Consider the following 112,567-nt stretch of genomic DNA (forward strand, 5'->3'; position numbering starts at 1 on the left):
CATGACCACCGCCCACCCCATCGCCCTCGTCACTGGTGCCTCCCAGGGCATCGGCCGCGCTGTCGCCCTCGGCCTGCTGCAGGACGGCTTCCGCGTGGTCCTTGCCGCCCGCCGTGCCGAACCCCTGGAGGCCCTTGCCGAAGAAGCCCGGCAACAGGGCGGCGAAGCCCTGGCGGTACCCTGCGACGTCACCGATGCCGCCAGCGTCGAGGCGCTGTTCGCCCGCATCCGCGACACCTACGGCCGCCTGGACCTGCTGTTCAACAATGCCGGCGTCGGTGCCCCGGCGGTCCCCATCGACGAGCTGGAACTGGACGCCTGGCACCGGGCGGTCAACACCAACCTCACCGGCGTCTTTCTCTGCAGCCGCGCGGCCTTCGCCCTGATGCGCGCGCAGACACCCCGTGGCGGACGCATCATCAACAACGGCTCCATCTCGGCGCACACGCCCAGGCCCTTCAGCGCGCCCTACACCGCCACCAAGCACGCCGTGGCCGGGCTGACCAAGGCCCTGGCCCTCGACGGCCGCGCCTTCGATATCGCCTGCGGCCAGATCGATATCGGCAACGCCGCCACCGAGATGACCGAGCGCATGGCCAACGGTGTGCTCCAGGCCGATGGCAGCACCGCCGTGGAGCCGCGCATGGACGTCAGGCACGTCGCCAATGCTGTCCGCTACATGGCCAGCCTGCCGCTGGACGCCAACGTCCAGACCCTCACGGTGATGGCGACCAAGATGCCCTATGTGGGCCGGGGCTGAGGGGTTCCACGTGGAACCCGATCAGACAGGGAGCAAGCAATGAATCCAGCCGAAGTCGTCTCCTTCTGGCGCGCCGCCGGCCGGCGCCAGTGGTTTAATGGCGGCCCTGCCTTCGACGCCGAGTGCCGCGCGCGTTTCGAGGCCTTGCACTTCGCTGCCAGCCGCCGTGAGTGCGATGACTGGATCGAAGGTGCCGAAGGCGCCCTGGCCCTGTGCCTGCTGCTCGACCAGATCCCGCGCAACGTCTTCCGCCACAGCGGCCACGCCTTCGCCACCGACGGCCTGGCCCTGCAACAGGCGCGACAGGCGCTCGACGCCGGTCTGGATCAGCAGGTCGAAGCCGAGTTGCGCGCCTTTTTCTATCTGCCGTTCGAGCACTCCGAAGTCCTGGCCGATCAGCAGCGCTCGCTCGCCTTGTTCGAGGACCTGGGCATCGAGCACTACCGGCGCTATGCCGAGGCCCACCTGGAGGTGATCGCCCGCTTCGGTCGCTTCCCGCACCGCAACCGGGCGCTGGGGCGGCTCAATACGCCGGAGGAACAGGCCTGGCTGGATGCCGGCGGGGGTTTCTGACCCGCCCTTCAGGGCGCCCCGGGCGACACGCAGGCGGAGCCGGGTCCCCGGTGCCCTAGCCCCGCCACTCCACCACCAGATCCGCCCGCGCCCGATCGCCGTCGATCAGTCGCGCATTGGGCTCGTCGGTGCTTTCCACCCAGGCCTCGGCGTCCGCGCGGCTGCGGCCGAAATGCATGTGGCGGGCGACCAGCCGCTCGCGACGCTCCGCGGGATCGACGCGCACGTACCAGCACTCGTCGAACACCTCGGCGACATCGCTCCAGGGCGCCTGCGTCAGCAGCAGGTAGTTGCCCTCGCTGATCACCAGCTGGGTGTCGGCGTGGACCGGAATGGCATTGGCGATGGGCTCTTCGATCTCGCGATTGAACAGCGGCGCATAGACGGTCTCCCCAGCCACCGGCGTCTTCAGCCGCTGCAGCAGGGCGCGATAGCCGCGTGCATCGAAGGTGTCCGGCGCGCCCTTGCGTTGCGCGCGATCCAGACGCGCCAGCTCGCGATTGGCCAGGTGATAGCCGTCCATGGGCACCACCACGGCACGCTCGCCGAGCGCCGCCGCCAGCAACTCGGCCACGGTCGACTTGCCCGCGCCCGGAGTGCCCGCGATGCCCAGCAGGCGACGTCCACCCTGGGCCAGCAGCGCCTCGGCGCGGGCCAGGAGTTCGGCGGGAAGTTGCAGGCCATCGACCGGACGCTGACTGCTCATGCCGGCACCCCCGGCAGTGAACGGATGGAAACGGCAGGCAGGCACGGGAAAGCGGTCATGGCGGAGGTTCCGGCAGTGGGGATCGCGGCACGCTAGCACCCACCGCCGCGGTCGTCGACTCGGCGCCGACGTCGCCGGAAAGCCATCACAGTCTGCGGCCCGGCGAGCCGATCCCGGCCTCTCCCCCTCGGCATCCACCCGGCGCTCTCGTACACTCCGCTTCCAATCGGCCGCGCGCCGCCGTGTGCCTCATACAAAGGGATTTGGTCGCCATGAAGAAACCGCTACTTACCACCCTCGCCGGCGTGACCCTGGTGGTCGTCGGTACCGCCGTGGGCGGCGCCTGGTACACCGGTACCCGGCTGGAAGGCGAATTGCGCCAGGCCGCGAGCCAGGCCCAGCTGGCCCTGCAGGCGCAACTGCCCGAGTACCCCTTGCAGCTGCAACTGGTCGAGCTGCAGCGCGGTGTCTTCAGCAGCACCGCCACCTTCAGCCTGAGCGTGCAGGCCGAGGACCGCCCGCCCGTGGAAGTGCTGCGAGTGCTCGACGACATCCAGCACGGTCCCTTCCCCCTGACCCGCCTCAAATCCCTGCAGCTGGCGCCGGTCATGGCGGTCAACCGCTTCACCCTCGCGCGCACGCCGCTCACCGCCGATCTCTTCACCCTGGCCAAGGGCGCCGAACCCGTGCGGCTCGACGCCACCCTGGGCTACGACCGCACGGTGGACGGCGGTCTGACCCTCGCCGCCCTGCACCTGGACCAGCCCCAGGGCGCGGTGGCCTTCTCCGGCCTGACTGCCACCTTCGCTACCGACATGGAGGCCAGCCGACTGCGCCTGGACAGCACGGTCGGCCAATTCAGCCTCAATGTGCGCACGCCGGAGGGCTGGGCCAAGCTGGAGACCGAAGGCTTCGCCTTGACCGGCGACAATCGCCGCAATGCCGATGGCTTCTGGCTCGGCCCGGGTCAGCTGCGCCTCGGCCGCCTGCTGCTGTCCATGCCCGGCAAGCCCGCGGTCGAGTTGCGGGATCTGCAGCTTCAGGGCGACACCCAACAACAGGGCCAGCAGCTGGCGGGCACGCTCAACGCCAGCCTCGGCCAGCTCGATATCGCCGGCCAGACCCTGGGCAAGGCGACCCTGCGCAGTCACTACAGCAATCTCGACAGCCCGGCCCTGGCTCAGCTCAATGCGCTGCTGCAGCACCTGCAGCTGGATACCGAGCAGGGTCTCGATCCCACCACCCAGGCGACCCTGCAGCAGCATCTCGGCGATGTGCTCGCCGCGCGTCCCCAGTTGGTGGTGGACGAGCTGCGTCTCGACACCCCCGGCGGCAGCAACCGCCTGCGCCTGGACCTGACCCTGGCCAAGCCGGCGACCTACGATCTGCCACCGGAGCAACTCGCGGCCCAGTTGCTGGCAGGTCTCGAGGCGCGCCTGTCGGTGGCGCGGGGCAGCCTGGTGGATGGCGTCCTGTTCCAGGCGGGCGCCCAGCGCAGCCAGCCGGCCATGCAGCAACAGGCCCAGGCCACCGCCGAAGCCCTGGCCGGCATCGGCCTCAACAGCGGCCTGCTCAAGGCCGAAGGCGAGGATCTGGTGGCTACCCTGAATTACAGCGCCGGGCGGCTGTTGCTCAACGGCCAGGAAGTCCCGCCGGAACAGCTGCTGGCCCTGCTGGAACGCCCGCAACCCGCGGCACCCGGCAAACCCCAGGGCAAGGCGCCGAAGCGCTAGCGGATGCCGGGGCTGTTGAGCTTCGATGATGGCGCCGTCTCAACCCAACCTACGCAGGTCCGTAGGTCGGGTTGAGCGCAGCGAAGCCCAACAACGTCCCGACCGCCCTACTTCAACTCCAACCCGCCGCTGGCCTTGTTCAGCTCGCGCAGGTGCTTGCCGAGCAGATCCAGGTTGGCTTCGGTCAGATCCAGGCCATCGCGCGCCTGCGGCGAGAGCAACTGGCGGACCTCGTTGTTGAGGGTGTCCCTGAGACTGCGCAGGTGCGCCTGGCGCTTCTGACTCTCGGCGGTCAGCTGTTCCCACTCGCCCGGTTGCGGCAGGCCGTAGCCATCAGTGCCGAGCAACTCGGCCGGACGACTCAGGTAGCCGCTGTCCTTGAGGATCTGCTCCAGGGCGCCACCGGCCTTGCCGAAGCGTGCCTTGTCCACCGCGTCCTCACCCAGGTAGCGATCCTTGAGCTCGGTCTGCGCCTGCAGCAGCGCCCGGCGATAGGCCGCCTGCTCCAGCAGCAGCAAGGCGGCGCTGGCGCGCAGGTCGGCGCGCTGGAATTGCTCGCGGCGCTGCTGCGGGGTCAGCGCCAGCCAGGCCTCGACGTCCGCCTGGGGCAGCTTGAGGCGCTCCCGGGCCACCTTGAACATGGCCTGGAAGCGCTCGCGGAAACTGTCGAAGCGATAGCCCAGCCGCAAGGCCTCGCGCGGATCGTCGAGTACCGAGGTGTCCACCAGGTCCTTGAACCTCAAGGCATCCATCAGACCCGTCGGGGTGATGACATCGAGCTGGGCGTCGGCCAGGCGCGGTACCCCGTCGTGCAGCAGCTTGAAGGTCTCCACCGCGCAGTTGTTGGTGACGAAGTAGTACTGGCCGTCATAGCTCCAGTGCACCTGGGCGGTCCGTTCGAGGAAGTCGGCGATCTCCGGACGGGTCAGCTTGAGCGGCACGGATTGCAGGCCGCGCAGCTCCACCTTGGTGTACTCGTCCACCACCTGGGCCAGCGGCAGCACGAACAGCCGCGACGGGTAGGAACCGGTCAGGCCGCGCCAGCTGGAGAGCTGGACGTCGTTGACGAAGGCGCGGAACGACAGCACCAGATGGTATTGCAGGTCCAGTCGGCAATCCGGGCCGCGCGGCCGGCCAGGGGCGCAGACCACCAGGCGCAGCATGCTGTGGCCCCAGCGGCTCATGACCTGCTCGTTGCCCTCGGCCAGCAGGTAGTCGACCGCATAGACCCGCTCCGGATCGAGCCAGCCCAGGGGCGCCTCGCCGAAGTCGTTGCCGGCGTTGAGATAGGGATAGCGCCCCGGACAGGCATCGTGCGCCGGCGACCAGCCGAAGTGCTCGGCGAAGTAGCGCTGCAGCGCCGGCCGCCGGCAGGCGTAGCTTGGGTCGAGCAGAAAGTACTCCATGTTCACCGCCACGAATTCCTTCGGGTTGGTGACTTCATAGAGATCGGGACTGCGCGCGATGAAGAGATTCTTCGACTCGCGATTGCCGTGCTTGCGCGTCTTCACCTGCCAGCCGGCCAGGTCCAGCAGCCGCGGATCGTCGGACAGCGTATAGCTGCGCCCGGCCTGGCCCTGGCATTTCAGCGGCAGCTGGTCGGAGGTCAGCCCCAGGCCGCCGCAGGAGAGGATCAGCTGGCGCTGCTCGGGCGTCCAGACGCGCTCGCGGTCATAGAAGTGGGTCAGCTCGTGCAGCACCGTGGCCAGCAGTTCGCGGTGCTGGGTGCCGTGGGGGCGACCGGTCTGGATGCGGGTATCGCTGCCGTCCACCAGACTGGGCAGCAGGCGACGATTGAGCAGCAGGTTGCGCCGATCCGCCTCGCCATAGGCTTCTTCCAGTAGCTCGCTGCTCCAGCGCACCGGAATGCGCTCGTCCAGCGCCGCCTTGAATTTGGGTGGCAGCAACACCTGGGCCTCATCCAGCAACTGCTGGGTGGCCTGGATCTGCGCGGGCGTCAGGCCCTGGGTATCGAGTTCGAGGTGCAGGGCGGCCTGGGCCCCGCCGAGGGCCAGGCCGGCCGCGAGGCCGACCAGCCACTGCCGCAGCCGGCCGGCGCGGTTGTTCACAGCGCCAGGATGGCCTGGGCCAGCTGCAGGTCGTTGGCCTGGCGCGCGGCCGGGAACTGGTCGCGCAGGCTGCGGAAGGCTTCTTCCAGCTGGACGCCACGGATGTCACCGTCGCTGGCGACAAAGCTGGCGGCATCACCACGCGCGGCCTGGATCATCTTGGCGTCGCGGATGGAGGTGGTGGTGTCGGAGGTGAAGTCGATGCTGCGCTGCAGCGCCCGCACCACGATGTTACTGGTGGCCACCAGGGTCTGGGCCTGAGCCAGGCTCGAAACGCCCAGGGTCAGGGCAGCGGCGATAAGCAGGGAACGGCGCATGGATACTCCAGGGATGTCACGGAATTGAAACGGACTACTGACTCAGAATCGCCGCGGCGAGTTCCCGGTCGGAAGCCTGCAGCGCCGGATCGGCTGCGCGCAGGGCGCGGAAGGTTTCCTCCAGCTGGGCGCCGCGCAGGGCGCCATCGGTAGCAACGAAGGCTGCGGCATCGTCATGCGCTGCCAGGACCAGCTTGTTCTGGAACGGCGCCGTGGTGATCTGGCTGGTGCCATAGATGGTCTTCACCAGACCCTCGGTGGTGGAGTCGAACGCCAGGACCGGCGTGGCAAGACAGAGACCGAGCAACAGCGCGGCAGAACGACGGATATACATGGATGGCGACCCTCCGGTGGCAGATGGTCGCCAAGGCTAACGCAGCCCCCCGTTCCGGGCTAGCAGCCACGGGGTACGGGGGGTATCGCGGTGTTGCGCGTCAGATGGCGAGAATCGCCTGGGCCAGTTGGTCATCGCTGGCCTGACGCAGTTCGGGCGCCTGGCTGCGCAGGTGGTCCAGCGCCGCTTCCAGGCGCACGCCGCGGATGTCGCCGGCGCTGCCGACGTAGGTGGCCGCATCGTCACGGGCTTCCTGGACCAGCTTGTCGTTCTTGAAGGAGCCGGTGATGGACGAGGTGGTGTCCGAGGTCGCATCGATGGCGTTGACGATGATGTCGGTGGTGACATAAAAGCTCGACGCGGAGGCGGCGGTGGACAGGCAGAACAGCGCCGCGGCGGCGCCCAGGTGCAGGGTTTTCATGGGGGACTCCCGTCTGGATAGGCCTGACTGAGACTACCGCCAGCCCGAGGAAGTCGCATCCCGAGGCAGATTTTCACTCCCGCCAGAAGGGTTTGCCGCCTTCCCGGTACTGATCGGCGAGATTCAGCCCCAGGTCGGCCAAGGCGCGAGCGTCCAGGCGCTGCAACTGCCGGCGTGTGACGAGGCGCCGGTGCCAGCGGACCAGCAGCGCGAGCAGTGGGTGAAAGCGGCAGCGAAAACCCGATGATTCTGTGGGTGAGGTAAGCAGTGACCGGCTGTCCATGGCGATCTCCAGCGCAGCAAGGGAGCCTCAAGCTTCATCCGTACGGCGCAGGCAGACCACTTACAGCCAGAGAATACTGTACCCGTACAACTTCATAGCAGGTCTATCTGTACTGAACATGCCCGTGGTGATCGCTCTGCGACGCCACTCTGCACCGGTTCATCGGGAGCGAACTGTATCTCCTGCCGCGACGTACCCCTGGTCGGCGTGAATCGCTACAATCGAGGCTTTCAGCGCCCATCCGCGAGAGGCACCGCCATGAGCTTCAAAGTTTTCGTCGACGGCCAGGAAGGCACCACCGGCCTGCGTCTGCTGGACTACCTGACCGGCCGTTCGGACATCGAACTGCTGCGCATCGACGAGAGCAAGCGCAAGGACCCGGCCGAGCGCGCGCGCTTCCTCAATGCCGCCGATGTGGCCTTTCTCTGCCTGCCCGATGCCGCCTCCCGCGAAGCGGTGAGCCTGGTGACCAATCCCAACACCTGCATCATCGACGCCAGCACCGCCTTCCGCACCGACAGCAGCTGGACCTACGGCCTGCCGGAACTGGCGCCCGGTCAGCGCGAGGCGCTGCGCGCCAGCAAGCGCATCGCCAATCCCGGCTGCCACGCCACCGGCTTCATCCTGCTGGCCCGGCCGCTGGTGGACGCGGGCCTGCTGGCTCCCGATACCCCGCTGTCGGCCTTTTCCCTGACCGGCTACAGCGGTGGCGGCAAGCAGATGATCGCCGCGTACGAAGCCGGCGGCGACGCCCGCCTGCTGAGTCCGCGTCCCTATGCCATGGGCCAGGGCCACAAGCACCTGCCGGAAATGCGCGTGCAGAGCGGCCTGGCCGCCGCGCCGGTGTTCAGCCCCATCGTCGGCCCCTTCCTCAAGGGTCTGGCGGTGACCATTCCGCTGCACGCCAGCCAGCTGCGCCCGGGTACCACTGCCGCCGACCTGCAGGCGGCGCTGGCCCGTCACTATGACGGCGAAGCCTTCATTCGCGTGGCCCCGGTGGCCGCCGAGGAGGAACTGGACAATGGCTTCTTCGACGTCCAGGCCAGCAACGACACCAACCGCGCCGATCTCTTCGCCTTCGGCAATGCCGAGCGGATGACGCTGGTGGCGCGGCTGGACAATCTGGGCAAGGGCGCGGCGGGCGCGGCGGTCCAGTGCATGAACGTGCACCTGGGCACCGACGAGGGTCTGGGGCTCGCCAGCGGCCGCTAGTCAGGGCGCCGGCTTTCTTCCCTGGCGGGGCGAACCTTTCTCAAGGCGCCCCGTCTGAATTGCTGAACGGTTCGGATAACCGTTCTGCTCCTTTGCTGTTTAGTGTTGGCAGATGCTGGACCCCTGCTTTGGCGGTCCAGTCTTGAACTCCGGACTTCTCCCCTCCCCCGATGGAAGTCCGGAGTTTTTTTATGCCTCGGCGGCGGGCTCGTCGAGGCCCAGCCAGCTGGCCAGCACGCGCTGGGCATCCTCTATCCCCTGGCGCTTGGGCGCCGAGAACAGCTGGATGCTGGCGGTATCGCCCCAGCCCTGGCGCACGTCGCGCTGCACCTTGAGCAGGGCATTCTTCTGGGCACCGAAGGCCAGCTTGTCGGCCTTGGTCAGCAGGATGTGCAGCGGCATGGAACTGGCCTGGGCCCAGTCCAGCATCAGGCGATCGAATTCGGTCAGCGGATGGCGGATATCCATCATCAGCACCACGCCGCTGAGCGAATTGCGGCTGCTCAGATAGGCCTCCAGGTGCTCCTGCCAGTGCTGCTTGAGCGGGATCGGCACCTTGGCGTAGCCGTAGCCGGGCAGGTCCACCAGGCGCCGCTCGTCGTCGAGGGTGAAGAAGTTGAGCAGTTGGGTACGCCCGGGCGTCTTCGAGGTACGCGCCAGGTTGGCGTGGGTCAGGGTGTTCAGCGCACTGGACTTGCCGGCATTGGAGCGACCGGCGAAGGCCACTTCGCGACCGTTGTCGAACGGGCACTGATCGACCTTGGCGGCGCTGATGAGAAAGGACGCCTGCTGGCACAGACCGACGATGGGATTCTTGAAGCTGGACATGGGGGTACTCGCGAGCGCGCGGCAAAGCCAGCAGTATATCGGATGCGCCGGGCGAGAGCCGCGCCCCTGGTAACCTGAACGAAGCCTGAACATGGCCGGCCTCGGGCGCTGCGGCGACTAGGCGCGGCGATGCACCCGGCTACAATGCCCGCAATCCGTCATGCCCGGTTGGTGGGCGTGCCTTCTTCCAGGAGTAGTCCCATGCGCAACCTGCTTTTCTCCGCCGTGTTCGCCGCCGCCAGTCTGTTCGGCGCGGCCGCCCATGCCGACGACATCCAGGCCGGCAAGCAGTACACCGAACTGAGCAGTCCGGTTCCGGTGTCCGAACCCGGCAAGATCGAAGTGGTTGAGCTGTTCTGGTACGGCTGCCCGCACTGCTACGCCTTCGAGCCCACGCTCAACGCCTGGTCCAAGAAGCTCCCCGACGACGTCTCCTTCAAGCGCGTGCCGGCCATGTTCGGCGGCATCTGGAACGTCCACGGTCAGCTGTTCGTGACCCTGGAAGCCATGGGCGTGGAAGCCAAGGTGCATGACGCCGTCTTCGCTGCCATCCACAAGGAGCACAAGAAGCTGGCCACCCCCGAGGAGATGGCCGACTTCCTCGCCACCCAGGGCGTGGATCGGGAAAAATTCCTCAGCACCTACAACTCCTTCGCCGTGAAGGGGCAGGTGGAAAAGGACAAGAAGCTGGCCATGGCCTACCAGATCACCGGTGTGCCGACCATGGTGGTCAATGGCAAGTACCGCTTCGACCTGGGCTCTTCGGGTGGCCCGGACGAGACCCTGAAGGTCGCCGACTTCCTGATTCAGAAAGAACGCGCCGCCAAGTAAGCGTCACCCGCCGCCGCGCCCCGCGGCGGCTCTTCAGCTCGTCCCTCTCAAGCGGCCTCCGGTCGTCCTGCTCAAACTTTCCCCGTAACCGCCGATACCCTAGCGACTATCAAGTGGGCTGGCCGCCTTGTCGCGCCTGCCTGCTGGCCACCCTCAAGCCTCTGGAGCGGGCGGATGGAGCGCGCGGACGTCGAACGCTGGAAAAGCAAATACCTGGAGAGCCTCGAGAATCTCGAGCGCCTGGAAAGCCGGTGGGAAAACCGCCTGGACCTGGTGCGTCGAGGCCTCGTGCGCAGCAGCCTGGCCGCCGAAGGCAACGACGCGGCGGTGGACGCCTGCCTGGTCGAATTGCGCGACATCCTCCGCCGTGACGACAGCGACGCCGATCTCGCCAAGCTGATCCCGCGCCTGGAACGCACCGTGCTCGACTCCGAGCAGCGCCGGGAATTGCGCGCGCGCCAGGTGGCCGAGGCCTTCGCCGAACTCTGCCGGTTGCTGCAGACCCTGGAATTGCCGCGCGACCAGCGCAAGGCGCTCAAGGGCTTTGCCAAGCGCGCCCAGGCCGCTGCCGACCAACCGGGGGAACTGCCCGCGCTGCTCGGCGAATTCAGTCGTCTGCAGCAACAGGCCCTGAGTCAGCTGCACACTGAACAGCCCGCCCGCGCCGGCTTCCTGCAGCGCCTGCTGGGTGGTCGTGGCGAGACCGCGGAAGAGGCGCCGACGGCGACGTCGAGTCCGCCAGTAGAAGACGCCTCGCCGGCGACAGCCGCTGCGCCAGCGGTGGAAGCGCCGGCGACACCCGAACCGCCGCCGCTGCCGGTCGAAGGTCTGCCCGCCGCGCGGCCTGAGCTCTCAGCAGAGACCCAGGCAGTCCAGGCCGATCCGGCCTATGCCCTGCCCGCGGTGCCCGAGCCCGGCTACAGCGCCATAGCGCCGCATCTGGAAGCCACCCTGCTGCGGCTGCTCGACGACCTGGCGCTGCCGGACAGCCACAAGCCCCAGGCCGAACACCTGCGCCAACGCATCCAGGGCAGCCTGAACTGGTACGAATTGGTACCCGTGCTCGATGACCTGTCGGTGCTGGTGCTGGCCCTCAACCATTCCGGGCAGAGCGAATTCCAGCTCTACCTGCGCCGCCTCAATGAGCGTCTCGCCGCCTTCCAGACCGGTCTGCAGGACGTCCACGCCGGGCGTCAGGACGGCCAGACCCAGGAGCGCGCCTTTGGCGACGCTCTGCGCGGCCAGGTCAGCGAATTGCAGAGCGAGGTGCAGGAGGCGACGGACCTGGACAGCCTCAAGCTGTCGCTGGACAGCCGCCTGGAAGGCCTGCTGACCAGCCTGGCCGACCAGCAGAGCCAACGCGAGACCCGCGAGCAGGAAGCCAGCGAAAGACTCAGCGCCCTCACCGAGCGCGTCGCCGGCATGGAGCGCGAGGCCCAGCAGTATCGCGGCCATCTGGAAGAACAACGGCAGAAGGCCCTCCGCGACCCCCTCACCGGCCTGCCCAATCGCGCCGCCTGGAGCGAGCGCCTGGAGCTGGAGGTGGCCCGCTGGCAACGCCATGGCGGCGACCTGCTGCTGGCGGTGCTCGACGTCGATCTGTTCAAGCGCATCAACGACGGCTACGGCCACCTGGCTGGTGACAAGGTGCTCAAGATCATCGCCAGCGAATTGCAGCGCCGCCTGCGCAAGACCGACTTCATCGCCCGCTTCGGCGGCGAGGAATTCGTCATGCTGCTGGGCGCCACGCCGGTCGCCGGCGGGGTCACCCTGATCGAGCAGCTACGCGCCGCGGTCGCCGCCTGCCCCTTCCATTTCAAGGGCGAACGGGTGGTGATCACCCTGTCCGCTGGTCTCGCGGCCTTTGCGCCGGGCGAGGATGCCGATACCGTATTCGAGCGTGCCGACCAGGCGCTCTACCGCGCCAAGCGCGCCGGACGCGATCGCCTGGACGTGGCCTGACCCCTTCCACGTTCGCGAGGTAATCGTGCGAAAGCCCTTCAAGCTCCTTCCCTGGCTGCTCTGCGGCCTGCTCCTGGCCGGCTGCTCCAGCGGTCCGCGCATCAATGACGACTATACCGCCCGCGATCAGGACAGCCGGGTGCAGTACATCGTGCTGCACTACACCGCGGCCGGCTCCCAGCAGTCGCTCAAGCTGCTGACCCAGGCCGGCGTCAGCGCCCACTACCTGATCGACACCGATGGCACCATCTATCGCCTGGTGGACGAGAATCGCCGTGCCTGGCACGCCGGCGTGAGCGAATGGGAAGGCCGCACCTGGCTCAACTCCACCTCCATCGGCATCGAGATGGTCAACCTGGGCTTTCGCGACACCCCGGCCGGGCGCCAGTGGTATCCCTTCAGCGAAGCCCAGATCAAGGCGCTGATTCCGCTGCTCAAGGACATCGAGCAGCGCCACGGCCTGGATCGCCGCGCCATCGTCGGCCACAGCGACATCGCCCCGGGGCGCAAGCAGGACCCGGGGCCGCTGTTTCCCTGGGCGCGGCTGGCCGCAGCAGGCTTGATCAACTGGCCGGATCCGGCGGTGGTCGCCCAGCGCCAGACCAGCCTGGGCGGCGTGCTGCCGCCGCCGGCCTGGTTCCAGGATCAACTGGCGCGGATCGGTTATGCGGTACCGCGCACTGGCGTGCTCGATGCCGCTACCCGCGACGTCATCGGCGCCTTCCAGATGAAGTACCGGCCGGGCCGTTTCGATGGCCAGCCGGACTTGCAGACGGCAGCGCTACTACTCAGCCTGCCCAGCAGTCGCTAGTTTCTGTACGAAAAATGCCTACGCTCGGTGATGCTTCGTTGAAAAACGCTTCGGAATGCTCATTTACCGCTCGTAAACTCCGCTTCCTCAGCGTTTTTCGCCTTGCCTGACCGTCGCTCGGCGACTTTTCGTACAGAACCTAGGCGGCCGGAGGCGGCTTACAGCCGCACACTGGCGAAGGTGGATTCGCCCTGAGCCTGACTCAGGGCCGCCAGCGCGGACGAGGCCGGCATCAGCGACAGTTCCTGGGACAGCGGCATCAGCGCGATGGGCTGCTGGATGGTCGGACCCTGGCGCTCGTCGCGCGGCGGGATGCCGAAGTATTCGCGGTAGCACTTGGAGAAGTGCGGGGTGGAGACGAAGCCGCACACCGAGGCCACCTCGATGATCGACAGGGTGGTCTGCTTGAGCAGCTGCCGGGCGCGGATCAGCCGCAGCTTGAGGTAGTAGCGCGACGGCGAGCAATGCAGGTACTTCTGGAACAGGCGTTCTAGCTGGCGCCGGGACACGTCCACATAGACCGCTAGTTCGTCGAGGTCGATGGGCTCTTCGAGGTTGGCCTCCATCAGCGCCACGATTTCCTGCAGCTTGGGCTGATTGGTGCCCAGCATGTGCTTGAGCGGGACGCGCTGATGATCCTGCTCGTTGCGGATGCGTTCGTAGATGAACATTTCCGAGATCGCCGCCGACAGCTCGCGGCCATGCTCGCGACCGATCAGGTGCAGCATCATGTCCATCGGCGCGGTACCGCCCGAAGCGGTGCAGCGATTGCGATCGATGGTGAATAGCCGGGTGCTGAGCACCACGCGTGGATAGGCTTCCTGCAGGGCCGCCAGGGTTTCCCAGTGCACGCTGCAGTCGTAGCCGTCGAGCAGGCCGGCCCGGGCCAGGGCCCAGCTGCCGGTACAGACCGCGCCCAGCTTGCGGCCCTGGCGCGCCTGGCTCTGCAGCCAGGTGCAATGCTCGCGGGACACGCTGCGCTGGATGCCCACGCCGCCGCAGACGATCACCATGTCCATCACCGGGGCGGCGCTCACGGCGCTGTCCGGGGTGATCTGCAGGCCATCGCTGGCGCGCACCGGACGACCGTCCAGACTTAGGGTGCACCAGCGATAGAGTTCCCGACCCGACAGCTGGTTGGCCATGCGCAGCGGCTCCACCACCGACGCCAGGGAAATGAGCGTGAAGTTGTCCAGCAGCAGAAAGCCGATGGACTGGATCGCACGGGCCTGTGACGAGGTGGGAATGGGCGACATGGTTTGAATCTCCTTCACGCAGGCTGGGGCCCTTGGCTGGGCTCTAATGAGGTGCGGCGGACAACGTTGGGCGAAAGATGTGTCGCGGACGCATAAGTCATGTCGCAATTCCCATGCCGTAAATGGGTGAACCCCGACACGGGCAAGCTGTCTGGGGCGAATAACCCATTCAGCAGCGCTCAATGGCGTTGATTAGCTAGGGTTTTTATTTGCGACCTTTCAGGTCCGAGACCGACCTTTTGCCGATGGCACTTCGCCAGATGTATTCCATCGGTAACACCAGGGCGTAACCGACGCGCGCCAAAATGTGGCATGGCGACTCAGTGGGCACGGTTGTAGGTCAGGCGTTTCAACCGTCTGTCGCCCTTCTGGCTACTTGTGGCGAAAAGCCACCAAGGCCCGGGCCAGACGGACCGGTACGTGCAGTGGCCCGGGCCCTTCCCTTCGCGAACCCTGGAGTTCAGGATGAAAATCTTCCAAGCGCTGTGGTTGTCCGGTCTGTTGCTGAGCTCGACCGTGCAGGCGGGCGAGGCCGAGAGTTGTCAGCAGGTGCGCCTGGCCGATGTCGGCTGGTCGGATCTCAATATCACCAACGCCACGGCCCGCTATCTGCTCAGCGCCCTCGGTTACGAGACCGAGGTGCTGCGCCTGTCCCTGCCGCAGACCTACGACGCCCTGGCCGCGGGCGAGGCCGATGTCTTTCTCGGCAACTGGATGCCGGCGCAGGCCAAGCTCAGCCAGCCGCTGGTCGATGCGGGGGCGGTCGAACGCCTGCACGCCAACCTGCAAGGCGCCCGCTACACCCTGGCAGTGCCCCAGTACGTCTATGACGCCGGGGTGAAGAACGTCGCCGACATCGCCCGCTTCGCCGACCGTTTCGACCACACCCTCTACGGCATCGAGCCCGGCAACGACGGCAACGCCCTGGTCAAGAAGATGATCGCCAGCAACGCCTTCGGCCTGGGCGACTTCAGGCTCGACGAATCCAGCGAACAGGGCATGCTGACCCAGGTGCGGATGAAGGAGCTGCTGGACCACCAGTGGATCGTCTTTCTCGGCTGGGAACCCCATCCGATGAACGTCCGGCACAAGCTGGCCTACCTCGACGGCGGCGATGACTACTTCGGGCCGAACCAGGGCGGGGCGACGGTCTACACGGTGGTGCGCAAGGGCTATGCCCAGCAGTGTCCCAACGTGGCCCGGCTGCTGGGCAACCTGGAGTTTTCCCTGGACATGGAGAACCAGCTGATGGATCGGGTGCTCAACGAAAAGGACAATCCGCGCCGCGCCGTGCGCAACTGGCTCAAGCGCAATCCCGAACGGCTCGACGCCTGGCTCAAGGGTGTCGCCACCCTCAGCGGCGCGCCGGGCACCGCCGCGGTGAAGGCCAGTCTGGCCAACTGATTCGCGAGCGCTCCAACCGTCGCCGACACCTCTGGGTAGCGGGCCGCCGCGGCGCAGGGCGCAACTGCCCGCCTCTCTCGCTCGGCCGCCGCGCGCCGGACGCGGACGTGCCCTGGGGCTCACGCTGGATACGACATTTCCGCTTCTGGTTACGACGCCGCGTACACTGGTAGCGACGCAGGCGGTAGGCGAGCCTGGGGGGATGGGTTACAGATAAATACACGTGGGGCGCACCGAAAGGTACCCCGCCAAACGCAAGGAGATGTGTCCATGAAAGGTTGTTCCCGTTGGCTCTTGAGTGCCGCCCTGCTGGCGCCGCTCGCTGTTCAGGCGGCCGAGCCGGCTTCCTGTGCCAAGGTGCGCTTTGCTGACGTCGGCTGGACCGACATCACCGTGACCACGGCCGTGACCAGCGAGGTGCTGCACGCCCTCGGCTACCAGACCACGACCAACATGATCTCCGTACCGGTTACCTACAAGTCCCTGCAGAACAAGGACATCGACGTCTTCCTCGGCAACTGGATGCCGAGCATGGCGGCGGACATCAAGCCCTATGCCGACAATGGCAGCGTCGAGACCGTGCGCGCCAACCTGGAGGGCGCCAAGTACACCCTGGCCGTCCCCCAGTACGTCTATGACGCCGGGGTCAAGAGCTTCGCCGACATCGCCAAGAACGCCGACAAGTTCGACGGCAAGATCTACGGCATCGAGCCGGGCAACGATGGCAATCGCCTGATCCAGGGCATGATCGACAAGAACACCTTCGACCTCGGCAAGTTCAAGCTGGTGGAGTCCAGCGAGGCCGGGATGCTGTCGCAGATTCAGCGCGCCGAGCGGCGCCAGCAGTGGGTGGTCTTCCTCGGCTGGGAACCCCATCCGATGAACACCCGCTTCAAGATGGCCTATCTCCAGGGCGGCGACGACGTCTTCGGTCCCAACTATGGCGGCGCCACCATCTACACCAACGTCCGCAAGGGCTACGTCCAGGAATGCCCCAACGTGGGCAAGCTGCTGACCAACCTGTCCTTCACCCTGGACATGGAAAACCAGCTGATGGACAAGGTTCTCAACGAAAAACAAGCCGCGAGCGCCGCCGCCAAGGCCTGGCTCAAGGCGCATCCGCAGGTGCTCGACCAGTGGCTGGCCGGCGTGACCACCCGCGATGGCAAGCCTGCGCTGGAGGCGGCGAAGACCGCCCTGGCCCCCTGAGCGAACACTAACATTCGACTGTCCCGCGCCAGTTCGGGCGGGTACTGCCACAGCCGAAGCACGAATCAGCGGTTCTCGTGCTTCGACCTGTCCACTCCTACCTGACGGGCACCGTTATGTTAATCACCGACCACAAGCTCCCTCTCGGCCAGCAGATCGCCGATTTCATCGACTGGCTGACGCTGCATGGCGCCAGCGTCTTCGACAAGATCTCCGATGTGCTGTCCGGCCTCATCCACGGCCTCACCGCCGGCCTGATGTGGTTCAACCCGCTGGCCTTCATTGCCCTGGTCGCGGTAGGGGTCTATCTGCTGCAACGCAGCATCGGCCTGGTGATCTTCGCCCTCATCTCCCTGCTGCTGATCCTCAACCTGGGGTACTGGCAGGAAACCATGGAAACCCTGGCCCAGGTGGTCTTCGCCACCCTGGTGTGCATCGCCGTGGGCGTGCCGCTGGGCATCATCGCCGCGCACAAGCCCTGGTTCTACACCGGCCTGCGCCCGGTCCTGGACCTGATGCAGACGGTCCCCACCTTCGTCTATCTGATTCCGACCCTGACCCTGTTCGGCCTGGGCGTGGTACCCGGGCTGATTTCCACGGTGGTCTTCGCCGTGGCCGCGCCGATCCGCCTGACCTGCCTGGGCATCCAGGACGTTCCCGCCGAGCTGATGGACGCCGGCAAGGCCTTCGGCTGCTCGCGCTGGCAGCTGCTGACCCGCATCGAGCTGCCCCACGCCATGCCCAGCATCGGCGCCGGTATCACCCAGTGCATCATGCTGTCGCTGTCCATGGTGGTGATCGCCGCCCTGGTGGGCGCCGACGGCCTCGGCAAGCCGGTGGTGAACGCCCTCAACACCGCGGACATCGCCCTGGGCTTCGAAGCCGGCCTGTCCATCGTCCTGATCGCCATCCTGCTCGACCGGGTGTGCAAGCAACCCGCCCCTCGCGAGGTTAAATAAGTCATGACCGCCATACGTTTCGAACACGTCGACGTCATCTTCGGCAAGCAGAACAAGCGTGCCCTGGAGCTGCTCGACCAGGGCAAGGGTCGCAGCGAGATCCTCCAGGAAACCGGCCAGGTGCTGGGTGTCGAGGACGCCTGCCTGGAGGTCCAGAAGGGCGAGATCTGCGTGCTGATGGGCCTGTCCGGCTCGGGCAAGTCCAGCCTGCTGCGCTGCATCAACGGCCTCAACACCGTGAGCCGCGGCAAGCTGCTGATCGAGCACAAAGGCAGTGAGGTGGACATCGCCAACTGCTCGCCTACCGTGCTCAAGGACATGCGCACCACGCGCATCGCCATGGTGTTCCAGAAGTTCGCGCTGATGCCCTGGCTGACCGTGGCCGAGAACGTCGGCTTCGGCCTGGAAATGCAGGGCCGCTCGGCCGCCGAGCGCAAGAAGCTGGTGGACGAGAAGCTGGAGCTGGTCGGCCTGACCCAGTGGCGCAACAAGAAGCCCGACTCCCTCTCCGGCGGCATGCAGCAGCGCGTCGGCCTGGCCCGCGCCCTGGCCATGGATGCCGACATCCTGCTGATGGACGAACCCTTCTCCGCCCTCGATCCACTGATCCGCCAGCAACTGCAGGACGAACTGCTGCAGCTGCAGGCCAAGGTCAACAAGACCATCGTCTTCGTCAGCCACGACCTCGACGAAGCCCTCAAGATCGGCACCAACATCGCCATCATGAAGGACGGCCGCATCATCCAGCACGGCCGCCCCGAGGACATCGTGCTCAATCCGGCCGACGAGTACGTACGCACCTTCGTCGCCCACACCAATCCGCTCAACGTGCTCAGCGGCTACAGTCTGATGCGCGGCCTGGACAAGTGCGGCCGCGAGGGCAACGAGATCTGCCTGGAACGCAGCCACGACATCTGGCTGGCCTTGGAAAACCAGACGGTCAAGGCCCTGCGCCGCGGCGGCGAGAGCCTGGCCCTGCAACGCTGGACCCCGGGCATGCCGGTCACCAGCCTGCAGCGCCAGCCGACCCTGGCGCCGGCCGATATCCGCATGCGCGACGCCCTGGAGATCCGCTACCACACCGGGCACAAGCTGGTGCTGGAGACCGACGGCCGCGCCGTGGGCATCCTCGGTGACAAGGAGCTCTACCACGCCCTGCTGGGCAAGAATCTGGAAAAGGCCGGCGAAGACGTCGTCCCGCCGGCGGTCCGCTCGACCCTGTCCCAGGCGGGCTGACCGCCTGGCCCGCCGCCCGCCTCTCCCTGCGGAGGCGGGTGCGTACCGCCCTCCTGCTCGCCCCGCCGGCAGAGCCAGCCAGGCTCCCTTCCCGGCACCCTCTCCTCATCCATAGCTACCTCTCTATCCCGGCCATCACCCAGCCTGACGCTGTTCGTCTGGTACGGCCAAGGGACGCGCGAGCGTCTTTAAGCAAGCGCCCGATGGGCGCCGCTGAGCTGATAGGAAAGATGATCGAGGTGGCGCAGGACAGGCAGGCTGCGAGCGCCTTGGCGATCTCGCAGCCTGCCTGGAGAGGTAGCGGAAAGGCCTAGAGCACCACCGTCCGCCCGGCATTGAGGAAGACGCGGCGCTCCAGGTGATAGCCCACCCCACGCGCCAGGGTCAGGCACTCGATGTCACGGCCGCGGGCCACCAGGTCTTCGGCGTAGTGGGCGTGGTCCACCGACTCGACGCCCTGGGCGATGATGGGGCCTTCGTCCAGATCGTTGTTGATGTAGTGCGCCGTGGCGCCCACCAGCTTGACGCCCTTGGCATAGGCCTGGTGATAGGGCCGCGCGCCCTTGAAGCCTGGCAGCAGCGAATGGTGGATGTTGATCGCCCAGCCATCGAGGCGACGGCACAGCTCGGGCGACAGCACCTGCATGTAGCGCGCGAGGATCACCAGCTCGGCGCCGGTCTCCTGCAGCACCTGCCAGACCCTGGCCTCCTGGGCCGGCTTGTCCTGGGGATCCAGCGGGAAGTGGTGATAGGGAATGCCGTGCCAGGCCGCCAGGGGCTCCAGATCCGGATGGTTGGAGATCACCGCCACCACGTCCATGGGCAACTGGCCGATGCGCTGGCGATAGAGCAGGTCGTTGAGGCAGTGGTCGGCCTTGGAGACCATGATGGCGACCTTGGCTCTATAGCCGGGCGGGGTCAGTTCGAAGGTCATGTCGAAGGGCGTGAAGCGCAGGTCCAGGCCGACGCGGAACAGGCCTTCGTTGAAGTCGCTGGGTACCTGGAATTCCACCCGGATGAAGAAGCGCTGGGCTTCGCGATCGTCGAAGCTGTGGTGCTGGGTGACATAGCAGCCTTGCTCGAACAGATAACGCGTGACCACGTCCACGGTGCCGAGGCGACTCGGGCTCTGGGCGGTGAGAATCCAGGTATCGGGCGTGCGGCTCATGATGAATTCCTTTGCATGGAGATGAAGCCAGAATCACAAAACCCGACCTGCGCGCAACGCAGGTCGGGTTCGATGGAGCGTCTGAACGCAGCGACCGATCAGGCCTCGATGCGCAGTCCGTACTCGGCGCTTGCGTCCTGCAGCCACAGCCAGACGTAGTCGGCGAAGCTGCGGCGCACCACCAGTTCCCAGGTGTCCGGCGCCGTGTGGCGGATCACCAGCTGGGACTTGGCGAACACCGTCCCGACGGCCTTGCCCACCGGGAAGTTGTCCGGATGGACGTCGTAGGAGGTGGACTTCATCAGCACTTCACGCACCTTGGGTCCCTTGAGCTCGACCAGCGTCTGGCCGCCACCGACATTGATGATGGCGACATGGCGCTCGCCCAGGGCCTGGCGCAGGGCCTGCTCGGTGGCGAACTCGCTGCCACCGGGTACCACCAGCAGCCACTCGTCCGGGCCGAGCCACTGCAGCGAGCTCTCGCCCTTCTGGGTAATCGCCAGCGGACCGGGCACTTCCAGGCCGACCACGCTCTGCACGGCGCCGGTGAAGCCTTCGTCATGGGCGTCGCCACGCAGCACCAGGTGCCCCAGCAGGGCCCGCTCGCGCAGGGTCACCCCGGCGGTGGCCGGGCCGCGACCGACGAGCTTGTTCAACTCGGCGTGGAACAGCGGGGATTCGGCGCGCGCCTTGGCGGAGTATTGGTCGTAGACATTGATGTTGTTCATGGGGCGCTATCCTCGTTAGGCGACGTTCTGCCGCTCACCCTTGGGGTCGTAGAACACCGGCGAGACGATCTCGGCAGCGATGTAGCGGCCATCGGCCAGCGGGGCGTAGACGGTCTGGCCCATACGGCCCAGCCCACCCTTGACCATGGCCATGGCGAAGCCGTAGCCCAGGGTCGCGCTGTGGTAGCTGGAGGTCACGTGACCGACCATGTCCATGGGGATCGGCTGGTTGCGCTCGAACACCAGTTGCGCGCCTTCCGGCAGGACGTCGCGGGCATCCAGGGGCTTGAGGCCGACCAGTTGCTTGCGATTCTCGCGGACGCAGTCCACGCGATGCATGCCGCGCTTGCCGATGAAGGAGAAGCTCTTGTTCAGGCTCACCGCCCAGCCCATGCCCAGGTCCTGGGGCGTGACCGAACCATCGGTGTCCTGACCGATAATGATGAAGCCCTTCTCCGCCCGCAGCACGTGCATGGTCTCGGTGCCATAGGGGGTCAGGTCGAATTCCTTGCCCGCGGCGACCACCTGCTCCAGCACGCCCATGGCGTAGTTGGCCGGCACGTTGATCTCGTAGGACAGCTCGCCGGTGAAGGAGATGCGGAACACCCGCGCCGGCACCCCGCCCACCTGGCCTTCCTTCCAGGCCATGAAGGGGAAGGCGGCGTTGTCCAGATCGATGTCGGTCAGCTTGGCCAGCAGCTTGCGGCTGTTGGGACCGGACAGGGTCAGGGTCGCCCAGTGATCGGTGACCGAGGTGAAGTACACCTCCAGCTCCGGCCATTCGGTCTGGTGGTAGAGCTCCAGCCATTCGAAGACGCGCGCGGCGCCGCCGGTGGTGGTGGTCATCAGGAAGTGGTTGTCGGCGAGACAGGCGGTGACGCCGTCGTCGAAGACCATGCCGTCTTCCTTGCACATCAGGCCGTAGCGGGCCTTGCCGATGTCCAGCTTGGTCCAGGCGTTGGTATAGACGCGATTGAGGAATTCCCGCGCATCCTTGCCCTGGATGTCGATCTTGCCCAGGGTCGAGGCGTCGAGCAGGCCGACGCTGCGGCGCACGGCCAGGCACTCGCGGTTGACCGCGGCGTGCAGGTCCTCGCCCGCCTTGGGGAAGTACCAGGGGCGCTTCCACTGGCCAACGTCCTCGAACAGCGCGCCCTGCTTGAGGTGCCAGGCGTGCAGCGCGGTGTAGCGCTTGGGCTCGAACAGGTGGCCACAATGCCGTCCGGCGATGGCGCCGAAGGTGATGGGCGTGTAGTTCGGGCGGAACATGGTGGTGCCGACTTCCGGGATGGCCTTGCTCTGCACCCGGGCGGCGATGGCCAGACCATTGATGTTGCCCAACTTGCCCTGGTCGGTACCGAAGCCCATGGCGGTGTAGCGCTTGACGTGCTCGATGGACTCGAAGCCCTCTCGGCAGGCCAGCTCGATGCCGGCAGCGGTCACATCGTTCTGCAGGTCGACGAATTGCTTGGGCGCTCGCGACGACGGCTTGTCGTGGGGCACCTGGAACAGCGCCAGACTCGGCTCTTCCTGGCGGAATTCGGCCTGGGGCAGCTCGCCGCTAACCACCTTGGCTCCGGCTTCGGCGGCGGCAGTCGCGCCCGCTTCGAAACCGTCGGCGAGGACATCGCCCAGGGCGAAGACGCCATTCACGCCGCCGGCGCAGACGCGCTTCTGCGGCGCCGGACCGGGCACAAAGGCCTGGATGTCTTCACGCCACTGCGGACGACCGCCCAGGTGCGAAGCCAGGTGGACCACCGGGCTGTAACCGCCGGAGGTGGCGATGAGGTCGCAGTCGACCCACTCGCCGCCACCCAGGGTGCGGAAGGCGGTCAGGTCGATGGTGGCGATCTTGGCGCCCGTCACGCGGGTGTTGCCGCGGGCTTCGCTCACGGCGGTACCGCCCATGACGCGCACGCCACGCTTGCGCACTTCCTCGACCCAGGCGCCGCGGGGGTTGGGCCGCGCATCGGCCACGGCCACCACCTGGCGACCGGCTTCGAGCCAGTCCAGGGCCACGCGGTAGGCGTAGTCGTTGTTGGTGGACAGCACCAGGCGCTGACCCGGGGCCACGGCATAGCGACGGATGTAGGTGGATACGGCGCCGGCCACCATGTTGCCCGGCAGGTCGTTGTTGGCGTACACCAGCGGCCGCTCGTGGGCGCCGGTGGCCAGTACCACGCGGGTGGCGCGGACGCGGTGCAGGCGCTGACGCACCTGGCCATGGGGCGCGCGATCACCCAGGTGATCGGTGAGCCGCTCGTGGATGGTGAGGAAGTTATGGTCGTGGTAGCCGTTGACCGTGGCGCGCGGCAACAAGACCACGTTGTCCAGGCCCTGCAGCTCGGCCACGGCCTTGGCGGCCCAGTCGGCGGCCGGGGCGCCATCGAGACGCTCGCGGCTGTCCAGCAGGCTGCCACCGAATTCTTCCTGTTCGTCGGCCAGGATCACCCGGGCGCCGCTGCGACCGGCGGCCAGGGCTGCGGCCAGACCGGCGGCGCCACCACCCACCACCAGCACGTCGCAGTGCTGGTTGAAGTTGTCATAGGTATCCGGATCGACCTGGGTCGGCGCACGGCCGAGGCCGGCGGCCTTGCGGATGTACTTCTCGTAGGTCATCCACAGGTTCTGCGGATACATGAAGGTCTTGTAGTAGAAGCCGGGCGGCATCATCTTGCCGCCGACCTTGCCGAGGATGCCCATGAGGTCGTTGTTGACGCTTGGCCAGCCGTTGGTGCTGGCGGAGACCAGGCCCTGGTACAGCGCCTGCTGCGTGGCCCGCACGTTGGGCACCTGGGTGGCCTCGGTGGCGCCGATCTGCATGATGGCGTTGGGCTCTTCGGCACCGGCGGCAACGATGCCGCGGGGGCGGGAGTACTTGAAGCTACGCCCGATCACGTCCACGCCGTTGGCCAGCAGCGCCGAGGCCAGGGTGTCACCCTTGAAGCCCTGGTAGGTCTGACCGTTGAAGGTGAAGGTGATGGCCTGGCTGCGGTCCAGGCGACCGCCCTGGGTGAGTCGATGGACCTGGCTCATGTGCGCTCTCCTCGCTCGGCGGTGAAGCGGGGTTGCTCGCCGATCGGATAGGTTTCGAGAATTTCGTAGGTCTCGGTGTTACGGGTCGCGTTGAAGTACTGGCGGCAGCCCGAAGCATGAACCCACAGCTCGTGACGCAGACCGCGCGGATTGTCGCGGAAGAACATGTAATCGCCCCACTCCGCGTCGCTGCAGGCCTCGGGATCCAGTGGACGCGGGATGTGCGCCTCGCCGGCGGCGTGGAATTCTTCTTCGGAGCGCAATTCCCCGCAGTGGGGGCAATGGATGTACAACATGCTCGGGCTCCTTAGTGCGCGACGGCCGCTGCGCCGTGTTCGTCGATCAGCGCGCCGGTGTGGAAACGGTCGATGGAGAAGGGCTTGGCCAGCGGATGCATCTCGCCGGAGGCGAGGGACGCCGCGAAGACGTTGCCCGAGCCAGGCGTGGCCTTGAAGCCGCCGGTACCCCAGCCGCAGTTGAAGAACAGGTTTTCCACCGGGGTCTTGGAAATGATCGGGCAGGCGTCGGGCGAGGTGTCGACGATGCCGCCCCACTGGCGGTTCATGCGCACCCGCGAGAGGATCGGGAACATCTCGACGATCGCCTGCAGGGTGTGCTCGATCACCGGGTAGGAGCCGCGCTGGCCGTAGCCGACCCAGCTGTCGATGCCGGCGCCGATCACCAGGTCGCCCTTGTCGGACTGGCTGATGTAGCCGTGCACCGCGTTGGACATGATGACGCTGTCGATGATGGGCTTGATCGGCTCGGAGACCAGCGCCTGCAGCGGGTGGGACTCCAGCGGCAGGCGGAAACCGGCCAGCTTGGCCATGTGCCCGGAGTTGCCGGCGGTGACCACGCCGACGCGACGGGCGCCGATGAAGCCGCGGTTGGTTTCCACGCCGATCACCTTGCCGTCCTGCTTGCGGAAGCCGGTGACCTCGGTCTGCTGGATCAGGTCGACGCCCAGGGCGTCGGCGGCGCGGGCGAAGCCCCAGGCCACGGCGTCGTGACGGGCCACGCCGCCGCGACGCTGCACGGTGGCGCCGAAGATCGGATAGCGGGTGTTCTTGCTGCAGTCCAGGTAGGGAATCTCCTCGGCCACCTGGCGGGTATCGAGCAGTTCGCCGTCGACGCCATTGAGGCGGTTGGCGCTGACCCGGCGCTCGGAATCGCGCATGTCCTGCAGGGTGTGGCAGAGGTTGTAGACGCCGCGCTGGGAGAACATGACGTTGTAGTTGAGGTCCTGGGACAGGCCTTCCCACAGCTTCATGGCGTGCTCATAGAGATGCGCCGACTCGTCCCACAGGTAGTTGGAGCGGACGATGGTGGTATTGCGCGCGGTGTTGCCGCCGCCCAGCCAGCCTTTCTCGATCACCGCGACGTTCTTCACGCCGAACTGCTTGGCGAGGTAGTAGGCGGTGGCCAGGCCGTGACCGCCGCCACCGACGATGACCACGTCGTACACCGGCTTGGGCGTCGGGGTGCGCCACATCCGCTGCCAGTTCTCGTGATGGCTCAGGGAGTGCTTGAAGAGGCCGAAGCCGGAATAGCGTTGCATCTGGAGACTCCTGCAGACGACGCCCCTTTCCGCGAGGGGGAAAGGGGTTGGATAAGGGTTGCGTCAGGCGCGCGGCGACTAGCGGTAAACCGGGTAGTCGCGGCACAGCGCAGCCACCTGGCGCGCCACCTGGGCTTCCACATCGGCATCGCCGAGGTGGTCGAGGATGTCGCAGATCCAGCCCGCGACGCGTTCGCTTTCGCTGACGCCCAGGCCACGGGTGGTCAGGGCCGGGGTACCGATGCGCAGACCCGAGGTCACGAAGGGCGACTGGGGATCGTTGGGCACGGCGTTCTTGTTCACGGTGATGCAGGCGCGACCCAGGGCGGCGTCCGCGTCCTTGCCGGTGATGCCCTGCTTGATCAGGCTGACCAGGAACAGGTGGTTGTCGGTACCCCCGGAGACCACGTCGTAGCCGCGTGCCTTGAACACGCCGGCCATGGCCTGGGCGTTCCTGATCACCTGCTGCTGGTAGGTCTTGAAGCCCGGCTCCAGGGCCTCCTTGAAGCACACGGCCTTGCCGGCGATGACGTGCATCAGCGGGCCGCCCTGGGCGCCCGGGAACACCGCGGCGTTGAGCTTCTTCTCGATGTCGGCGTTGGCCTTGCACAGGATCAGGCCGCCACGGGGGCCGCGCAGGGTCTTGTGGGTGGTAGTGGTCACCACGTCGGCGAAGGGCACCGGGTTCGGATAGACACCGGCGGCGACCAGACCGGCCACGTGGGCCATGTCGACGAACAGCAGGGCACCCACGCTGTCGGCGATGGCGCGGAAGCGCGGGAAATCCAGGGTCTTGGAGTAGGCGGAGAAGCCCGCCACGATCATCTTGGGCTTGTGCTCCTGGGCCAGGCGCTCGACCTCGTCGTAGTCGATCAGCCCGGTGTCGGTGTTGATGCCGTACTGCACCGCGTTGTACAGCTTGCCGGAGGAGCTGACCTTGGCGCCGTGGGTCAGGTGACCGCCATGGGCCAGGCTCATGCCGAGGATGGTGTCGCCGGGCTGCAGCAGCGCCAGGTAGACGGCCGAGTTGGCCTGGGAGCCGGAGTGCGGCTGGACGTTGGCGTAGTCGGCGCCGAACAGCTGCTTGGCGCGCTCGATGGCCAGCTGCTCGACCTTGTCGACATGCTCGCAGCCACCGTAGTAGCGCTTGCCCGGATAGCCTTCGGCGTACTTGTTGGTCAGCACGCTGCCCTGGGCTTCCATGACGCGCTGACTGGTGTAGTTTTCGGAGGCGATCAGTTCCAGGTGATGCTCCTGGCGCCGCGCTTCCTCGCCCATGGCGGCGAACAGCGCATCATCGTAGCCCTGGATTTGGTCCTGCTTGCTGAACATCGCGGCGCTCCTGAAGTCTGTGGCGGTGAAAACCACCCCCTTGCCGCGATGGTAGGCCCCGCCCCTGACCCCAAGATGCCTGTTTACGCCCCGGGCCGGCGCGTTTGCGACAGCCGCTCAACGGGCGAGTTCTGCCGTTCGCCGGGTCCTATCAAGTCGGCTCTCCTGGCGCCGATAGGCTGGTTACGCCTTTGCCCCAGCCAGCGAGTTCTGCCATGTTCAATGCGCATCTAAAGAAGACCATCGCTCGGCTGGAAGCCGAGCAGCATGCCAATCAGGGCCTGACCCAGGCCCTGGAGCGTTCCATGGCGGTGATCGAGTTCGATCTCGACGGCACCATCCTGCGCGCCAACGACAACTTCCTCCGCCTGACCGGCTATCGCGCCGACGCCCTGGTCGGCCAGCACCATCGTCGTCTCTGCCCGGCCAGCGTGGTCCAGGGTCGCGACTATGGCGATTTCTGGGCGCGCCTGAAGCGTGGCGATTTCGTCTCCGGCGCCTTCCAGCGCCTGGACGCCCAGGGCCGTACGCTCTGGCTGGAAGCCAGCTACAACCCGCTGGCCGATAGCAGCGGCAAGATCGCCAAGGTGGTGAAGTACGCCCTGGACGTCACCGCCCAGGTCGAGCGCGACAGCGAAGCCCAAAGCAAGCTCAAGGCGCTGGACCGCGCCCTGGCGCGCATCGAGTTCGACCTGGACGGACGCATCCTGGACGCCAACGACAACTTCCTGGCCACCCTGGGCTACAGCCTGAAGGAGATCCAGGGCCAGCAGCATCGGCTGTTCTGCGAGCCGGCCCTGGTCAACAGCAGCGAATACGCCGACTTCTGGCGCCGCCTCAACGCCGGTGAATTCTTTCGCGGCCAGTTCAAGCGCCTGGGCAAGCATGGCCGGGTGATCTGGCTGGAAGCGAGCTACAACCCGGTGTACGACGCCACCGGCCGGCTGTACAAGGTGGTCAAGTACGCCAGCGACATCAGCGAGCGGGTGGAAAAGCACGAAAGCGACGGCCGCAGCGCCTCGCGGGCCTATCACATCTCCGCCGAGACCGAGAAGGTCGCCGAGCACGGCACCCGGATCATCCAGGCCGCCGCCGGCGAGATGCGCGAGATCGCGCACAACGTCAGCGCCTCCGCCGAGGTGATCGGCCAGCTGGGTCAGCGCTCGGAGCAGATCACCGCCATCGTCAACACCATCCGCGGCATCGCCGACCAGACCAACCTGCTGGCGCTCAACGCCGCCATCGAAGCGGCCCGCGCCGGTGACCAGGGCCGTGGCTTCGCCGTGGTCGCCGACGAGGTTCGTCAGCTGGCGGGACGCACCAGCAGCGCCACGGCAGAGATTGCCGAGATGATCGGGCGGATTCTCAACGAAACCCAGCAGGCGGTGGCCAGCATGGAGAGCACCCAGGGGCGCGCGGTCAAGGGCGTCGAGCTGGCGGACCAGGCCGGCGCGGTGATCGTGCAGATCCGCGATGGCGCCAGCGACGCCGTGGAAGCCGTGAGCATGTTCGCCAGCAAGCTGGACGAATCCGAAGTGATTCCCAAGGGCGCGCGCAACTGGGTGGGCCATTGAGGCTGCGGGCTTGATCGGGATCAAGCGACCCTGACAGCCAGGGTCTAGCATGAAGGCATACCCCTCTCGTGGAGATGCCCCATGCACACTGTCCTGGTCGCCTACGATGGTTCCCCCAGCGCCGACAACGCCCTGCGCTATATCCTCGACCTGGTGAAGGCCGGGCTGACGCTGGAGTTGCACCTGCTCAACGTGCAGAACGAGCCGGAGATCTATGGCGCGCCCTTCGACGACCGCATCCTGCGCGAGTGGCGCGGCAGCCTGCAGGACAAGGCCGAGGATATCCTGGTCAGGGCGCGCCCGGCCCTGCTCGAAGCCGGTATCGAGGCCCAGACCCACGTCGGCTTCGGCGGCATCGCCGAGACCATCGGCGAGACGGCGCGGCGCCTGGAGGTGGACACCGTGGTCATGGGCACCCGCGGCCTGGGTTCGCTCAGTGGCCTGCTGCTCGGCTCGGTGGCCCATCGCGTGGTGCACCAGGTGCCCTTGCCAGTGATCCTGGTGAAATAGCCGCCCAACAAAAAACCAGCCCTTGGGCTGGTTTTTTCGTTTCCGGGCACCGCGTGGATCAGATGCTCAGAGTCCAGTCGTAGTCGACGATCAGCGGCGCATGCTCGGAGAAGCGCGGTTGCCGCGGCAGGCGCGCCGAGCGGACGAAGCGGCGCAGACCCGGAGTGAGGATGTTGTAGTCGAAGCGCCAGCCCAGATTCAGGTGCTCGGCCTGGTCGCTGTCCGGCCACCAGCTGAACTGGTCGCCTTCGCGGCTCACTTCGCGCAGGGCATCCACGTAGCCCATGTTGCCGATCACCTCGTCCATCCAGGCGCGCTCGGGGGCCAGGAAACCGGGGATCTGCTGGCAGTCGCGCCAGTTCTTCACGTCCTGCTTCTGGTGCGCCACGTACAGCGAGCCGCAATAGATGTACTCGCGGCGCTTGCGGCGCTGCTTGTTCAGGTAGTGGGTGAAGTCGTCCATGAACTTGAATTTCATGTTCAGATCTTCATCGCCGCGCTTGCCCGAAGGCAGCAGCAGGGTGGCGATGCTGACCTTGTCGAAGTCCGCCTGCAGATAGCGACCGAAACGATCGCAGGACTCGAAGCCCAGGCCGCTGATCACCGCCTTCGGCTGGACCCGCGTATAGAGCGCGACACCGCCCTGGGACGGCACTTCGGCGTCGCAGGCATAGAGGATGTAACCCTCCAGCGCATAGGCCGGGTCGTCCATGTCGTAAGAAGAGGCGCGGGTATCCTGCAAGCAGATCACGTCGGCATTCTGCGCCTTGAGCCAAGGCAGCAGGCCCCGCTCCACAGCGTCCTGAATACCATTGACGTTCAAGCTGATGATCCGCATAAATGGCCCCCAAAAAATCGTGGATGTATGATACCCGAGCTAAACCGGTTTAGCTAAATACAAGCCGCGCAAGGACTTATATGCAGGCGTACCAGCGTAATTTCATTCGTTTCGCCATCGAGCGCGGAGTTCTGCGCTTTGGTGAATTCACCCTGAAATCGGGTCGCATCAGCCCCTATTTCTTCAACGCCGGCCTGTTCCACAGCGGTTCGGCGCTGGCCCAGCTCGGCCGCTGCTACGCCGATGCGCTGGTCCAGGCCAATCTGCCGTTCGATGTCCTCTTCGGCCCGGCCTACAAGGGCATCCCCCTGGCCGCGGCCACGGCGGTGGCCCTGGTCGAGCACCATGGCCGCGACGTGCCCTGGTGCTTCAACCGCAAGGAAGCCAAGGACCACGGCGAAGGCGGCCTGCTGGTGGGCGCGCCCCTGACCGGTCGGGCGCTGATCATCGATGACGTCATCACCGCCGGCACCGCCATCCGCGAGGTCATGCAGATCATCGAAGGCCAGGGTGCCAGCGCGGCCGGGGTGCTCATCGCCCTGAATCGCCAGGAGCGTGGTCGCGGCGAGTTGTCGGCCATCCAGGAAGTCGAGCGTGACTACGGCATTCCGGTGCTCAGCATCGTCGCCCTGGATCAGGTGCTCGAATACCTGGCCGAGGATGCCGAGCTCAAGCGTCACCTGCCTGCCGTCCAGGACTATCGCGCCCAATACGGCATCTAGCCGTCAGCCCCAGGAGAGACGGCCATGGTCGTACGTCGCGCCGCTGCCAGCCTGTTGCTCATCGCCCTGCCGCTGGCCGGCCAGGCGGCCGAGCTGTACCGCTACCTGGACCGTAACGGCACCCTGGTCATCGATCGCCAGGGCGTGCCGCCGGAGTACGCCGGCAAGGGCTACGACGTGCTCAACGAACAGGGCCGGGTGATCCGCAAGGTCGCGCCGGCGCTGCCCGCCGCGGAACTCGATCGCCAGGCGCGCGAGCGCCAGCAGGCCCTGGTCGATGGCCAGTTGCGCAAGCTCTACAGCAATGTCGAGGACGTCGACCGCGCCAAGGCGCGCAAGCTGGCCGAGCTGGACGGCGTGCTGCAGATCAAGAAGGCCAACCTGGAGGCCACGCGTCAGCTGCAAAGCCAGCTGATGGAGCAGGCGGCGGTGCAGCAGCGCAATGGCCAGGCGCTCCCGGCGGATCTGCAGGCACGCCTCGACGCCGCGGCGGCCGATCAGGTGCGTCTGCAGACCGATCTGCAGCGCTACGCCGAAATGCGCACCAGCACCAGCGCTGCCTTCGACGCCGACCGTGCGCGCATGCAGCGCCTGGAAGCGGCCCAGGCCGCGGATCGCTGAGCCCTGCCAAACCCGCTACCTGCGGTCACCTCCACCTCGCGCCACCTGGGCAGCGCGACGGACTTCCTCAATCTCCCCGCTAATTTCTGGCACACGCCGTGCAAGCTTGTTTCCAACACATTGTTGAACAATCGAGCGTGAAGACCCATGAGTGGCAAGGATGCGGGCGAGCTGTCCCTGGGGGCTCAACTGCTGCTGGAGATGCGCGAAGACATCATCGGCGGCCGCCTGCTGCCCGGTACCGCGCTGGTCGAGGGTGAGCTGCTCAAGGCCTACAACGCCTCGCGCAACACCATCCGCGAAGCCCTGCACCAGCTGGATCGCGAGGGCCTGGCCACCTATGTTCGCCACAAGGGGGTCATGGTGCGGCGCCTGGGCCTGGCCGAGGTGCGCGACATCTTCCAGGTGCGTCGCACCCTGGAACTGCAGGCCATCCTCACCAGCCGCCTGCTGCGCGAATACCAGTCCGATCGGATGCTGGATGCCCTGGAGGCAGCCGAACTGGCGCAGTCGCGCGAAGACTGGCGCGCTCTTGGCACCCATAGCCTGCATTTCCATCAGCACATCGTCGGCCTGTTGCGCAGTCCGCTGTTCGATGAATTCTTCGCCACCGTCGCCGCCCAGATGCGCCTGCTGTTTTCCCTCGCGCCCGACGAGGAGCACTTCCAGCGGCCCTGGATAACCCGCGACCGCCAGATCCACGACCTGCTCGCCGCCGGGCACCGCCAGGCGGCGGGCGAGGCCATGGCCAGCTATCTCGACGATTCCGAAAACCGGCTGCTGGATCTGCTCAGCGCAGCCAGGCCGCTCTGACCGAGGAGACCTCCCATGTACAAGGACTACCCCGCTGCCTACCAGTCCACCCAGGGCTCCGCCCTGCAGGTCGATCAGGCCTTCTATGATCGGCTGCGTGAACGCAAGGACGGACGCACCCTGATCGAGCAATTCGAGATCCCGATCCGTACCGGTCGCGCCTGGAAGGTCCCCGCCGGCCATCTGTTCCGCGTCACCACCCCGCACGGGCCTCAGGTCGGCGACTTCAACGTCTGGAACGCCGAGGATCCCCGCGAACGGATGTGGGCTGCGCGCACCCGGCAACTGCAGGGTGCCCACGTCAGCACCTACGACCGGCTCTGGTCCAACCTGCCCTTCCTGCGTCCGCTGCTGACCATCACCGACGACAGCCTGGCCGGCTATGGCATCGACGAACATGGCGGCCGCCTGCATGACCTGCTCGGCACCCGCTGCGATCCCTACGTCAACAAGATGCTCACCGGCGAGGATTTCCACCACCACTGCCATTCGAATCTGACCCGTGCGGTACTGCCCCACGGCCTCACCGAATTCGATGTCCACGATGTGCTGAACATCTTCCAGTGCACCGGCCTCAACCACGATGACCTGTACTTCATGAAGGCCTGCCCGGCCAAGCCCGGCGACTACCTGGAATTCTTCGCCGAGATCGACGTGCTCTGCGCCCTGTCCACCTGCCCGGGCGGCGATCTGTCCCTGGCGATGTGGGGGCCCGATGCCGAGGACCCGCTCAAGGTCTGCCGTCCGCTGGGGGTGGAGATCTACCGGGTCGAGGAGGCGCTGCTGCAGGACTGGGAGTCGCCCAAGCGGGCGGCCTACAACGGCCAGCACGGCCTGACCCTGCCCAAGGCCAGCTGGGAGCAGTGAGTCCGGGCCAGCAATAGAAACGGCGCCCTGGGGCGCCGTTTTGGGTCCGCGCGAAAGCGCTCAGCGCTTGCGGTTGGAGATCAGCGTACCGACGCCGACGTCGGTGAAGATTTCCAGCAGCACCGCGTTGGGCACCCGGCCGTCGATGATGTGGGCGCTCTGCACCCCGCCCTGCACCGCTTCCAGCGCGCAGCGGATCTTCGGCAGCATGCCGCCGTAGATGGTGCCGTCGGCGATCAGCGAATTGACCTGCTCGGTGGACAGCCCGGTGAGCACCTGGCCCTGCTTGTCCATCAGGCCGGCGATGTTGGTCAGCAGCATCAGCTTCTCGGCCTTGAGCGCCTCGGCCACCTTGCCTGCCACCAGGTCGGCGTTGATGTTGTAGGACTCGCCCTCCGGACCCACGCCGATGGGCGCGATGACCGGGATGAAGTCGCCGCGCACCAGCATGTTGAGCAGGTCGACGTTGACCCCGGTGACTTCGCCGACATGGCCGATGTCGATGATCTCCGGCTTGGTCATCTCCGGCGTCTGCCGGCTGACCTTGAGCTTGGTGGCGCGGATCAGGCCCGCATCCTTGCCGGTCAGGCCGATGGCCTTGCCGCCATGGCGGTTGATCAGGTTGACGATGTCCTTGTTGACCTGGCCGCCCAGCACCATCTCCACCACGTCCATGGTCTGGGCATCGGTGACACGCATGCCGTCGATGAAGTGGCTCTCGATGGACAGCCGCTTGAGCAGGTCGCCGATCTGCGGACCGCCACCGTGCACCACCACCGGGTTGATGCCCACCGCCTTCATCAGCACGATGTCGCGGGCGAAACCGGCCTTGAGCTCGTCGCTCTCCATGGCGTTGCCGCCGTACTTGATCACCAGCGTCTTGCCGACGAACCGGCGGATATAGGGCAGCGCCTCGGACAGCACCTCGGCGACGTGCGAGGCATCCTCGCGGCTCAGGGTCATGGCTCACCTCTCAAGGTCGACTAAGAAAAGACAAAGGGCGCCTAGGCGCCCTCTGTGCTACCGCTGACCCGAGGTCAGAACGGCAGATTCAGATCCGGCTCCACCGCCAGCAGCTGCTTGCGGAACACCGTCTTGATGCGCTCCAGCTCCTCGAGGGTTTCCGCCTCGAAGCGCAGCACCAGCACCGGCGTGGTGTTGGACGCACGCACCAGACCCCAACCGTTCTGGTAATCGACGCGAACGCCGTCCAGGGTGGTGATCTGGGCATCGCCCCACTGGGCGTCGCGCTGCAGGGTCTCGATGATGCCGAACTTGCTCTCTTCGGTCACCTGGATATTGATCTCCGGGGTGGAGATGTCTACCGGGAAGGTGTCGAACACCTGCTGGGCGCTGTTCTTCTCCTGGCTGAGGATCTCCAGCAGGCGCACGGCGCTGTAGATGCCGTCGTCGAAACCAAACCAGCGTTCCTTGAAGAACACGTGGCCGCTCATCTCGCCAGCCAGCAGGGCGCCGGTTTCCTTCATCTTCTTCTTGATCAGCGAGTGGCCGGTCTTCCACATGATGGGACGACCGCCGTAGCCGGCGATGAGGTTGTTCAGGCGGCGGGTGCATTTGACATCGAAGATGATGTCGGCGCCCGGGTTGCGGGAGACCACGTCCTTGGCGAACAGCATCAGCAGCTGGTCGGGATAGATGATCTTGCCTTCGTTGGTCACCACGCCGACGCGGTCGCCGTCGCCGTCAAAGGCCAGGCCCAGGTCGGCACCGGTTTCCTTGACCTTGGCGATCAGGTCTTCCAGGTTCTCGGGCTTGCCCGGATCCGGATGGTGGTTGGGGAAGTTGCCGTCCACCTCGCAGAACAGCGGGATGACCTCGCAGCCCAGGGACTCGATCAGCTGGGGGGCATTGACCGCGGCGACACCGTTGCCGGCGTCCACCACCACCTTGAGCTTCTTGGCCAGCACCACGTCATTGCGGATGTAGTCGGCGTAGCTCTTGAGCACGTCGACCTGCTTGATCTGGCCCTGGCCGCTGGCCACGTCGCCGGTCTCGATGCGCTCGCGCAGGCGCTGGATGGATTCGTTGGCCAGGGTCTCGCCGGCGATGACGATCTTGAAGCCGTTGTAGTCCGGCGGATTGTGGCTGCCGGTCAGCATGACGCCGGACTTGCCTTCGAGCACATTGGCTGCGTAGTAGAGCACCGGGGTCGGCACCATGCCGACATCGCTGACATTGGCGCCGCTGTCGGCCACGCCCTTGATCAGTTGGGCGACCAGCTCGGGGCCGGACAGGCGGCCGTCACGGCCGACGGCCACGTTGGGCTCGCCACGCGCCAGGCTCTCCGAGCCGATGGCGCGCCCGATCCAGTAGGCGGCTTCGGCGGTCAGGGAGTCACCCACCACGCCACGGATGTCGTAGGCGCGGAAGATGCTGGCGTTGAGTTGGGGGGCTTGCGGGGTAGTGCTCATCGGGGGTTTCTCCAATCCCAGGAGATCCTGGTCTTCGTCGAGGATACTGATATCGAGGATGTCGGTGGTCTGGAACAGCGGCTCGCTCTGCTGAGCGCGGCCTCTGTCGGCAAACTCCGCCAGGGTCTTGGCCACGGCATCGCTAGGTGCCGCAGCATATAGGTCCGGCGACGACCCGGCCGATCGGCTGGCCAATCGGGCCGTCGACTTGGCCACGGGTTCCATTACCGCCAGGCGCAAAGTCGGGCTTTTGGCTATCTGATTGGATTCAAGTTCCTCGGCATAGGCCGTCAGACTGCGGACGTCGTCACGGAGCCGGCGTGACAGCTCCCGGGAAAACAGCCAAAAGCCCGTCAGCACGCCAAACAGCGCCAGCAGCAGCGCCACCAGCGGAATACCCAGGGGCGTATCGGCACCGGCCTCGGCGGCGGGTGCCAGCTCCAGTGTCCACAGCGGACTGCCGGTCGCGAGCCGCCGCATCAGCGCCGGATCACCGGGGCTGCCGCCACTGGCCAGCACCTGCACACTGCTGCCGGGGAATTGCTGCAGCAGGCGCCATTGGCCGACATTCGCCGGCGGCGTGGCCAAGCTCTGCAAGACGTCCGGCAGTGCTTCCACCAGCACGGCGCTGCCGAGCAGCTGATCGCCGCGGCGGATGGGCTGAGCGCTGTAGACCAGCCAGCGATCCCTCACGCGATAGGCTTCCGGCGGGGTCCGCTGGCCGCTTTCCAGGCGCTTGAGCAGATCGAGGGCGGCATAGTTGAGGGGACCGGGGCGATCGTCCTCGATCTGGCGCATGCCGGCCGGCACCACCAGCACATCGACCACGCCGAGGCGCTCGCGCAGCTGGCTTTCCGCCGCCGCACGCGCCGCGGGGTCATCGCCCTGCAAGGCCTGCAACACCAGGGCATCCCCGGCGACGCCCTGCAGCCGGCGGGTCAGGCCGACCAGCAATTGATTGAGGGAGGCCGCCTGGGCCTGCAGCGCCTGGTCCGCCTGCTGCTCCTGATTGCGCGCGCCTTGCGGCTGCAACACCAGGAACCACAGCAGCAGCGCGGCCAGCAGCAGGCCGGCGAGCGCCAGCAGCAGCCCCGCGCCCAGGCCGGGCAAAACCGCGACCCGGGGGGCCGCCTTGCGCACATCCTTGCCGTTCTTGCCCCTTGCCATGCCGTTCTTCTCCTTTATGTCACGGCGCGTCTTGCGTGTCTGGCGTCAGCGGGTACCGGAGTGCCCGAAGCCGCCAGCGCCCCGCTCGGTCTCGGTAAAGCTGTCGACGATATCGAAGTGCGCCTGGACCACAGGTACGAGCATCAGTTGGGCGATACGTTCGCCCACGCTCACGGTGAAGGTGGTCTGGCCGCGATTCCAGCAGGAGACCATCAGCTCACCCTGGTAGTCCGAGTCGATCAGGCCAACCAGGTTGCCCAGCACGATGCCGTGCTTATGGCCCAGGCCCGAGCGCGGCAGGATCAGCGCCGCCAGCGACGGATCGGCCACATGGATGGCGAGCCCGGTGGGAATCAGCACGGTCTGCCCCGGCTCCAGCACCAGATCCTCCTGCAGCATGGCGCGCAGGTCGAGGCCGGCCGAACCGGGGGTGGCGTAGGACGGCAGCGGGAAATCGCGCCCCAGGCGCGGGTCGAGGATCTTGGCTTGAAGGCTATGCATGGTTCTGGGCGGTATCTTTGAGATGGGTGGAAATCAGAGCGATGAGTTGGCGGGCGATCTTGCCCTTGCTGGTCTGCTCGAAGCGGATCTCGTGCAGGCCACGGTCGATCACGGTGACCGCGTTGTCTTCGCTGTTGAAGCCGATGGCCGGGTTGGCCACGTCGTTGGCGACGATGAGGTCGAGATTCTTGTCGCGCAACTTGCGCTGGGCGTACTCCAGCAGATTCTGGGTTTCCGCGGCGAAGCCGACGCTGAAGGGCCGATCCGGGCGCCCCGCCAGGGTGGCGAGGATGTCCGAGTTGCGCACCAGCTCCAGCAGGAGACCGTCACCACGGGTGGGGTCCTTCTTCAGCTTGTGCGGCGCGATGACCTCGGGGCGATAGTCCGCCACCGCCGCCGAGGCGATGAGCACGTCGCAGGGCATCAGCGCCTCGCAGGCGGCCAGCATGTCGCGGGCGCTGATCACGTCGATGCGCTCGACGCGATCGGGGGTCGGCAGATGCACCGGGCCGCTCACCAGGCTGACGCGCGCGCCCGCCTCCGCCGCCGCTTCCGCCAGGGCGAAGCCCATGCGGCCGGAGCTGTGGTTGGTGATGTAGCGCACCGGGTCGATATTTTCCTGGGTCGGGCCCGCGGTGATGACCACATGGCGACCGGTCAGGTCGAGGCGCTGGAAGCAGTCGGCGGCGAGCTGGGCAAGGTCGGTGGCTTCCAGCATCCGGCCGGGGCCGACGTCGCCACAGGCCTGGCTGCCGCTGGCCGGGCCGAACAGCTTGATGCCACGGCTGCGTAGGAGCTCGGCATTGGCCTGGGTGGCCGGATCGCGCCACATGGCCTGGTTCATGGCCGGTGCCAGGGCGACCCGGGCATCAGTGGCCAGCACTATCGTCGTGAGCAGATCGTCCGCCACGCCCTGGGCCAGGCGCGCCATGACATCGGCGGTGGCCGGCGCGACCAGCACCAGATCGGCCCAGCGGGCCAGCTCGATATGCCCCATGGCCGCTTCGGCGGCCGGGTCCAGCAGATCAAGATGCACCGGCAGACCCGACAGTGCCTGGAGGGTCAGCGGCGTGATGAATTCGCGTCCGCCTCGGGTCAGTACCACCCGCACCTCGGCACCCTGATCCTTGAGGCGGCGCACCAGCTCGGCGCTCTTGTAAGCGGCGATGCCACCTCCGACGCCCAGCACGATGCGTTTACGATGGAGCCGCTGCATATAGCCTTTCCGTTCTCGAACCGTCTAGAACGGGCATCGCACGGCCAATCGAGGCCTGCGCGCACCCGCGAATGATCCGGTTAAGATAGCACAGCGCCTGCAGGACGCAGGCGCCCCGCCAGACAGGGAGCGCCCCATGAGCATCAAGGATTGGCCGGCCCAGGAACGGCCGCGGGAGAAACTGCTGGCACAGGGCGCTCAAGCCCTCACCGACGCCGAACTGCTGGCGATCTTTTTACGCACCGGCGTGGCTGGCAAAAGCGCGGTGGACCTCGCCCGCCAGCTACTCGGGGAATTCGGCAGCCTGAGGGCCCTGCTGGAAGCCGACCTCGCCGCCTTCAGCGCCCACCTCGGCCTCGGCCCGGCCAAGTACAGCCAGCTGCAAGCGGTGCTGGAAATGGGCCGCCGCCACCTGGCCGAAGGCCTCAGGCGCGACTCGGCGCTGGAAAGCCCCCAACAGGTCCGCGACTATCTCAAGGCGCGTCTGCGCCACGAACCCCACGAAATCTTCGGTTGCCTGTTCCTCGACACCTGCCACCGGGTGCTGGCCTTCGAAGCCCTGTTCCACGGCACCATCGACGGCGCCAGCGTTTACCCCCGCCAAGTGGTCAAGCGCGCCCTCGCCCACAACGCCGCCGCCGTCATCCTCACCCACAACCACCCCTCCGGCATCGCCGAACCCAGCCAGGCCGACCGCCTGCTCACCACGCGCCTGAAGGACGCCCTGGCGCTGGTCGATGTGCGGGTGCTGGATCATTTCATCGTGGGGGATGGGGAGCCGCTGTCGATGGCGGAATATGGGTGGCTTTAGCTATTGAATCTAATGCTTTTAAAACTATTTAGAGGAATGGTTAAAAAATTTTTTGTTTTGGGTCATTTTTGTTGGAACAGTTACTAGCATCATCCTGAAAATTATAAATTTTTCTGGGCCTAAATTTGTAGGCCCTAGCAAATGCTTTCTTACTTTGCTTAAGACCTGTCTGATATCAGGCGCATCTGGAGAATGTGAAAGCACTGCAGAGAGGTCCTTAAGAACTTCATCAGGAAGCCACAAAAAAGCTTCGAAAGTCAGCAAATTTAGCTTTTTTCGGCTCTCCGGACATGAAAACCACTCCGATAAAAGATCAGCAATCTTTGCGGCTCTATCTCTGATTTGAATTTTCTCTTTTTAACTCTTCGATGGCCTTGACTTGATCTCTAACTATCTCATCCTTGATGCGTTCCAAATCCTTTGAATACTCGTGATCTATACTCGCCCTCAAGCGATTTTCAATCTGGGTTTTTCCTAAAAACCCTATAAGAAAGTTACCTAGACCTACCCCAAACAAGGAGCATACAAAAGACCAGAACTCTTTTATTTCGGCATCCAAGATGGCATAAGAATCTTGTTATAACGTAAGCGTCCGGGTAAGTCACCGTAAGCTCCTGACATCATCCGGTTCTAACGTCCCGCGTGAGATCCCTACCGGCCCGGCCACCATCTGTCAGGTATGCTTCCACCATTCCCTTCCGTAACTTTTTTTGACACCCCCAAAGCCTCCCAGTATCGTCCTTCCTCCCTCCTTTCCGGCTACCTCTGCCGTGAACCGCCCAGGCGTTAAATCGCGAAGCGGTCATACAAGTTGCCGACACTTTTACGGTCGCTATCTACTAGCGCGCCTAATTTCCGATATCAAGTGTAAAGGATGATTCTATGATCATTCGTCAGGCTACTAACGTCGACCATCCGCAACTGCTCAACATTTGGCTGCGCTCCGTTCGCGCCACACATCACTTCCTGCAAGAATCCGATATCGAGGAATTGCTTCCTCAGCTCCGCGATATTTACCTACCCGCTGTTGAATTATGGATTACGGTAGATGCCGAGGACTGCCCGCTAGGGTTCATCGGGCTCAATGAAAACCACGTAGAGATGCTCTTCATCGAACCAGATCTTCGAGGGAAAGGGATTGGCCGCGCACTGCTGGATCATGCCCGCAGTTTGCGCAGTCAGATGAGTGTTGATGTGAATGAACAGAACCCTGAAGCGGTAGGGTTCTATTTACATTACGGGTTTGTTCAAACAGGTCGTTCTCCGCTGGATGGCGAGGGCCGCCCCTTCCCCTTGCTGCACTTGAGCCTGCCCGGCTAGAACTGTAGTAGTGAATCGCTCGCCCTTAAAGCGGGAGTTCGGAAGGTGAATTCGCCGGACGCTTACGTTATAACCCTATACGAGTTTTTTTATTCTACTTTCTAACAAACCCGGAAACCTCGTATACCACGTCTGATTCAACGGCGACGGATGTGGCAGCGGATAAAGGGTCAGTATCTTGCGCGTGCCCTCCTCCGTTTCCAGGGTGACCTCGATACTGCTTTCGAAGCGGTCTTCGCTCTTCCAGAAGGCTTCCAGGCGGGCGCGTTCTTCCTTGGATTGGCCGATGCCGAACCAGAGGAAGGCTTCGCGGCCGAAGGTGATGAGTTGGGTGCCGTGCCAGTGCTCCACCAGCAGGCGGCGCATCAGGGGGTGGAAGGTCTTTTTCACCCGTTCCGACCAGGCTTTGTTGCCGAGCGGTTTGTAGGGCACGGTGTTGGCCCAGAAAAATTGCTGGCTCAGGCTGCGGGTGGCTTCGAAGTCGGTCGGGGGCTGGCCGTGCAGGTGGGTATAGAGGACCTTGCGGGCGATCTGGCCGCCGCTGCCGATGAAGGGCTCGCCGTACTTCACTTCCTCCCGCCCCGGATCGCGGCCGAAGAAGCCCAGGGGCGCATCGGGATCGCCCAGACCGATGATGGGGTCCAGCGGGTCCTTGGCGAATTGTTGATAGACCGGAAGATCGACACCTGGAAGATCGGCAGCGAGCTGGCGAAAGGCTTCGCGCTCTGCGGAAGACAGCGGCATGCAACAGGTCTCCATCGAGGAATTAATCCCTCTTGTAGAGCGCTGCGTTGCGGGTGACGTTCCGTAACGACTGGCGGAGCGGCAGCCCTGGGACGATAGGGTAAACTGCCCGGCTCGAACGACCCCTCAAGGTGAATCCCGTTGATCAATCTGCTACGCAACGGCCTCGGCCAGGTGATCGTCGGCCTGGATCTGGTAACCCGGCCGCGCAAGCTCCAGCGCCCTGAGCAGGCCCAGGCGGCCATCGAGGCGGAGCTGGCGAATCTGTCGCTCTATCAGTTCCAGGCCTGTCCCTTCTGCGTGAAGACGCGGCGGGCGCTGCATCGGCTGAACCTGCCGATCCGCCTCAAGGACATCAAGAAGGACCCGCAACTGCGCGCCGAGCTGGAACAGGGCGGTGGCCGGGTGAAGGTGCCCTGCCTGCGGATCGATGAAGGCAGCCAGAGCGTGTGGATGTACGAGTCGGACGACATCATCGCCTATCTGGAGCAGCGCTACGGCGAGCGACAGCCGGCCTAGAGTCTAGCGGGTGAAGGAGTGTGGACAGGGCTGCGCCGTTGTCCACGCTACAGGGCTCAAGCTGGCGCTTTGATATGTTGGGCTTCGCTGCGCTCAACCCAACCTACGCCCTCAGAACTCGATCTGCACGTCTCCCTGCGGGATGCTGCAGCAGGACAGGATGTAGCCTTCGGCTTCGTCTTCCTCGGTGATGCCGCCGTTGTGGTCCATGACCACCTCGCCGCTCTTCTTGAGCACCTTGCAGGTGCCGCAGATGCCCATGCCGCAGGCCTTGGGAATGTGCAGGCCGAGCTTGGCCGCGGCGCCGTGGATGGTTTCGCCCGGGCCGATGCTGACGCTCTTGTCGCTCTCGGTGAAGGAGATCAGGCACTGGGCTTCCAGAGGAATCGGCGGCAGGTCGGCTGCGGCTTCGGCCTGTTCGGCGGCCTCGACCTTGGCTTCCGGCGGCGTCGCGCCAAAGGATTCCTCGTGGTAGCGGGTCATGTCGAAGTCCAGCTCGCGGAGCATGGCCTTGACGGCATTCATGTAGGGCGTGGGGCCGCAGCAGAAGATCTCGCGTTCACGGAAGTCCGGTGCCATCAGCTCCAGCATGCGGCGGTCGAAGTAGCCGCGGAAACCGGCCCAGGACTCACCGTGCTCGGTGCGCTCGCACACCAGGTTCAGGGCGAAGTTGTCGATCCGCGCGGCCATGTGCTCCAGCTCACCCTGGTAGATGATGTCGCGCGGGGTCCGGGCGCTGTGCACGAAGACCATGTCGACGCTGGCATTGGTGTCGTAGAACCAGCGCGCCATGGACATCACCGGGGTGATGCCGACGCCGCCGGAGAGGTAGAGCACCTTGTCGGCGGGATAGTCGATGGCGTTGAACAGCCCGACCGGACCGTGCACCGCCAGGTTGTCGCCGACCTTGAGGTTGTCGTGCAGCCAGTTGGACACCTGACCACCCGGCACGCGCTTGACGGTGATGGAGAAGCTGTAGGGAACCGAGGGCGAGCTGGAGATGGTGTAGGAGCGCATCACCTGGCGGCCGTCGATCTCCAGCTCCAGGGTCACGAACTGGCCCGGCTTGAAGAAATACATCAGCGGGATTTCGGCGGTGAAGCAGAAGGTGCGTACGTCCCAGGTTTCCTGGATGACCTTGACGCAGCGCACGGGGTGGCGGCCATTGGTCCAGGTCTGGGTGGTTACGGGATTGAGGAAGGTATTCATGACGCACCTCGACTGCCACTGGGGCTATTGGCGGCGATTCTGGGAGGGCCCCACGACCGCCACTTTCCCAATCGCGACATCCACATGTCGATGGCGACCGGCCCAGCAGTGGCAAGGGCTGGGGCGTCGTGAACAGCGTCGGCCATGTCGCCCATGAGCAAGGCCCCCTCCCGGCTCCGGCCCCACACTCCGCCCCAAGCCGAACCTGAATAGCGCGCGACGGGCGAAACCTAGGGTCATTCGGCGGCCCTGCCCCGTCGGCCAATAGCCTTGCAGTACCGTGACCAACCACTTTCGCCACCCGCCGCGGTGGCCACGAGGATGTACGATGGACGTCAGCACCTTGAGTTTGGGCGACCCTCTCGATCCGGCCCGCAAGGCCACGGCCGAGATGCTGCGCACTCGCGAGCGCACCTACTCCCTGCCCCAGCCGTTCTACAACGACGAGCGCCTGTTCCAGATCGACATGCAGGAGATCTTCGGCAAGGAATGGCTGATCGCCGGCATGACCTGCGAGATCCCCACCAAGGGCAACTTCATCACCCTGCAGCTGGGTGACAATCCCATCCTGGTGGTCCGCGGGGCCGAGGGCAAGGTGCATGCCTTCCACAACGTCTGCCGCCACCGGGGTTCGCGCCTCTGCGTCAGCGACAAGGGCAAGGTCGCCAAGCTGGTCTGCCCCTATCACCAGTGGACCTACGAGCTGGACGGCCGCCTGCTGTTCGCCGGCAGCGAGATGGGCGCCGACTTCAACATGGCCGACTTCAACCTCAAGCCGATCCACGTCAAGACCGCCGGCGGCTACATCTTCATCTCCCTGGCCGATGAGCCACCGGCCATCGACGACTTCCTGCGTACGCTCGAGCACTACATGGAGCCGTACGACATGGAGAATGCCAAGGTCGCGGTGCGCACCGACCTGGTCGAGCAGGCCAACTGGAAGCTGGTGCTGGAAAACAACCGCGAGTGCTACCACTGCAGCGGCTCCCATCCCGAGTTGCTGAATACCCTGCTGGAGTGGGACGACGTCACCGATCCGCGCGCCTCCCAGGCGTTCAAGGATCAGGTCGCCGCCTGCACCAGTCGCTGGGACGCTGACAACATCCCCTACGCCCATGCCAGCTTCGGCCTGCGCAACCGCATCGTGCGCATGCCGCTGCTCGCCGGCACCGTGTCCATGACCATGGACGGCAAGCCCGGCTGCAAGAAACTCATGGGGCGCATCAAGGACCCGGACCTGGGCTCCATGCGCATCCTGCACCTGCCGCACTCCTGGAATCACTGCATGGGCGATCACATGATCGTCTTCACCGTCTGGCCGCTGGGTCCGACCGAGACCGTGGTGACCACCAAGTGGCTGGTGCACAAGGATGCCGTGGAGGGCGTCGACTACGATCCGGTCAACCTGCGCAAGGTCTGGGATGCCACCAACGACCAGGATCGCCGGCTGGCCGAGGAGAACCAGCGCGGCATCAATTCCAAGGCCTATCAGCCGGGTCCCTATTCAAAGACTTACGAATTCGGCGTGATCAACTTCATCGACTGGTACAGCGAGCGGCTGCTCAACAACCTCGGAGAAGAAGCACCGGCGGCGCACCTGCGTCAGGTCAGCGGCGACTGACGAGTCGCTGAGAAGATCCTTCCGTGGAGCCGCAAGGGGTCCACGGAAGTCTGCAAATGTCCGACCTTTCCTGTACTGCGAGCTTTTGCCGCACCCGTCCTAGAGCCTTTTCGCCAAATCATCACCTAAAGTTGTGACCCTGTTCGCATTCCGAACCCTCCTCCCAGCAGGCCGTCATGACTCTTCGATCCTTGTCCATCGCTACCCGCAACCTGCTGTGCTTTGGCACCCTGGCGGTCCTCGTCGCGGCGCTCGGACTCTTCGGCTGGTATCAGCTGTCCGAGATCCGCCAATTGGGTCATCAGGTGGAGCAGCGCTACATCCCGACCCTGATCGCGGCCGACAATCTGAGTCTGCTGGTGGCCCGTACGCGCATCGAGACCCTGCGCCTGCTGGCCATGCCCGATGCCCAGACCCTGGCCAGCACCCGCCAGAAGCTGGACGGCCTGAGCACCGAGGTCCAGGCCATCTTCGGCCGCTATCAGCACGAACTGCTGTCGACAAAGAGCCGCTTCGCGCTGGACGAATTGCGCCAGGTGCAGCAGAGCTACATGCAGGGCGTGCAGCAAATCGCCGATCTGGCCGGTGCGGGTCAGCTCGACCAGGCGCGCCAGGTGGTGCGGCAGAGCATGGGCCCGCTGGGTACGCGGATGAACGCCTGCATAGAGACGCTCCGTCAGGCCGTCGAGCAGGACATTCACGCCGCCAGCGCGGATGCCGATGAAGCCTATGCACGCTCCAACAACGTGACCTGGCTGGCCATCCTGGTGACCCTCACCCTCACCGGCCTGCTGGCCTGGCGCCTGACGCGCAGCGTGGCCAACCCCATCGCCCAGGCGGTAGCGGCGGCCCGCACCATCGCGACGGGAGATCTGACCCAGGCGCTGGACAGCCGTGGCCACGACGAGGCGGCTCAGCTGCTGCAGGCCATGCAGCAGATGCAGGGCCAGTTGCGCGAGACCCTGGGGCATATCGGCGACTCGGCCAGCCAGCTGGCTTCCGCCGCCGAGGAGATGACCGCGGTCATGCAGGAAAGCGCCACCGGCCTGCAACAGCAGAACAACGAGATCGAATCGGCGGCGACGGCCGTCACCGAAATGAGCCAGGCGATCGAGGAGGTCGCCGGCAACGCCTCCTCCACCTCCAATGATTCGCGCCAGGCTGCCGATACCGCCGTTCAGGGGCAGCGTCAGCTGGGCGATACCCTCACCGCCATCGAGGCCCTCACCGAGCAGGTCCTCGGTGCCAGCGCCCGGGCTCGCGAGCTGGAAACCCAGACGCGCAACATCAGCCAGGTGCTGGACGTGATCCGCTCGGTCGCCGAACAGACCAACCTGCTGGCACTAAACGCCGCCATCGAAGCGGCGCGCGCGGGCGAGGCCGGTCGCGGCTTCGCCGTGGTGGCCGACGAGGTGCGCGCCCTGGCCCATCGCACCGGTGAGTCCACCCGCGAGATCGAGGGCATGATCGGCAACATCCAGCAGGGTACCGGCCAGACCGTCGATGCCTTGCTGACCAGCGCCGACCAGGCGCGCCAGACACGCGAACAGGCACAATCCGCCAATGCCGCCCTCGCCGTGATCGCCCAGTCGGTCGCGGGCATCGACGAGCGCAATCTGGTGATCGCCAGCGCTGCCGAAGAACAGGCCCAGGTGGCGCGCGAAGTCGACCGCAACCTGGTATGCATCCGCGACGTGTCAGTGCAGACCGCGGCGGGTGCCGAACAGACCCGTGCCTCCAGCCAGCAACTGGCGACGCTGGCCGCGACCCTCAGCGGCCAGGTGCGGCGTTTCCAGTTCTAGCCGTGATCGAGGATGGCGACTGGCCAGCCCTGCTCGCCCGTCGCCCCCCTCTGCGCGAAGATCAGATTTAAGACGAATGACCATCAAGTCACGGCGGCCCTAGCCGTTAAAGGGAGCCTCATTCTTCACTGGGGCTGCCGCCGTGACCTTTCGTTCCTTCTCCCTCGCCATTCGCAGTGTGTTGTGTTTCGGCCTGCTGGCCATCCTCGTCGCCAGTCTGGGCCTGTTCGGCCTGCTGCAACTGTCGCAGATCCGGGCCCAGGGTCAGGTGATCGAGACCAACAACGTGCCTAGCATCGTCGAAGCCGACAACCTTGCCCTGCAACTGGCCCGCACCCGGGTCGAGGTGCTGCGCCTGCTGGCCATTCCGGACGCCGCCACCGTCGCCAACACGCGCAAGAAGATCGACAGCATCAATGCCGACATCGGCGCGGGTTTCAGTCGCTATGAAAAACTCGTCAGCAGCGATCGCGAGCGCCAGGCCTTCGATGCCCTGCGCCAGATCCATGGCGACTATGTCCGCTACACCGCGCAACTGGCCGACCTCATCGGCGCCGGCAAGCTCGACGAGGCCCGCAGCCTGATCCAGACCAGCATGGCCCAGCTCGGCGTGCAGATGAACGAGCGCACCGAAGCCCTGCGCAAGATCAACCAGGAAGACATCAAGGCGGCCTCCCAGCACTCCGGCGACACCTATGCCCAGGCCACCTCCATTACCTGGATGGTCATCGCCCTGGCCCTGGGTCTGACCGTGCTGCTGGCCTGGCGCCTGACCCTGAGCATGACCCGACCCATCGCCGAGGCCGTGGCCGCCGCCCGGACCATCGCCAGCGGCGACCTGACCCAGACCCTGGACACCCGCGGTCACGACGAAGCCGCCCAGCTGCTGCAGGCCATGCAGCAGATGCAGACCAATCTGCGCGACACCCTGGGGCACCTGGGCCATTCCGCTACCCAGCTGGCCTCCGCCGCCGAGGAAATGACCGCGGTCATGCAGGAGAGCGCCCACGGCCTGCAACAGCAGAACAGCGAGATCGAGATGGCGGCCACCGCCGTCACCGAGATGAGTCAGGCGGTGGATGAAGTGGCCGGCAACGCCACCTCCACCTCGTCCGAATCGCGCCAGGCCGCCGATACCGCGCGCCAGGGCCAGCGGCAGCTGGGCGATACCCTGGGCGCCATCGAGGTGCTGACCGAGAACGTGCTGGGTGCTAGCGAGCAGGCCCGCCAGCTGGCCGAGCAGACCCGCAACATCAGCCAGGTGCTGGACGTGATCCGCTCGGTCGCCGAACAGACCAACCTGCTGGCGCTCAATGCCGCCATCGAAGCGGCGCGTGCCGGTGATGCCGGTCGCGGCTTCGCCGTGGTCGCCGACGAGGTCCGCGCCCTGGCCCATCGCACCGGCGAATCCACCCGCGAGATCGAAGGCATGATCGGCAGCATCCAGCAGGGTACCGGGCAGACCGTCGATGCCTTGCTGACCAGCGCTGACCAGGCGCGCCAGACCCGCGAGCAGGCGCAGTCGGCCAACGCCGCCCTGGCCGCCATCGCCCAGTCGGTGTCGGGCATCGACGAGCGCAACCTGGTGATCGCCAGCGCCGCCGAAGAGCAGGCCCAGGTGGCCCGCGAGGTGGATCGCAACCTGGTGCGCATTCGCGATCTGTCGGTGCAGACCGCCGCCGGTGCCGAACAGACCCGCGCCGCCAGCCAGCAGCTCTCCGAGCTGGCAGTGGAGCTCAACGGCCAGATCCGCCGCTTCCGCGTGTGACCTGTCCAGCAGGGACACCCCTGCCGGACCCCGTCGCGGTGGCAAAACCGGGAGGCGACCGCTACGCTGGCGCCTTCGCCCACCGCGCCTCTCTCGCATGAGCTATCGCTACGTCATCTTCGACTTCGACGGCACCCTGGCGGACAGCCTGCCCTTTCTGCTGAGCTGCCTGGGCGAGCTGGCGCGAACCCATGGCTTTCGCCAGCCAACCGCCGACGAGTGGCCCCGGCTGCGCGCCGCCTCCCTGACCGGTCTGCTCGACAGCCTGGGGATCCCTCTCTGGCAGGTGCCACGCATCGCCCGGCACTATCGCCGGCTGCTGGTCCAGCGGGGCGACCAGGTCCTGCCCTTCGCCGAGATTCCCGCCACCCTCGACCGCTTGCAGGCCAGCGGCCTGCAGCTGGGCCTGGCGACCTCCAATTCCGCCGCGGCCGTCCACCAGGTACTGCCCCAGGCCGGACGTCTGTTCCCCGCTGGCGAATTCGACATCCCCCTGCTGGGCAAGGCCCGACGCCTGACCCGCCTGCTGCGCCGCCAGGGTGTCGCGCCGGCCGATGCGCTCTATGTGGGCGACGAGCTACGCGACCTCCAGGCCGCGCGCCGCGCCGGTCTGGGCTGCGCGGCCGTGGCCTGGGGCTATGGCTGCCCGGCGACACTGCGCGCGCAGCGCCCCGATCTCTTCTTCGAACAGCCGGCCGAGCTGCTGCGGCTGACGCCCTCTCCCTGCTGAAGGAATGCCCATGAAGTCTCTGTTGCTGGTCGCTGGTCTCTGTCTGAGCGGTCTCTTGCACGCCGCCGAACTGCAGGTGCGGGTCGAGACGGTCGACGCCTCGGGGGGCCAGCTGCTGCTGGCGGTGTTCGACAGCGAAGCGGCCTGGAAGGAGCACAAGACACCGGTGGCCCAGGCCCATCTCGCCGCGCAGGCGGGTGCCCAGGAGCAGCGCTTCGAGCTGCCGCCCGGGCGTTATGCCGTATCGGTCATCCACGACAGCAACAGCAATAGTCAGCTGGACACCAATTTCATCGGCATGCCCACCGAACAATACGGCTACAGCAACAATCCGCCGCTGCGCATGCGCATGGCCACCTTCGAGGAATGCGCCTTCACCCTGCACGCCGCAGGCCTGCGCCAGCAGGTGACGCTGCGCTAGGCCATATCGGTCATGCACAGGCTTCCAAACAGAAAATCAACAGAGTTATCCACAAGGCTTTTAGCGACGATTGCTGAGTCCGGCGCTGAACAGACGTGGATAACTCCTTGGGATGGCAGCAGAAATCCCTTGACTTGGGAATGTCCCGAAAAACTGGTCATTATTTGATCGATTCTCTGTAAGCCGCGCCAGCTCTTGCCTCTGGCACTAGACGAACAACCTATCCACAGCCCTATGCAGCTCTATTGTGGGTTGTGGAAAACAGCCGAAAGTGGATTGATCATTTTTTGTACGATCCTCTGCAGGCCTTGCCAGGCATGGCGTACAGGTCAGGTCCCACATCTTTTCCACAGGCACGCACACAGCAGATGTGGGAAAACCCGGAGGCCGGGTCCGCTTTCGGTCGTTCGAGTGACCTGAATCGAATTGGCTATTTATTGAGCAATTTTTCCCGAGCAATCGCCTGATCGGTTGCTGACAACTTGCCCAAGGCTTATCCACAGCCTTTACCTGCCAGGCAATGACGGCAAAGCGATCCGGTGTTCGCAGCCTGACTCGGCGGATCAAGCCGTAACGGATTCGATCAACAGGCCGAGTACCCGTCCAGCCCTTCTGGCACGCGGCTCTTCGTTGAAAGCGAACAGACTGCCCACAGGGTTATGCACAGCTTGCAGGTTGTCCAGGCATAAAAAAAGACCGCCTGAAGCGGTCTTTTGGAGAGCTGGCGAAGGCCTAGCGCGCGGTGCGTACGCTGTCCGACAGCTGCTTGCAGAGGCCAAGCACGCCGTCGATGGCAGCGCCCGAGGACGCAGCCTTGGCGATCTGGTCGACGAACGCCGAGCCCACCACCACACCATCGGCGATGCGGGCGATCACCCGCGCCTGCTCGGGGGTACGGATGCCGAAGCCGACGGCCAGGGGCAGGTCGGTGAAACGGCGCAGGCGCGCCACGGCGGCCTCGACGTGCTCGGTGGTGGCCGAGCCGGCACCGGTCACGCCAGCGACGGACACGTAGTAGACGAAGCCTGAGCTGGTGTTGAGTACGCGCGGCAGGCGGGCGTCATCAGTGGTCGGAGTGGTCAGGCGGATGAAGTCGATGCCGGCGGCCTGGGCCGGCAGCGCCAGCTCGGCGTCGTGCTCGGGCGGCAGGTCGACCACGATCAGACCATCCACGCCCGCTTCGGCGGCTTCCGCCAGGAAGCGCTCCACGCCATAACGATGGATGGGATTGTAGTAGCCCATCAGCACCAGCGGCGTCTCGCCTTCCCCGCGGCGGAAGTCGCGCACCATCTCCAGGGTCTTGGCCAGATTCTGGCCCGCCTGCAGGGCCCGCAGGGCAGCGGCCTGGATGGCCGGGCCGTCAGCCATGGGATCGGTGAAGGGCATGCCCAGCTCGATGACGTCGGCACCGGCCGCCGGCAGCCCCTTGAGGATGGCCAAGGCGGTGTCGTAGTCCGGATCGCCGGCGGTGGTGTAGGTGACTAGGGCCGCGCGGCCCTCGGCCTTCAGCGCGGCGAAGCGGGTTTCCAGGCGGCTCATAGCTTGTCTCCCAGGTGACTCATCACGGTCTGCATGTCCTTGTCGCCGCGGCCCGAGAGGCAGATCACCATCAGGTGGTCCTTGGGCAGGTGTGGCGCGCGCTTGTAGGCCTCGGCCAGGGCGTGAGCCGTTTCCAGCGCCGGGATGATGCCTTCCAGACGGCAGGTCTGGTGGAAGGCCTTGAGCGCCTCGTCGTCGTTGATCGGTACGTATTCCACGCGCTTCACGTCATGCAGGTGGGCGTGCTCCGGGCCGATGCCGGGATAGTCCAGGCCGGCGGAAATGGAGTGGGCGTCGATGATCTGACCATCGTCGTCCTGCAGCAGGAAGGTACGGTTACCGTGCAGCACCCCGGGTACCCCGCCGTTGAGGCTGGAAGCATGCTTGTCGGTGTCGACGCCGTGGCCGCCGGCCTCGACGCCGATGATGGCGACGTCCTGGTCATCGAGAAATTCGTGGAACAGGCCCATGGCATTGGAGCCACCGCCGACGCAGGCGATCAGGCTGTCGGGCAGGCGTCCTTCCTTCTCCAGGATCTGCGCGCGGGTCTCGCGACCGATCACTGCCTGGAAATCGCGGACCATGGCCGGATAGGGGTGCGGACCGGCCACGGTGCCGATCAGGTAGAAGGTGTCGGCGACGTTGGTCACCCAGTCGCGCAGGGCCTCGTTCATGGCGTCCTTGAGGGTGCCGGTACCGGACGTGACTGGAATCACCTCGGCGCCCAGCAGCTTCATGCGGAAGACGTTGGCCTGCTGGCGATCGATGTCGGTGCTGCCCATGTAGATGACGCAGGGCAGGCCGAAGCGCGCGGCGACGGTAGCGGTGGCCACGCCGTGCATGCCGGCACCGGTCTCGGCGATGATGCGGGTCTTGCCCATGCGCTTGGCCAGCAGGATCTGGCCAATGCAGTTGTTGATCTTGTGCGCGCCGGTGTGGTTCAGCTCTTCGCGCTTGAGATAGATCTTGGCGCCGCCGAAGTGCTCGGTCAGGCGCTCGGCGAAGTACAGCGGGTTGGGCCGACCGACGTAGTCGCGCTGGAAGTAGGCCAGCTGCTCGAGAAACGCCGGATCCTCCATGGCGGTCTCGTATTCGCGCTGCAGATCGAGGATCAGCGGCATCAGGGTTTCGGCGACATAGCGACCACCGAACTGGCCGAACATGCCTTGAGCGTCGGGGCCCTGGCGATAAGCAAACTGGGTCATGGGATTCTCCTGCAAAGATGGATCTACCTTACCTACTTGAGTGCCGCTGATAAATCGATAAGATCGCGATGACCCGTCAGGAAATCTCACAGATGAGCGATCCCCGCGACCTGCCCCCGCTGAATGCCCTGCGCGCCTTCGAGGCCACCGCCCGTCTGGGTGGCATGAGCCGCGCCGGCGACGAACTGCACGTGACCCATGGCGCCGTGAGTCGCCAGATCCGTGCCCTGGAGGAACAGCTGGGAGTGGCGCTGTTTCGCCGCGAAGGCCGGGGGCTGGCGCTGACCGAGGCGGGGCTGCGCCTGCGCGAGGTGAGTGGCGAGGTCTTCGAGCGCTTGCGTGAGGTGAGCGCCGAACTCAAGGCCGGCAGTCGCCGGGGGCCGTTCGTGCTGGGCTGCCCGGGCAGCCTGGTGGCGCGCTGGTTCATTCCGCGGCTGGATCGCCTCAATCGCGACCTGCCGGAGCTACACCTGCACCTCTCGACCCGTACCGACGACACCCCGCTGGCCGCCGCCGGGCTGGACGCCAGCCTGCTGTTCACCGAGACCGCACCCCCTCCGGACGTCCTGCCCTATCACCTCGCGCCCGAGCGCATCGGGCCGGTGCTGAGTCCCTACTGCCCGGCCTATCTGCGGCTCAGGGAAGGCGACCTGCAGGCCTTGCTGGCCGAACGTCTGCTGCACACGCTGTCACGGCCCCAGGCCTGGCCACAGTGGTTTGCCACCCAGGGCCTGGAGGCGCCGGTGCTTGATTACGGGCAGGGCTTCGAGCACCTCTATTACCTGCTGGAGGCGGCGCTGTCGGGATTGGGCGTGGCGATCGCGCCGGAGCCACTGGTGGCGGCGGATCTGAAGGCGGGCAGGCTGGTTGCGCCCTGGGGCTTCGCCGCGACCGGTGCGGAGTTGGCGCTATGGGCGCCGGGTCGGCTGGCGGATGAGCGGGTGGAGCGGTTGGCGGCCTGGCTCAGAACCGAGCTGGCCGAGCGCTAGCGCCCAAGGCATCCCTTGGGATGCCTTGGGCTGCCACGATCAGTTGTCGCCGCGCAGCAGTGCCCAGCCGACCAGGACGGTCACGCCAGCGGCAATGCCGACGGTGGCCCAGGGATGTTCGCGAGCCACGCCACTGGCGGCGCGACCGTACTGGCGGGTCAGACGACGCACGTCGTCATAGACTTCTTCCAGCGAATCGCCCGAATGATGCAGAGCGTCACGAGCGGTGCTCTTGAAGGAATTCAGGCTGCTGCGGGATTCGCGTGCAGCGTTCTTCTTCAGCGATGCCAGCGAGTCGAGCAGGCTGTTGATTTCGTTCTCGATGCTGGCGATGGACGCCTGGTAATCGGTGTTACGGGCCATGACAACCTCCTGGGATGGACGGATTCAGGAAATGTGACTACCGAGGCGTTGGAAAGTGCTGCAAAGCGGTGGGCGAGAGCCTGGGCAGTGAACTTATCGGGGCCTTTCGCGGCCTCAAATGTCAGAAGCACCCTTCCCGGCGAGTCGACCGCGACACCGGTCAACGCGTTGCCGGCTATCCGCTGCAGCGCCCGTCATTGCTGACTCAGGAGATTTTCATGTCCGATCATCACACCTACAAGAAGCTGGAAATCGTTGGCTCTTCCACCACCAGTGTCGAGGACGCCATTAATAATGCCCTCGCCGAGACGTCCAAGTCGGTGAAGAACCTGGAATGGTTCGAAGTGGGTGAAATCCGCGGTCACATCCAGGACGCAAAGGTGGCGCACTATCAGGTCACCCTGAAGATCGGCTTCCGTATCGAAGCCAGCTGAGTAGATACTCAAGACCTCCCTCCCTCGCAAAAGGACAGGCAAGATGCGTAGAGTCGTGATTACCCTCGGTTTGTTGGCCCTGAGCAGCGGTGCTTTCGCCGCTGGCACCTCGTGCGACACGGTCAAGGCCGATATCGATGCCAAGCTGCAGGCCAAGCAGGTAGCGCACTACAGTCTCGAGGTGGTGGACAAGGGCAGCGCCAGCGCCTCCGCCAAGGTGGTGGGCAGCTGCGAAGGTGGAAGCAAGGAAATCGTCTACCAGCGTCGCTAGGTCGCTGACGGCAGGGCGCCGCTCAGAGACGGCACCCTGGCTCTCGAAGAAACGCCCACGATCGCCAGACCGTGGGCGTTTCTGCTTTCAGAGATCTGTGGCGGGACCAAAGAACTCGTGACGGATCTGCTGCTCCGGCACCCCCAGCTCCAGCAGATCACGCCGCACCTGGGCCATGAAGGGCTGCGGGCCGAGGACGTAGGCGTCCAGGTCGCGACCCTTGGGCAACCAGCGCTGCAGGCGCGCCCGGTCCAGCCGCGAAGCGTAGGCCTCTTCCGCCACCGGCTCGCTGTAGCAGAAGTACAGCTCCAATTGCGGATGGTGGGCGGCCTGCTCTTCCAGCCAGTGGCCGAAGGCCTGCACCCCGACGTGGCGGGTGCAGTGGATCAGCTGGATCGGTCGCCCGCTGGGCAGCGCCGCCGACACCATGGGCAGCAACGGCGTGATGCCGACCCCGCCGGCGATCAGCAGCAGCGGCCGGGTGGAATCCTGCAGGACGAATTCACCGGCCGGTGCGAAGACCTGCAGTACGCTGCCTTCATGGGCATCGATGTGCAGGAAGCGCGAGACCACCCCACCCGGCTGATGCTTGACGCTGATCCGGTAGCCACGGCCATCGCTGGTCGCCGAGATCGAATAGTTGCGCCGGTATTCCACCCCATCGAGGATCACACTCAGCCCCAGGTACTGGCCGGGCTGGGCGATGCTGGTGGGCAGGCCGTCCACCGGCTCCAGGTAGAAGGAGCTGATCTCTTCGCTTTCCGGCTCGATCCGGGCGATGCGGAACGGCCGCCCGCCACGCCAGCCACCGGGCGCCTCGGCCTGGGCTGCATAGCGGTGTTCCTCGGCGCCGATCAGCAGATTGGCCAGTTGGCCATAGGCGGCGGCCCAGGCGTCGATCACGGCATCGGTGGCCACCTCGGCCCCCAGAACTTCGCGGATGCTCTGCAGTAGGGCGATGCCCACCAGGGGATAGTGATCCGGCTGCACCTGCAGCGAGACGTGCTTGTTGACGATCTGCTCCACCAGCGGTCCCAGGGTGTCCAGCCGGTCGATGTAGCGGGCATACATGAGTACCGCCCGGGCCAGCGCCCGCGCCTGGGCGCCACTGGCCTGGTGGGCGCCGTTGAACAGCGGGCGGATCTCGGGGTTGTCGCCCAGCAATTTGGCGTAGAAATGCCGGGTCAGGGCTTCACCGCCGGTTTCCAGCAGCGGGACGGTAGCCGTGATGATGGCTTTTTGGTCGGATGACAGCATGGCAGGGATCTCCAAACAGGACTGCCCTGGTCGTATCACGAGTCGTGCCAACCAAAAAACTGCGCTAGATCAGTCTTTTATCCGGGGACCTGGTCATAATGACCAGGTCCCTATGACTCGCCGAGGTCAAATTGACCCGTACCACCCTGCTCGAAGCCATGGTGCCACTGGTGGCGGATCTGGCCCGCGACCTGCCCGATCAGCAGCGCTATGCCAACCTGCTCGACGCCCTGCGCCAGGTCCTGCCCTTTGATGCGGTGGCCCTGCTGCGCCTGGATGGCGAGGTGCTGGTGCCCCTGGCGGTGCGCGGGCTCGCGGCCGATACCCTGGGCCGCCGCTTCAAGGTCGGCGAGCACCCGCGCCTGGCGCTGCTGCTGGCGAGTCGCGCGCCCACCCGCTTCGCCCTCGATTGCGACCTGCCCGATCCCTACGATGGGCTGGTGGAAGGCGTGCAGGGGCATCTGGAGGTCCACGACTGCCTGGGCTGTCCACTCTATGTGCAGGACCAGCTCTGGGGCCTGCTGACCCTGGATTCGCTGCAGGCGCAGAACGCCCAGCCCGGGGATCTCACCACCCTGGCGGCCTTTGCCGGGCTGGCCGCCGCCACCGTGGCCGCCGCCGAGCGCATCGGCCAGCTCTCCGCGCGCATCGTCAGCGAGCACGAGCTGACCGTGGCCTATCAGCAATCGGTGGGGCACCAGCGGCCTCGCGAACTCATCGGCCAGAGTCCGGCCAGCCTGCGCCTGCGCCAGGAGATCGAGACCGTGGCGGCCAGCGATCTGACCGTGCTCATCACCGGCGAGACCGGGGTCGGCAAGGAGCTGGTGGCCGAAGCCGTGCACGCGCGCTCGCTGCGCCAGCAGCGGCCGCTGATCAGCCTCAACTGTGCGGCCCTGCCCGAGGCGCTGGTGGAAAGCGAACTCTTCGGCCATGTGCGCGGTGCCTTTTCCGGGGCCATCAGCGAACGCCGCGGGCGCTTCGAACTGGCCGATGGCGGCACCCTGTTTCTCGACGAAGTCGGCGAATTGCCACTGACGGTGCAGGCCAAGCTGCTGCGGGTGCTGCAGAGCGGCCAGTTGCAGCGGCTGGGCTCGGATCGCGATCTCAAGGTGGACGTGCGCATCATCGCCGCCACCAATCGCGACCTGGCCGACTGCGTGCGTGCCGGGCGCTTTCGTGCCGATCTCTACCATCGCCTGAGCGTCTATCCGCTGGCCGTGCCGGCCATGCGCGAGCGTGGCCGCGACGTCCTGCTCCTGGCCGGTTTCTACCTGGAGCAGAATCGCGCCCGCCTGGGCCTGCGCGGCCTCCGGCTGACCCCCGCGGCGCAACGGACCCTGCTGGCCTACGACTGGCCGGGCAACGTGCGCGAACTCTCTCACCTCATCAGCCGGGCGGCGCTCAAGGCCCATGCCGGCAGCGAGGAACGCGGCGGCATCCTGACCCTGGACAGCGATCAGCTCGGCCTGCCACTGGGCAGCACGGCCCTGCCCGACGAGGATCCCGCCCTGCCCGCCGCCTCCCTGCGCGAAGCCACGGAGGCCTTCCAGCGGCAGACCATTACCCTGGCCCTGGAACAGCATGGGCAGAACTGGACCCTGGCCGCCGCCGCCCTGGGGCTGGACCGCGCCAACCTCGCCCGCCTGGCGCGGCGACTCGGGCTCAAGTAGCGCTTGGAGAATTAGCGGTCAGAGCGCTTTCTGTACCGCCGGCAGGCCGGGCTGGCCGTCGCGGGTGGTGACCCCCTGCAACCAGGGCTCCAGCACCTGGGGATGGGCCTTGAGCCAGGCCCTGGCGGCGGTGTCGTAGCTGCCGCCCTTGTCCCGCGCGGCGCTCATGACGGCGTTTTCCATGTCCAGGGTGAACTTCATGTTGGTCAGCAGCCGGGCCGGATTGGGGCACTGTTCGGCGTAGCCCTTGCGCGTCAGGGTGTTCACCGTGCCGGCGGTACCGAAATACTTGTCGCCCCCGGTCAGGTACTTGATCGGGTAGTCGACGTTCATGGGATGCGGCGTCCAGCCAAGGAAGACCACCCACTTGTCGCGCTTCACCGCCCGCCCGACCTGGGACAGCATGGCCTGCTCGCTGGACTCCACCAGTTGCCAGCCGCCCAGGCCGAATTCGTTGTCCTGGATGATCTTCTGCAGCGACTGGTTGGCCGGCGCGCCGGCGCCGATGCCGTAGATCTTCTTGCCGAACTGGTCGGCGTGCTTGGCCAGGTCGTCGAAGCTCTTCACCCCGCCTTCCCAGACATAGGTGGGCACCGCCAGGGTGAATTCGGTCCCGACCAGATTCTGCGCCAGCTCGGTGACCTGCCCGGTCTTCACGAACTGGTCATAGTGCGCCTGCTGCGCCGGCATCCAGTTGCCGAGGAAGGCATCCACCTGCCCGTTGCGCATGCCGCCGTAGATGATCGGCACCGCCAGGGTCTCGACCTTGCCGGTATAGCCCAGCGCACTCAGGATCGCGCCGGTGAGGGCGTTGGTGGCGGCGATGTCGCTCCAGCCCGGATCGGCCAGGCGAACCGTTGCGCAGGCCTGGTCCTCGGCCTGGGCCGACAGGCTGACCAGGGCCAGCGTGAAGGTAGCGATGATTCCGTGTTTCATGGCCGTGCTCCAGTTAGCGGTTCAGGGTTGAGGGTAGCGGGCGCGACGCTCCAGGTCGTCGAGGTCGATGTGATTGCGCATGTATTGCTGGCTGGCATCGACGAAGGGCTGGTGATCCCAGCTGGTCCGCTCGCCCTGCTCCAGGGCCGCCGCGACGAAGCGCCGCCGCCGCTGGCTGGCCAGCACCTCGCCATGCAGGCGCGGCAGGTCCCAGCGCTGGCGGACCTCGGCCTGGAAGCTGGCGAGCAGCTCGGCATAGTCGGGGCTGGCGGCCAGGTTTTCGCGCTCCAGCGGATCGTTGTGCAGATCAAACAGCAGCGGCGGATCCAGTTCGCAATGGATGTACTTGTAGGCGCCGCGGCGGATCATCAGCAGCGGGCTGACGGTGCCCTCGGCCAGGTATTCGCCGATGACCTCATCGTGCCCTGCCCGGCCTTCCAGGTGCGGCAGCAGCGAGCGACCATCCAGCGGCAGCTCATCCGGCAGCTGGCCGCCGGCCAGCTCGACGAAGGTCGGCAGCAGGTCCATGGTCGATACCGAGGCCTGCACCCGCGCCGGGGCGAAACGGCCGGGCGCATGGATCAGCAGCGGTACCCGCGCGGCCATCTCGAACCAGTGCATCTTGTACCAGAGTCCGCGCTCGCCGAGCATGTCGCCATGGTCGCCGGAAAAGACGATCACGGTATCGTCGGCCAGACCGCACTCTTCCAGGGTCTTGAGCAGATGGCCGACCTGGGCGTCGACATAGCTGCAGGCACCGTAGTAGGCCTGGCGGGCGTCGCGGATCTTGGCCTCGGGCAGCGGTTTGTCCCACAGATCGATCACCTTGAGCAGGCGCTGGCTGTGGGGGTCCTGCTCGGCCTGGGGAATGGCGCCTTCCGGCAGCGGGATGTCGACCTCGTTGTACAGGTCCCAGAATTCGCGGGGAATGGTGTAGGGATCGTGCGGGTGGGTCAGGGACACGGTCAGGCAGAACGGCTGGTCATCGCCGCGACGCACGTGATCGTAGAGGTACTGACGCGCCTTGAAGACCACCTCTTCATCGAAATCCAGCTGGTTGGTGCGCACGCAGGGTCCGGCCTGCAGCACCGAGGACATGTTGTGGTACCAGCTCGGGCGCACGTCCGCCGCGTCCCAGTTCACCGCCCAGCCGTAGTCGGCGGGATAGATGTCGCTGGTCAGCCGCTCTTCGTAGCCGTGCAACTGGTCCGGTCCGCAGAAGTGCATCTTGCCCGACAGCGCCGTGCGATAGCCCAGGCGCCGCAGGTGGTGAGCATAGGTAGGGATGTCGGCGGCGAAATCAGCGGCGTTGTCGTAGCCGCCTATCTTCGAGGGCAGCTGGCCGCTCACCAGGGTGAAGCGCGAGGGTGCGCACAGCGGGCTGTTGCAATAGGCGGAATCGAAGACCACGGCGCGCTCGGCCAGGCGTTGCAGATTCGGCAGCTTGATCGGCGAGGCGGGGTCGTACAGCGGCAGGATGGGCGCCGCCATCTGGTCGGCCATGAGAAAGAGGATGTTCATCGGCTTGGACAAGAGCGCCTCCGCTAGGATCAAGGTTGCTTATGGGTAGTCCATCATCCGATGCCGAAAAATCTGCGTGAAGGCCATCTGGAGTGATGTTTCGGATAAGCTGGACTTATGTCTGATCGCCACGGGAAAGCCCTTTTGGACGCCACCCTCCCAGCCGACCGCCCTGCCCTGGCGCTGGACAGCCTGCGCACCTTCGAGGTGGTGGCGCGCCGCCTGAGCTTTACCGCGGCGGCCAGCGAACTGGGCACCACCCAGCCGGCCATCAGTCAGCAGATCAAGCGCCTGGAGGCCCAGCTGCAGGTCCGCCTTTTCGACCGGGTCCATCGCGGCATCCTGCTCACCGAGGTTGGACGGCTGCTGCAGGAATACGTCGAGGCCGGTCTCGCCACCCTGGACGAGGGGGTGCGGCTGGTTACCGCCCGGCCTGCCCATGAAGTCCTGCAGGTGGCTACCGACTTCGCCTTCGCCGCCTATTGGCTGCTGCCGCGCCTGCCGCGCTTCCATGCCCGCCACCCGGAGCTGGACGTCAGCCTGGTCACCAGCGACCGGGTGCCGCTGCCCGGTCCGGAGATCGACATCACCCTGGGCTTCGGCGACGGCCGCTTCAAGCATGGCGAAGCCTGGCCGCTGTTTCGCGAAGAGGTCTTTCCGGTGTGCAGTCCGCGCCTGCTCCAGGGTCGGCAGCCGCCGTTGCCCGCCATGGAGCTGGGGCGCTGGCCGCTGCTGCATCTCAAGGCGGCGCCCAACAGCCGCTGGTACGACTGGAAGACCCTGCTGCCGGCGCTGGACCTGGCGCCCCTGCCCGCGGCGCCGTCCGGCGCGGTGCTGAGCTTCGACAACTACACCCTGGTGATCCAGGCGGCCATCGCCGGCCAGGGGCTGGCGATCGGCTGGCGTCACCTGGTGGACGATCTGCTGCGGCAGGAACTGCTCTGTCGCCCCTTCGCCGGACTGGCCACCTCGCGCTATGGCTATTACGCCATCCTGCCCGAGCGCAAGCGGCGCCAGCGGCTGGTGCAGCGCTTTCTCGACTGGCTGCTGGAAGAGCTGGAGATGCCGCGCGAGTCCCTGGCCGGCGCACGGCTGGCGACCTGAGCCGAACTCAGCGCTCGTAGACTTCCAGTGGCAGATCGTCCGGATCGGCGAAAAAGGTGAATCTCCTGCCGGTCAGCTCGTCGGTACGGATCGGCTCGGTGACCACGCCATGGCCCTGCAGGTGGGCGACGGTGGCGTCCAGGTCGGCCACGGCGAAAGCCAGGTGGCGCAGGCCCTGGGCCTCCGGGCGCGACGGCCTGGGCGGGGCATCGGGAAAGGAGAACAGCTCCAGCTGGGCATGCGTGCCCACTGCCAGATCCAGCTTCCAGGAGCGCCGGGCCTCGCGATAGGTCTCGGCGATCACCGGCAACCCGAGGATCTCGGTATAGAAGTGCCGGGAGCGTTCGTAGTCGGCGCAGATCAGCGCCACATGGTGCAGACGGTCGAAGTGGGTCATCAGGGTACCGCGACGAATTTGAGGTCGGACGGAGCACCGACGTCCAGGCTCTGCAGTTCATCGCCGAGCTTGCCGCTGTCGGGATCCCGGGCGAAGACCTTGAGCTGGTTGGATTTCTGGTTGGCCACCAGCAGGTACCGCCCGGACGGATCGATGGCGAATTCCCGCGGCGACAGGCCATTGACCGGATGGCGCTCGACAAAGGTCAGGGTGCCGTCGGGATTCACCGCGAACACGGCAAGCTGGTTGTCCGTGCCACGGCTGGCGACATAGAGGAAACGTCCGTCGCCGGACAGGTGCAGGGCCCCGGCATCCCGCTCGCCGGTGAATTCCTGGGGTGTCAGGCTGTAGCTCTGCAACTGCCGTAGCATGCCGTCCTGATGGGCGAAGGCCATCACCTGGCCGGCCAGCTCCAGGGTCAGGTAGGCGTAGCGGCCATCGGCGCTGAACACCAGGTGGCGCGGCCCGCTACCTTCCGGCACCGGCACGAAGGGCGTCTCGGCGGCCACCAGCGGTCGCTCCGGCTGCTGCGGCAGATAGCGATAGACGAATACCTTGTCGGCGCCCAGATCCGGGGCGAAGACGAAGCGGCCGTCCGGGGTCGTCACCGCCGCGTGCACATGGCTGGACTGCTGGCGCGGGTGCTGTTCGCTGGGCTGGTGGAATTCGATCTGCGCCACCGGACTGAGCACGCCGCCGTCCTGGATCGGCAGCACCGCCAGCGAGCCCTCCGGCAGGCTGGAGTAGTTGGCCACGAACAGGAACTTGCCGTCGGTGCTGAGGCTGGAATGGGTCGGCTCGTCGCCCAGGCTCTTGACCTGGCTGATCTGCTGCAGGCGGCCATTGCCGGGTTCGAAACGATAGGAAGTGACCCGCCCGATGCTGTCGCCGCTCGAACCCCGGCCATTCTCGTTGACGGCGAACAGGGTCCGGCCATCCCGCGACAGGGTCAGAAACGAGGGGTTGGACGCCTTAACGATGCGCAGCGGGCCATCGATCTGACCATTGCGGCTGTTGAAGCGATAGACATACAGCCCCTGGCTGCTGCCCGCGGTGTAGCTGCCGACCAGCAGATTGAACAGACCGGGTTCGGCGCGGGCCGGGGCGTTGTGCCCCACGAGCAGGGCGAACAGGGCCAGCGGCAGCAGACGGGGCAGAGCTCTCATGGGAAATCCTTGGCGAGCGGTGGGCGTTGAGACCGATGCGGAGCGGCCCGGTTTCCCTACCGTCTGGAGGCGGAAGGCGGCCGTGCGCGGCGGCTATTCTACTGAAATCCGGGCTGGCACTGTGCCAGAGGCCTTTCGCCATTTATCGCCTGCGCCGGCGCGCTGGCGGTCTACGTCGGGTCAACCGGCGCGAGGAGACCGCGCCAGAGCCTGCGGTGAACTCGGCAGTGTCCGGGGGCTGCCGGTAAAAGAATTGGTCAGGCTAGTCCAGCACGCCCTGCAGAATGGCGTAGACGAGCCCGGTGCCCACGGCGACCAGCACCATGTCGGTCCCCAGGCGGCGCCATTCGTAGCCCGGATAATCCGGCAGCTGGCGGGCGATACCCGGCGGCAGCGGTCGGCCATACCCGGGAGGCAAAGGGTGCCCGCGTTCCAGACGCAGTCCTGGCGGCAGGTCGCCACCGCGGCCGATCTGGCCGCGCAGTGCCTGGATGCGCTCCCGCGCCGGTCCCAGATCCGGCGGTCCACCGGCGGCCGGTCCGGCACCCGGGCGACCCGGGCCGCGCGACCCGGGCCCCGGTCCCTGGCCATGGGGGCCACCCTGTTCCTGCCAGCCCGGTCCGTGCGGACCTTTGGGCCCGCCGGGTCCGTGATCCGGAGGCGCGGCCAGGGCCAGATTGCCGATCAGACAGAGGGCTGCAGTGGAAAGAAGGGTACGCATCGGCGGCTTCCTCGTAGAAGACGATGGCAGCGGTTATCCACTTGGAGTCTGGTTACTGAAAAAGACTCCCGGGTCATTCCCGGACTTATAGCCTGTGGATAAATCGGGGATAAAAGCGGTATAACTCCGTGATAAATCCCCAAACGTTGTTAGGGACCAAATAAAAATCCTTTATTATCAATACCTTAAAAAGGTGATCGGCTGGCTATCGAATCCGCTTTTTGTGGATAAAGCCTGGGACCCCCCTATGCTGACGTCCATTTTCGCCTGCACTCAAGCCCTGCGCGGAGCGATTTTCCCCAGCCTGGAAACGGAAAAGCCGCGCCTGAATGACCGGGCGCGGCTTTTCCGGAGGTCGCCTTTCCCTATTCCGGCTTCTTCAGCTTGGGATTGGGAAAGAACTGCACGGCCTGCACCTTGGGATCGGGCTTCTTGGGCTTGAGCGCACTGATGTTGACCCGCGTCGGCAATTCCTTGGGGACCGAATTGCCGCGCTCGTCCAGGGTGTCGCTGTAGCCGCAGGAGACGCACTCGCGGTTGGGCGTGCCGTCCTGGGTCCACATCTTCAGGGTGTCCTGCGCCTGGCACGCCGGGCAGACCGCCCCGGCGATGAACCTCTTGCGGATCGGCTCGCTCACGCCGCCTCCTCGCTCAGCCCGGAATGGCGGAGCAGGGCATCGATGCTGGGTTCGCGGCCGCGGAAGTCGACGAACAGCACCATGGGTGCCTGGGAGCCGCCGCGGGCCAGGATGGCTTCACGGAAGGCCCGACCGGTTTGCGGATTGAAGACGCCTTCTTCCTCGAACTTGGCGAAGGCATCGGCGGACAGCACCTCGGCCCACTTGTAGCTGTAGTAACCCGCGGCATAACCGCCGGCGAAGATGTGCGCGAAGCTGTTGGGAAAGCGGTTGTAGGCCGGCGGCCGTACCACGGAGATCTCGTCGCGGATGCCTTCCAGCACCTCGCGCACGCTGCGGCCGTCGCCGTGGCTGGCATGCAATTCGAAGTCGAACAGCGAGAATTCCAGCTGGCGCAACATCATCAGGCCGGACTGGAAGTTCTTCGCCGCCAGCATCTTGTCCAGCAGCGCCTGGGGAAGCGGCTCGCCGGTCTCGTAGTGACCGGAGATCAGCGCCAGGCCCTCGGGCTCCCAGCACCAGTTCTCCATGAACTGGCTGGGCAGCTCCACCGCATCCCAGGCCACGCCGTTGATGCCGGAGACGCTGGCGTGCTCGACGCGGGTCAGCAGGTGATGCAGGCCGTGGCCGAATTCATGGAAGAGGGTGGTCACCTCGTCATGGGTGAGCAGCGCCGGCTGGCCGGGGCTGGCCGGGGTGAAGTTGCAGACCAGGTAGGCCACCGGATCGATCAGCCGGCCCTGGGCATCGCGACGCTTGTCGCGGGCACCGTCCATCCAGGCGCCACCGCGCTTGTTGGCGCGGGCATAGAGATCGAAGTAGAAGCGGCCGATGGAGGTACCGTTTTCCTTGATCTCGAACAGGCGCACGTCCGGATGCCACTTCTCGAAATCGCGCAATTCGGCGATTTCGATGCCATAGAGCTTCTGCACCGTGGCGAACAGGCCGGAGAGCACCTTGTCCACCGGGAACCAGGCGCGGACCTCTTCCTGGGACAGCGAATAGCGCTGCTGGCGCAGCTTTTCGGCGAAATAGCCGGTGTCCCAGCTCTGCAGATCCTGCACGCCCTGTTCGGCGGCGAAGGCACGCAGTTCTTCCAGGTCGCGCTGGGCGAAGGGCTTGGAGCGCACGGCGAGGTCGCGCAGGAAACCCAGCACCTGATCACTGCTCTCGGCCATCTTGGTGGCCAGCGACAGCTCGGCATAGTTGGCGTAGCCCAGCAGACGTGCCAGTTCCTGACGCAGATCGAGCAATTCCTCCATCACCGGGCCGTTGTCGAACTGGCCGGCGTTGGGGCCCTGCTCGGAGGCGCGGGTGGCGTAGGCGGCATAGACTTCCTCGCGCAGGGCGCGGTCATCGGCGTAGGTCATCACCGCGTAGTAGCTGGGGAATTCCAGGGTCACCAGCCAACCGTCCAGCTCCTTGGCCTGGGCAGCGGCCTGCAGCTGGGCCTTGGCCGACTCGGGCAGGCCGGCGAGGGCGGCTTCATCGGTGAGGTGCTTGGTCCAGGCCTGCGTCGCGTCGAGCAACTGGTTGGAAAACTTGCTGCCCAGCTCGGACTTGCGCGCCTGGATGGCGGCATAGCGCTGCTGCTCCGCCGGCGGTAGGTCGATGCCGGACAGACGGAAGTCACGCAGGGCGTGTTCCAGGGTGGTCTTCTGGCCGGCGTCGAAGCCCTTGGCTTCTTCGCTTTCGGCCAGGCGGCTGTAGGCCTGGAAGAGGTCCTTATTCTGGCCGATCTCGGTGGAATAGGTCGACAGCTTGGGCAGGCAGGCCTCATAGGCGGCGCGCAGCTCGGCGCTGTTGCACACGGCGTTGAGATGGCCGATGGGGCTCCAGGCCTGGCCCAGCCGATCGTTCAGCTCGTCCATCGCCAGCACCAGGCCGGCCCAGGTGGGGTGTTCCTTCTGCGTCTCCAGCAACTTGGCCAGGGCGGCACGGTTCTCGGCCAGGACGGTATCGATGGCCGGCTCGACGTGCTCGGGCTTGATGGCGGAAAAGGGCGGCAGGTCGTAGGACTGAAGCAGCGGATTGCTGGCGCTCACGGCGTTCCCCTCGGGGCGATGGCTTTGACAGTTATATATGGAGCCCATCCTAATAGGTCTCAAGACCCTTCCGACGAGAAAAGGTATCTATCGTGACCATAAGGACCTTCCAGGGTAAGACCCCGCACCTGGGCGAACGCGCCTTCGTCGATGCCACCGCGGTGGTAATCGGTGATGTCGAGCTCGGCGCAGACAGCTCGATATGGCCGCTGACAGTGATCCGCGGCGACATGCATCGCATCCGCATCGGCGCCCGCACCAGCATCCAGGACGGCAGCGTGCTGCATATCACCCACGCCGGCCCCTTCAATCCGGACGGCTATCCCTTGCTGATCGGCAACGACGTCACCGTCGGCCACCAGGTGACCCTGCACGGCTGCACGATTGGCGACCGGGTGCTGGTGGGCATGGGCAGCATCGTCATGGACGGCGCGGTGGTGGAGGACGACGTGGTGATCGGCGCCGGCAGTCTGGTCCCGCCAGGCAAGCGGCTGGAAGGCGGCCACCTCTACGTCGGCCGCCCGGTCAAGCAGATCCGCCCGCTGGAGGAGAAGGAACGCGCCTTCTTCACCTACAGCGCCGGCAACTACGTGAAGCTCAAGGACCAGCATCTGGCCGAAGGCTATGGGGAGGAGGGTGCCTAGGCGTCCGCATTCGTTGGCTTCGGAGACAAAGCCGCCTCAGCCGCAGAGCGAGCGCCGTAGCGTGGAAAACGGCGCAGCCTTTTCCACAGGTGACTTCGTGGCGCGAGGCTCGCCCTCACCCCAACCCTCTCCCAAAGGAAGACGGGGCTATCCGAGCGGGGGGTCATCTTCCACATCTCCGACCCGATCGCGATCAGCTGTTATGACCCAGCCCCTAGGAGCGGTCGCGTCGGCCGCGATCTGCCAACCCCGCAGCGGACAGGCTTCACCCAGGCGCGAATACAGCACCCCACGCAACGCCTGCAATTCGTCGATGCGCGCCTCGATGACCCTGAGCTTGTCGCGCAGCAGTTCCTGCAAATAGGCGTCGGGATCGGCAGCGCGCTCGACGTCCTCCAGGTTGGCGGCGATTTCCTGCAGGCTGAAACCCAGTCGCTGGGCGGTACGGATGTAGCCCAGCCATTCCACGGCTTCAGGCGGATAGTCACGATAGCCGTTGGCCCGCCGCCGCGCCTTGAGCAGCCCCTGGCGCTCGTAGAATCTCAGGGTGTCGCGACTCAGGCCGGTGGCCTGGGCGAGGGTGCCGATACGCATCCATTCTCCTTGACCCTGGACCTAGCTCCAGGGTCGACACTGGACTTCCTCTCGTTCAAGGAAGTCCGCCCATGTGGAAGCTTGCGCCCTATCTGCGGCTGGTCCGTGCCAGCGCCCTCTATGATCTGCTGGTTACCGCGCCCTTCGCCACCCCCTGGAGTCTCGCCTGGCTGCTGCGGCAGCTCGACGGTCTCGGCCAGGCACTGGGCCTGGCGCCCCTGGCGGAGTTCCCGCCGGAAGCCCTGCTGCTGGGCAATCTGCTGGGCTCCCTGGTGTGCGTCTGGTCTGTGCTGCGCCTGGTCAGGCCTTCTCTGCTGCTGGGACGCTACGACGCCGTGGCCAGGGGCCTGTTCGCCTTCTGGCAGGCCTGGGCGCTGTACCAGGGCGCCAGTCCCTTGCTGGCAATGTTCCTGGTAGTCGAAATCGGCTTCGGCGTCGCCCAGGCGTGGCCGGTATCTCTGGCCTCGTGCCCCTGCTCGTTGGGCTTCGGCGATAGAACCGCCTCAGCCCAACCTACGACGAGGCTCCCGTAGGTTGGCGCTGAGCGCAGCGAAGCCCAACAGCGTCGCGGGATTAACCCAGCTGCCGCCGCAACTCCGCCAGTACCGGGGCGCTGTCGGGACGCACGCCGCGCCAGAGTTCGAAGGCCTCGGCGGCCTGTTCCACCAGCATGCCCAGGCCGTCCAGGGTGTGGAAGGCACCCTCGTCCTGCGCCCAGCGGTTGAAGGGGGTGAGATCCTTGCCGTACATCATGTCGTAGGTCACCGTCTGCGGGCCGATGACCGCCTCCGACAGGGGCGGGCGACCGCCACCGAGACTGGCCGAGGTGCCGTTGATGATGACGTCGAAGGGCTCTCTCAGGGTGGAGAAGGCGGCCACCTCGATGGTCCCCAGCTCGGCGAACTCCCGCGCCAGTTGCACCGCCTTGAGTTCGGTGCGATTGGCCAGCACCAGTTGTCCGGGGTTGCAGGCCAGCAGCGGCTCCAGCACGCCGCGTACGGCGCCGCCGGCGCCCAGCACCAGGACGCGCTGGCCGGCCAGCTGCAGACCGGCGTTGACCGTGAGATCCCGGACCAGGCCGGCGCCGTCGGTGTTGTCGCCGAGCAGGCGACCATTGGCCTGGCGCTTGAGGGTGTTGACCGCTCCGGCCCGCCGCGCGCGCCGGGTGAGTTCATCGCACAGCTGATAGGCCTCTTCCTTGAAGGGCACCGTGACATTGGCGCCCAGGCCGCTCTGGAAAAAGCTGCGGGCGCTTTCGCTGAAGCCGTCCAGCGGCGCCAGCAGCGTCCCGTAGTGCAGGCGCTGCCCGGTCTGGTCGGCGAACAGGCTGTGGATCAGCGGCGACTTGCTGTGGGCGATGGGATTGCCGAAGACGGCGTAGCGATCCATGGGCTCTATCCTGCGGGCGTCGGGGCGAGCGCGAGCCAGTCGCGGTCGGTGAGAAAGAAATCGGTCAGCCGCGCTTCCGGCGAGCCGGGCACGGGTTTCCAGTCATAGCCCCAGCGCACCTCGGGCGGCAGCGACATGAGGATGGACTCGGTGCGCCCGCCGGATTGCAGGCCGAACAGGGTGCCACGGTCATAGACCAGGTTGAATTCCACGTAGCGGCCGCGGCGATAGGCCTGGAATTCCCGCTCGGCCTGACCGTAGGGCTGGTCGCGGCGGCGTTGGACGATGGGCAGATAGGCGTCGACGAAGGCATCGCCGATGGCGCGCTGGAAGGCGAAGCAGGTGTCGAAGTCCCAGTCGTTCAGGTCATCGAAGAACAGACCGCCGATGCCGCGCGGTTCACCCCGGTGCTTGAGGTGGAAATAGCGGTCGCACCAGGCCTTGTAGCGCGGATAGACGTCGGCGCCGAAGGGCGCGCAGGCGTCATGGCAGACCTGGTGCCAGTGCACGCAGTCGGCCTCGTTGCCGTAGTAGGGAGTGAGGTCGAGACCGCCGCCGAACCACCAGACCGGCGCCTCGCCGGGCTTCTCGGCGAGAAAGAAGCGCACATTGGCGTGAGCCGTGGGGATATGGGGATTGCGCGGGTGCATGACCAGGGATACACCCATGGCCTCGAAGCTGCGCCCGGCCAGTTCCGGACGATGGGCGCTGGCCGAGGGCGGCAGGCTGTCGCCATGCACATGGGAGAAGTTCACGCCGCCCTTTTCCAGCAGGGCGCCGTCGGCAATCACCCGGGTGCGGCCACCACCGCCGGTCGGCCGGGTCCAGGCGTCTTCGGCGAAGGCTGCGCTGCCATCCTCGGCTTCCAGTGCGGCGCAGATGCGCTCCTGCAGATCGAGCAGATAGGCCTTGACGGCCTCCAGGGAGGGATTCATCGCAAGGATTTCCACAACAGGCGGGGAGGGCGCAGAGCATAACACCCGTATCCGACCGGTTGACGTGGCCCGCGGTTGCGGCTTGGATGAAGGCTCACCCCAAGAGAGCCCGGCCAAGGGCTCCAACCAGGAGACACGCAAGCATGGCCCAGCGCATCCAGTTCAGCCGCACCGGTGGTCCCGAAGTACTCGAACTTGTGGATTTCGAACCCGCCGCGCCCGGCCCCGACGAGGTGCAGGTGCGCAACCACGCCATCGGCCTCAACTTCATCGAGACCTATTACCGCAGCGGCCTCTATCCGCCGCCGGCACTGCCCTCGGGCCTGGGCACCGAGGGTGCCGGGGTGGTGGAAGCGGTCGGCAGCGCCGTCACCCGCTTCAAGGCCGGCGATCGCGTGGCCTATGCCACCGGGCCGCTGGGCGCCTATGCCGAGGTCCATGTGCTGCCCGAGCGGCATCTGGTGCACCTGCCGGAGGCGATCTCCTTCGAACAGGGCGCCGCCGTCATGCTCAAGGGACTGACCGTGCAATACCTGCTGCGCCAGACCTATCCGCTGCAGGCCGGCGACACCGTGCTGTTCCATGCCGCGGCCGGGGGCGTCGGCTCCCTGGCCTGCCAGTGGGCCAAGGCCCTGGGCGTGCGTCTGATCGGCACCGCCGGCTCCCCGGAAAAGCTGGAAAAGGCCAAGGCGCTGGGTGCCTGGGCGGTGATCGACTACCGCCAGGAAGACGTCCCGGCGCGGGTCCGTGAATTGACCGAGGGCGCCAAGGTGCCGGTGGTCTACGACGGCGTCGGCAAGGACACCTGGGAGATGTCGCTGGACTGCCTGGCCCCACGCGGTCTCATGGTCAGCTTCGGCAACGCCTCCGGCGCGGTCACCGGGGTCAATCTGGGCATTCTCTCGCAGAAGGGCTCGCTCTATGTGACCCGGCCGACCCTGGCCACCTACGCCGCCTCCCCCGAAGCCCTGCAGGACATGGCCGATCAGCTGTTCGAGCTGATCAGCGATGGCCGCATCCAGGTGGACATCGGCCGACGCTATCCACTGGCCGAAGTGCAGGAGGCGCACCGGGCGCTGTCGGGTCGCGAGACCAGCGGCTCGACCATCCTGCTGCCCTGAGGCGAAGCACCCGGATGCCTGGCCGGGTAAATCGTGACGGCCATTAAGTTTCCCGCACCCAGGCGGCACGACGGGGGTAAACGCCGGTCTATCTCGGACAGTCAGGTCGCCTCGGCCTCGACGTTCTTTCCAGAATCGGCCGGATCGCTGCCCTCGTCATGCCTATCTCCAGCCCCCTCGCCAGCCTGCTCGACACCGCCACGGACACGGCGCTCATCACCCTGACCGCCGAAGGGCGGATCGGGCAGTGGTGTCCGAACGTCGCCCGGCTGCTGGGCTGGACGGCGCAGGACTGGCTCGGTGAATCCATCGTCGGCCTGCTGCTCCCGGAGCCGCCGGCCGACGGCTGGCTGACCGCCCTCGAACGCTGCCAGACCCAGGGCCTGCGCCACCGCGACGGTCACCTGGTACGCCTCGACCTGCATCTGGTGCCGCTGCGCCGGGCCGATGTCGCCGTGGGCTGGTTGCTGCATGTCTGGCAGGCCCCGGCGAGCCGTGCGCGTTTCGCCGCTCGGCGCAGCGCCGAGCGGGAGCTGCCGCAACGCCTGCAGGCGCTCGGCGAATGGTCACGGCGCCTCGGCGGCACCACGGATCTGGCCGCCTTGCGACTGTGCGCCACCCAGGCCCTGCGGGACCTGGCCGACGATCCCCAGGCGCGGCTGCTGTCCGTGGCCGAGGCGGGCAGTCCGCCGGTGGGTGAGTTGCTCATCCCCTTCGGTCCTGCCACTCAGCCCTTGGGCTATCTGCAACTGGGCGGCGCCGTCGAGGCGGATACCCGGCTGGTGCTGGATCAATTGGCCCTGCTGCTGGGCGCCCTGCTCATGCGGCAGCAGACCCAGGACCAGGTCCGCCACCTCGAACGGCGGTTGTCGCTGGAACAGGGGCTGCTGGCCAGCGTGCTGCAGCAGGCGCCCCTGGGTATCTCTATCACCGAGGCCGGCAGCGAAGAAGCGGTGATGCTCAACGATCGCGTCGATACCCTGCTGGGCAGACGTCCGGCCGGCGAGACGCTGGACGAACGCTATGGCGCCATCGGCGCCCTGCACGCCAATGGCCAGCCCTATGCGGTGGATGACTATCCCACGGTACGGGTGCTGCGCAGCGGCCAGGCGGTGGCGCCCGAGTTGATGCGCTATCGGCGACCCGACGGCAGCATCCGGCTGCTGGAGGTCTCCAGCGCCCCGGTCCGCTCCGCCACCGGCGAGGTGATCGCCTCGGTCACCCTGTTCGACAACGTCCAGCAGCGCGTCGATGCGGAAACCGCCCTGCGCGAACACAGCGCGCGCCTGGCCAGCCTGATCAACCAGGCGGCGGTCGGCATCTGCCAGACCGACGCCCGCGGGCGCATCCTGCTCGCCAATCGTCGCTATTGCGAAATGCTCGATCGCAACGAGGTCGGGGTGCTGGAGCAGACCCTGCAGGCCCAGACCCATCCCGAGGATCGGGCCATCCTGGAGCGCCACCTCGACACCCTGCGCGAGCGGGGCGACAGCTTCAAGCTGGACCAGCGCTTCCTGCGCCCCGACGGCACGGTGGTCTGGGTCAGCCTGCACGGCTCACCGCTGCAGTCGGAAGTCGGCCAGGCGCTGTCGGTGAGTCTGGTGGTGGTGGATCTCACCCAGCGCAAGCAGGCCGAAGCCGCGCTGCACCTGTCCAACCAGCGCTTCCGCAATGCCGTGGAGGCAGTGCAGGGAGTGGTCTGGACCAGCAACGCCCAGGGCCATCTGCTCGGCGAACAACTCGCCTGGAGCACCCTGACCGGGCAGAGTTATGCGCAGTATCAGCAGGACGGCTGGGCCGATGCCCTGCATCCCGAGGATGCCCCCCGCACCCTGCGTCGCTGGCGCCTGGCGGTGCAGCAGCAGGTGGATTTCCACGACGAGCACCGCCTGCGCTGTCGCGATGGTCAATGGCGCACCTTCAGCGTACGTGCCCTGCCGGTGCGGGAGAATGGCGTGGTCTGCGAATGGGTGGGCGTGCACACCGACGTCAGCGAGATCCGCATGGCCGAGCACCGCCTGCGGCGGCTGGCCGAATTGCTGGAACAGCGCGTCCACGAACGCACCGTCGAGCGTGACCGCATGTGGCGGGTCGCCGACGATCTGCTCGGCGTCATCCAGGGGCAACGCTGGCTCAGCCGCAATCCCGCCTGGGGCCGGACCCTGGGGTGGGACGACGAGGAATTGCGTCATCAGCCGCCGACCTCGCTGGAGCATCCGGACGATCCGCCGGTATTTCCGCGCCTGGCCGCCCTGCGCCACGGCGAGGTGCTCAGCGATCTGCCCGGGCGCCTGCGCACCCGCGACGGTCACTGGCGCCACATGATGTGGAAGGCCACCGCCGATCACGACGGACGCATCTATGTCTTCGGTCGCGACGTCACCGTCGAGCACGACGCCGCCCTGGCCCTGCAGAACGCCGAAGCCGCGCTGCGCCAGGCGCAGAAGATGGAAGCCATCGGGCATCTCACCGGCGGCATCGCCCATGACTTCAACAACCTGCTCACCGGCATCAGCGGTTCCCTGGAATTGCTGCGCCGCCGCCTGGACCAGGGGCGCCACGACAACCTGCAGCGCTACCTGGACACCGCCGAGCAATCCGCCACCCGCGCCGCTGCCCTGACCCATCGCCTGCTGGCCTTCGCCCGCCGGCAGACGCTGGATCCACGGCCGGTAAACGTCAATGACCTGATCCTGTCCCTGGAAGAACTCTTCCAGCGCACCCTGGGCGAACGCATCAGCCTGCGCAGCAGCCTCGCGCTGCAGTTGCCACCGGCGCGCACCGACACCAACCAGCTGGAGAACGCCCTGCTGAATCTGGTGATCAATGCTCGCGATGCCATGCCCGAAGGCGGTCAGCTGACCCTGGAAACCGCCCTCGATCACCTCACCGACCTGGCCGCCGAGCATGACCTGCCGCCGGGTGATTACGTGCGCCTGACCATCGCCGACACCGGCAGCGGCATGCCGGCCGAGGTGGTGGATCGCGCCTTCGATCCCTTCTTCACCACCAAACCCATTGGCCAGGGCACCGGTCTGGGTCTGTCGATGCTCTATGGCTTCATCAAGCAGTCGGGTGGCCATGTGACCCTGGAGAGCGAATTGGGCAGTGGTACCCGCGTCAGCCTCTGGCTGCCCTGTGCCCCGCCCGAGCGGCCGGCGGCGAGCGACACGCCCCAGCCGGCCATCGCCCAGAGTCGAGGCGAACGCCTGCTGCTGGTGGAAGACGATGTTTCGGTGCGACTGCTGCTACGCGAGATGCTCACCGAGCTGGGCTATCGCGTGCGCACCGCCGCCAGTGCCTCGGCGGCGCTCACGCTGGTCGACGGCGATCTGCCCTGTGACCTGCTGATCACCGATCTCGGCCTGCCGGATCTCGACGGCGCCGAGCTGGCAGGGCGCCTGCGCGAGCGCTGGCCGGAGCTGCCGGTGCTGTTCGTCAGCGGTCATGCCGAGCGGCCGACCCCGAATGGCGAGCTCTCGCTGGCCAAGCCGTTCCAGATCGATGCGCTGGCGCGGTTGCTGCGCCAACTGCTCGACTGACCTAGGGGCTAGGGCCGGAAGACCTTGCCGGTCACCAGGTCGCGAATCACGCTGGGATTCTTGCGCCCGCCCAGTTCGCCCACGAGGATGCCGTCCAGGTTATCGGGAAAGTACTGCTGGACCCGCAGCCGGGTGCGCGCGGCCGGGCGCCCGGCGGGATTGGCCGAGGTGGAGATCAGCGGCCCGGTCAGGGCGCAGAGTTCGCCCACCAGGGGATGCTCGGAAACCCGCAGCGCCACGGTGGCGTGGGCGCCGGTGACCCAGCCGGGCAGGCGATTGTGGTGCGGCACCAGCCAGGTGTTGGGGCCCGGCCAGGTGCTGGCCAGCTTGGCCAGGGAGGCCTCCGGCAGATCGTGGAGCAGGAAGTCGAACTGGCGAATGGTGTCGGCCACCAGGATCAGGCCCTTTTCCATCGGCCGCCCCTTGAGCATCAGCAGGCGATAGACCGCGGCCTGATCCCAGGGATCGCAGCCCAGGCCCCAGACGGCCTCGGTGGGGTAGGCCAGGACGCCCCCCTCGCGCACGATTCGCGCCGCCTGCCGCACTCGCCAGCTGTTATGCATCGCCTAGCCTCCGCCAAATCCCTGAAGTCTACCCGAGCGCGCTGCCGATGCCAGTCATCCGCCGCTAGCCGAGCCGACTCCAGCTGCCCTGCTGCGCCACCACCTGGCCGTCCAGCTCCAGCTCGGTCAGCTGGACCAGGACCTCCGGCAGCGACAGGCCGCAGAGCCGCGCCAGCTCTTCGCTGTTGAGCGGTCCGGCGGTCAGATGGCGCAGCAGGGGATGATCCTCGCCCGCCGCGGCCGCGACGACCAGGGCCAGGCTGCGCCAGCCCTGCAGGGCGTCGAGGATGTGTTCCACGCTCTCCACCAGTTGCGCGCCCTCGCGAATCAGCTGATGACAGCCACGGGCCCCGGGATGATGGATGGAGCCGGGCAGGGCGAACACCTCGCGGCCCTGCTCGGCGGCCAGTCGCGCGGTGATCAGCGAACCGCTGGAGGGGCTGGCCTCCACCACCAGGGTACCCAGACTGAGACCGCTGATGATCCGGTTGCGCCGCGGGAAGTTGGCCGCCTGAGGCGTGCAGTCCAGCGGCAATTCCGAGACCAGCGCGCCACCCTCGGCCAGCAGGCGCCGGGCGAGACCCAGGTGCCGGCGCGGATAGAGCTGCCGCAAGCCGGTGCCCAGCACGGCGACCGTGCCGCCGCCGGCCTCCAGGGCGCCCTGATGCGCCGCGCCATCGATGCCCAGCGCCAGGCCACTGGTGATGCAGAAGCCGGCCGCGGCCAGGCTGTGGGCGAACCGCCGGGCATTGTCCAGCCCCTGGGCACTGGCCTGGCGACTGCCGACCAGGGCCAGCTGCGGCCGTTCGAGCAACTCGACCTGTCCTTCGACGAACAGCAGCGGAGGCGGATCGGCGATCTCGGCCAGCAACGCCGGATAGCGCTCGTCACCCAGGCAGAGCAGGTGGCGTTCGGGACCGTCCAGCCAGGCCAGGGCCTGATCGACGCGTTCGCGGGTCGCCGGGCTGCGGCGGGCATCCGCGGCCACTGCCGGCAGGCGCAGGGCGCGCCAGGCCGAAGCGGGGGCGCTGAGCGCCGCGGCGGCACTGCCAAAGGCATCCAGCAGCAGGCGCTGGCGCACCGCGCCGAGTTCCGGCAGGACATGCAGGCGAAGCCGGGCGTCCAGCTCGGCAGGGGAGAAGCTGGCCATGGTGTCATCCTTGAGGGGTGGCCGGTCGCCGTCCTGGCGACCCGAAGGGGTTGGGGGTTAGGGGTTGCGCACCTTGTCCATGATTTCCAGCTGGCGGGTGGCGGTCAGGATCAGGCCGTAGCTGATCTTGTCGTAGGTGCGAAAGACCATCAGCAGGCCGGCACGCTCGTCGGGGATCTTCACCAGCTCGCCGGTGATGCGATCGCGCACCGTCTCGCCGGTCTTGTTGACCGCCAGCACATTGCCTTCGGTCAGGCCATCACGGGTGCCCTTGTTCAGGGTCACCACATCGAACTGGCCGACCTGGGTGACGCCACGGGGCACGTCGAGGATCAGGCCGCTGATGTCACGCGTCGGCGCGCTGGGCATGAAGGTGGAATTCACCAGCCGCTCCTCGGTGGGGAACAGCCGGTCGCCCAGGCGGACCTCCTGGGTGGTGCGGGTCAGCCGCAGGGTGGCGATGTCGCCTTCCTGGGTAACCAGATCGGCGCTGCCGATGAAGTCGCCGTTGATGCCGAGGAAGGCACCGGTCTTGGGATCGACATAGGTCTTGCCCTGGCGATAGATGCCATAGGCCGAGACGCCCGGCTGCAACTTGCCGCGCACATAGATGCGATCGCCAGCGCCGCTCACCACCCGCTCGGCGTTACCGGCCACCACATAGGGCGCCGCCTGGAACTGTTCGGCCGAATCGATGGCGCGATTCTGCAGCAGGAAGCTGTTGACCGCTTCCAGCGGAATGGCCGGGATGGCTTCGGCGATGGGCGTGCTGCGCACCGTGGGCGACAGCTTGACCGTGCCGCGCGAGGCGCCGCGGTTGAGCTGCAGGCGCGGCTGGCCGTCGACATAGCTCAGCACCAGGGTATCGCCGGGATAGATGAGGTGGGGATTCTTGATCTGCGGATTGGCCTGCCAGATCTCCGGCCATTCCCAGGGTTTGCTGAGGAATCTGGCGGAGATGTCCCAGAGGGTATCGCCGCGGACCACGGTGTAGCTTTCCGGGTGATCCTGTCGCAGGGTGACCGCCGCATACGCCGACTGCAGGGCGCCCGCTGCAACCAGCGCCAGGGCGAACAAAGATTTCCTCATGCGTCGAATCCCTTTACACTTAGCTTTGAAGAACCGTCTTCACGCAAACGTCGGGGAATCGCCCCAGTCGTGCCCTGATCGCCACCTTTGTCGGCACCGGGCGGCCCAGGCGCCCATCCCCGTCGACCGACGTCATCCACCTTTCGGGACCAGCCCGCGCCGGGTGGCGACAACGCTGCGGCATCTTAGCAGCGCCCCTTGACTGTATTCCACAAGTGCCCTCAACGCCATGGCGATCCTAGACATCCTCGAATTCCCCGATCCCCGCCTGCGCACCGTCGCCAAGCCCATCGACACGGTGGACGACGCCCTGCGCCAGACCATCGACGACATGTTCGAGACCATGTACGAAGCGCCCGGCATCGGTCTGGCCGCCACCCAGGTCAACGTCCATCGCCGCCTGGTGGTGATCGACGTCAGCGAAGACAAGAGCGAGCCGCTGGTCTTCATCAATCCCGAGGCCGAGCCGCTCACCCAGGAACTGGGCGAGTACCAGGAGGGCTGCCTGTCGATCCCCGGTTTCTACGAAAAGGTCTGCCGCCCCGAGCGCGTCCGGGTCAAGGCCCTGGACCGCGACGGCAAGGCGTTCGAGCTGGAGTGCGACGGCCTGCTGGCGGTATGCATCCAGCACGAGATCGATCACCTCGACGGCAAGCTGTTCGTCGACTATCTGTCGCCGCTCAAGCGCGATCGCATCAAGAAGAAGCTCGAAAAGCAGCAGCGCCACAAGGCCTGATCGCCCTGGCGGACGGCGTCATCGGCGTCCGCCGCTCGCCCTTTCCGCCAGGTCCGCCATGTCCAGATCCCTTCGCCTCGTCTTCGCCGGAACCCCGGAATTCGCCGCCGTGCACCTGCAGGCGCTGATCGACGCCGGTTATCCCATCGCCGCCGTCTACACCCAGCCGGATCGCCCCGCCGGGCGTGGCCAGAAACTGGCCATGAGTCCGGTCAAGCAGCTGGCGCTGAGCCACGGCATCCCCGTGCAGCAGCCGCTGACCCTGCGCGATCCCGCCGCCCAGGCCACCCTGGCGGCGCTGGAACCCGATCTGCTGGTGGTGGTGGCCTACGGCCTCATTCTGCCCCAGGCGGTGCTCGACATCCCGCGTCTGGGCTGCATCAACAGCCATGCCTCGCTGCTGCCGCGCTGGCGCGGCGCCGCGCCCATCCAGCGCGCCCTGGAGGCCGGCGATGCCGAGTCCGGGGTCACCGTGATGCGCATGGAAGCCGGTCTGGATACCGGCCCGATGCTGAGCAAGGTGATCACGCCGCTGACCGCCACGGACACCGGTGGCAGCCTGCACGATCGCCTGGCCGCCCTGGGCGCCGCGGCCGTGGTCCAGGCCCTGCCGGGCCTGGCCGACGGCAGTCTGCCGGGCGAGGTGCAGGACGATAACCTGGCCACCTACGCCCACAAGCTCAACAAGGACGAGGCCCGCCTGGACTGGGGTCGTCCGGCGGTGGAACTGGAGCGCCGTATCCGCGCCTTCGATCCCTGGCCGCTGTGCCACACCGCCCTGGCCGGCGAGCCACTCAAGGTCTGGGCCGCGGAACTGGCCGAAGGGCAGGGCGTGGCGGGCATGGTGCTGGATGCCGATCGCGCAGGCCTGCTGGTCGCCTGTGGCGAGGGTGCCCTGCGCCTGACCCGACTGCAGTTGCCCGGTGGCAAGCCACTGGGCTTCGTCGATCTCTACAATGCCCGTCGCGAGCGCTTCGCCCCCGGTCAGGTGCTGGGTCTATGAATCCGCGGCTGGCGGCCACCCGCGCCCTGGCGGCGGTCCTTGCCGGACGTGCTTCCCTGGGCAGCAGCCTGCCCGAGCAACTGGCCAAGGTCGATCCGCGTGACCGCGCCCTGGCCCAGGATCTGGCCTTCGGCACCGCCCGCTGGCAGCCGCGCCTGTCGCTGCTGGCGGAAAAGCTCATGGAAAAACCCTTCAAGGCCGGCGACCGCGATCTCGAAGCCCTGCTGCTGATCGGGCTCTACCAGTTGTTCCATACCCGCATCCCGGCCCATGCCGCCATCGGCGAGACGGTGGGCTGCGTCGACAAGCTGAAGAAATCTTCGGCCAAGGGCCTGCTCAACGCCGTGCTGCGCCGCGCCCAGCGCGAATACGACAGCCTGTTGCCGGCCCTGGAGCATGATCCCGCCGCGCGCCTGGCCCATCCGCGCTGGCTGCAGAAGACGCTCAAGGCACGCTGGCCGGAGCAGTGGGAAGCCATCGCCACCGCCAACAACCTGCATCCGCCGCTGATTCTCAGGGTCAATCGCCGTCAGGGCGATCGCGACAGCTATCTGGCCGAGCTGGCCGCCGCCGGCATCGAGGCCGTGCCCTGCGCCTTCAGCGCCGACGGCATCCGCCTGCTGCAGCCCCAGGACGTCACCGTCCTGCCGGGCTTTGCCACGGGGCGTCTCAGCGTGCAGGACGAAGCCGCGCAGCTGGCCGCCGAACTCCTGGAGCTGGCACCCGGCCAGCGGGTGCTGGACGCCTGTGCCGCGCCCGGTGGCAAGACCTGCCACCTGCTGGAACGCGAACCGGGGCTGGCCGAGGTGGTGGCGCTGGACGCCGATGCCGGCCGTCTGCAGCGGGTCGCGCAGAATCTGGCCCGCCTGGGCCTTACCGCCCGCACCCTGGCCGCCGACGGCCGCGCCGTGGCCGACTGGTGGGACGGCACGCCCTTCCAGCGTATCCTGCTGGATGCCCCCTGCAGCGCCACCGGGGTGATCCGCCGTCATCCGGACATCAAGCTGACCCGCCAGGCCAGCGACATCGCACCCCTGGTGCAACTGCAGGGCGAATTGCTGGACGCCCTCTGGCCGACGCTGGAGGTGGGCGGCATCCTGGTCTATGCCACCTGTTCGGTGCTACCGGAAGAAAACAGCGACAATCTCGCCGCCTTTCTCGCCCGCACCCCGGGCGCCCGCGAACTGGACATTCCCGCCCCCTGGGGCCTTGCCCAACCCCATGGCCGCCAGCTCCTGCCGCAGCCCGACGGCCACGACGGCTTCTATTACTGCAAACTGATCAAGATTGCTCGCTAGTCGCCGAAGGTAAGGCGGTGGTGATGGGCTGGGGCAATTCCAGCACCGGCGTGGCCTCGTCGAGACGGCGCAGGGTACCCTCCACCACCGCACCGTTCTCCATGCTCAGTTGGCGATAGGTGATGTTGCCGCGCACCCGGGCATTGGAGTGCAGTTCCAGCAGATGCTCGACCCGCAGATCGCCAACGATGGTGCCGTCGATCAAGGCGTCGTAGCTGCTTACGTCACCTTCCACCACACCATTGACGCTGAGCGCCAGGAGACTGGTGGTGCCCGGCTTGAAGCTGACGCTGCCCTGCACCCGCCCGTCGATCTTCAGGCCTTCGCTGAATTCCAGGTCGCCCTGGACCGCCAGGTTGTCGGCGATGAGACTGGAAAAGCCATTCACCGCGGGGCGGGGGGCCGCCTTCTTTCTATTGAACATCCGTGCTGCTCTCCAGCTAGGGTTTCTGATTCTGGCGACGGAAAAAGGCCAGCTCCGTGGTCAGGCGCTCGATCTGCGCCAGCAGAGCAGCGTTGCGCTCGGTCAGCTGGCGCTCGGCAGCCGTGCCCACTTGCCGATCCAGCGCCTGCTGCGCCAGACGATCGCGCAGGTGCTGATTCTCGGCTTGCAGGTGATTCAGTTCCGCCTGGTATCCCTGGTGGATCCGCTGCCCGACCACCAGCAACGCGAGCGGTATCAACAGCAGCAGGCCCAAGCCAACCCAGCCGGCCAGTCGCCGTCGCGGGACCGGCTGCAGGCGAAATTCGCCGCGCAGCAGCTCGCGACTCGACGCTCGACTAGTCGCGCGCCTGGCCATCGCGCTCGGGCTCCAGTCGGCCCAAGGCAAGAAAGCGCTGGGGGTCGAGGAATTGGCCGTCACGCAAGACCTCGAAATGCAGATGAGGCCCGGTCGAGCGTCCCGTGGAGCCCACCGCACCCAGGAGTTGCCCGGGGGTGACCACCTGGCCTTCCTTGACGAAGATGCGGCTCAGGTGGGCATAGCGGGTGACCAGGCCATTGCCGTGAGCGACCTCCACCCGATTGCCATAGCCACCCAGGGCGCCCGTGACCTGGACACGCCCCCCGGCCGCGGCGTGTACCTGGGTGCCAGTGGGCGCGGCGAAGTCGACACCGGAATGAAACGCCAGGTGACCGGTAAAGGGATCGACCCGATTGCCGAACAGCGATCCCAGACGGGCCTGTTCCACTGGGCGTAGCGAGGGAATCGCCATCAGGGCGGCATTGCGACTGGCCACCCGGTTCAGCAGCAGATCCAATTGTTGACGCAGGCAGAGCGCTACCTGTTCGCTGGCACCCAGCATGCGCAGAGGCAAGCCCTGGCTGGCGGTACCGGCGTTACAGGATCGCGCCGGCAGCCAGGCACCGCCCTGGGCACCTCGCGCGGAAGGCTCGACCAGCAGACTGGGGTCGACAGCGCTCACCTGGTCGCGCAATTGCCTGTTCTGCTCCAGCATCCGCTGCAGCGCCTGGGTATCGGCCTCCAGCGATTGCAGCCGGCCGACCAGCACGCCCATTCGCTCCAGGGCCACCGGTGTGCTGGCGCTGCCCGGAGTGTCAGCGACAGGGGCGGCCGGAGCTGCGGCAGGCGAAACCCGACCCCCCAGCCAGCAGCCCAGAGCGAATGTCAGCAGCGATGTCAGCGTCAGGATCAGCAGCCAGGGGCTCTTTGCCTGACGCGGGTCGACGATGTGGGCACCGTCCCGCACAAGCTTGCGACTGAGGGAAGAAAACAGCTTCATCAGATCCTGCGGCCGTCCTAGGCGCCGATAGATCAGTCAGCTTAAAGTGAAACACGTCACAAAATGATGGCAAAAGGCCTGTTCCAGACCAACCTGCCTGTCCACCTGACATATGGCATTTTCAGTGCCGGATCGCCAGGCTGCCGGTAGTCGGGGCAGAATGTTCGGCTCAGGGTCGTGAATCGGCCCGTCCCTCCCGCTGCTACCGGAGTCCGCCATGCTCGAATCCCTGGAGAAAATGCTCGCTCGCGGCCAGGACAACGCCCTGCTCAGGTTCGGACTGGGCAAGGGCTATCTGGATGCCGGGGAGCCCGCGCGGGCGATCGAGCACCTGGCGCGCTGCGTCGAATTCGATCCGGCCTATTCGGCGGCCTGGAAGCTGCTGGGCAAGGCCCATGAGGGGAGCGGCGATCTGGCCAGCGCCGAGGCAGCCTGGACCCAGGGCCTGCAGGCGGCGCAGGCCAGGGGCGACAAGCAGGCGGAAAAGGAGATGACGGTGTTTCTCAAGCGCCTGGCGCGCCGCGCTCAGTCCTGATCGCGCAGGAACCTGAGGCCCGCGCCGTCGGCGTCGGTGCGCATGACTTCCATGGTCACCTTGGGCGCCTCGATTGGCAGATCGAGTACCTGGCCGACCACGCGGGTGCCCTGCGGTAGCCGGGTCAGCTCGGGATGCACCACATAGACGCCACCATCGGACAGGTCGCGGGTCTCACCGACGATCTCGCCATCCGGATAGGCGATCCACAGCCGACACTTGAGTGGGGTACGGGTATGTTGGCGCTGATCGCGCGAATTCATCGCCTGACTCCCTGGCTTGGGCGTTCCCTAGAGGTTCGGGCAGCTTCCGGCAAAGCCCAGCGGCTGTCAGCCGCGCGCCGACCGAACGGTCCTGGCGAAGCGCCGAGCGATAGGTCATAGGATCACCGCCTGTCCCTCAGCGCCCGGGCAGGACCCGGGTGAAAGACCTCAGTACCACTTCTCCTCGCCATCCGGGCGATTCTTGAACCTCTTCATGCTCCACATGTACTGGGTCGGATAACGCCGTACGTAGCCGGCCAGCACCTCGCTCATGGCGGCCACCGAGACTTCCGGGTCCGGGTCGTACATGGCCGGCGGCGCGGCCTCCAGGATCACCTTGTAGCCGCTGCCGTCTGCCAGGCGCACGGCATGGAAGAACACCCCGCGGGCCTTGCCGCGCGCCAGCAGCGAGGGCACGAACTTGCTGGTCAGGGCGGTGGTGCCGAGGAAGGGCACGAAGAGGCCGGCGCTGCGACTCGGCTCGGGATCGGCCGGAATCCCCACAGCGCCGCCGCGTCGGACTTCCTTGATCACGCTGATGATGCCCTCCGGGGTGGAGGGCGCCACGCGGTTGCCCAGCTGGACCCGCTGGCGCTTGAGCAGGTCGTCCACCGCCTTCAGCTTGGGCGGCCGATAGAAGATGATCGGCTTGGCGTGGGAGCAATAGAAGTGGTTGAGCAACTCCCAGTTGCCCAGGTGGCTGGTGATGCCCACCACGCCATCGCCGGACGCCAGGGCTTCCTGCAGGACGTCCATGCCTTCCACCTCGCGCACCAGGCGCAGGGAACGCTGGGGCGACCAGATCCAGGCGCAGGCGCTCTCGGTCAGGGTCTTGCCGATGCCGCGCAGGCACTCGCGCGACAGCCGCTCCAGGCCGGCGGCATCGAGTTCGGGGAAACAGTGGGCGAGGTTGATGCGGGTAACCTTGCTGGCGCGGGTCGGCAGCTTCCACATGCACCAGCCGATGAATCCACCCAGGCGCTGGACCAATGGCCAGGGCAGCAGGGCGAAAAGGCGCAGGAAGGCGATCATCAGCGCGCCTTTGAATCTTTCCAAAAGAGGGACTCCTGTCTGAATGCGCCGACAGTTTAGCGTCTACAAGTCCCGGAAACGTTAAGAAAGCGTAAGGTTCGCGCCAACTGACGCCTATACATTCGACTTTTCCTGCAGTTTTGCCGACGAGGACGCCAATTCGGCATGGCGGTCGCAATCGAGGGTATGGTCCATCACCAGACCCATGGCCTGCATGAAGGCGTAGCAGATGGTCGGACCAACAAAGGTGAAACCGGCCCGCTTGAGCGCCTTGCTCATGGCCTCGGCTTCCGGGGTGACCGCCGGCACCTCCTGTCGATCGCGAAAGCGATTGATCTTGGGCGCGCCACCGACAAAGGACCACAGCCAGCCGGAAGGGTCTTCGAGTCTCAGCCAGGCCTGGGCATTCTGACGAGCGGCGCGCAACTTGGCGCCATTGCGGATGATGCCCGGGTCCTGCATCAGCACGGCGATCTCGGCATCGCTCAGCTGCGCCAGGCGCGCGGGATCGAAGCCATGCAGCACCTGGCGATAGCGCTCGCGCTTCTTCAGCACGGTGATCCACGACAGTCCGGCCTGGAAGCCTTCCAGCAGGAGGAATTCGAAGAGCACCGCCGGATCGCGCTGGGGCACGCCCCATTCATGGTCGTGATACTCGATGTACAGCGGATCGGCGGTGCACCAGAAACAACGCGGCATGGCGAAGGCTCGGACGGCGAGGGGAGACGTCACCTTAGCGCAATTGAGCGCCAGCGGAGGCGAGTCATAACGGCCTCTGGAATGGGTAGCACGGCGAATGCGCTGAACGCACGTTTCTAACAGACTGCAGGCGCTGCTACCGTAGCAGCAGCTACCTATATCGCGGCCATGGGCCGCTCCTACAGGCCAACCCGTACCTGTAGGAGCGGCCCATGGCCGCGATAAAGCGCGCAGCCGGTCATCTCTGCCCAATACCGCCAGGCAGCCCTAATCCGCCAATGCGGCCACCCCCGGCTTTCAGCTATACTCCCCGGCTTTTCGTCGCAGCCGAACGGGTATCTTTCGTGAGCCAGTCCAAGCCCACCGTGCGCACCTTCCAAGACTTGATCCTGGCCTTGCAGCAATACTGGGCCGAGCAGGGCTGCGTGGTACTCCAGCCCTATGACATGGAAGTCGGCGCCGGTACCTTCCACACCGCCACCTTCCTGCGCGCCATCGGTCCCGAGACCTGGAACGCCGCCTATGTGCAGCCCAGCCGCCGTCCCACCGATGGCCGCTATGGCGAGAACCCCAACCGCCTGCAGCACTACTACCAGTTCCAGGTGGTCCTCAAGCCCAACCCGGACAACTTCCAGGAGCTCTACCTTGGTTCCCTGGCCGCCATCGGCCTGGATCCGCTGGTGCACGACGTGCGCTTCGTCGAGGACAACTGGGAATCGCCCACCCTGGGCGCCTGGGGTCTGGGCTGGGAAGTCTGGCTCAACGGCATGGAAGTCACCCAGTTCACCTACTTCCAGCAGGCGGGCGGTATCGAGTGCTATCCGGTGACCGGCGAGATCACCTATGGCCTGGAGCGCCTGGCCATGTACCTGCAGGGTGTGGATTCGGTCTATGACCTGATCTGGGCCGACGGCCCCTTCGGCACCGTGACCTACGGCGACGTCTTCCACCAGAACGAAGTGGAGCAGAGCACCTACAACTTCGAGCACGCCAATGTGCCCAAGCTGTTCGAACTGTTCGACTTCTACGAGTCCGAGGCCAATCGCCTGATCGCCCTGGACCTGCCGCTGCCCACCTACGAGATGGTGCTCAAGGCCTCCCACACCTTCAACCTGCTGGACGCCCGCCGCGCCATCTCGGTGACCGAGCGCCAGCGTTACATCCTGCGCGTGCGCACCCTGGCGCGCAGCGTCGCCCAGGGCTACTTCAAGGCCCGTGCCCGGCTGGGCTTCCCGCTGGCCAGCCCCGTGCTGCGTGACGAGGTCCTGGGTCGCGACGATGTCCAGGCGCTGCTCAAGGAGGGCGAATGATGAGCACCACTCTGGATTTCCTGGTCGAACTGGGTACCGAAGAACTGCCACCCAAGGCGCTCAAGACCCTGGGCGACAGCTTTCTCGCCGGCATCGAGAAGGGCCTCAAGCAGGCCGGTCTCGGCTATGCCAGCGCCCGCGCCTATGCCGCGCCGCGCCGCCTGGCCGTGCTGGTCGAAGCCCTGCAGACCCAGCAGCCCGAGCGGAGCGTCAATCTGGACGGCCCGCCGCTCCAGGCCGCCTTTGGCGCCGATGGCCAGCCCACCCAGGCGGCCCTGGGCTTCGCCCGCAAGTGTGGCGTCGACATCAGTGCCATCGATCGCAGCGGCCCCAAGCTGAGATTCTCCCAGAGCATTCCTGGGCAGCCGGCGGCCAGCCTGCTGCCCGGCATCGTCGAAGCCTCCCTGGCCGAGCTGCCGATTCCCAAGCGCATGCGCTGGGCCGCCCGCCGCGAGGAATTCGTCCGTCCCACCCAGTGGCTGGTGATGCTGCTGGGTGACGAGGTCATCGACTGCGAGATCCTCACCCGCCGTGCCGGCCGTGAGTCCCGCGGCCATCGCTTCCACCATCCCGACGCCGTGCGCATCAGCGCCCCGGCCCACTACGCCGCCGACCTGCGCGCCGCCCATGTGCTGGCCGACTTCGCCGAGCGCCGCCAGCTCATCGAATCCCGCGTAGCCGAGCTGGCCGCGGCGGAGCAGGGCAGCGCCGTGGTGCCGCCCGCGCTGCTGGACGAGGTGACCGCCCTGGTGGAATGGCCGGTGCCGCTGGTCTGCGCCTTCGAGGAACGTTTCCTCGAGGTGCCCCAGGAAGCCCTGATCACCACCATGCAGGACAACCAGAAGTACTTCTGCCTGCTGGATGCCCAGGGCAAGCTCTTGCCACGTTTCATCACCGTGGCCAACCTGGAGAGCAAGGATCCCGCGCAGATCGTCAGCGGCAACGAGAAGGTGGTCCGCCCCCGTCTCACCGACGCCGAGTTCTTCTTCAAGCAGGACCAGAAGCAGCCGCTGGAAAGCTTCAACGAGCGCCTCAAGAACGTGGTCTTCCAGGCCCAGCTCGGCACCGTCTACGACAAGGCCCAGCGCGTCGCCGCCCTGGCCGCCTTTATCGCCGAGCGTATCGGCGGTGATGCCGAGCGCGCCCACCGTGCCGGTGTGCTCGCCAAGTGCGACCTGGCCACCGAGATGGTCGGCGAATTCCCCGAGATGCAGGGCATCGCCGGCTACTACTACGCCAGGAAAGGCGGCGAGGCCGAAGACGTGGCCCTGGCGCTCAACGAGCAGTACATGCCGCGCGGTGCTGGCGCCGAACTGCCGCAGACCCTGACCGGCGCCGCCGTGGCCCTGGCCGACAAGCTCGACACCCTGGTCGGCATCTTCGGTATCGGCATGCTGCCCACCGGCAGCAAGGATCCCTTCGCCCTGCGCCGTCAGGCCCTGGGCGTGCTGCGCATCCTCATCGAGAAGGGACTGGAGCTGGATCTGCCAGCCGCCGTCGCCTTCGCCATCGCCGGCTATGGCGAGCGGGTCAAGGCTGCCGGCCTGCAGGAGCAGGTGCTGGACTTCGTCTTCGACCGTTTGCGCGCCCGCTACGAGGACGAAGGCGTCGACACCGCGGCCTACCTGGCGGTACGCGCCCTCCGTCCGGCCTCGGCGCTAGACTTCGACCAGCGCGTCCAGGCCGTGCAGGCCTTCCGTCGTCTGCCCGAGGCCGAGGCCCTGGCCGCCGCCAACAAGCGCGTCTCCAACCTGCTGGGCAAGTTCGAAGGCCAGGTCGCGGCCCAGGCCGATGCCGCCCTGTTCGAGACCGACGCCGAACGCACCCTGGCCGCCGCCATCGCCGAGGCCGAGCGGGATGCCGCGCCCCTGGCCGAAGCCCGTCGCTATGGCGCAGCCCTGGAGCGCCTGGCCAGTCTGCGCGCGCCGGTGGATGCCTTCTTCGACGAGGTGCTGGTCAACGCCGAGGACGAGCGTGTCCGCGCCAATCGCTATGCGCTGCTCGCTCACCTGCGTGGCCTGTTCCTCGGCATCGCCGACATCTCGGTGCTGGGCTAGGGCATGAAACTGATCGTGCTGGACCGCGACGGCGTCATCAATGTCGATTCCGATGACTACGTACGCAGCGCCGCGCAGTGGCAACCGCTGCCCGGTAGCCTGGCGGCCATCGCCCGGCTGAACCGGGCCGGTTGGCAGGTGGCCGTGGCCACCAACCAGTCCGGCCTGGCGCGCGGTTACTTCACGGAAGACGACCTCGCGGCCATGCACGAGAAACTGCAGCGGCTGCTGGCGGAGGAGGGCGGTCGGGTCGACCTGATCCTCCACTGCCCCCATGGCCCGGAAGCCGGCTGCGACTGCCGCAAGCCGCTGCCCGGCCTGTTTCGCGCCATCGCCCACCACTATGGCCGTACCGACCTGGGCGGTGTCCCGGTGGTGGGCGACAGCCTGCGCGATCTGGAAGCCGGCATGGCCCTTGGCTGCACGCCCTTTCTGGTGCGTACCGGCAAGGGCGAGCGCACCCTGGCCAAGCCTTTGCCATCCGGTACCCGGGTCTTCGCCGACCTGGCGGCGGTGGCTGATCATCTGCTCGAGGAAGCGCCCTGATGCGGCTCTTGCGTACCCTGTTGTTCTATGTGCTGCTGGGGACCAGCGGCATCCTCTGGTCCTGCGTCAGCCTGCTGATCGCGCCCTTCCTGGCCTATCGCGCCCGCTATCGGCTGGTGGTCAAGGCCTGGACCGGTTTCGCCGTCTGGCTGGCCAAGGTCATCTGCGGCATCCGCTACGAGATCGACGGCCTGGAAAACGTCCCGGCGCAGCCCTGCGTGATCGTGGCCAACCACCAGAGCACCTGGGAAACCTTCTTCCTGTCAGCCCAGTTCGAGCCCACCTCCCAGGTGATCAAGCGCGAATTGCTCAGGATTCCCTTCTTTGGCTGGGCCTTCTCGCTGCTCAAGCCCATCGCCATCGACCGTGACAACGGCAAACTGGCCCTGCAGCAGCTGACCGAGCAGGGCGGCCGTTATCTTGCCCAGGGCTGCTGGGTACTGATCTTTCCCCAGGGCACCCGCATCGATTACGGTCAGATGGGCAAGTTCTCCCGCGGTGGCGCCGCCCTGGCCTGTAGCCTCAACGTGCCCATCCTGCCCATCGCCCACGATGCCGGCGCCTACTGGCCCAATCGCTCTTGGATCAAGTCGCCGGGGACTATCAAGGTCAGCATCGGCCCGCTGCTCCATCCCCAGGGCCAGGATCCCCGCGCCATCGTCGATCTCAATAATCGCTGCTTCGCCTTCATCGAGCAGGCCCTGGCCCCCAAGCCCGATGCCGACCCGGCCGAGCGCTGCGTAGCCTGAGCGCCAGGCCGCAAGGCCTGGCTCTTTCCACCTCTTTTCCTCCCTTTTCCCACAGACTTATCCACAGGCTGTGCCAAGCTTTTCGCGCATCCGAATTTTGGGCTGCTAGCGCGGATTGACTGTCATCCACAAGTACCGACAAGCTTATTCCCAGGCTTATCCACAGGAACGTCCTTTATATCCTGTGTCTCTATGCCGCATGGCACGGCCCCTTTACGGATATTTTCGGCGTTGATCAAAAGCGGCTGAGGAAAACTATCCACAAAACCTTCGGCTATAAGATGAACGGCGTTCGTTGTCGTGGAACGAAACGGCGCGACTCTCTAGCCAGAATGTTTTCCACAAAAAAGCCCCGCATGGCGGGGCTTGTGCATAACCGCAGTCGATCAGACGTCGAGGTTCGATACCGCCAGGGCGTTGCTCTCGATGAAGTCGCGACGCGGCTCCACGTGATCGCCCATCAGGGTATTGAAGATCTGATCGGCCGCTACGGCATCCTCGATGGTTACCTGCAGCATGCGGCGCACGTTCGGGTCCATGGTGGTTTCCCATAGCTGATCCGGATTCATCTCACCCAGGCCCTTGTAGCGCTGGATGTTGAATCTCTTGCTGGTCTCGTTCATCAGCCATTCCCAGGCTTCCTTGAAGGTGCTGACCGGGCGACGGCGTTCACCGCGCTTGGCATAGGCGCCTTCTTCCAGCAGGTTGTCCAGCTGGGCGGCCAGCTCGGTCACCAGGCGGTAATCGTTGCTACCGAAGAAATCCCGGTTGAAGGTGACGTAGCTGGACAGGCCATGGGCGCGGGTTTCCACCTCTGGTAGCCATAGGCCTCGCTCGCGGTCCTCGCGCAAGCTGACGCGGTAGGTAGTGCCAGAGCGTTCGGAGGTCTGCAGGCGCGCGCTAAGGCCTTCCAGCCACTGACGCATCGCCGCTTCATCAGCCAGCTGATCAACACCGACCCGCGGCAGGTACAGCAGGTGTTCGCTGACGGCGGCCGGATACAGCCGCGACAGGCGCTTGAAGGTCTTCATCACCTGGCGATAGCTGTTCACCAGCTTTTCGAGTTCCACGCCGGACAGGCCCGGGGCGTTCTCGTTGACGTGCAGGCTGGCCTCTTCCAGGGCGGTCTGGGTCAGGTATTCCTCCATCGCCTCGTCGTCCTTGATGTACTGCTCCTGCTTGCCACGCTTCACCTTGTACAGCGGCGGCTGGGCGATGTAGATGTAGCCCCGCTCGATCAGCAGCGGCATCTGGCGGAAGAAGAAGGTCAGCAGCAGGGTACGGATGTGCGAACCGTCCACATCGGCATCGGTCATGATGATGATGTTGTGGTAGCGCAGCTTGTCGATGTTGAATTCTTCGCGGCCGATGCCGCAGCCCAGCGCGGTGATCAGGGTGCCCACCTCCTGGGAGGAGAGCATCTTGTCGAAGCGCGCCTTCTCCACGTTGAGGATCTTGCCCTTGAGCGGCAGGATCGCCTGGGTGCGCCGGTTGCGGCCCTGCTTGGCCGAACCACCGGCGGAGTCACCCTCCACGATGTAGAGTTCGGACAGCGCCGGATCCTTCTCCTGGCAGTCCGCCAGCTTGCCCGGCAGGCCGGCGATGTCCAGGGCGCCCTTGCGGCGGGTCATCTCGCGCGCCTTGCGCGCCGCTTCCCGGGCCCGGGCCGCGTCGATCATCTTGCCGACCACCGCCTTGGCTTCGTTGGGGTTCTCCAGCAGGAAGTCGGAGAAGTGCTTGCCCATCTCCTGTTCCACCGCGGTCTTCACCTCGGAGGAGACCAGCTTGTCCTTGGTCTGGGAGGAGAACTTGGGATCCGGCACCTTGACCGAGATGATGGCGGTCAGGCCTTCACGGGCGTCGTCACCGGTGGTGGCCACCTTGAACTTCTTGGCCAGGCCCTCGGCCTCGATGTAGCTGTTCAGGTTGCGTGTCAGCGCCGAGCGAAAGCCCGCCAGGTGGGTGCCGCCATCGCGCTGGGGAATGTTGTTGGTGAAGCAGAGGATGTTCTCGTTGAAGCTGTCGTTCCACTGCAGCGCCACTTCCACACCAACGCCATCGTCTTCGCGCTGCACCTGAAAGTGGAACACCTCGTTCACCGCGGTCTTGTTGGTGTTCAGGTAGTCGACGAAGGCACGCAGGCCGCCCTCGTACTTGAACAGCTCTTCCTTGCCGCTGCGCTCGTCACGCAGGACGATGCCGACGCCGGAGTTGAGGAAGGACAGTTCGCGAATCCGCTTGGCCAGGATGTCCCAGCTGAACTGGATGTTGTTGAAGGTCTCGGCGGACGGCTTGAAATGCACCTGGGTACCGGTGGTGTCGGTCTCGCCGATCACTGCCAGCGGCGCCTGGGGTACGCCGTGCACATAGACCTGCTCCCACAGCTGACCGGCGCGGCGGATGGTCAGGCGCAGCTCCTCGGAGAGGGCGTTCACCACCGAGACGCCCACGCCGTGCAGGCCGCCGGACACCTTGTAGGTGTTGTCGTCGAACTTACCGCCGGCGTGCAGCACGGTCATGATGACTTCGGCCGCCGAGACGCCTTCTTCCTTGTGGATGTCCACCGGGATGCCGCGGCCGTTGTCGCGCACGGTGATGGATTCATCCATGTGGATGGTGATGCTGATCTCGCTGCAGAAGCCGGCCAGGGCCTCGTCGATGGAGTTGTCCACCACCTCGAAGACCATGTGGTGCAGGCCGGTGCCGTCATCGGTGTCGCCGATGTACATGCCGGGGCGCTTGCGCACGGCATCCAGTCCCTTCAGCACCTTGATGCTGGAAGAGTCGTAGGTATTGGTCTCGCTCATGCTTGGCTCCCGCTAGTGTGGGTCTGCTTGATATGGCCGTGTTCCACGTGAAACACGCTGACCTCTGTCTCCGGCCGCCAGGCGGCCTGTAGCGTCTCGCGCTCGACACAGGTGATGAAGACTTGGCACTCCAGTGCCTCCAGCAGCCGGCACAAGGCCAGCCGGTGTCCCTCGTCCAGTTCCGAGGGCAGGTCGTCGATGAGATAGACGCACTGGCCCCGCTTGACCTGGTTGACCAACCGCCCCTGGGCGATGCGCAATGCGCACACCACCAGCTTCTGCTGGCCGCGCGACAGGATGTCCGCCGCGTTGTGGTTGCCGATGCGAATGCGCAGGTCGGCGCGCTGGGGCCCGGCCTGGGTATGTCCCAGCTGCAGATCCCGCGGCAGACTGTCCGCCAGCACCTCGCGCAGATCGCGCTCGCGGTCCCAGCCGCGGTAGTAGCTCAGGGTCAGGCCATCGAGCTGGATCAGCTCGGCCAGTACCGCGGTGAATTCCGGCTTCAGACGCTGGATATAGGCCTGGCGAAAGCCATCGATCTCGGCGCTGGCCAGGGCCAGTTCCTGATCCCAGGCGGCCTGCGCCGCAGGGTCGATTTTACCACGTCTGAGCCAGTGATTTCGCTGCCTGAGCGCCTTTTGCAGGCGTTGCCATAGCGGCAGAAATCGCTGTTCCTCGTGGAACACGCCCCAGTCGAGAAACTGCCGCCTGATCTTGGGGCTGCCTTCGAGCAGCCGGAAGCCGTCGGGATTGATCAGCTGCAGCGGCAGCACCTCGGCCAGTTGCGCCGCGCTACGGGCATTCTCGCCATTAATGCGGATCTGGTAATCACCGCCGCGCTCGCGCTGGATACCCAGGTTGCAATCCTGGCCACCGGGCAGCCGCACCTGGCCGAACACCGTGCAACTGGCCTGCTCGTGCTGGATGACCGGCGCCAGCTTGGTGCTGCGAAAGGAGCGGGCCAGGCCCAGCAGGTGGATGGCTTCCAGCAGGCTGGTCTTGCCGCTGCCATTGGCGCCATGCAGGAGGTTGACCCGGGGCGAGAGCTGAAGCGCGACCGCCTGCAGATTGCGCAGGCGGTCGGCGTTGAAGCGGATCAGCGTCATCGAGCGGCGATCAGAGGCGCATCGGCATCACGACATAGGAGGAGTCGTCGTTGCCCGCCTCCTGCAACAGCGCACTGCTGCTGGAATCGGACAGGGTGATGCGCACCTGGTCGGTGGTCATCACGCCGAGCACGTCGAGCAGGTAGCTGACGTTGAAACCGATCTCCAGGCTGCCGCCGTCGTAGTCGACCTGCAGTTCTTCCTCGGCCTCTTCCTGCTCCGGGTTGTTGGCCTGGATCTTCATGAAGCCGTTTTCCAGCTGCAGGCGGATACCACGGTACTTCTCGTTGGAGAGAATGGCGGTACGGCTGAAGGCTTCGCGCAGATGCTGGCGCTCGCCCAGTACCAGCTTGTCGCCATGCCGCGGCAGCACGCGCTCGTAGTCGGGGAACTTGCCGTCCACCAGCTTGGAGGTAAAGGTGAAGTCGCCGGTGGTGGCGCGGATATGGTGCTGGCCCAGGACCACGTTGACCGGCTCTTCCGGTTCGGTGAGCAGGCGCGACAACTCCAGGATGCCCTTGCGCGGCACGATGACCTGGTGCTTCTCGGCCTGGTCGACGTCGGCTTCCAGCATGCACATGGCCAGGCGGTGACCATCGGTGGCCACGGCCCGCAGCCGGCCGGTGCTGGCTTCCAGCAGCATGCCGTTGAGGTAGTAGCGCACGTCCTGCTGGGCCATGGCGAAGCCGGTGCGTTCGATCAGACGGCGCAGGCGGCCCTGGGGAATGCTGAACTTCAGCGAACCCGGACCTTCCTCCACGGTGGGGAAGTCGTTGGCCGGCAGGGTGGACAGGGTGAAGCGACTGCGTCCGGCACGAATCAGCAGCTTCTGCTCCTCGGTACGGATGTCGATCAGCGCATCGGGCTGCAGGCTCTTGCAGATGTCCATCAGCTTGCGCGCCGGCACGGTGATCTCGCCGGCTTCGGCGGCTTCTTCCAGATCGACCCTTCCAACCAGCTCGACTTCCAGGTCGGTACCGGTCAGCGAGAGGCGCTGGCCCTCCACGACCAGGAGTACGTTGGACAGCACCGGCAGCGTTTGCCGACGTTCCACGACACCGGCCACCAGCTGCAGCGGTTTCAACAGGGCTTCGCGTTGAATGGTGAAATGCATGGTCAGGTCCTTGCCAGGGCCGCGTCCGTCAGGTGGTCAGGGTACGCAGCAGGTTCTTGTAATCCTCGCGGATATCCGCGTCGGATTCCCGAAGTTCGGCGATCTTGCGACAGGCATGCAACACCGTCGTGTGATCGCGTCCGCCAAAGGCGTCGCCGATTTCCGGCAGGCTGTGGTTGGTCAGTTCCTTGGACAGCGCCATGGCGACCTGCCGCGGCCGGGCGACCGAGCGCGAGCGGCGTTTTGACAGCAGATCGGCGATCTTGATCTTGTAGTACTCGGCCGCGGTGCGCTGAATGTTGTCGATGCTGACCAGCTTGTCCTGCAGCGCCAGCAGATCCTTGAGCGACTCGCGGATCAGCTCGATGGTGATGTCGCGGCCCATGAAGTGGGCATGGGCGATCACCCGCTTGAGCGCGCCTTCCAGTTCCCGCACGTTGGAACGGATGCGCTGGGCAATGAAGAAGGCGGCGTCGTGGGGCAGGTCGACCTTGGCCTGGTCGGCCTTCTTCATCAGGATCGCGACCCGCGTCTCCAGCTCCGGCGGCTCCACGGCTACGGTGAGCCCCCAGCCGAAGCGCGACTTGAGCCGCTCTTCCAGGCCATCGATCTCCTTGGGATAGCGGTCGCTGGTGAGGATCACCTGTTGTCCACCTTCGAGCAGGGCATTGAAGGTGTGGAAAAACTCTTCCTGCGAACGCTCCTTGCGGGCGAAGAACTGGATGTCATCGATCAGCAGCGCATCCACCGAGCGGTAGAAACGCTTGAATTCGTTGATGGCGTTGAGCTGCAGCGCCTTGACCATGTCGGCGACGAAGCGCTCCGAATGCAGATAGACGATCTTGGCGTTCGGATTGCGCTTGAGCAGGTGGTTGCCCACCGCGTGCATCAGGTGGGTCTTGCCCAGACCCACGCCGCCATAGAGGAAGAGCGGGTTGTACCCGTGCTTGGGATTGTCCGCCACCTGCCAGGCCGCCGCGCGCGCCAGCTGGTTGGACTTGCCCTCGACGAAGTTCTCGAAGGTGAAGGTACGGTTCAGATAGCTGGTGTGCTTGAGCGCACCCTCCACCTGCACGGTACGTTCGGTCTTGACGACCGGCTCGTCGGCCAATTCCGCCGTCACGTCTTCCAGGGCAACGCCCGCGGTGACGATGTCCGACTGGATCGGTTGCGGGGCCTGCACCGGTGGTGGCAACGGAGTGCTCTGGCTGCTCGGCGTCTGGACAGCGCGCGGCTTGTTGCTGCGCTTGCTGCCGATCAGCAAGGACAGCACCGGGGCGATACCGTCGTCGGCATGCTCCTCGAGCAATTCGAGCAGGCGACCCAGGTATTTCTCGTTGACCCAGTCGAGCACGAAGCGGTTGGGCGCGAACACCCGCAGCTCATCCCCTTCCGCTTCCACCTGCAGTGGCCGGATCCAGGTATTGAATTGTTGCGAAGGCAGCTCGTCGCGCAGCACATCCACGCAACGTTGCCAGAGTTCGACCGACACAGCGTCTCCCAAGAACTGGAGCGGCCCGGACGGGCCATGAGCAAACGCCCATTGTATCCCTCCCCACCTGGGTTATCCACATGACTGCGCAGTTTCCCGGCAGATAGCCGCCTCAACCGTCACGACCGGGCATATGACCGTCAGCACTGTGGATAAGGCCGTCTGACCTCTCTGGACATCCCGGGGTTTTTCTCTGTGGATAATCCGGCTGTGCGTAACAGCTCTGCTTATCCACAGCTCCTGGACAGCCTGACCACCTTCGGCACACCTGTTGAAAACAGACTTTCCGCTGCCGCTCCGACCAGGCTGGACCCAGGCTGCCACGTTCTATCCACAGAAAACCGCTGCACCATACATATTCACTTCAACAGTCTTTTAAAACCTTCTGACCTGTTGATTTTATTTACGCGCTCGTCTGCCAGCCGGTGCTGGTTGGAAATTGACCTGTACCGAGGCTTTCTCTAGAATCGCCGGTCTCTTTGCGCGGGGCACTCATGCCTTGCCGCTTTCACCTAGGTAAAAGTCCATGAAACGCACCTTCCAACCCAGCACCCTGAAGCGCGCCCGTGTCCACGGTTTCCGTGCTCGTATGGCAACCAAGAACGGCCGTCAGGTTCTCGCCCGTCGCCGTGCCAAAGGCCGCAAGCGTCTGGCGATCTGATTGCCCGGTCAGGTGGTGAGTCAGGGTTTCGGTCGGGACAGGCGCTTACTGAGCTCCCAACAGTTCCAGGCGGTCTTTGACTCTCCCACCCACAAGGCATCCGGCAAGCACCTGCTGCTGCTCGCCCATGCCAATGGGCTCGACCATTCCCGCCTGGGGCTGGTCATCGGCAAGAAAAGCGTCAAGCTTTCTGTCGAGCGCAATCGCATCAAGCGGGTCATCCGGGATTCCTTCCGGCTGAATCAGGACCGCCTCGGCAGCTTCGATCTGGTCTTCGTCGCCCGCAAGGGACTCGGCGAGGTCGACAATCCCGAATTGCACGATCAGCTGCTGCAACTGTGGAAACGTCTCAATCGCCAGGCGAGCAAGACGATTGCCCACCCCATTGACAGTCCCGACGGTGCTCATGCGTAAACCGGCCCTGCTGCTGATTCGCTTCTACCGTTATGCCATCAGCCCCTTGATGGCCAGTCACTGTCGTTTCTATCCGACCTGTTCCGGTTACGCCCTCGAAGCCATCGAGTGCCACGGGCTGCTGCGTGGTGGCTGGCTGACCACACGGCGACTGTGCCGGTGCCATCCCTGGCACTCAGGCGGATACGATCCCGTTCCTCCCGCAAAGAACCCAGCCCCGACCTCTTCGATGGCCGAGTAAACATGGATATCAAGCGCCCGCTACTCATTGCCGCCTTGGCGATCGTGTCCTACACCCTGGTTTTCCAGTGGAACAAGGACTACGGCCAAGGCGATCTGCCCACGGCCAAGACGCAGACCAGCGTCCTGCCGGGCGATACCCCCAACGTGCCCACCGACGTCCCGGCCGATGCCAAGGCAGCTGCCCCGGTGGACAACGCGGCTGCCCAACCGAGCACCGCGCTCATCAAGGTGCGTACCGACGTCCTGGATCTGGCCATCGACCCCCGCGGCGGCGACATCGTCCAGCTCGGCCTGGTGCAGTACCCGAGCCGCCAGGACCATCCCAACGATCCCTTCATGCTGTTCGACAACGGCGCCCAGCGTCTCTACCTGGCGCAGAGCGGCCTGACCGGTGCCAACGGTCCCGATGGCAACAGCGCCGGTCGTCCGCTGTACACCTCGGCGCAGTCCAGCTACGTGCTCGCCGATGGCCAGCAGCAGCTGGTGGTGGATCTCAAGTACCAGGCCAATGGCGTCGACTACATCAAGAGATTCACCTTCCACCGGGGCCTGAAGGTCGACTGCTCGGACGCCGAGAAGGCGCAGAAGAAGATCGCCTGCATCAACCCGGACGCCTACCAGATCCAGGTCAGCTACCTGATCGACAACCAGAGCGCCAGCGCCTGGAACGGCGTGCTCTATGCCCAGCTCAAGCGTGACAAGAGCGGCGATCCCTCGGCCACCACCGCCACCGGCGTGTCCACCTACCTGGGCGCCGCGGTCGGTACCCCGGCCGAGCCCTACCGCAAGGTGTCCATGAGCGACATGGACAAGAATCGCCTGCAGGAAGCGGTGCAGGGCGGCTGGGTCGGTTGGCTGCAGCACTACTTCGTCACCGCCTGGGTGCCGAACAAGGATGAGCAGCACCAGATCACCACCCGCAAGGATGCCCAGGGCAACTACATCGTCGGCTTCACCGGTCCGCAGTTCAGCGTGCCGGCGGGTGGCAAGGGCGAGACCTCGCTGACCCTCTATGCCGGTCCGAAGATCCAGGAGCACCTCAAGACCCTGTCCCACGGTCTGGAACTGACCGTCGACTACGGCTTCCTGTGGTTCATCGCCCAGCCGATCTTCTGGCTGCTGCAGCATATCCACAGCATCCTGGGTAACTGGGGCTGGTCGATCATCGTCCTGACCATCATCATCAAGATGCTGTTCTTCCCGCTGTCCGCCGCCAGCTACCGCTCCATGGCCCGCATGCGTGCCGTCGGCCCGCGACTGCAGGCGCTGAAGGAACAGCATGGCGACGATCGCCAGAAGATGTCCCAGGCGATGATGGAGCTCTACCGCAAGGAGAAGATCAATCCCCTGGGTGGCTGTCTGCCCATCGTGGTGCAGATGCCGGTGTTCCTGGCACTGTACTGGGTGCTGCTGGAAAGCGTCGAGATGCGCCAGTCGCCCTGGATGTTCTGGATCACCGACCTGTCGGCCAAGGATCCCTTCTTCATCCTGCCGATCATCATGGGCGGCACCATGCTGGTGCAGCAGATGCTCAACCCGGCACCGCCGGATCCCATGCAGGCCAAGGTCATGAAGATGATGCCGATCATCTTCACCTTCTTCTTCCTGTGGTTCCCGGCCGGTCTGGTGCTGTACTGGATCGTCAACAACTGCCTGTCGATCCTGCAGCAGTGGTACATTACCCGGAAGATCGAGGCGGCCAGCAAGAAGGCCTGACCCCGCTCACCCTGTCCACACGACGCCCCTTGATTGGGGCGTCGTGCTTTCTGGAGGATCGTCATGTCCCTGCCTTCCGACAGCATCGCCGCCATCGCCACCGCTACCGGGCGCGGCGGAGTCGGTATCGTCCGCGTCTCCGGGCCCCTCGCCGCCCCCCTGGCGCGGGCGATCTGCGGCCGTGAGCTGCCCCCGCGACATGCCCACTATGGCAACTTCCTCGCCGCCGACGGCAGCGTGCTGGACGCCGGCATCGCGCTGTTCTTTCCCGGTCCCAACTCCTTTACGGGCGAAGACGTGCTGGAACTCCAGGGCCATGGCGGCCCGGTAATCCTCGACCTGCTCCTGCGCCGTACCCTGGAAGAGGGCGCGCGCCTGGCCCGCCCGGGCGAGTTCAGCGAACGCGCCTTTCTCAACGACAAGCTCGACCTGGCCCAGGCCGAGGCCATCGCCGACCTCATCGAGGCCAGCACCGAACAGGCGGCGCGCAATGCCCTGCGCTCGCTGCAGGGCGAATTCTCCCGTCGCGTGGAAAGCCTGGTCGAGCAACTCATCCAGCTGCGTATCTACGTCGAGGCTGCCATCGACTTTCCCGAGGAAGAGATCGACTTCCTCGCCGACGGTCGGGTCCAGGGCCTGCTGGAGGGGGTCCAGGCCGAATTGCAGGAGGTCCGTCGCGAAGCCAATCGCGGTGCCCTGCTGCGTGACGGCATGACCGTGGTGATCGCCGGCCGTCCCAATGCCGGCAAGTCCAGCCTGCTCAATGCCCTGGCCGGCCGCGAAGCCGCCATCGTCACCGACATCGCCGGCACCACCCGCGATGTCCTGCGTGAACATATCCACCTGGATGGCATGCCGCTGCACGTGGTCGATACGGCCGGTCTGCGCGACACCGATGACCGGGTGGAACAGATCGGCGTCCAGCGGGCCCTGGACGCCATCGCCGGAGCCGATCGAGTGCTGCTGGTGGTGGACGCCAGCGCACCGGAAGCCCGCGATCCCCAGGCGCTCTGGCCGGAACTGCTGAGCGCCAGGCCGCCGCTGGACAAGCTGACGGTGATCCGCAACAAGGCCGACCTCACCGGTGAGCCCACCGGGTTGCTGGGGTCGACCGCACCGGTGGAGATCGCCCTCAGCGCCACCGATGGCGGCGGAGTCGAGGCCCTGCGCGAGCATCTCAAAGCCTGCATGGGCTTCGAGCAGACCACCGAGGGCGGCTTCAGCGCCCGCCGCCGCCATCTGGATGCCCTGCAGCGGGCGGCCAGCGCCCTGGACCACGGCTATCGCCAGCTCACCCTGGCTGGTTCCGGCGAGCTCTTGGCCGAGGATCTGCGCCAGGCTCAGCAGGTACTCGGCGAGATCACCGGTGCCTTCAGCTCCGACGATCTGCTCGGCCGCATCTTCTCCAGCTTCTGCATCGGCAAGTAACTCCCGCTCCGCTGTAGCAGGCCTGTGCAATGCAGGCCTTGGCTGTCCTCACTTCCCCCTTCCAGAGCCCTGTTGATAACCCCGCCTGAGGTCTGCCCATAAATCGGTGCACGACCTGTCCATGATTGCCACTGTGGATAAGCGGGCAAAGGGTCCACAGGATGCTGATAGCTTGTGTTCATCCACAGCACAAGACGTACACCGGGTTCAGTTTTTCCCCAGCCCAGACCTGCCAAGGGCTGGATAAGCTTATCCACAGCGAAGGGCCTGCATATACATAAGCTCTATATCAGTCCTTTTAAAACTTTCTTCTCTATTGTTTATATTGAGCGTCTACCACGGCGCCTGGTCATTTTTTGGCCAGGGCCCCTTCTGCAAGACTGGCCTAGGCCTTATACTTGCCGGCTTTCCTTCGAATTCCTGCCAACAGGCACGAGGTGCGTGGTGGACTTTCCTTCCCGTTTCGACGTCATCGTGATCGGTGGCGGCCATGCCGGTACCGAAGCAGCCCTGGCGGCCGCTCGCATGGGTGTGCGCACCCTGCTGCTCACGCATAATGTGGAAACTCTCGGCCAGATGAGCTGCAATCCCGCCATTGGCGGCATCGGCAAGAGCCATCTGGTCAAGGAGATCGATGCCCTGGGCGGCGCCATGGCCGCGGCGACGGATCTCGCCGGCATCCAGTTCCGCATTCTCAACAGCCGCAAGGGACCTGCCGTCCGCGCCACTCGCGCCCAGGCCGATCGCGTGCTGTACAAGGCGGCTATCCGCTACACCCTGGAAAACCAGCCCAACCTGTGGATATTCCAGCAGGCCTGTGACGACCTCATCGTCGAAGGCGATCGGGTGGCCGGCGTGATCACCCAGATGGGCCTGAAATTCCATGGCGACAACGTGGTGCTGACCGCTGGAACCTTCCTCGGCGGTCTTATCCACATCGGCATGCAGAATCACAGCGGTGGACGAGCGGGAGACCCGCCCGCCATCGCCCTGGCTCAGCGCCTGCGGGAACTGCCGCTGCGGGTCTCCCGCCTGAAGACCGGCACGCCGCCACGTATCGACGGCCGCTCGGTGGACTTCTCGGTGATGACCGAACAGCCAGGGGATACCCCGCTGCCGGTGATGTCCTTTCTCGGCAATCGCGAGCAGCATCCGGCGCAGGTCAGCTGCTGGATCACCCACACCAACGCCCGCACCCACGACATCATCCGCGCCAACCTGGATCGTTCGCCCATGTACTCGGGCGTGATCGAAGGGGTAGGGCCGCGCTACTGTCCGTCCATCGAAGACAAGATCCATCGCTTCGCCGACAAGGACAGCCATCAGGTCTTTCTCGAACCCGAGGGTCTGACCACCCACGAGCTCTATCCCAACGGCATCTCCACCTCGCTGCCCTTCGATGTGCAGCTCGAGGTGGTGCGCTCCATGCGCGGCCTGGAGAACGCCCACATCCTGCGACCCGGCTACGCCATCGAATACGATTTCTTCGATCCGCGGGATCTCAAGTACAGCCTGGAAACCAAGGTCATCGCCGGCCTGTTCTTCGCCGGCCAGATCAATGGCACCACCGGTTACGAAGAAGCCGGCGCCCAGGGTCTGCTCGCCGGTGCCAACGCCGCGCTGCGCGCCCAGGGCCGTGAAGCCTGGTGTCCGCGCCGCGACGAGGCCTACCTCGGCGTGCTGGTCGACGATCTCATCACTCTGGGCACCCAGGAGCCCTACCGGATGTTCACCTCCCGCGCCGAGTACCGGCTGATCCTGCGCGAAGACAACGCCGACCTGCGCCTGACCGAAAAGGGGCGCGAGCTGGGTCTGGTGGACGACCAGCGCTGGGCGCTGTTCGAAGCCAAGCGCGAGGGCATCGCCCTGGAAGAGCAGCGTCTCAAGGCGATCTGGATTCGCCCGGGCACGCCCGAGGGCACGGCGGTGGCCGAGCGCTTCGGCACGCCGCTCAATCACGAATACAACCTGCAGAACCTGCTGGCTCGTCCGGAGATCGACTATGCCGGTCTGCTGGCCGCGGTAGGTCAGACACCGGCCGAGGCCCAGGTCGCCGAGCAGATCGAGATCAAGACCAAGTACGCCGGCTACATCGATCGCCAGCAGGACGAGATCCAGCGCCTGCGCGCCAGCGACGCCGTGGCGCTGCCGGCGGAGCTCGACTACGCCACCATCTCCGGACTGTCCAAGGAGATCCAGCACAAGCTGGCCCAGGCCCGTCCCGAGACCCTGGGGCAGGCCTCGCGCATTCCGGGCGTCACGCCAGCGGCGGTCTCGCTGCTGCTGATCCACCTCAAGAAGCGCAGCGCCGGTCGCAGCCTGGAGCACAGCGCCTGATGGCCAGCGCGATCCAAGCCAACGAACTGCGCCAGGGCGCCGAGACCCTCGGCGTGGCCCTGAGCGCCGCCGTGGAAGAGCGGTTGCTGGGCTACCTGGACCTGCTGGTCAAGTGGAACAAGGCCTACAACCTCACCGCGGTGCGCGATCCCAACGAGATGGTCTCGCGGCACCTGCTGGACAGCCTCAGCATCGTCCCCCACGTGGGCGCCGGGCAGTGGCTGGACGTGGGCAGTGGCGGCGGCATGCCGGGCATTCCCCTGGCGATCCTCTTTCCCGAGTCGCGCTTCACCCTGCTCGACAGCAACGGCAAGAAGACCCGCTTCCTGACCCAGGCCAAGATCGAGCTGGGCCTGGCCAATCTCGAGGTGGTCCACGCCCGCGTCGAGGCCTTCCAGCCTGCCGCGCCCTTCACCGGCATCGTCTCGCGGGCGTTCAGCGCCATTGACGACTTCGCCACCTGGACGCGCCACCTGGGCGACAACCAAACACAGTGGCTGGCGATGAAGGGACTGCACCCCGACGACGAGCTGGCCAAGCTACCAGCGGATTTCCGGGTTGCGGCGGCGCACGTCCTCGCGGTTCCCGGTTGCCAAGGCCAGCGGCACTTGCTGATACTGCGCCGCACGAACGGAGAGGGGTAAGGCGGTACATGGCCAAGGTTTACGCGATAGCCAACCAGAAGGGCGGGGTGGGCAAGACCACGACGTGCATCAATCTCGCCGCTTCTCTGGCCGCCACCAACCGGCGCAAGGTGCTGCTGATCGATCTCGATCCCCAGGGTAACGCCACCATGGGCAGCGGGGTGGACAAGCACGCCCTCGAGCATTCGGTGCTGGACGTCCTCACCGGGGCCTGCGGCCTGCTCGACGCCATGCACTTCTCCGAGCACGGCGGCTACCAGCTGCTGCCCTCGAACCGCGACGTCACCGCCGCGGAAGTCGAGCTGCTGGAGATGACCGGGCGCGAGAGCCGGCTACGTGATGCCCTCGCCCCCGTGCGGGACAACTACGACTACGTCCTCATCGACTGCCCGCCGTCGCTGTCCATGCTGACCATCAACGGCCTGGTGGCCGCCGATGGCGTGATCATTCCCATGCAGTGCGAGTACTTCGCCCTGGAAGGCCTGACCGATCTGGTCGGCAGCATCCAGCACATCGCCCAGCGGCTGAATCCGCAGCTGAAGATCGAGGGCCTGCTGCGCACCATGTTCGATCCGCGCATCGGCCTGGCCAACGACGTCGCCGCCCAGCTCAAGCAGCACTTCGGCGACGAGCTCTACGAAACCATCATTCCGCGCAACGTCCGCCTGGCCGAAGCGCCCAGCTACGGCATGCCCGCCCTGGTCTACGACAAGAGTTCCAAGGGGGCCGCGGCCTACCTGGAGCTGGCCAGCGAGCTGGTCAAACGTCAGCGCAAGGCGGCTCGCGTCGCCAAGACTGCCTAAGGAATCCCCATGGCTGTGAAGAAACGAGGTCTGGGCCGCGGTCTCGACGCCCTGCTCGGCGGTGCCAGCGTCAAGGTCCTGCAGGAGCAGGCTGCCGCCACCCCGGTCAGCGAACTGCAATCGCTGCCGCTGGACATCATCCAGCGCGGCAAGTACCAGCCGCGCCGGCACATGGATCCGACCGCTCTGGAAGAGCTGGCCAACTCCATTCGCGTCCAGGGGCTGATGCAGCCCATCGTGGTGCGTGCCATCGGTGAAGGCCGTTACGAGATCATCGCCGGCGAACGCCGCTGGCGGGCCAGCCAGCAGGCCGGTCTGGAGCGGATCCCGGCGCTGGTGCGCGACGTGCCCGATCAGGTGGCCATCGCCCTGGCGCTGATCGAAAATATCCAGCGGCAGAATCTCAATCCGCTGGAAGAGGCCATGGCCTTGCAGCGGCTGCAGGACGAATTCGAGCTGACCCAGGCCCAGGTGGCCGAAGCCGTCGGCAAGTCGCGCTCGGGCGTGACCAACCTGCTGCGCCTGCTGGCGCTGGCCGAAGACGCCAAGGAAATGCTGGCCAGGGGCGAGCTGGAGATGGGCCATGCCCGGGCACTGCTCGGTCTGCCCAAGGCGCGCCAGGCCGAAGGGGCGCGGCACGTTGTCGCACGGGGCCTCACCGTCCGCCAGACCGAAGCCCTGGTGCGCCAGTGGCTCAGCGGCGCGGAGCCGGAGGAGAAGGCCGCGGTGGTCGATCCCGACATCAGTCGGCTGGAGCAGCGTCTGGCCGAACGTTTGGGCGCCAACGTGCAGATCCGCCATGGTGAAAAAGGCAAGGGTCAACTGGTGATCCGTTACACCTCTTTGGACGAACTTCAAGGCGTACTGGCGCACATTCGCTGACACAAATGCCTGCAAGCCTGGACGGCAATCTGTCCGGGGTGGCTTGAACCACTCTGGACGCGCCCCTATACTTTGCCCGCTTTTTGTCGGCACAAAGCATGCCAGTGAAAACAACTATTAAGCCGACACCAGAGGACTTCGAGCCGATGGACCGCCGCACGCCCAAACGCCTGCCTTTCCATCACCAGCCTGCCTTTCGCCTGCTGCTCGTCCAACTGGCTGTCGCGTCGTGTGCCGCCGTTGTCTTGTATTGCTTCGTCGGTAAGGTCGCCGGTTATTCCGGATTGTTGGGCGGGCTGATTGCCTGGCTGCCCAATCTGTATTTTTCGTTCAAGGCGTTCCGCTATCGTGGCGCCCATGCCGCCCAAGACATCGTCCGTTCTTTCTACTCGGGCGAGGCGGGCAAACTGATTCTCACGGCAGTGCTCTTTGCACTGACGTTTGCTGGGGTAAAACCGCTTTCGGCTCCTGCACTGTTCGGCGTCTACCTGTTGACGCTGATGGTCAATGCCGGCGCGCCCCTGCTACTGAAAAAACCGACTAGACCTTAAGGCATTCGAGGCACACATGGCAGCAGACTCCGCTTCGGGCTACATCCAGCACCACCTGCAGAACCTGACCTATGGTATGCACCCGGTGAACGGCTGGAGCTTCGCCCACACCCCCGCTGAAGCTAAGGAAATGGGCTTCTGGGCCTTCCACGTGGACACCCTCGGCTGGTCGGTCGCCCTCGGCCTGATCTTCCTGGTGCTGTTCCGCAGCGTCGCCAAGAAGGCCACCAGTGGTCAGCCCGGCGGCCTGCAGAACTTCGTCGAGGTGCTGGTCGAATTCGTCGACGGCAGCGTCCGCGACACCTTCCACGGCAAGAATCCGCTGATCGCGCCCCTGGCCCTGACCATCTTCGTCTGGATCTTCCTGATGAACCTGATGGACCTGGTGCCGGTGGACTGGCTGCCGTCCGTGGCCGGCATGCTGTTCGGCGAGCACACCTACTTCCGCGTGGTGCCCACCACCGACCCGAACGCCACCCTGGGCATGGCCCTGTCGGTGTTCGCCCTGCTGATCTTCTACAGCATCAAGATGAAGGGCCTGGGCGGCTTCTTCGGCGAGCTGACCCTGCATCCCTTCAGCAGCAAGAACATGCTGCTGCAGATCATCCTGGTCCCGATCAACTTCCTGCTCGAATTCGTCACCCTGATCGCCAAGCCGATCTCGCTGGCACTGCGACTGTTCGGCAACATGTATGCTGGCGAGCTGATCTTCATCCTCATCGCCATCATGTTCGCCAACGGTCTGGCGCTGGGTGGCCTGGGTATCGTGCTGCAGTGGGCGTGGGCAGTGTTCCACATCCTCATCATCACCCTGCAGGCTTTCATCTTCATGATGCTGACCATCGTCTACCTGTCGATGGCGCACGAAGAAAGTCACTAAGGAATGGCCCCCGGACGCTGCTGACGGCGTCCGGAGGCGGTTCTGCCGTGAGTCCCGGAGGACGTTGTCCGCCGGGTAACTTGGGAAAACTTTTTCGCTTCAACCTTAACCAAGACGACTAAAAAAGTCGGGAGGAAAGATGGAAACTGTAGTTGGTTTGACCGCGATCGCCGTTGCTCTGCTGATTGGCCTGGGCGCTCTGGGTACCGCCATTGGCTTCGGTCTGCTGGGTGGCAAGTTCCTCGAAGGCGCCGCTCGTCAGCCGGAAATGGTTCCGATGCTGCAAGTCAAGATGTTCATCGTCGCCGGTCTGCTCGACGCCGTGACCATGATCGGTGTTGGTATCGCCCTGTTCTTCACCTTCGCTAACCCCTTCGTTGGTCAGATCGCCGGCTGATCACCCTCACGGGTGTAGGCAGGACTGATGGACAACGAACGAGCGAGGTGTTGGCGTGAACATTAATGCAACCCTGATAGGCCAGTCCGTTGCCTTCTTCATCTTCGTGCTCTTCTGCATGAAGTACGTGTGGCCGCCGATCATCTCGGCGCTGCGTGAGCGTGAGAAGAAGATTGCCGATGGCCTTGACGCTGCCAACCGCGCGGCTCGTGATCTGGAAGTGGCACAGCAGCAAGCCAACCAGAAAGTGAACGAAGCCAAGGGTCAAGCAGCCGAGATCATCGAGCAAGCCAACAAGCGTGCCGCTCAGATCGTCGAGGACGCACAGGCCAAGGCCCGTGCCGAAGGCGACCGGATCAAGGCGCAGGCTCAGGCGGAAATCGAGCAGGAAATCAACACCGCGAAGGACGCTCTGCGTGCTCGCGTCGGCGTGCTGGCCGTGGCCGGCGCCGAGAAGATCCTCGGATCGACCGTTGATGCCAATGCTCATGCCCAGTTGGTCGACCGACTGGCAGCGGAAATCTAAGCGAGGCCACCAATGGCAGAACTGAACACGCTGGCCCGGCCCTATGCCAAGGCGGCTTTCGAGTTCGCACAGTCCCAGCAGCAGCTGACCCAGTGGTCGGCCGCGCTAGGGCTGCTCGCCGCGGTATCCCAAGATGGGACCGTGCGCCAGCTGCTTCAGCAGCCGCAGTTGACTGCGGACGCCAAGGCCGGATTGCTCATCGATGTATGTGGCGATCAGCTGGATGCACAGTCCCAGAACTTCGTTCGGACCGTGGCAGAAAACAACCGGATCGACCTGTTCCCGGCCATCGCCGAGATCTACGAGGCGTACAAGGCCGAGCAGGAAAAATCCATCGAGGCGGAAGTCACCAGTGCTTTCGCCCTGAGCGACGAACAGCAAGACAAACTCGCCAAGGCTCTCAGCGCAAGGCTAGGTCGACAAGTGCGACTAAATGCATCCGAGGATGCGAGCCTGATCGGTGGTGTGGTTATCCGCGCCGGCGACTTGGTAATCGATGGCTCCGTTCGCGGCAAGCTCGCGCAACTGGCCGAAGCGTTGAAACCTTGAGTTTGAAGGGGCAGTAGCATGCAGCAACTCAATCCTTCCGAAATTAGTGAAATCATCAAGGGTCGCATCGACAAGCTCGACGTGACCTCGCAAGCCCGCAACGAAGGCACCATCGTCAGCGTGTCTGACGGTATCGTGCGGATCTTCGGTCTGGCCGACGTCATGTACGGCGAAATGATCGAATTCCCCGGCGGCATCTACGGCATGGCGCTGAACCTGGAGCAGGACTCCGTCGGCGCCGTGGTCCTGGGTAGCTACCTGGGTCTGGCCGAAGGCATGAGCGCCAAGTGCACCGGCCGCATCCTGGAAGTCCCGGTTGGTCCGGAACTGCTGGGCCGCGTCGTCGACGCCCTGGGCAACCCCATCGATGGCAAGGGTCCGCTGAACGCCAGCGCCACCGACGCCGTCGAGAAGGTCGCACCGGGCGTGATCTGGCGTCAGTCGGTCGACCAGCCGGTGCAGACCGGCTACAAAGCCGTCGATGCCATGATCCCGGTAGGCCGCGGTCAGCGTGAGCTGATCATCGGTGACCGTCAGATCGGCAAGACCGCCATGGCGATCGATGCCATCATCAACCAGAAGAACAGCGGCATCCGCTGCGTCTACGTCGCCATTGGTCAGAAGCAGTCGACCATCGCCAACGTGGTGCGCAAGCTGGAAGAGAACGGCGCTCTGCACAACACCATCGTGGTGGCGGCCAGTGCGTCCGAATCGGCGGCTCTGCAGTTCCTCGCGCCCTACTCGGGTTGCACCATGGGCGAATACTTCCGCGACCGCGGTGAAGACGCCCTGATCGTCTATGACGATCTGTCCAAGCAGGCCGTGGCCTATCGCCAGATCTCCCTGCTGCTGCGTCGTCCGCCGGGCCGTGAAGCCTATCCCGGCGACGTGTTCTATCTCCACAGCCGTCTGCTCGAGCGCGCTTCCCGCGTCTCCGCCGACTACGTCGAGAAGTTCACCAACGGCGCCGTGACCGGCAAGACCGGCTCGCTGACCGCACTGCCGATCATCGAGACCCAGGCCGGCGACGTGTCCGCCTTCGTTCCGACCAACGTGATCTCCATCACCGACGGCCAGATCTTCCTGGAAGCCGGCCTGTTCAACTCGGGCATCCGCCCGGCGGTCAACGCCGGTGTCTCGGTATCCCGTGTGGGTGGTGCGGCCCAGACCAAGATCATCAAGAAGCTGTCCGGCGGTATCCGTACCGCGCTGGCCCAGTACCGTGAACTGGCGGCCTTCGCCCAGTTCGCCTCGGACCTGGACGAAGCCACCCGCAAGCAGCTCGAGCATGGTCAGCGCGTCACCGAGCTGATGAAGCAGAAGCAGTACGCGCCCATGTCCATCGCCGAGATGTCCCTGAGCCTGTACGCCGCCGAGCGTGGTTTCCTGAGCGATGTGTCCCTGGACAAGATCGGTAGCTTCGAGCAGGCCCTGATCGCCTACTTCAACCGCGATCACGCCGACCTGATGGCCAAGATCAACGTGAAGGGCGACTTCAACGACGAGATCGACGCCGGCATCAAGGCGGGAATCGAGAAGTTCAAGGCCACGCAAACCTGGTAAGCCGCGACGGGGGCGCCAGCCCCCGTTTGCCAACCCGATAGGTGTCACATGGCAGGCGCAAAAGAGATTCGCGGCAAGATCGCGAGCATCAAAAGCACACAGAAGATCACCAGCGCCATGGAAAAGGTTGCGGTCAGCAAGATGCGTAAGGCTCAGGCCCGCATGGCTGCCAGCAAGCCTTATGCCGAGCGCATCCGCGCTGTGATCGGCCACCTGGCCAACGCCAACCCCGAGTACCGCCATGCCTTCATGGTGGAACGCGAGGTCAAGCGCGTCGGCTACATCGTGGTCAGCTCCGATCGGGGTCTGGCCGGTGGTCTGAACACCAACCTGTTCAAGGCTCTGGTTCGCGACATGAGCGACCAGCGCGGCAAGGGTGTGGAAATCGATCTGGCGGTGATCGGGGCCAAGGGTGCCTCCTTCTTCCGCAGCTTCGGCGGCAACGTGGTCGCGGCCATCAGCCACCTTGGCGAAGCCCCGGCGATCGGCGATCTGATCGGCAGCATCAAGGTGATGCTGGATGCCTACCTGAACGGCCGTATCGACCGTCTGTACGTGGTGTCCAACGTCTTCGTCAACACCATGACCCAGAAGCCGACCATCCAGCAGCTGGTGCCTCTGGTGCCGGGCGAGGGCGGTGAGCTGCAGGGCAAGCACTGGGACTACCTCTACGAGCCCGACGCCAAGACCCTGCTCGACGGTCTGCTGGTGCGCTACGTGGAATCCCAGGTGTACCAGGCCGTGGTCGAGAACGCTGCCAGTGAACAGGCCGCGCGGATGATCGCGATGAAGAACGCCACCGACAACGCCGGCGATCTCATCAAGGACCTGCAGCTGGTCTACAACAAGGCTCGCCAGGCTGCGATCACCCAAGAAATTTCGGAAATCGTCGGCGGCGCCGCCGCGGTCTGACGGACAGCTTAAACATTCGAGGAACGCGAAATGAGTAGCGGACGTATCGTACAAATCATCGGCGCCGTGATCGACGTGGAATTCCCGCGCGACGCGGTACCGCGCGTCTTTGACGCCCTCAAGGTGCAGGGTGCCGAAACCACCCTGGAAGTCCAGCAGCAGCTGGGCGACGGCGTGGTCCGTACCATCGCCATGGGTAGCACCGAAGGCCTCAAGCGCGGCCTGAACGTGGGCAACACCGGCGAGGCCATCAAGGTCCCGGTCGGCGTCAAGACCCTCGGCCGCATCATGGACGTGCTGGGCAACCCCATCGACGAAGCCGGCCCCATCGGCGAGGAAGAGCGCTGGGAAATCCACCGCAAGGCCCCGTCCTACGCGGAGCAGGCCGGTGGTAACGATCTGCTGGAAACCGGCATCAAGGTCATCGACCTGGTCTGCCCCTTCGCCAAGGGCGGCAAGGTCGGCCTGTTCGGCGGCGCCGGCGTGGGCAAGACCGTCAACATGATGGAACTCATCCGTAACATCGCCATCGAGCACAGCGGTTATTCCGTGTTCGCCGGCGTGGGCGAGCGTACCCGTGAAGGGAACGACTTCTACCACGAGATGAAGGACTCCAACGTTCTGGACAAGGTCGCCCTGGTCTATGGCCAGATGAACGAGCCGCCGGGCAACCGTCTGCGCGTGGCCCTGACCGGTCTGACCATGGCCGAGAAATTCCGTGACGAAGGCCGTGACGTCCTGCTGTTCGTCGACAACATCTACCGCTACACCCTGGCCGGCACCGAAGTGTCCGCGCTGCTGGGTCGTATGCCGTCCGCGGTGGGCTACCAGCCGACCCTGGCCGAGGAGATGGGTGTCCTGCAGGAGCGCATTACCTCCACCAAGCTGGGTTCGATCACCTCCGTCCAGGCCGTTTACGTCCCTGCCGATGACTTGACCGACCCGTCCCCGGCGACCACCTTCGCCCACCTGGACGCCACCGTGGTTCTGTCCCGTGACATCGCCTCCCTGGGTATCTACCCGGCGGTCGATCCCCTGGACTCCACCTCGCGCCAGCTGGACCCGAACGTGATCGGCCAGGAGCACTACGACACCGCTCGCGGTGTTCAGTACGTGCTGCAGCGCTACAAGGAGCTGAAGGACATCATCGCGATCCTGGGCATGGACGAACTGTCCGAGTCCGACAAGCAGCTGGTATCCCGTGCTCGTAAGATCCAGCGCTTCCTGTCCCAGCCGTTCTTCGTGGCCGAGGTCTTCACCGGTTCGCCCGGCAAGTACGTGTCCCTCAAGGACACCATCGCCGGCTTCTCCGGGATCCTGCGTGGCGACTACGATCACCTGCCCGAGCAGGCGTTCTACATGGTCGGCGGCATCGACGAAGCCATCGAGAAAGCCAAGAAACTGTAACTGCCGCGCCCGGCGACGGGCGCTCTTAGAGGCACGCTATGGCCAAGACAGTCCAATGCGACATCGTCAGCGCGGAAGGGGAAATCTTCTCCGGCGCGGTGGAGATGATCATCGCCCACGGCCACCTGGGTGATCTGGGTATCGCCCCGGGCCATGCGCCGCTGCTCACCGATCTGAAACCGGGCCCCATCCGCCTGGTCAAGGCCGGGGGTGTCGAGGAGGTGTTCTACATCTCCGGTGGTTTCCTGGAAGTGCAGCCGAATGTCGTCGAGGTGCTGGCCGATACCGCCAGCCGCGCCGGTGACATCGACGAAGCTGCCGCTCTGGAAGCCAAGCAGCGCGCCGAGGCAGCCCTGAGCGACAAGGGCACGGAGTTCGACTACACCGCTGCCGCCACTCAGCTCGCCGAAGCCGCCGCCCAGCTGCGTACCATCCAGCAGCTCAAGCGGCAGGCCAAGCGCTAAGCGCAAGGTCAGGCTGTAACGACAAGGGTAGCTTCGGCTACCCTTTTCTTTTGTCGCCCGAAAAGTGGGCGAGAAACTTCGCGTGGTCGGACTCGAAAGGCGCCTGTCGCCTTCGGTCGCCGGCCCGATCCTTCCTCCTGTCTCCGAGGTTCCGATGTCCCTGGAAATCGTCATCCTGGCTGCTGGTCAGGGCACCCGCATGAGATCCGCTCTACCCAAGGTGCTGCATCCCGTGGCCGGTCGCAGCATGCTGGGGCATGTCCTCGACCGCGCCCATGAATTGCAGCCAGCCGGCATTCACGTCGTCATCGGGCATGGCGCCGACCAGGTCCGTAGCCAGCTGGCCGCCGACGACGTGAGCTTCGTGGTCCAGGCCGAGCAGCTCGGCACCGGCCATGCCGTGGCCCAGGCTGCGCCGGCGCTGACGGCGGAGCGGGTGCTGATCCTCTATGGCGATGTTCCCCTGATCCAGACCGAGACCCTGCAGCGCCTGCTGCAGCAGGTGGATGACGGTCACCTGGCGCTGCTGACCGTGGAGCTGGACGATCCCACCGGCTATGGCCGCATCCTGCGCGATGACCAGGGGCGGGTAACCGCCATCGTCGAGCACAAGGACGCCAGCGACGCCCAGCGCACCATTCGCGAAGGCAATACCGGCATTCTTGCGGTACCCGGTCGGCGACTGGCGGATTGGCTGGGCCGCTTGTCCAACAGCAATGCCCAGGGCGAGTATTACCTGACCGACGTCATCGCCCTCGCGGTAGCGGACGGCCTGACCATCGCCACCAGCCAGCCAGCGGATGCCATGGAAGTACAGGGCGCCAACGATCGCCGGCAACTGGCTCAGCTGGAGCGGCACTTCCAGCAACGCGCCGCCGAGCGCCTGATGCTGCAGGGCGTGACCCTGCTGGACCCCCTGCGCTTCGATCAGCGTGGGCAGGTCGAGGCCGGCCGCGACGTCTCCATCGACGTCAATGTCATTCTCGAAGGTCGGGTGGTGCTGGAGGACGGCGTGAGCATCGGCCCGAATTGCGTGATCAAGGACAGCGTCCTCAAGCGCGGCGCCATCATCAAGGCCAACAGTCATCTGGATGGTGCCGTGGTAGGGGAGGGTGCCGACGTCGGTCCCTTCGCTCGCCTGCGACCCGGTAGCGAACTGGGCAGCAAGGCCCACGTGGGCAACTTCGTCGAGCTGAAGAACGCTCATCTACAGGATGGCGCCAAGGCCGGTCACCTCACCTACCTGGGTGATGCCAGCATAGGTCCAGGCAGCAACATAGGCGCGGGTACTATTACCTGCAACTATGACGGCGCTAACAAGTTTCGAACCGAAATCGGTGCGGATGTTTTTGTGGGTTCCAACAGTTCGCTGGTGGCTCCGGTCAGCCTCGGCGCGGGCGCGACCACGGCGGCTGGCTCGGTCATCACGGCAGATGTTCCCGCTGATACCCTGGCGCTGGGGCGGGCCCGGCAGGTCAACAAGAC

At 65.7% G+C, this 112,567-nt stretch carries 106 protein-coding genes and 6 pseudogenes (1 of these 112 cut by a window edge); 64 read left to right on the forward strand and 48 right to left on the reverse strand.

Features of this window, described 5'->3' with window-relative positions:
* Position 1 precedes the first annotated feature (1 nt).
* On the forward strand, positions 2-760 hold the full coding sequence (locus tag OMP44_RS17460) for an SDR family oxidoreductase (RefSeq protein WP_280309997.1): 759 nt from the start codon (positions 2-4) through the stop codon (positions 758-760).
* A 39-nt stretch (positions 761-799) separates the two neighbouring features.
* Positions 800-1,333, forward strand: coding sequence for a DUF924 family protein (locus OMP44_RS17465; protein ID WP_280310000.1), 534 nt, complete (start codon positions 800-802; stop codon positions 1,331-1,333).
* 55 nt (positions 1,334-1,388) lie between these two features.
* On the opposite strand, the gene OMP44_RS17470 is transcribed toward OMP44_RS17465, so the two are convergent.
* On the reverse strand, positions 1,389-2,039 hold the full coding sequence (locus OMP44_RS17470; RefSeq protein WP_280310002.1) for a nucleoside/nucleotide kinase family protein: 651 nt from the start codon (positions 2,037-2,039) through the stop codon (positions 1,389-1,391).
* Positions 2,040-2,311: 272 nt separating this feature from the next.
* Here OMP44_RS17470 and OMP44_RS17475 point away from each other — a divergent pair, with 272 nt between their 5' ends.
* Positions 2,312-3,772, forward strand: coding sequence for a YdgA family protein (locus OMP44_RS17475; protein ID WP_280310004.1), 1,461 nt, complete (start codon positions 2,312-2,314; stop codon positions 3,770-3,772).
* 107 nt (positions 3,773-3,879) lie between these two features.
* Here OMP44_RS17475 and OMP44_RS17480 read toward each other — a convergent pair whose 3' ends face one another.
* The 5 genes from OMP44_RS17480 to OMP44_RS17500 form a co-directional block, all read right to left on the reverse strand.
* Positions 3,880-5,841, reverse strand: a complete 1,962-nt coding sequence (locus tag OMP44_RS17480) for a DUF7844 domain-containing protein (protein WP_431312662.1) — start codon at positions 5,839-5,841, stop codon at positions 3,880-3,882.
* Positions 5,838-6,158 (reverse strand): DUF2388 domain-containing protein, encoded by a 321-nt coding sequence (locus OMP44_RS17485; protein WP_133860126.1) that lies wholly within the window; start codon positions 6,156-6,158, stop codon positions 5,838-5,840. The genes OMP44_RS17480 and OMP44_RS17485 overlap by 4 nt, the downstream gene beginning before the upstream one ends.
* Positions 6,159-6,192: 34 nt before the next feature.
* On the reverse strand, positions 6,193-6,492 hold the full coding sequence (locus tag OMP44_RS17490) for a DUF2388 domain-containing protein (protein WP_280310006.1): 300 nt from the start codon (positions 6,490-6,492) through the stop codon (positions 6,193-6,195).
* Positions 6,493-6,592: 100 nt separating this feature from the next.
* Positions 6,593-6,913, reverse strand: coding sequence for a DUF2388 domain-containing protein (locus OMP44_RS17495; RefSeq protein WP_007160027.1), 321 nt, complete (start codon positions 6,911-6,913; stop codon positions 6,593-6,595).
* Between the two features lie 73 nt (positions 6,914-6,986).
* A complete protein-coding gene (locus OMP44_RS17500) occupies positions 6,987-7,196 on the reverse strand; it encodes a DUF1127 domain-containing protein (RefSeq protein ID WP_187980822.1) in 210 nt (69 codons plus the stop codon).
* A gap of 258 nt (positions 7,197-7,454) precedes the next feature.
* On the opposite strand from OMP44_RS17500, the gene argC reads away from it, so the two are divergent.
* Positions 7,455-8,408, forward strand: a complete 954-nt coding sequence (gene argC / locus OMP44_RS17505; protein WP_280310011.1) for an N-acetyl-gamma-glutamyl-phosphate reductase — start codon at positions 7,455-7,457, stop codon at positions 8,406-8,408.
* Between the two features lie 189 nt (positions 8,409-8,597).
* Here the strand turns inward: argC and yihA are convergent, their stop codons facing one another.
* A complete protein-coding gene (yihA, locus tag OMP44_RS17510; RefSeq protein WP_187980820.1) occupies positions 8,598-9,236 on the reverse strand; it encodes a ribosome biogenesis GTP-binding protein YihA/YsxC in 639 nt (212 codons plus the stop codon).
* A gap of 201 nt (positions 9,237-9,437) precedes the next feature.
* Between yihA and OMP44_RS17515 the strand changes: the two genes are divergently transcribed.
* From OMP44_RS17515 to OMP44_RS17525, 3 genes are all read left to right on the forward strand, one after another.
* Positions 9,438-10,067: a thiol:disulfide interchange protein DsbA/DsbL gene (locus OMP44_RS17515; RefSeq protein WP_133860131.1), complete on the forward strand. Its 630-nt coding sequence runs from the start codon at positions 9,438-9,440 to the stop codon at positions 10,065-10,067.
* Between the two features lie 174 nt (positions 10,068-10,241).
* Positions 10,242-12,029, forward strand: coding sequence for a diguanylate cyclase (locus OMP44_RS17520; RefSeq protein ID WP_280310012.1), 1,788 nt, complete (start codon positions 10,242-10,244; stop codon positions 12,027-12,029).
* Positions 12,030-12,054: 25 nt separating this feature from the next.
* Positions 12,055-12,840, forward strand: a complete 786-nt coding sequence (locus OMP44_RS17525) for an N-acetylmuramoyl-L-alanine amidase (RefSeq protein ID WP_280310014.1) — start codon at positions 12,055-12,057, stop codon at positions 12,838-12,840.
* A 158-nt stretch (positions 12,841-12,998) separates the two neighbouring features.
* On the opposite strand, the gene gbdR is transcribed toward OMP44_RS17525, so the two are convergent.
* The gene (gene gbdR, locus OMP44_RS17530; protein WP_037006569.1) at positions 12,999-14,096 is read right to left on the reverse strand and encodes a choline metabolism transcriptional regulator GbdR; all 1,098 of its coding nucleotides are present in this window, start codon (positions 14,094-14,096) and stop codon (positions 12,999-13,001) included.
* A gap of 465 nt (positions 14,097-14,561) precedes the next feature.
* Here gbdR and choX point away from each other — a divergent pair, with 465 nt between their 5' ends.
* From choX to choV, 4 genes are all read left to right on the forward strand, one after another.
* Positions 14,562-15,500 carry a choline ABC transporter substrate-binding protein gene (choX, locus tag OMP44_RS17535; RefSeq protein WP_187980817.1) on the forward strand — a complete coding sequence of 313 codons (939 nt, stop codon included), beginning with the start codon at positions 14,562-14,564 and terminating at the stop codon, positions 15,498-15,500.
* Between the two features lie 270 nt (positions 15,501-15,770).
* Positions 15,771-16,709: a choline ABC transporter substrate-binding protein gene (locus OMP44_RS17540; protein ID WP_017639238.1), complete on the forward strand. Its 939-nt coding sequence runs from the start codon at positions 15,771-15,773 to the stop codon at positions 16,707-16,709.
* Between the two features lie 116 nt (positions 16,710-16,825).
* The gene (gene choW, locus OMP44_RS17545; RefSeq protein WP_059316705.1) at positions 16,826-17,668 is read left to right on the forward strand and encodes a choline ABC transporter permease subunit; all 843 of its coding nucleotides are present in this window, start codon (positions 16,826-16,828) and stop codon (positions 17,666-17,668) included.
* A gap of 3 nt (positions 17,669-17,671) precedes the next feature.
* Positions 17,672-18,904, forward strand: coding sequence for a choline ABC transporter ATP-binding protein (gene choV / locus OMP44_RS17550; protein ID WP_187980816.1), 1,233 nt, complete (start codon positions 17,672-17,674; stop codon positions 18,902-18,904).
* 310 nt (positions 18,905-19,214) lie between these two features.
* On the opposite strand, the gene OMP44_RS17555 is transcribed toward choV, so the two are convergent.
* The 6 genes from OMP44_RS17555 to glyA form a co-directional block, all read right to left on the reverse strand.
* Complete coding sequence (locus tag OMP44_RS17555) at positions 19,215-20,072, reverse strand: formyltetrahydrofolate deformylase (RefSeq protein ID WP_187980815.1); 858 nt, start codon at positions 20,070-20,072, stop codon at positions 19,215-19,217.
* Between the two features lie 98 nt (positions 20,073-20,170).
* Positions 20,171-20,800 (reverse strand): sarcosine oxidase subunit gamma, encoded by a 630-nt coding sequence (locus OMP44_RS17560; RefSeq protein ID WP_158890323.1) that lies wholly within the window; start codon positions 20,798-20,800, stop codon positions 20,171-20,173.
* A gap of 15 nt (positions 20,801-20,815) precedes the next feature.
* Positions 20,816-23,836 (reverse strand): sarcosine oxidase subunit alpha, encoded by a 3,021-nt coding sequence (locus OMP44_RS17565; RefSeq protein ID WP_187980813.1) that lies wholly within the window; start codon positions 23,834-23,836, stop codon positions 20,816-20,818.
* On the reverse strand, positions 23,833-24,132 hold the full coding sequence (locus tag OMP44_RS17570; RefSeq protein ID WP_017639232.1) for a sarcosine oxidase subunit delta: 300 nt from the start codon (positions 24,130-24,132) through the stop codon (positions 23,833-23,835). The genes OMP44_RS17565 and OMP44_RS17570 overlap by 4 nt, the downstream gene beginning before the upstream one ends.
* An 11-nt stretch (positions 24,133-24,143) precedes the next feature.
* The gene (locus tag OMP44_RS17575; protein ID WP_017639231.1) at positions 24,144-25,394 is read right to left on the reverse strand and encodes a sarcosine oxidase subunit beta family protein; all 1,251 of its coding nucleotides are present in this window, start codon (positions 25,392-25,394) and stop codon (positions 24,144-24,146) included.
* Positions 25,395-25,472: 78 nt separating this feature from the next.
* Positions 25,473-26,726, reverse strand: a complete 1,254-nt coding sequence (gene glyA, locus OMP44_RS17580) for a serine hydroxymethyltransferase (RefSeq protein WP_183632297.1) — start codon at positions 26,724-26,726, stop codon at positions 25,473-25,475.
* A 215-nt stretch (positions 26,727-26,941) separates the two neighbouring features.
* Between glyA and OMP44_RS25110 the strand changes: the two are divergent.
* The 3 genes and pseudogenes from OMP44_RS25110 to OMP44_RS17590 all read left to right on the forward strand — a co-directional run.
* A pseudogene (locus tag OMP44_RS25110) lies at positions 26,942-27,712 on the forward strand (PAS domain-containing protein); the annotation flags it as partial.
* Between the two features lie 111 nt (positions 27,713-27,823).
* Positions 27,824-28,300: pseudogene (locus OMP44_RS25115) on the forward strand (methyl-accepting chemotaxis protein); the annotation flags it as partial.
* 81 nt (positions 28,301-28,381) lie between these two features.
* On the forward strand, positions 28,382-28,810 hold the full coding sequence (locus tag OMP44_RS17590) for a universal stress protein (protein WP_158973736.1): 429 nt from the start codon (positions 28,382-28,384) through the stop codon (positions 28,808-28,810).
* Positions 28,811-28,868: 58 nt separating this feature from the next.
* Here the strand turns inward: OMP44_RS17590 and crc are convergent, their stop codons facing one another.
* Positions 28,869-29,648: a catabolite repression control protein Crc gene (gene crc, locus OMP44_RS17595; RefSeq protein WP_027598631.1), complete on the reverse strand. Its 780-nt coding sequence runs from the start codon at positions 29,646-29,648 to the stop codon at positions 28,869-28,871.
* Between the two features lie 80 nt (positions 29,649-29,728).
* Between crc and pyrE the strand changes: the two genes are divergently transcribed.
* The 4 genes from pyrE to OMP44_RS17615 all read left to right on the forward strand — a co-directional run bounded on the left by pyrE (position 29,729) and on the right by OMP44_RS17615 (position 32,671).
* Positions 29,729-30,370, forward strand: a complete 642-nt coding sequence (gene pyrE, locus OMP44_RS17600) for an orotate phosphoribosyltransferase (protein ID WP_158890670.1) — start codon at positions 29,729-29,731, stop codon at positions 30,368-30,370.
* Between the two features lie 24 nt (positions 30,371-30,394).
* Positions 30,395-30,991 carry a DUF4124 domain-containing protein gene (locus OMP44_RS17605; protein ID WP_187980811.1) on the forward strand — a complete coding sequence of 199 codons (597 nt, stop codon included), beginning with the start codon at positions 30,395-30,397 and terminating at the stop codon, positions 30,989-30,991.
* A gap of 147 nt (positions 30,992-31,138) precedes the next feature.
* Positions 31,139-31,804, forward strand: coding sequence for a GntR family transcriptional regulator (locus OMP44_RS17610; RefSeq protein WP_280310039.1), 666 nt, complete (start codon positions 31,139-31,141; stop codon positions 31,802-31,804).
* A 15-nt stretch (positions 31,805-31,819) separates the two neighbouring features.
* Complete coding sequence (locus OMP44_RS17615) at positions 31,820-32,671, forward strand: urea carboxylase-associated family protein (protein ID WP_273860951.1); 852 nt, start codon at positions 31,820-31,822, stop codon at positions 32,669-32,671.
* Between the two features lie 60 nt (positions 32,672-32,731).
* On the opposite strand, the gene argB is transcribed toward OMP44_RS17615, so the two are convergent.
* The 4 genes from argB to coaBC all read right to left on the reverse strand — a co-directional run bounded on the left by argB (position 32,732) and on the right by coaBC (position 37,987).
* Positions 32,732-33,634, reverse strand: coding sequence for an acetylglutamate kinase (argB, locus tag OMP44_RS17620; RefSeq protein ID WP_208693287.1), 903 nt, complete (start codon positions 33,632-33,634; stop codon positions 32,732-32,734).
* Between the two features lie 74 nt (positions 33,635-33,708).
* Positions 33,709-35,103 (reverse strand): phosphomannomutase/phosphoglucomutase, encoded by a 1,395-nt coding sequence (gene algC, locus OMP44_RS25120; RefSeq protein WP_218568701.1) that lies wholly within the window; start codon positions 35,101-35,103, stop codon positions 33,709-33,711.
* 1,212 nt (positions 35,104-36,315) lie between these two features.
* Positions 36,316-36,771, reverse strand: a complete 456-nt coding sequence (dut, locus tag OMP44_RS17630) for a dUTP diphosphatase (RefSeq protein WP_044341301.1) — start codon at positions 36,769-36,771, stop codon at positions 36,316-36,318.
* Positions 36,764-37,987, reverse strand: coding sequence for a bifunctional phosphopantothenoylcysteine decarboxylase/phosphopantothenate--cysteine ligase CoaBC (coaBC, locus tag OMP44_RS17635; protein ID WP_280310043.1), 1,224 nt, complete (start codon positions 37,985-37,987; stop codon positions 36,764-36,766). Before coaBC ends, dut begins: the two co-directional genes overlap by 8 nt.
* 136 nt (positions 37,988-38,123) lie before the next feature.
* Between coaBC and radC the strand changes: the two genes are divergently transcribed.
* A complete protein-coding gene (gene radC / locus OMP44_RS17640; protein ID WP_280310044.1) occupies positions 38,124-38,798 on the forward strand; it encodes a RadC family protein in 675 nt (224 codons plus the stop codon).
* Between the two features lie 882 nt (positions 38,799-39,680).
* Positions 39,681-40,118, forward strand: coding sequence for an acetyltransferase (locus OMP44_RS17645; protein ID WP_280310046.1), 438 nt, complete (start codon positions 39,681-39,683; stop codon positions 40,116-40,118).
* Positions 40,119-40,193: 75 nt separating this feature from the next.
* On the opposite strand, the gene OMP44_RS17650 is transcribed toward OMP44_RS17645, so the two are convergent.
* Positions 40,194-40,862, reverse strand: coding sequence for a uracil-DNA glycosylase family protein (locus OMP44_RS17650; protein ID WP_280310048.1), 669 nt, complete (start codon positions 40,860-40,862; stop codon positions 40,194-40,196).
* Positions 40,863-41,003: 141 nt separating this feature from the next.
* Here OMP44_RS17650 and OMP44_RS17655 point away from each other — a divergent pair, with 141 nt between their 5' ends.
* Entirely contained in the window at positions 41,004-41,381 is a 378-nt protein-coding gene (locus OMP44_RS17655) for a glutaredoxin family protein (protein WP_158890691.1), read from the forward strand.
* 111 nt (positions 41,382-41,492) lie between these two features.
* Here the strand turns inward: OMP44_RS17655 and OMP44_RS17660 are convergent, their stop codons facing one another.
* Positions 41,493-42,590: an FAD-binding oxidoreductase gene (locus tag OMP44_RS17660; protein ID WP_187980786.1), complete on the reverse strand. Its 1,098-nt coding sequence runs from the start codon at positions 42,588-42,590 to the stop codon at positions 41,493-41,495.
* A 328-nt stretch (positions 42,591-42,918) separates the two neighbouring features.
* Here OMP44_RS17660 and gbcA point away from each other — a divergent pair, with 328 nt between their 5' ends.
* The 5 genes from gbcA (at position 42,919) to OMP44_RS17685 (ending at position 48,932) form a co-directional block, all read left to right on the forward strand.
* A complete protein-coding gene (gbcA, locus tag OMP44_RS17665) occupies positions 42,919-44,211 on the forward strand; it encodes a glycine-betaine demethylase subunit GbcA (RefSeq protein WP_187980785.1) in 1,293 nt (430 codons plus the stop codon).
* A 176-nt stretch (positions 44,212-44,387) separates the two neighbouring features.
* Positions 44,388-46,013: a methyl-accepting chemotaxis protein gene (locus OMP44_RS17670; RefSeq protein ID WP_280310051.1), complete on the forward strand. Its 1,626-nt coding sequence runs from the start codon at positions 44,388-44,390 to the stop codon at positions 46,011-46,013.
* A 142-nt stretch (positions 46,014-46,155) separates the two neighbouring features.
* Complete coding sequence (locus OMP44_RS17675; RefSeq protein WP_187980783.1) at positions 46,156-47,781, forward strand: methyl-accepting chemotaxis protein; 1,626 nt, start codon at positions 46,156-46,158, stop codon at positions 47,779-47,781.
* A gap of 97 nt (positions 47,782-47,878) precedes the next feature.
* On the forward strand, positions 47,879-48,511 hold the full coding sequence (locus tag OMP44_RS17680) for an HAD hydrolase-like protein (protein WP_280310054.1): 633 nt from the start codon (positions 47,879-47,881) through the stop codon (positions 48,509-48,511).
* 10 nt (positions 48,512-48,521) lie between these two features.
* Positions 48,522-48,932 carry a DUF2141 domain-containing protein gene (locus OMP44_RS17685; protein ID WP_280310056.1) on the forward strand — a complete coding sequence of 137 codons (411 nt, stop codon included), beginning with the start codon at positions 48,522-48,524 and terminating at the stop codon, positions 48,930-48,932.
* Positions 48,933-49,664: 732 nt separating this feature from the next.
* On the opposite strand, the gene trpA is transcribed toward OMP44_RS17685, so the two are convergent.
* Entirely contained in the window at positions 49,665-50,471 is an 807-nt protein-coding gene (trpA, locus tag OMP44_RS17690) for a tryptophan synthase subunit alpha (protein ID WP_133860258.1), read from the reverse strand.
* Positions 50,468-51,676: a tryptophan synthase subunit beta gene (gene trpB, locus OMP44_RS17695; protein ID WP_133860257.1), complete on the reverse strand. Its 1,209-nt coding sequence runs from the start codon at positions 51,674-51,676 to the stop codon at positions 50,468-50,470. Before trpB ends, trpA begins: the two co-directional genes overlap by 4 nt.
* Positions 51,677-51,768: 92 nt before the next feature.
* On the opposite strand from trpB, the gene OMP44_RS17700 reads away from it, so the two are divergent.
* Positions 51,769-52,665: a LysR family transcriptional regulator gene (locus tag OMP44_RS17700; RefSeq protein WP_280310059.1), complete on the forward strand. Its 897-nt coding sequence runs from the start codon at positions 51,769-51,771 to the stop codon at positions 52,663-52,665.
* Positions 52,666-52,704: 39 nt separating this feature from the next.
* Here the strand turns inward: OMP44_RS17700 and OMP44_RS17705 are convergent, their stop codons facing one another.
* A complete protein-coding gene (locus OMP44_RS17705; protein WP_187980780.1) occupies positions 52,705-53,028 on the reverse strand; it encodes an ElaB/YgaM/YqjD family protein in 324 nt (107 codons plus the stop codon).
* A gap of 218 nt (positions 53,029-53,246) precedes the next feature.
* Here OMP44_RS17705 and OMP44_RS17710 point away from each other — a divergent pair, with 218 nt between their 5' ends.
* Positions 53,247-53,462, forward strand: coding sequence for a dodecin (locus tag OMP44_RS17710; protein WP_017641514.1), 216 nt, complete (start codon positions 53,247-53,249; stop codon positions 53,460-53,462).
* A gap of 43 nt (positions 53,463-53,505) precedes the next feature.
* Entirely contained in the window at positions 53,506-53,733 is a 228-nt protein-coding gene (locus OMP44_RS17715; RefSeq protein WP_273860960.1) for a DUF1161 domain-containing protein, read from the forward strand.
* Between the two features lie 87 nt (positions 53,734-53,820).
* Here the strand turns inward: OMP44_RS17715 and hmpA are convergent, their stop codons facing one another.
* Positions 53,821-54,990 (reverse strand): NO-inducible flavohemoprotein, encoded by a 1,170-nt coding sequence (hmpA, locus tag OMP44_RS17720; protein WP_280310064.1) that lies wholly within the window; start codon positions 54,988-54,990, stop codon positions 53,821-53,823.
* 131 nt (positions 54,991-55,121) lie between these two features.
* On the opposite strand from hmpA, the gene norR reads away from it, so the two are divergent.
* Positions 55,122-56,660 (forward strand): nitric oxide reductase transcriptional regulator NorR, encoded by a 1,539-nt coding sequence (gene norR, locus OMP44_RS17725; protein WP_273860962.1) that lies wholly within the window; start codon positions 55,122-55,124, stop codon positions 56,658-56,660.
* A gap of 18 nt (positions 56,661-56,678) precedes the next feature.
* Here the strand turns inward: norR and OMP44_RS17730 are convergent, their stop codons facing one another.
* Together OMP44_RS17730 and betC are read right to left on the reverse strand one after the other, a co-directional pair.
* On the reverse strand, positions 56,679-57,596 hold the full coding sequence (locus OMP44_RS17730; protein WP_187980775.1) for a choline ABC transporter substrate-binding protein: 918 nt from the start codon (positions 57,594-57,596) through the stop codon (positions 56,679-56,681).
* Between the two features lie 21 nt (positions 57,597-57,617).
* A complete protein-coding gene (gene betC, locus OMP44_RS17735) occupies positions 57,618-59,117 on the reverse strand; it encodes a choline-sulfatase (protein WP_280310336.1) in 1,500 nt (499 codons plus the stop codon).
* A gap of 117 nt (positions 59,118-59,234) precedes the next feature.
* On the opposite strand from betC, the gene OMP44_RS17740 reads away from it, so the two are divergent.
* Complete coding sequence (locus OMP44_RS17740; RefSeq protein ID WP_280310067.1) at positions 59,235-60,221, forward strand: choline sulfate utilization transcriptional regulator; 987 nt, start codon at positions 59,235-59,237, stop codon at positions 60,219-60,221.
* A gap of 7 nt (positions 60,222-60,228) precedes the next feature.
* Here the strand turns inward: OMP44_RS17740 and gloA2 are convergent, their stop codons facing one another.
* From gloA2 to prlC, 5 genes are all read right to left on the reverse strand, one after another.
* Positions 60,229-60,618, reverse strand: a complete 390-nt coding sequence (gloA2, locus tag OMP44_RS17745) for an SMU1112c/YaeR family gloxylase I-like metalloprotein (RefSeq protein ID WP_064307108.1) — start codon at positions 60,616-60,618, stop codon at positions 60,229-60,231.
* Positions 60,618-61,784, reverse strand: a complete 1,167-nt coding sequence (locus OMP44_RS17750; RefSeq protein WP_064307107.1) for a lactonase family protein — start codon at positions 61,782-61,784, stop codon at positions 60,618-60,620. The genes gloA2 and OMP44_RS17750 overlap by 1 nt, the downstream gene beginning before the upstream one ends.
* Before the next feature lie 262 nt (positions 61,785-62,046).
* Complete coding sequence (locus tag OMP44_RS17755) at positions 62,047-62,505, reverse strand: anti-virulence regulator CigR family protein (protein WP_273860964.1); 459 nt, start codon at positions 62,503-62,505, stop codon at positions 62,047-62,049.
* Between the two features lie 365 nt (positions 62,506-62,870).
* Positions 62,871-63,143: a YheV family putative zinc ribbon protein gene (locus tag OMP44_RS17760; RefSeq protein ID WP_158890069.1), complete on the reverse strand. Its 273-nt coding sequence runs from the start codon at positions 63,141-63,143 to the stop codon at positions 62,871-62,873.
* Entirely contained in the window at positions 63,140-65,236 is a 2,097-nt protein-coding gene (gene prlC, locus OMP44_RS17765; protein WP_280310073.1) for an oligopeptidase A, read from the reverse strand. Before prlC ends, OMP44_RS17760 begins: the two co-directional genes overlap by 4 nt.
* A gap of 44 nt (positions 65,237-65,280) precedes the next feature.
* On the opposite strand from prlC, the gene OMP44_RS17770 reads away from it, so the two are divergent.
* Positions 65,281-65,832, forward strand: a complete 552-nt coding sequence (locus OMP44_RS17770) for a gamma carbonic anhydrase family protein (protein WP_280310075.1) — start codon at positions 65,281-65,283, stop codon at positions 65,830-65,832.
* Between the two features lie 252 nt (positions 65,833-66,084).
* On the opposite strand, the pseudogene OMP44_RS17775 reads toward OMP44_RS17770, so the two are convergent.
* Positions 66,085-66,426 (reverse strand): annotated as a pseudogene (locus tag OMP44_RS17775) (MerR family transcriptional regulator); the annotation flags it as partial.
* A gap of 71 nt (positions 66,427-66,497) precedes the next feature.
* Between OMP44_RS17775 and OMP44_RS17780 the strand changes: the two are divergent.
* Complete coding sequence (locus tag OMP44_RS17780) at positions 66,498-66,959, forward strand: hypothetical protein (RefSeq protein WP_280310077.1); 462 nt, start codon at positions 66,498-66,500, stop codon at positions 66,957-66,959.
* Positions 66,960-66,999: 40 nt separating this feature from the next.
* Here the strand turns inward: OMP44_RS17780 and aroE are convergent, their stop codons facing one another.
* Positions 67,000-67,815, reverse strand: a complete 816-nt coding sequence (gene aroE / locus OMP44_RS17785; RefSeq protein WP_280310078.1) for a shikimate dehydrogenase — start codon at positions 67,813-67,815, stop codon at positions 67,000-67,002.
* Between the two features lie 5 nt (positions 67,816-67,820).
* Positions 67,821-68,750, reverse strand: coding sequence for an oxygen-dependent coproporphyrinogen oxidase (hemF, locus tag OMP44_RS17790; RefSeq protein ID WP_187980769.1), 930 nt, complete (start codon positions 68,748-68,750; stop codon positions 67,821-67,823).
* Positions 68,751-68,893: 143 nt separating this feature from the next.
* On the opposite strand from hemF, the gene OMP44_RS17795 reads away from it, so the two are divergent.
* From OMP44_RS17795 to OMP44_RS25135, 4 genes and pseudogenes are all read left to right on the forward strand, one after another.
* A complete protein-coding gene (locus OMP44_RS17795; RefSeq protein ID WP_158891453.1) occupies positions 68,894-69,871 on the forward strand; it encodes an NADPH:quinone reductase in 978 nt (325 codons plus the stop codon).
* A 1,127-nt stretch (positions 69,872-70,998) separates the two neighbouring features.
* A pseudogene (locus tag OMP44_RS25125) lies at positions 70,999-72,513 on the forward strand (PAS domain-containing protein); the annotation flags it as partial.
* 201 nt (positions 72,514-72,714) lie between these two features.
* Positions 72,715-72,951 (forward strand): annotated as a pseudogene (locus tag OMP44_RS25130) (ATP-binding protein); the annotation flags it as partial.
* Between the two features lie 144 nt (positions 72,952-73,095).
* Positions 73,096-73,413 (forward strand): annotated as a pseudogene (locus OMP44_RS25135) (response regulator); the annotation flags it as partial.
* Positions 73,414-73,421: 8 nt separating this feature from the next.
* Here OMP44_RS25135 and tsaC read toward each other — a convergent pair.
* From tsaC to OMP44_RS17815, 3 genes are all read right to left on the reverse strand, one after another.
* Positions 73,422-73,976, reverse strand: coding sequence for an L-threonylcarbamoyladenylate synthase type 1 TsaC (gene tsaC, locus OMP44_RS17805; RefSeq protein ID WP_208693314.1), 555 nt, complete (start codon positions 73,974-73,976; stop codon positions 73,422-73,424).
* Between the two features lie 64 nt (positions 73,977-74,040).
* Complete coding sequence (gene dprA / locus OMP44_RS17810; RefSeq protein WP_208693315.1) at positions 74,041-75,126, reverse strand: DNA-processing protein DprA; 1,086 nt, start codon at positions 75,124-75,126, stop codon at positions 74,041-74,043.
* Between the two features lie 57 nt (positions 75,127-75,183).
* Positions 75,184-76,215, reverse strand: a complete 1,032-nt coding sequence (locus OMP44_RS17815) for a LysM peptidoglycan-binding domain-containing protein (protein ID WP_280310086.1) — start codon at positions 76,213-76,215, stop codon at positions 75,184-75,186.
* A 229-nt stretch (positions 76,216-76,444) separates the two neighbouring features.
* On the opposite strand from OMP44_RS17815, the gene def reads away from it, so the two are divergent.
* From def to rsmB, 3 genes are read left to right on the forward strand one after another with little or no spacing between them, the layout of a single operon-like run.
* The gene (gene def / locus OMP44_RS17820; RefSeq protein WP_187980766.1) at positions 76,445-76,951 is read left to right on the forward strand and encodes a peptide deformylase; all 507 of its coding nucleotides are present in this window, start codon (positions 76,445-76,447) and stop codon (positions 76,949-76,951) included.
* Positions 76,952-77,009: 58 nt separating this feature from the next.
* On the forward strand, positions 77,010-77,954 hold the full coding sequence (fmt, locus tag OMP44_RS17825) for a methionyl-tRNA formyltransferase (protein WP_280310089.1): 945 nt from the start codon (positions 77,010-77,012) through the stop codon (positions 77,952-77,954).
* Positions 77,951-79,252 carry a 16S rRNA (cytosine(967)-C(5))-methyltransferase RsmB gene (gene rsmB / locus OMP44_RS17830; protein ID WP_280310092.1) on the forward strand — a complete coding sequence of 434 codons (1,302 nt, stop codon included), beginning with the start codon at positions 77,951-77,953 and terminating at the stop codon, positions 79,250-79,252. Before fmt ends, rsmB begins: the two co-directional genes overlap by 4 nt.
* Here rsmB and OMP44_RS17835 read toward each other — a convergent pair.
* From OMP44_RS17835 to OMP44_RS17845, 3 genes are all read right to left on the reverse strand, one after another.
* On the reverse strand, positions 79,236-79,676 hold the full coding sequence (locus tag OMP44_RS17835) for a bactofilin family protein (protein ID WP_187980763.1): 441 nt from the start codon (positions 79,674-79,676) through the stop codon (positions 79,236-79,238). The two genes, rsmB and OMP44_RS17835, sit on opposite strands and share 17 nt — an antisense overlap.
* 16 nt (positions 79,677-79,692) lie before the next feature.
* Positions 79,693-79,950, reverse strand: a complete 258-nt coding sequence (locus tag OMP44_RS17840) for a hypothetical protein (protein ID WP_273860974.1) — start codon at positions 79,948-79,950, stop codon at positions 79,693-79,695.
* 82 nt (positions 79,951-80,032) lie between these two features.
* Positions 80,033-80,995, reverse strand: a complete 963-nt coding sequence (locus OMP44_RS17845) for a M23 family metallopeptidase (protein WP_187980761.1) — start codon at positions 80,993-80,995, stop codon at positions 80,033-80,035.
* A 217-nt stretch (positions 80,996-81,212) separates the two neighbouring features.
* Here OMP44_RS17845 and OMP44_RS17850 point away from each other — a divergent pair, with 217 nt between their 5' ends.
* Complete coding sequence (locus OMP44_RS17850) at positions 81,213-81,530, forward strand: tetratricopeptide repeat protein (RefSeq protein WP_007160146.1); 318 nt, start codon at positions 81,213-81,215, stop codon at positions 81,528-81,530.
* Here OMP44_RS17850 and OMP44_RS17855 read toward each other — a convergent pair.
* The 3 genes from OMP44_RS17855 to OMP44_RS17865 form a co-directional block, all read right to left on the reverse strand.
* Positions 81,521-81,793 (reverse strand): PilZ domain-containing protein, encoded by a 273-nt coding sequence (locus tag OMP44_RS17855; RefSeq protein WP_017641486.1) that lies wholly within the window; start codon positions 81,791-81,793, stop codon positions 81,521-81,523. The genes OMP44_RS17850 and OMP44_RS17855 overlap by 10 nt on opposite strands.
* 168 nt (positions 81,794-81,961) lie before the next feature.
* On the reverse strand, positions 81,962-82,849 hold the full coding sequence (locus OMP44_RS17860; RefSeq protein ID WP_187980760.1) for a lysophospholipid acyltransferase: 888 nt from the start codon (positions 82,847-82,849) through the stop codon (positions 81,962-81,964).
* Positions 82,850-82,939: 90 nt separating this feature from the next.
* Complete coding sequence (locus tag OMP44_RS17865; protein ID WP_280310103.1) at positions 82,940-83,524, reverse strand: DNA-3-methyladenine glycosylase I; 585 nt, start codon at positions 83,522-83,524, stop codon at positions 82,940-82,942.
* A 344-nt stretch (positions 83,525-83,868) separates the two neighbouring features.
* Between OMP44_RS17865 and glyQ the strand changes: the two genes are divergently transcribed.
* Genes glyQ through OMP44_RS17885 form a run of 4 tightly spaced genes read left to right on the forward strand, consistent with a single transcriptional unit; the run spans position 83,869 to position 88,186 of the window.
* The gene (glyQ, locus tag OMP44_RS17870; RefSeq protein WP_280310105.1) at positions 83,869-84,834 is read left to right on the forward strand and encodes a glycine--tRNA ligase subunit alpha; all 966 of its coding nucleotides are present in this window, start codon (positions 83,869-83,871) and stop codon (positions 84,832-84,834) included.
* On the forward strand, positions 84,834-86,891 hold the full coding sequence (glyS, locus tag OMP44_RS17875) for a glycine--tRNA ligase subunit beta (RefSeq protein WP_273860977.1): 2,058 nt from the start codon (positions 84,834-84,836) through the stop codon (positions 86,889-86,891). The genes glyQ and glyS overlap by 1 nt, the downstream gene beginning before the upstream one ends.
* 3 nt (positions 86,892-86,894) lie before the next feature.
* Positions 86,895-87,437, forward strand: coding sequence for a D-glycero-beta-D-manno-heptose 1,7-bisphosphate 7-phosphatase (gmhB, locus tag OMP44_RS17880; RefSeq protein WP_187980757.1), 543 nt, complete (start codon positions 86,895-86,897; stop codon positions 87,435-87,437).
* Complete coding sequence (locus OMP44_RS17885) at positions 87,437-88,186, forward strand: lysophospholipid acyltransferase family protein (protein WP_187980756.1); 750 nt, start codon at positions 87,437-87,439, stop codon at positions 88,184-88,186. Before gmhB ends, OMP44_RS17885 begins: the two co-directional genes overlap by 1 nt.
* 386 nt (positions 88,187-88,572) lie before the next feature.
* Here OMP44_RS17885 and gyrB read toward each other — a convergent pair whose 3' ends face one another.
* The 4 genes from gyrB to dnaA are packed head-to-tail and all read right to left on the reverse strand — an operon-like array spanning position 88,573 to position 94,705.
* Positions 88,573-90,993: a DNA topoisomerase (ATP-hydrolyzing) subunit B gene (gene gyrB, locus OMP44_RS17890; protein WP_133860228.1), complete on the reverse strand. Its 2,421-nt coding sequence runs from the start codon at positions 90,991-90,993 to the stop codon at positions 88,573-88,575.
* Positions 90,990-92,099: a DNA replication/repair protein RecF gene (gene recF, locus OMP44_RS17895; RefSeq protein WP_280310109.1), complete on the reverse strand. Its 1,110-nt coding sequence runs from the start codon at positions 92,097-92,099 to the stop codon at positions 90,990-90,992. Before recF ends, gyrB begins: the two co-directional genes overlap by 4 nt.
* Positions 92,100-92,109: 10 nt before the next feature.
* Positions 92,110-93,213, reverse strand: coding sequence for a DNA polymerase III subunit beta (dnaN, locus tag OMP44_RS17900; protein WP_007160136.1), 1,104 nt, complete (start codon positions 93,211-93,213; stop codon positions 92,110-92,112).
* Positions 93,214-93,241: 28 nt separating this feature from the next.
* The gene (dnaA, locus tag OMP44_RS17905) at positions 93,242-94,705 is read right to left on the reverse strand and encodes a chromosomal replication initiator protein DnaA (RefSeq protein ID WP_133860225.1); all 1,464 of its coding nucleotides are present in this window, start codon (positions 94,703-94,705) and stop codon (positions 93,242-93,244) included.
* A gap of 526 nt (positions 94,706-95,231) precedes the next feature.
* Here dnaA and rpmH point away from each other — a divergent pair.
* The 19 genes from rpmH to glmU form a co-directional block, all read left to right on the forward strand.
* The gene (gene rpmH / locus OMP44_RS17910; protein ID WP_017641476.1) at positions 95,232-95,366 is read left to right on the forward strand and encodes a 50S ribosomal protein L34; all 135 of its coding nucleotides are present in this window, start codon (positions 95,232-95,234) and stop codon (positions 95,364-95,366) included.
* A gap of 12 nt (positions 95,367-95,378) precedes the next feature.
* Positions 95,379-95,780, forward strand: coding sequence for a ribonuclease P protein component (gene rnpA / locus OMP44_RS17915; protein ID WP_133860591.1), 402 nt, complete (start codon positions 95,379-95,381; stop codon positions 95,778-95,780).
* On the forward strand, positions 95,773-96,021 hold the full coding sequence (gene yidD / locus OMP44_RS17920; RefSeq protein ID WP_133860224.1) for a membrane protein insertion efficiency factor YidD: 249 nt from the start codon (positions 95,773-95,775) through the stop codon (positions 96,019-96,021). The genes rnpA and yidD overlap by 8 nt, the downstream gene beginning before the upstream one ends.
* Before the next feature lie 2 nt (positions 96,022-96,023).
* Complete coding sequence (yidC, locus tag OMP44_RS17925; protein ID WP_273860979.1) at positions 96,024-97,739, forward strand: membrane protein insertase YidC; 1,716 nt, start codon at positions 96,024-96,026, stop codon at positions 97,737-97,739.
* 63 nt (positions 97,740-97,802) lie between these two features.
* Positions 97,803-99,167, forward strand: a complete 1,365-nt coding sequence (mnmE, locus tag OMP44_RS17930; RefSeq protein ID WP_187980754.1) for a tRNA uridine-5-carboxymethylaminomethyl(34) synthesis GTPase MnmE — start codon at positions 97,803-97,805, stop codon at positions 99,165-99,167.
* A 444-nt stretch (positions 99,168-99,611) separates the two neighbouring features.
* Positions 99,612-101,504, forward strand: a complete 1,893-nt coding sequence (mnmG, locus tag OMP44_RS17935; RefSeq protein ID WP_187980753.1) for a tRNA uridine-5-carboxymethylaminomethyl(34) synthesis enzyme MnmG — start codon at positions 99,612-99,614, stop codon at positions 101,502-101,504.
* Positions 101,504-102,148 (forward strand): 16S rRNA (guanine(527)-N(7))-methyltransferase RsmG, encoded by a 645-nt coding sequence (rsmG, locus tag OMP44_RS17940; RefSeq protein WP_187980752.1) that lies wholly within the window; start codon positions 101,504-101,506, stop codon positions 102,146-102,148. The genes mnmG and rsmG overlap by 1 nt, the downstream gene beginning before the upstream one ends.
* An 8-nt stretch (positions 102,149-102,156) precedes the next feature.
* Entirely contained in the window at positions 102,157-102,951 is a 795-nt protein-coding gene (locus OMP44_RS17945) for a ParA family protein (protein WP_133860219.1), read from the forward strand.
* A gap of 9 nt (positions 102,952-102,960) precedes the next feature.
* The gene (locus OMP44_RS17950) at positions 102,961-103,833 is read left to right on the forward strand and encodes a ParB/RepB/Spo0J family partition protein (RefSeq protein WP_158891415.1); all 873 of its coding nucleotides are present in this window, start codon (positions 102,961-102,963) and stop codon (positions 103,831-103,833) included.
* Positions 103,834-103,979: 146 nt separating this feature from the next.
* Complete coding sequence (locus OMP44_RS17955; protein WP_133860217.1) at positions 103,980-104,384, forward strand: F0F1 ATP synthase subunit I; 405 nt, start codon at positions 103,980-103,982, stop codon at positions 104,382-104,384.
* Between the two features lie 16 nt (positions 104,385-104,400).
* Positions 104,401-105,264, forward strand: a complete 864-nt coding sequence (gene atpB / locus OMP44_RS17960; protein ID WP_133860216.1) for a F0F1 ATP synthase subunit A — start codon at positions 104,401-104,403, stop codon at positions 105,262-105,264.
* A gap of 139 nt (positions 105,265-105,403) precedes the next feature.
* The gene (atpE, locus tag OMP44_RS17965) at positions 105,404-105,661 is read left to right on the forward strand and encodes a F0F1 ATP synthase subunit C (protein WP_003097235.1); all 258 of its coding nucleotides are present in this window, start codon (positions 105,404-105,406) and stop codon (positions 105,659-105,661) included.
* A gap of 55 nt (positions 105,662-105,716) precedes the next feature.
* On the forward strand, positions 105,717-106,187 hold the full coding sequence (locus OMP44_RS17970) for a F0F1 ATP synthase subunit B (protein ID WP_007160122.1): 471 nt from the start codon (positions 105,717-105,719) through the stop codon (positions 106,185-106,187).
* A 12-nt stretch (positions 106,188-106,199) separates the two neighbouring features.
* On the forward strand, positions 106,200-106,736 hold the full coding sequence (locus OMP44_RS17975; RefSeq protein WP_007160121.1) for a F0F1 ATP synthase subunit delta: 537 nt from the start codon (positions 106,200-106,202) through the stop codon (positions 106,734-106,736).
* A gap of 18 nt (positions 106,737-106,754) precedes the next feature.
* Positions 106,755-108,299, forward strand: a complete 1,545-nt coding sequence (gene atpA, locus OMP44_RS17980) for a F0F1 ATP synthase subunit alpha (RefSeq protein WP_017641467.1) — start codon at positions 106,755-106,757, stop codon at positions 108,297-108,299.
* Between the two features lie 48 nt (positions 108,300-108,347).
* Positions 108,348-109,211: a F0F1 ATP synthase subunit gamma gene (atpG, locus tag OMP44_RS17985; RefSeq protein WP_133860215.1), complete on the forward strand. Its 864-nt coding sequence runs from the start codon at positions 108,348-108,350 to the stop codon at positions 109,209-109,211.
* A 30-nt stretch (positions 109,212-109,241) separates the two neighbouring features.
* Complete coding sequence (atpD, locus tag OMP44_RS17990) at positions 109,242-110,618, forward strand: F0F1 ATP synthase subunit beta (protein ID WP_017641466.1); 1,377 nt, start codon at positions 109,242-109,244, stop codon at positions 110,616-110,618.
* Between the two features lie 38 nt (positions 110,619-110,656).
* The gene (locus tag OMP44_RS17995) at positions 110,657-111,082 is read left to right on the forward strand and encodes a F0F1 ATP synthase subunit epsilon (RefSeq protein WP_133860214.1); all 426 of its coding nucleotides are present in this window, start codon (positions 110,657-110,659) and stop codon (positions 111,080-111,082) included.
* Between the two features lie 154 nt (positions 111,083-111,236).
* On the forward strand, positions 111,237-112,567 hold the 5' portion of the coding sequence (gene glmU / locus OMP44_RS18000; RefSeq protein ID WP_187980750.1) for a bifunctional UDP-N-acetylglucosamine diphosphorylase/glucosamine-1-phosphate N-acetyltransferase GlmU. The gene runs 37 nt beyond the window's last position; 1,331 of the gene's 1,368 nt are visible here — the first part of the coding sequence; the start codon lies at positions 111,237-111,239; the stop codon falls past the right edge of the window.

It is taken from the genome of Pseudomonas flavocrustae, assembly GCF_029872515.1.
GTDB classification, from domain to species: domain Bacteria; phylum Pseudomonadota; class Gammaproteobacteria; order Pseudomonadales; family Pseudomonadaceae; genus Chryseomonas; species Chryseomonas aestiva.

Bases quoted from the DNA above. Each gene is read 5' to 3' on its own strand.
- coaBC (WP_280310043.1), bottom strand. From the start codon at position 37,987: ATGCAGCGGCTCCATCGTAAACGCATCGTGCTGGGCGTCGGAGGTGGC.
- OMP44_RS17795 (WP_158891453.1), top strand. From the start codon at position 68,894: ATGGCCCAGCGCATCCAGTTCAGCCGCACCGGTGGTCCCGAAGTACTC.
- OMP44_RS17750 (WP_064307107.1), bottom strand. From the start codon at position 61,784: ATGAGAGCTCTGCCCCGTCTGCTGCCGCTGGCCCTGTTCGCCCTGCTC.
- OMP44_RS17500 (WP_187980822.1), bottom strand. From the start codon at position 7,196: ATGGACAGCCGGTCACTGCTTACCTCACCCACAGAATCATCGGGTTTT.
- def (WP_187980766.1), top strand. From the start codon at position 76,445: ATGGCGATCCTAGACATCCTCGAATTCCCCGATCCCCGCCTGCGCACC.
- OMP44_RS17715 (WP_273860960.1), top strand. From the start codon at position 53,506: ATGCGTAGAGTCGTGATTACCCTCGGTTTGTTGGCCCTGAGCAGCGGT.
- hmpA (WP_280310064.1), bottom strand. From the start codon at position 54,990: ATGCTGTCATCCGACCAAAAAGCCATCATCACGGCTACCGTCCCGCTG.
- glyA (WP_183632297.1), bottom strand. From the start codon at position 26,726: ATGTTCAGCAAGCAGGACCAAATCCAGGGCTACGATGATGCGCTGTTC.
- choW (WP_059316705.1), top strand. From the start codon at position 16,826: ATGTTAATCACCGACCACAAGCTCCCTCTCGGCCAGCAGATCGCCGAT.
- OMP44_RS17485 (WP_133860126.1), bottom strand. From the start codon at position 6,158: ATGCGCCGTTCCCTGCTTATCGCCGCTGCCCTGACCCTGGGCGTTTCG.
- gyrB (WP_133860228.1), bottom strand. From the start codon at position 90,993: ATGAGCGAGACCAATACCTACGACTCTTCCAGCATCAAGGTGCTGAAG.
- recF (WP_280310109.1), bottom strand. From the start codon at position 92,099: ATGACGCTGATCCGCTTCAACGCCGACCGCCTGCGCAATCTGCAGGCG.
- OMP44_RS17605 (WP_187980811.1), top strand. From the start codon at position 30,395: ATGGTCGTACGTCGCGCCGCTGCCAGCCTGTTGCTCATCGCCCTGCCG.
- OMP44_RS17885 (WP_187980756.1), top strand. From the start codon at position 87,437: ATGCGGCTCTTGCGTACCCTGTTGTTCTATGTGCTGCTGGGGACCAGC.
- fmt (WP_280310089.1), top strand. From the start codon at position 77,010: ATGTCCAGATCCCTTCGCCTCGTCTTCGCCGGAACCCCGGAATTCGCC.
- OMP44_RS17815 (WP_280310086.1), bottom strand. From the start codon at position 76,215: ATGAGGAAATCTTTGTTCGCCCTGGCGCTGGTTGCAGCGGGCGCCCTG.
- betC (WP_280310336.1), bottom strand. From the start codon at position 59,117: ATGAACATCCTCTTTCTCATGGCCGACCAGATGGCGGCGCCCATCCTG.
- OMP44_RS17465 (WP_280310000.1), top strand. From the start codon at position 800: ATGAATCCAGCCGAAGTCGTCTCCTTCTGGCGCGCCGCCGGCCGGCGC.
- tsaC (WP_208693314.1), bottom strand. From the start codon at position 73,976: ATGCATAACAGCTGGCGAGTGCGGCAGGCGGCGCGAATCGTGCGCGAG.
- yidC (WP_273860979.1), top strand. From the start codon at position 96,024: ATGGATATCAAGCGCCCGCTACTCATTGCCGCCTTGGCGATCGTGTCC.
- OMP44_RS17610 (WP_280310039.1), top strand. From the start codon at position 31,139: ATGAGTGGCAAGGATGCGGGCGAGCTGTCCCTGGGGGCTCAACTGCTG.
- rpmH (WP_017641476.1), top strand. From the start codon at position 95,232: ATGAAACGCACCTTCCAACCCAGCACCCTGAAGCGCGCCCGTGTCCAC.
- OMP44_RS17945 (WP_133860219.1), top strand. From the start codon at position 102,157: ATGGCCAAGGTTTACGCGATAGCCAACCAGAAGGGCGGGGTGGGCAAG.
- OMP44_RS17975 (WP_007160121.1), top strand. From the start codon at position 106,200: ATGGCAGAACTGAACACGCTGGCCCGGCCCTATGCCAAGGCGGCTTTC.
- OMP44_RS17560 (WP_158890323.1), bottom strand. From the start codon at position 20,800: ATGAACAACATCAATGTCTACGACCAATACTCCGCCAAGGCGCGCGCC.
- OMP44_RS17645 (WP_280310046.1), top strand. From the start codon at position 39,681: ATGATCATTCGTCAGGCTACTAACGTCGACCATCCGCAACTGCTCAAC.
- atpD (WP_017641466.1), top strand. From the start codon at position 109,242: ATGAGTAGCGGACGTATCGTACAAATCATCGGCGCCGTGATCGACGTG.
- rsmB (WP_280310092.1), top strand. From the start codon at position 77,951: ATGAATCCGCGGCTGGCGGCCACCCGCGCCCTGGCGGCGGTCCTTGCC.
- OMP44_RS17780 (WP_280310077.1), top strand. From the start codon at position 66,498: ATGTGGAAGCTTGCGCCCTATCTGCGGCTGGTCCGTGCCAGCGCCCTC.
- rsmG (WP_187980752.1), top strand. From the start codon at position 101,504: ATGGCCAGCGCGATCCAAGCCAACGAACTGCGCCAGGGCGCCGAGACC.
- choX (WP_187980817.1), top strand. From the start codon at position 14,562: ATGAAAATCTTCCAAGCGCTGTGGTTGTCCGGTCTGTTGCTGAGCTCG.
- pyrE (WP_158890670.1), top strand. From the start codon at position 29,729: ATGCAGGCGTACCAGCGTAATTTCATTCGTTTCGCCATCGAGCGCGGA.
- OMP44_RS17835 (WP_187980763.1), bottom strand. From the start codon at position 79,676: ATGTTCAATAGAAAGAAGGCGGCCCCCCGCCCCGCGGTGAATGGCTTT.
- OMP44_RS17700 (WP_280310059.1), top strand. From the start codon at position 51,769: ATGAGCGATCCCCGCGACCTGCCCCCGCTGAATGCCCTGCGCGCCTTC.
- gloA2 (WP_064307108.1), bottom strand. From the start codon at position 60,618: ATGACCCACTTCGACCGTCTGCACCATGTGGCGCTGATCTGCGCCGAC.
- prlC (WP_280310073.1), bottom strand. From the start codon at position 65,236: ATGGGCTCCATATATAACTGTCAAAGCCATCGCCCCGAGGGGAACGCC.
- OMP44_RS17865 (WP_280310103.1), bottom strand. From the start codon at position 83,524: ATGCCGCGTTGTTTCTGGTGCACCGCCGATCCGCTGTACATCGAGTAT.
- OMP44_RS17570 (WP_017639232.1), bottom strand. From the start codon at position 24,132: ATGTTGTACATCCATTGCCCCCACTGCGGGGAATTGCGCTCCGAAGAA.
- yihA (WP_187980820.1), bottom strand. From the start codon at position 9,236: ATGTCCAGCTTCAAGAATCCCATCGTCGGTCTGTGCCAGCAGGCGTCC.
- hemF (WP_187980769.1), bottom strand. From the start codon at position 68,750: ATGAATCCCTCCCTGGAGGCCGTCAAGGCCTATCTGCTCGATCTGCAG.
- OMP44_RS17705 (WP_187980780.1), bottom strand. From the start codon at position 53,028: ATGGCCCGTAACACCGATTACCAGGCGTCCATCGCCAGCATCGAGAAC.
- aroE (WP_280310078.1), bottom strand. From the start codon at position 67,815: ATGGATCGCTACGCCGTCTTCGGCAATCCCATCGCCCACAGCAAGTCG.
- OMP44_RS17685 (WP_280310056.1), top strand. From the start codon at position 48,522: ATGAAGTCTCTGTTGCTGGTCGCTGGTCTCTGTCTGAGCGGTCTCTTG.
- atpB (WP_133860216.1), top strand. From the start codon at position 104,401: ATGGCAGCAGACTCCGCTTCGGGCTACATCCAGCACCACCTGCAGAAC.
- OMP44_RS17650 (WP_280310048.1), bottom strand. From the start codon at position 40,862: ATGCCGCTGTCTTCCGCAGAGCGCGAAGCCTTTCGCCAGCTCGCTGCC.
- choV (WP_187980816.1), top strand. From the start codon at position 17,672: ATGACCGCCATACGTTTCGAACACGTCGACGTCATCTTCGGCAAGCAG.
- glyS (WP_273860977.1), top strand. From the start codon at position 84,834: ATGAGCACCACTCTGGATTTCCTGGTCGAACTGGGTACCGAAGAACTG.
- crc (WP_027598631.1), bottom strand. From the start codon at position 29,648: ATGCGGATCATCAGCTTGAACGTCAATGGTATTCAGGACGCTGTGGAG.
- gbdR (WP_037006569.1), bottom strand. From the start codon at position 14,096: ATGTCGCCCATTCCCACCTCGTCACAGGCCCGTGCGATCCAGTCCATC.
- OMP44_RS17555 (WP_187980815.1), bottom strand. From the start codon at position 20,072: ATGAGCCGCACGCCCGATACCTGGATTCTCACCGCCCAGAGCCCGAGT.
- OMP44_RS17515 (WP_133860131.1), top strand. From the start codon at position 9,438: ATGCGCAACCTGCTTTTCTCCGCCGTGTTCGCCGCCGCCAGTCTGTTC.
- gmhB (WP_187980757.1), top strand. From the start codon at position 86,895: ATGAAACTGATCGTGCTGGACCGCGACGGCGTCATCAATGTCGATTCC.
- OMP44_RS17740 (WP_280310067.1), top strand. From the start codon at position 59,235: ATGTCTGATCGCCACGGGAAAGCCCTTTTGGACGCCACCCTCCCAGCC.
- OMP44_RS17850 (WP_007160146.1), top strand. From the start codon at position 81,213: ATGCTCGAATCCCTGGAGAAAATGCTCGCTCGCGGCCAGGACAACGCC.
- trpB (WP_133860257.1), bottom strand. From the start codon at position 51,676: ATGACCCAGTTTGCTTATCGCCAGGGCCCCGACGCTCAAGGCATGTTC.
- OMP44_RS17845 (WP_187980761.1), bottom strand. From the start codon at position 80,995: ATGAAGCTGTTTTCTTCCCTCAGTCGCAAGCTTGTGCGGGACGGTGCC.
- dnaN (WP_007160136.1), bottom strand. From the start codon at position 93,213: ATGCATTTCACCATTCAACGCGAAGCCCTGTTGAAACCGCTGCAGCTG.
- OMP44_RS17495 (WP_007160027.1), bottom strand. From the start codon at position 6,913: ATGAAAACCCTGCACCTGGGCGCCGCCGCGGCGCTGTTCTGCCTGTCC.
- OMP44_RS17955 (WP_133860217.1), top strand. From the start codon at position 103,980: ATGGACCGCCGCACGCCCAAACGCCTGCCTTTCCATCACCAGCCTGCC.
- OMP44_RS17855 (WP_017641486.1), bottom strand. From the start codon at position 81,793: ATGAATTCGCGCGATCAGCGCCAACATACCCGTACCCCACTCAAGTGT.
- OMP44_RS17710 (WP_017641514.1), top strand. From the start codon at position 53,247: ATGTCCGATCATCACACCTACAAGAAGCTGGAAATCGTTGGCTCTTCC.
- algC (WP_218568701.1), bottom strand. From the start codon at position 35,103: ATGAGCACTACCCCGCAAGCCCCCCAACTCAACGCCAGCATCTTCCGC.
- OMP44_RS17575 (WP_017639231.1), bottom strand. From the start codon at position 25,394: ATGCAACGCTATTCCGGCTTCGGCCTCTTCAAGCACTCCCTGAGCCAT.
- trpA (WP_133860258.1), bottom strand. From the start codon at position 50,471: ATGAGCCGCCTGGAAACCCGCTTCGCCGCGCTGAAGGCCGAGGGCCGC.
- OMP44_RS17730 (WP_187980775.1), bottom strand. From the start codon at position 57,596: ATGAAACACGGAATCATCGCTACCTTCACGCTGGCCCTGGTCAGCCTG.
- OMP44_RS17755 (WP_273860964.1), bottom strand. From the start codon at position 62,505: ATGCGTACCCTTCTTTCCACTGCAGCCCTCTGTCTGATCGGCAATCTG.
- atpE (WP_003097235.1), top strand. From the start codon at position 105,404: ATGGAAACTGTAGTTGGTTTGACCGCGATCGCCGTTGCTCTGCTGATT.
- argC (WP_280310011.1), top strand. From the start codon at position 7,455: ATGAGCTTCAAAGTTTTCGTCGACGGCCAGGAAGGCACCACCGGCCTG.
- radC (WP_280310044.1), top strand. From the start codon at position 38,124: ATGAGCATCAAGGATTGGCCGGCCCAGGAACGGCCGCGGGAGAAACTG.
- gbcA (WP_187980785.1), top strand. From the start codon at position 42,919: ATGGACGTCAGCACCTTGAGTTTGGGCGACCCTCTCGATCCGGCCCGC.
- OMP44_RS17460 (WP_280309997.1), top strand. From the start codon at position 2: ATGACCACCGCCCACCCCATCGCCCTCGTCACTGGTGCCTCCCAGGGC.
- mnmE (WP_187980754.1), top strand. From the start codon at position 97,803: ATGTCCCTGCCTTCCGACAGCATCGCCGCCATCGCCACCGCTACCGGG.
- OMP44_RS17615 (WP_273860951.1), top strand. From the start codon at position 31,820: ATGTACAAGGACTACCCCGCTGCCTACCAGTCCACCCAGGGCTCCGCC.
- OMP44_RS17540 (WP_017639238.1), top strand. From the start codon at position 15,771: ATGAAAGGTTGTTCCCGTTGGCTCTTGAGTGCCGCCCTGCTGGCGCCG.
- OMP44_RS17490 (WP_280310006.1), bottom strand. From the start codon at position 6,492: ATGTATATCCGTCGTTCTGCCGCGCTGTTGCTCGGTCTCTGTCTTGCC.
- OMP44_RS17475 (WP_280310004.1), top strand. From the start codon at position 2,312: ATGAAGAAACCGCTACTTACCACCCTCGCCGGCGTGACCCTGGTGGTC.
- yidD (WP_133860224.1), top strand. From the start codon at position 95,773: ATGCGTAAACCGGCCCTGCTGCTGATTCGCTTCTACCGTTATGCCATC.
- OMP44_RS17590 (WP_158973736.1), top strand. From the start codon at position 28,382: ATGCACACTGTCCTGGTCGCCTACGATGGTTCCCCCAGCGCCGACAAC.
- argB (WP_208693287.1), bottom strand. From the start codon at position 33,634: ATGACCCTGAGCCGCGAGGATGCCTCGCACGTCGCCGAGGTGCTGTCC.
- OMP44_RS17680 (WP_280310054.1), top strand. From the start codon at position 47,879: ATGAGCTATCGCTACGTCATCTTCGACTTCGACGGCACCCTGGCGGAC.
- atpA (WP_017641467.1), top strand. From the start codon at position 106,755: ATGCAGCAACTCAATCCTTCCGAAATTAGTGAAATCATCAAGGGTCGC.
- dut (WP_044341301.1), bottom strand. From the start codon at position 36,771: ATGCATAGCCTTCAAGCCAAGATCCTCGACCCGCGCCTGGGGCGCGAT.
- OMP44_RS17565 (WP_187980813.1), bottom strand. From the start codon at position 23,836: ATGAGCCAGGTCCATCGACTCACCCAGGGCGGTCGCCTGGACCGCAGC.
- OMP44_RS17950 (WP_158891415.1), top strand. From the start codon at position 102,961: ATGGCTGTGAAGAAACGAGGTCTGGGCCGCGGTCTCGACGCCCTGCTC.
- atpG (WP_133860215.1), top strand. From the start codon at position 108,348: ATGGCAGGCGCAAAAGAGATTCGCGGCAAGATCGCGAGCATCAAAAGC.
- OMP44_RS17995 (WP_133860214.1), top strand. From the start codon at position 110,657: ATGGCCAAGACAGTCCAATGCGACATCGTCAGCGCGGAAGGGGAAATC.
- OMP44_RS17670 (WP_280310051.1), top strand. From the start codon at position 44,388: ATGACTCTTCGATCCTTGTCCATCGCTACCCGCAACCTGCTGTGCTTT.
- OMP44_RS17660 (WP_187980786.1), bottom strand. From the start codon at position 42,590: ATGAATACCTTCCTCAATCCCGTAACCACCCAGACCTGGACCAATGGC.
- OMP44_RS17470 (WP_280310002.1), bottom strand. From the start codon at position 2,039: ATGAGCAGTCAGCGTCCGGTCGATGGCCTGCAACTTCCCGCCGAACTC.
- dprA (WP_208693315.1), bottom strand. From the start codon at position 75,126: ATGGCCAGCTTCTCCCCTGCCGAGCTGGACGCCCGGCTTCGCCTGCAT.
- OMP44_RS17520 (WP_280310012.1), top strand. From the start codon at position 10,242: ATGGAGCGCGCGGACGTCGAACGCTGGAAAAGCAAATACCTGGAGAGC.